104 protein-coding genes and 1 other RNA gene are annotated in these 109,239 nt (G+C 53.9%); 43 read left to right on the top strand and 62 right to left on the bottom strand.

From position 1 onward, the window contains the following. The coding region (locus QVF11_RS02545) for a nickel/cobalt efflux transporter (protein WP_287855151.1) at positions 1-499 on the top strand (499 nt) is incomplete at its 5' end. Between the two features lie 46 nt (positions 500-545). On the opposite strand, the gene QVF11_RS02540 is transcribed toward QVF11_RS02545, so the two are convergent. Then, a complete protein-coding gene (locus tag QVF11_RS02540) occupies positions 546-899 on the bottom strand; it encodes a DUF1428 domain-containing protein (protein ID WP_112214156.1) in 354 nt (117 codons plus the stop codon). A gap of 92 nt (positions 900-991) precedes the next feature. After that, on the bottom strand, positions 992-1,606 hold the full coding sequence (gene yczE / locus QVF11_RS02535) for a membrane protein YczE (RefSeq protein ID WP_112214155.1): 615 nt from the start codon (positions 1,604-1,606) through the stop codon (positions 992-994). Positions 1,607-1,693: 87 nt separating this feature from the next. Here yczE and yczR point away from each other — a divergent pair, with 87 nt between their 5' ends. Next, entirely contained in the window at positions 1,694-3,121 is a 1,428-nt protein-coding gene (gene yczR, locus QVF11_RS02530) for a MocR-like transcription factor YczR (RefSeq protein ID WP_287855150.1), read from the top strand. 133 nt (positions 3,122-3,254) lie between these two features. Here yczR and QVF11_RS02525 read toward each other — a convergent pair whose 3' ends face one another. The 3 genes from QVF11_RS02525 to ffs form a co-directional block, all read right to left on the bottom strand. Beyond that, a complete protein-coding gene (locus tag QVF11_RS02525) occupies positions 3,255-3,470 on the bottom strand; it encodes a hypothetical protein (protein ID WP_110273724.1) in 216 nt (71 codons plus the stop codon). Then, positions 3,467-3,724, bottom strand: coding sequence for a hypothetical protein (locus QVF11_RS02520; RefSeq protein ID WP_112214153.1), 258 nt, complete (start codon positions 3,722-3,724; stop codon positions 3,467-3,469). Before QVF11_RS02520 ends, QVF11_RS02525 begins: the two co-directional genes overlap by 4 nt. Before the next feature lie 318 nt (positions 3,725-4,042). Then, positions 4,043-4,139, bottom strand: an RNA gene (gene ffs, locus QVF11_RS02515) — signal recognition particle sRNA small type. A gap of 264 nt (positions 4,140-4,403) precedes the next feature. On the opposite strand from ffs, the gene QVF11_RS02510 reads away from it, so the two are divergent. Together QVF11_RS02510 and QVF11_RS02505 are read left to right on the top strand one after the other, a co-directional pair. Then, positions 4,404-4,811: a dTDP-glucose pyrophosphorylase gene (locus tag QVF11_RS02510; RefSeq protein ID WP_287855149.1), complete on the top strand. Its 408-nt coding sequence runs from the start codon at positions 4,404-4,406 to the stop codon at positions 4,809-4,811. Between the two features lie 65 nt (positions 4,812-4,876). Then, complete coding sequence (locus QVF11_RS02505) at positions 4,877-5,188, top strand: MGMT family protein (RefSeq protein ID WP_025107157.1); 312 nt, start codon at positions 4,877-4,879, stop codon at positions 5,186-5,188. 36 nt (positions 5,189-5,224) lie between these two features. On the opposite strand, the gene QVF11_RS02500 is transcribed toward QVF11_RS02505, so the two are convergent. After that, positions 5,225-5,734: a YbaY family lipoprotein gene (locus QVF11_RS02500; protein WP_112214152.1), complete on the bottom strand. Its 510-nt coding sequence runs from the start codon at positions 5,732-5,734 to the stop codon at positions 5,225-5,227. Positions 5,735-5,954: 220 nt separating this feature from the next. Between QVF11_RS02500 and tesB the strand changes: the two genes are divergently transcribed. Continuing rightward, on the top strand, positions 5,955-6,818 hold the full coding sequence (gene tesB / locus QVF11_RS02495; RefSeq protein WP_112214151.1) for an acyl-CoA thioesterase II: 864 nt from the start codon (positions 5,955-5,957) through the stop codon (positions 6,816-6,818). 56 nt (positions 6,819-6,874) lie between these two features. On the opposite strand, the gene amtB is transcribed toward tesB, so the two are convergent. The 5 genes from amtB to QVF11_RS02470 form a co-directional block, all read right to left on the bottom strand. Next, complete coding sequence (gene amtB, locus QVF11_RS02490; RefSeq protein WP_167492815.1) at positions 6,875-8,161, bottom strand: ammonium transporter AmtB; 1,287 nt, start codon at positions 8,159-8,161, stop codon at positions 6,875-6,877. Between the two features lie 33 nt (positions 8,162-8,194). After that, positions 8,195-8,533, bottom strand: a complete 339-nt coding sequence (gene glnK / locus QVF11_RS02485) for a P-II family nitrogen regulator (RefSeq protein WP_004099573.1) — start codon at positions 8,531-8,533, stop codon at positions 8,195-8,197. A 243-nt stretch (positions 8,534-8,776) separates the two neighbouring features. Beyond that, positions 8,777-10,555 carry a SmdB family multidrug efflux ABC transporter permease/ATP-binding protein gene (locus QVF11_RS02480; protein ID WP_287855148.1) on the bottom strand — a complete coding sequence of 593 codons (1,779 nt, stop codon included), beginning with the start codon at positions 10,553-10,555 and terminating at the stop codon, positions 8,777-8,779. Next, the gene (locus QVF11_RS02475) at positions 10,548-12,320 is read right to left on the bottom strand and encodes a SmdA family multidrug ABC transporter permease/ATP-binding protein (RefSeq protein ID WP_287855147.1); all 1,773 of its coding nucleotides are present in this window, start codon (positions 12,318-12,320) and stop codon (positions 10,548-10,550) included. Before QVF11_RS02475 ends, QVF11_RS02480 begins: the two co-directional genes overlap by 8 nt. Positions 12,321-12,362: 42 nt before the next feature. Then, complete coding sequence (locus QVF11_RS02470; RefSeq protein WP_110273733.1) at positions 12,363-12,821, bottom strand: Lrp/AsnC family transcriptional regulator; 459 nt, start codon at positions 12,819-12,821, stop codon at positions 12,363-12,365. A gap of 115 nt (positions 12,822-12,936) precedes the next feature. Between QVF11_RS02470 and QVF11_RS02465 the strand changes: the two genes are divergently transcribed. Beyond that, on the top strand, positions 12,937-13,989 hold the full coding sequence (locus tag QVF11_RS02465; RefSeq protein WP_142512186.1) for a PLP-dependent cysteine synthase family protein: 1,053 nt from the start codon (positions 12,937-12,939) through the stop codon (positions 13,987-13,989). A gap of 46 nt (positions 13,990-14,035) precedes the next feature. Here QVF11_RS02465 and cof read toward each other — a convergent pair whose 3' ends face one another. Beyond that, a complete protein-coding gene (cof, locus tag QVF11_RS02460) occupies positions 14,036-14,854 on the bottom strand; it encodes an HMP-PP phosphatase (RefSeq protein ID WP_287855146.1) in 819 nt (272 codons plus the stop codon). 397 nt (positions 14,855-15,251) lie between these two features. On the opposite strand from cof, the gene QVF11_RS02455 reads away from it, so the two are divergent. Next, on the top strand, positions 15,252-16,952 hold the full coding sequence (locus QVF11_RS02455; protein ID WP_287855145.1) for an SgrR family transcriptional regulator: 1,701 nt from the start codon (positions 15,252-15,254) through the stop codon (positions 16,950-16,952). A 66-nt stretch (positions 16,953-17,018) separates the two neighbouring features. Beyond that, positions 17,019-17,714: a 7-cyano-7-deazaguanine synthase QueC gene (gene queC, locus QVF11_RS02450; protein WP_142512189.1), complete on the top strand. Its 696-nt coding sequence runs from the start codon at positions 17,019-17,021 to the stop codon at positions 17,712-17,714. Between the two features lie 109 nt (positions 17,715-17,823). Here the strand turns inward: queC and QVF11_RS02445 are convergent, their stop codons facing one another. From QVF11_RS02445 to bolA, 10 genes are all read right to left on the bottom strand, one after another. Beyond that, the gene (locus tag QVF11_RS02445; protein WP_142512190.1) at positions 17,824-18,225 is read right to left on the bottom strand and encodes a YbgC/FadM family acyl-CoA thioesterase; all 402 of its coding nucleotides are present in this window, start codon (positions 18,223-18,225) and stop codon (positions 17,824-17,826) included. Between the two features lie 109 nt (positions 18,226-18,334). Beyond that, on the bottom strand, positions 18,335-18,706 hold the full coding sequence (locus QVF11_RS02440; RefSeq protein ID WP_287855144.1) for a helix-hairpin-helix domain-containing protein: 372 nt from the start codon (positions 18,704-18,706) through the stop codon (positions 18,335-18,337). Between the two features lie 148 nt (positions 18,707-18,854). Beyond that, on the bottom strand, positions 18,855-20,729 hold the full coding sequence (ppiD, locus tag QVF11_RS02435; RefSeq protein ID WP_287855143.1) for a peptidylprolyl isomerase: 1,875 nt from the start codon (positions 20,727-20,729) through the stop codon (positions 18,855-18,857). 213 nt (positions 20,730-20,942) lie between these two features. After that, positions 20,943-21,215, bottom strand: coding sequence for a nucleoid-associated protein HU-beta (hupB, locus tag QVF11_RS02430; protein ID WP_002444653.1), 273 nt, complete (start codon positions 21,213-21,215; stop codon positions 20,943-20,945). Positions 21,216-21,423: 208 nt separating this feature from the next. Next, positions 21,424-23,778 (bottom strand): endopeptidase La, encoded by a 2,355-nt coding sequence (lon, locus tag QVF11_RS02425; protein ID WP_287855142.1) that lies wholly within the window; start codon positions 23,776-23,778, stop codon positions 21,424-21,426. A 184-nt stretch (positions 23,779-23,962) separates the two neighbouring features. Continuing rightward, a complete protein-coding gene (clpX, locus tag QVF11_RS02420) occupies positions 23,963-25,237 on the bottom strand; it encodes an ATP-dependent protease ATP-binding subunit ClpX (protein WP_110273742.1) in 1,275 nt (424 codons plus the stop codon). A gap of 132 nt (positions 25,238-25,369) precedes the next feature. Continuing rightward, positions 25,370-25,993, bottom strand: coding sequence for an ATP-dependent Clp endopeptidase proteolytic subunit ClpP (clpP, locus tag QVF11_RS02415; RefSeq protein WP_110273743.1), 624 nt, complete (start codon positions 25,991-25,993; stop codon positions 25,370-25,372). Between the two features lie 314 nt (positions 25,994-26,307). Then, a complete protein-coding gene (gene tig, locus QVF11_RS02410) occupies positions 26,308-27,606 on the bottom strand; it encodes a trigger factor (RefSeq protein ID WP_110273744.1) in 1,299 nt (432 codons plus the stop codon). A 148-nt stretch (positions 27,607-27,754) separates the two neighbouring features. Beyond that, positions 27,755-27,919 (bottom strand): hypothetical protein, encoded by a 165-nt coding sequence (locus tag QVF11_RS02405; protein ID WP_167492816.1) that lies wholly within the window; start codon positions 27,917-27,919, stop codon positions 27,755-27,757. Positions 27,920-27,953: 34 nt separating this feature from the next. Further along, complete coding sequence (bolA, locus tag QVF11_RS02400; RefSeq protein WP_110273745.1) at positions 27,954-28,271, bottom strand: transcriptional regulator BolA; 318 nt, start codon at positions 28,269-28,271, stop codon at positions 27,954-27,956. Positions 28,272-28,576: 305 nt separating this feature from the next. Here bolA and QVF11_RS02395 point away from each other — a divergent pair, with 305 nt between their 5' ends. The 8 genes from QVF11_RS02395 to QVF11_RS02360 all read left to right on the top strand — a co-directional run bounded on the left by QVF11_RS02395 (position 28,577) and on the right by QVF11_RS02360 (position 36,569). Next, positions 28,577-29,155, top strand: coding sequence for a lipoprotein (locus QVF11_RS02395; protein ID WP_110273918.1), 579 nt, complete (start codon positions 28,577-28,579; stop codon positions 29,153-29,155). Positions 29,156-29,200: 45 nt separating this feature from the next. Beyond that, positions 29,201-30,676: a muropeptide MFS transporter AmpG gene (ampG, locus tag QVF11_RS02390; RefSeq protein WP_287855141.1), complete on the top strand. Its 1,476-nt coding sequence runs from the start codon at positions 29,201-29,203 to the stop codon at positions 30,674-30,676. A 480-nt stretch (positions 30,677-31,156) separates the two neighbouring features. Further along, positions 31,157-32,104 carry a cytochrome o ubiquinol oxidase subunit II gene (cyoA, locus tag QVF11_RS02385; RefSeq protein ID WP_112214140.1) on the top strand — a complete coding sequence of 316 codons (948 nt, stop codon included), beginning with the start codon at positions 31,157-31,159 and terminating at the stop codon, positions 32,102-32,104. A 19-nt stretch (positions 32,105-32,123) separates the two neighbouring features. Then, positions 32,124-34,115, top strand: a complete 1,992-nt coding sequence (cyoB, locus tag QVF11_RS02380) for a cytochrome o ubiquinol oxidase subunit I (protein ID WP_112214139.1) — start codon at positions 32,124-32,126, stop codon at positions 34,113-34,115. After that, positions 34,105-34,716 (top strand): cytochrome o ubiquinol oxidase subunit III, encoded by a 612-nt coding sequence (locus QVF11_RS02375; protein WP_110273749.1) that lies wholly within the window; start codon positions 34,105-34,107, stop codon positions 34,714-34,716. Before cyoB ends, QVF11_RS02375 begins: the two co-directional genes overlap by 11 nt. Next, entirely contained in the window at positions 34,716-35,045 is a 330-nt protein-coding gene (locus QVF11_RS02370) for a cytochrome o ubiquinol oxidase subunit IV (RefSeq protein WP_110273750.1), read from the top strand. The genes QVF11_RS02375 and QVF11_RS02370 overlap by 1 nt, the downstream gene beginning before the upstream one ends. Before the next feature lie 11 nt (positions 35,046-35,056). Further along, positions 35,057-35,944, top strand: coding sequence for a heme o synthase (cyoE, locus tag QVF11_RS02365; RefSeq protein ID WP_110273751.1), 888 nt, complete (start codon positions 35,057-35,059; stop codon positions 35,942-35,944). A 292-nt stretch (positions 35,945-36,236) separates the two neighbouring features. After that, positions 36,237-36,569, top strand: coding sequence for a hypothetical protein (locus QVF11_RS02360; protein WP_112214138.1), 333 nt, complete (start codon positions 36,237-36,239; stop codon positions 36,567-36,569). A 43-nt stretch (positions 36,570-36,612) separates the two neighbouring features. Here QVF11_RS02360 and QVF11_RS02355 read toward each other — a convergent pair whose 3' ends face one another. Further along, on the bottom strand, positions 36,613-37,371 hold the full coding sequence (locus tag QVF11_RS02355; protein WP_287855140.1) for an IclR family transcriptional regulator domain-containing protein: 759 nt from the start codon (positions 37,369-37,371) through the stop codon (positions 36,613-36,615). A 152-nt stretch (positions 37,372-37,523) separates the two neighbouring features. Here QVF11_RS02355 and QVF11_RS02350 point away from each other — a divergent pair, with 152 nt between their 5' ends. The 9 genes from QVF11_RS02350 to QVF11_RS02310 all read left to right on the top strand — a co-directional run bounded on the left by QVF11_RS02350 (position 37,524) and on the right by QVF11_RS02310 (position 48,927). Further along, a complete protein-coding gene (locus QVF11_RS02350; protein ID WP_142512194.1) occupies positions 37,524-38,345 on the top strand; it encodes a shikimate dehydrogenase family protein in 822 nt (273 codons plus the stop codon). Then, positions 38,342-40,042 carry an FAD-dependent oxidoreductase gene (locus QVF11_RS02345; protein WP_142512195.1) on the top strand — a complete coding sequence of 567 codons (1,701 nt, stop codon included), beginning with the start codon at positions 38,342-38,344 and terminating at the stop codon, positions 40,040-40,042. Before QVF11_RS02350 ends, QVF11_RS02345 begins: the two co-directional genes overlap by 4 nt. Then, positions 40,032-40,352 (top strand): NIPSNAP family protein, encoded by a 321-nt coding sequence (locus QVF11_RS02340; RefSeq protein ID WP_023329373.1) that lies wholly within the window; start codon positions 40,032-40,034, stop codon positions 40,350-40,352. Before QVF11_RS02345 ends, QVF11_RS02340 begins: the two co-directional genes overlap by 11 nt. A gap of 10 nt (positions 40,353-40,362) precedes the next feature. Further along, positions 40,363-42,066, top strand: coding sequence for an FAD-dependent oxidoreductase (locus tag QVF11_RS02335; protein WP_112214134.1), 1,704 nt, complete (start codon positions 40,363-40,365; stop codon positions 42,064-42,066). A gap of 66 nt (positions 42,067-42,132) precedes the next feature. After that, complete coding sequence (locus QVF11_RS02330; protein ID WP_142512196.1) at positions 42,133-42,951, top strand: sugar phosphate isomerase/epimerase family protein; 819 nt, start codon at positions 42,133-42,135, stop codon at positions 42,949-42,951. A gap of 10 nt (positions 42,952-42,961) precedes the next feature. After that, positions 42,962-44,326, top strand: a complete 1,365-nt coding sequence (locus tag QVF11_RS02325; protein ID WP_287855139.1) for an MFS transporter — start codon at positions 42,962-42,964, stop codon at positions 44,324-44,326. Positions 44,327-44,735: 409 nt separating this feature from the next. Next, on the top strand, positions 44,736-46,136 hold the full coding sequence (locus QVF11_RS02320; protein WP_287855138.1) for an MFS transporter: 1,401 nt from the start codon (positions 44,736-44,738) through the stop codon (positions 46,134-46,136). A gap of 89 nt (positions 46,137-46,225) precedes the next feature. Next, positions 46,226-47,404, top strand: a complete 1,179-nt coding sequence (locus tag QVF11_RS02315; RefSeq protein ID WP_112214130.1) for a Gfo/Idh/MocA family protein — start codon at positions 46,226-46,228, stop codon at positions 47,402-47,404. Positions 47,405-47,562: 158 nt separating this feature from the next. Further along, positions 47,563-48,927 carry an MFS transporter gene (locus QVF11_RS02310; protein ID WP_287855137.1) on the top strand — a complete coding sequence of 455 codons (1,365 nt, stop codon included), beginning with the start codon at positions 47,563-47,565 and terminating at the stop codon, positions 48,925-48,927. 95 nt (positions 48,928-49,022) lie between these two features. Here QVF11_RS02310 and QVF11_RS02305 read toward each other — a convergent pair whose 3' ends face one another. Next, a complete protein-coding gene (locus tag QVF11_RS02305; RefSeq protein WP_110273763.1) occupies positions 49,023-49,514 on the bottom strand; it encodes a YajQ family cyclic di-GMP-binding protein in 492 nt (163 codons plus the stop codon). Between the two features lie 142 nt (positions 49,515-49,656). Between QVF11_RS02305 and panE the strand changes: the two genes are divergently transcribed. Both panE and yajL read left to right on the top strand, forming a co-directional pair. Further along, a complete protein-coding gene (gene panE / locus QVF11_RS02300) occupies positions 49,657-50,568 on the top strand; it encodes a 2-dehydropantoate 2-reductase (RefSeq protein WP_287855136.1) in 912 nt (303 codons plus the stop codon). Then, entirely contained in the window at positions 50,531-51,121 is a 591-nt protein-coding gene (gene yajL / locus QVF11_RS02295) for a protein deglycase YajL (RefSeq protein ID WP_110273765.1), read from the top strand. The genes panE and yajL overlap by 38 nt, the downstream gene beginning before the upstream one ends. 63 nt (positions 51,122-51,184) lie before the next feature. On the opposite strand, the gene thiI is transcribed toward yajL, so the two are convergent. Further along, positions 51,185-52,633, bottom strand: coding sequence for a tRNA uracil 4-sulfurtransferase ThiI (gene thiI / locus QVF11_RS02290; RefSeq protein WP_287855135.1), 1,449 nt, complete (start codon positions 52,631-52,633; stop codon positions 51,185-51,187). 199 nt (positions 52,634-52,832) lie between these two features. Here thiI and xseB point away from each other — a divergent pair, with 199 nt between their 5' ends. The 4 genes from xseB to QVF11_RS02270 are packed head-to-tail and all read left to right on the top strand — an operon-like array spanning position 52,833 to position 56,890. Then, positions 52,833-53,075, top strand: coding sequence for an exodeoxyribonuclease VII small subunit (gene xseB / locus QVF11_RS02285; RefSeq protein ID WP_287855134.1), 243 nt, complete (start codon positions 52,833-52,835; stop codon positions 53,073-53,075). After that, the gene (ispA, locus tag QVF11_RS02280) at positions 53,076-53,975 is read left to right on the top strand and encodes a (2E,6E)-farnesyl diphosphate synthase (RefSeq protein WP_142512200.1); all 900 of its coding nucleotides are present in this window, start codon (positions 53,076-53,078) and stop codon (positions 53,973-53,975) included. An 18-nt stretch (positions 53,976-53,993) separates the two neighbouring features. Continuing rightward, positions 53,994-55,856 (top strand): 1-deoxy-D-xylulose-5-phosphate synthase, encoded by a 1,863-nt coding sequence (gene dxs, locus QVF11_RS02275; RefSeq protein ID WP_287855133.1) that lies wholly within the window; start codon positions 53,994-53,996, stop codon positions 55,854-55,856. 59 nt (positions 55,857-55,915) lie between these two features. Beyond that, entirely contained in the window at positions 55,916-56,890 is a 975-nt protein-coding gene (locus QVF11_RS02270) for an aldo/keto reductase (RefSeq protein ID WP_287855132.1), read from the top strand. 140 nt (positions 56,891-57,030) lie between these two features. Here QVF11_RS02270 and pgpA read toward each other — a convergent pair whose 3' ends face one another. The 6 genes from pgpA to nrdR form a co-directional block, all read right to left on the bottom strand. Next, positions 57,031-57,537 (bottom strand): phosphatidylglycerophosphatase A, encoded by a 507-nt coding sequence (gene pgpA, locus QVF11_RS02265; protein WP_287855131.1) that lies wholly within the window; start codon positions 57,535-57,537, stop codon positions 57,031-57,033. Further along, positions 57,527-58,501 carry a thiamine-phosphate kinase gene (gene thiL, locus QVF11_RS02260; RefSeq protein ID WP_287855130.1) on the bottom strand — a complete coding sequence of 325 codons (975 nt, stop codon included), beginning with the start codon at positions 58,499-58,501 and terminating at the stop codon, positions 57,527-57,529. Before thiL ends, pgpA begins: the two co-directional genes overlap by 11 nt. Before the next feature lie 75 nt (positions 58,502-58,576). Continuing rightward, entirely contained in the window at positions 58,577-58,996 is a 420-nt protein-coding gene (gene nusB, locus QVF11_RS02255) for a transcription antitermination factor NusB (RefSeq protein ID WP_110273773.1), read from the bottom strand. A gap of 19 nt (positions 58,997-59,015) precedes the next feature. Next, positions 59,016-59,486, bottom strand: coding sequence for a 6,7-dimethyl-8-ribityllumazine synthase (ribH, locus tag QVF11_RS02250; protein ID WP_110273774.1), 471 nt, complete (start codon positions 59,484-59,486; stop codon positions 59,016-59,018). An 88-nt stretch (positions 59,487-59,574) separates the two neighbouring features. Further along, positions 59,575-60,678, bottom strand: coding sequence for a bifunctional diaminohydroxyphosphoribosylaminopyrimidine deaminase/5-amino-6-(5-phosphoribosylamino)uracil reductase RibD (gene ribD, locus QVF11_RS02245; protein ID WP_287855129.1), 1,104 nt, complete (start codon positions 60,676-60,678; stop codon positions 59,575-59,577). Positions 60,679-60,681: 3 nt separating this feature from the next. Next, positions 60,682-61,131: a transcriptional regulator NrdR gene (gene nrdR / locus QVF11_RS02240; protein WP_110273776.1), complete on the bottom strand. Its 450-nt coding sequence runs from the start codon at positions 61,129-61,131 to the stop codon at positions 60,682-60,684. Positions 61,132-61,278: 147 nt separating this feature from the next. Between nrdR and QVF11_RS02235 the strand changes: the two genes are divergently transcribed. Together QVF11_RS02235 and QVF11_RS02230 are read left to right on the top strand one after the other, a co-directional pair. Beyond that, complete coding sequence (locus tag QVF11_RS02235; RefSeq protein WP_287855128.1) at positions 61,279-61,821, top strand: SadB/YajI family lipoprotein; 543 nt, start codon at positions 61,279-61,281, stop codon at positions 61,819-61,821. A 295-nt stretch (positions 61,822-62,116) separates the two neighbouring features. After that, positions 62,117-63,001, top strand: a complete 885-nt coding sequence (locus QVF11_RS02230) for a nucleoside-specific channel-forming protein Tsx (RefSeq protein ID WP_112214120.1) — start codon at positions 62,117-62,119, stop codon at positions 62,999-63,001. A gap of 44 nt (positions 63,002-63,045) precedes the next feature. On the opposite strand, the gene QVF11_RS02225 is transcribed toward QVF11_RS02230, so the two are convergent. The 8 genes from QVF11_RS02225 to queA form a co-directional block, all read right to left on the bottom strand. Beyond that, the gene (locus QVF11_RS02225) at positions 63,046-63,735 is read right to left on the bottom strand and encodes a helix-turn-helix transcriptional regulator (RefSeq protein WP_287855127.1); all 690 of its coding nucleotides are present in this window, start codon (positions 63,733-63,735) and stop codon (positions 63,046-63,048) included. Positions 63,736-63,749: 14 nt separating this feature from the next. After that, positions 63,750-64,115, bottom strand: coding sequence for a VOC family protein (locus tag QVF11_RS02220; protein WP_112214118.1), 366 nt, complete (start codon positions 64,113-64,115; stop codon positions 63,750-63,752). Between the two features lie 64 nt (positions 64,116-64,179). After that, the gene (locus tag QVF11_RS02215; protein WP_287855126.1) at positions 64,180-65,571 is read right to left on the bottom strand and encodes a M24 family metallopeptidase; all 1,392 of its coding nucleotides are present in this window, start codon (positions 65,569-65,571) and stop codon (positions 64,180-64,182) included. A 115-nt stretch (positions 65,572-65,686) separates the two neighbouring features. After that, a complete protein-coding gene (gene secF / locus QVF11_RS02210; RefSeq protein WP_287855125.1) occupies positions 65,687-66,658 on the bottom strand; it encodes a protein translocase subunit SecF in 972 nt (323 codons plus the stop codon). Positions 66,659-66,668: 10 nt separating this feature from the next. Beyond that, positions 66,669-68,516 carry a protein translocase subunit SecD gene (gene secD / locus QVF11_RS02205; protein WP_287855124.1) on the bottom strand — a complete coding sequence of 616 codons (1,848 nt, stop codon included), beginning with the start codon at positions 68,514-68,516 and terminating at the stop codon, positions 66,669-66,671. 27 nt (positions 68,517-68,543) lie between these two features. Next, on the bottom strand, positions 68,544-68,876 hold the full coding sequence (gene yajC / locus QVF11_RS02200) for a preprotein translocase subunit YajC (protein ID WP_004099423.1): 333 nt from the start codon (positions 68,874-68,876) through the stop codon (positions 68,544-68,546). 22 nt (positions 68,877-68,898) lie between these two features. Further along, positions 68,899-70,026, bottom strand: a complete 1,128-nt coding sequence (gene tgt, locus QVF11_RS02195) for a tRNA guanosine(34) transglycosylase Tgt (protein ID WP_287855123.1) — start codon at positions 70,024-70,026, stop codon at positions 68,899-68,901. A 53-nt stretch (positions 70,027-70,079) separates the two neighbouring features. Further along, entirely contained in the window at positions 70,080-71,150 is a 1,071-nt protein-coding gene (gene queA / locus QVF11_RS02190; protein WP_287855122.1) for a tRNA preQ1(34) S-adenosylmethionine ribosyltransferase-isomerase QueA, read from the bottom strand. A 160-nt stretch (positions 71,151-71,310) separates the two neighbouring features. On the opposite strand from queA, the gene acpH reads away from it, so the two are divergent. Next, on the top strand, positions 71,311-71,892 hold the full coding sequence (gene acpH, locus QVF11_RS02185) for an ACP phosphodiesterase (protein WP_287855121.1): 582 nt from the start codon (positions 71,311-71,313) through the stop codon (positions 71,890-71,892). A gap of 170 nt (positions 71,893-72,062) precedes the next feature. Further along, the gene (locus tag QVF11_RS02180; protein WP_004099418.1) at positions 72,063-72,665 is read left to right on the top strand and encodes a peroxiredoxin; all 603 of its coding nucleotides are present in this window, start codon (positions 72,063-72,065) and stop codon (positions 72,663-72,665) included. 48 nt (positions 72,666-72,713) lie between these two features. Here the strand turns inward: QVF11_RS02180 and QVF11_RS02175 are convergent, their stop codons facing one another. From QVF11_RS02175 to QVF11_RS02155, 5 genes are all read right to left on the bottom strand, one after another. Beyond that, a complete protein-coding gene (locus QVF11_RS02175) occupies positions 72,714-74,108 on the bottom strand; it encodes a DUF3999 domain-containing protein (RefSeq protein ID WP_287855120.1) in 1,395 nt (464 codons plus the stop codon). Further along, positions 74,105-76,753, bottom strand: coding sequence for a DUF2339 domain-containing protein (locus QVF11_RS02170; protein WP_287855119.1), 2,649 nt, complete (start codon positions 76,751-76,753; stop codon positions 74,105-74,107). The genes QVF11_RS02175 and QVF11_RS02170 overlap by 4 nt, the downstream gene beginning before the upstream one ends. A gap of 124 nt (positions 76,754-76,877) precedes the next feature. Then, positions 76,878-78,746, bottom strand: coding sequence for an amidohydrolase (locus tag QVF11_RS02165; RefSeq protein WP_287855118.1), 1,869 nt, complete (start codon positions 78,744-78,746; stop codon positions 76,878-76,880). A 24-nt stretch (positions 78,747-78,770) separates the two neighbouring features. Next, entirely contained in the window at positions 78,771-79,316 is a 546-nt protein-coding gene (locus QVF11_RS02160; protein WP_287855117.1) for an antibiotic biosynthesis monooxygenase, read from the bottom strand. A 185-nt stretch (positions 79,317-79,501) separates the two neighbouring features. Then, a complete protein-coding gene (locus tag QVF11_RS02155; RefSeq protein ID WP_112214107.1) occupies positions 79,502-80,143 on the bottom strand; it encodes a hydrolase in 642 nt (213 codons plus the stop codon). Positions 80,144-80,434: 291 nt separating this feature from the next. On the opposite strand from QVF11_RS02155, the gene QVF11_RS02150 reads away from it, so the two are divergent. Then, positions 80,435-81,337: a LysR family transcriptional regulator gene (locus QVF11_RS02150; protein WP_287855116.1), complete on the top strand. Its 903-nt coding sequence runs from the start codon at positions 80,435-80,437 to the stop codon at positions 81,335-81,337. On the opposite strand, the gene malZ is transcribed toward QVF11_RS02150, so the two are convergent. The 5 genes from malZ to phoB all read right to left on the bottom strand — a co-directional run bounded on the left by malZ (position 81,334) and on the right by phoB (position 88,536). Next, positions 81,334-83,151, bottom strand: coding sequence for a maltodextrin glucosidase (gene malZ, locus QVF11_RS02145; RefSeq protein ID WP_287855115.1), 1,818 nt, complete (start codon positions 83,149-83,151; stop codon positions 81,334-81,336). The genes QVF11_RS02150 and malZ overlap by 4 nt on opposite strands. 152 nt (positions 83,152-83,303) lie before the next feature. Continuing rightward, on the bottom strand, positions 83,304-84,674 hold the full coding sequence (proY, locus tag QVF11_RS02140; RefSeq protein WP_142512213.1) for a proline-specific permease ProY: 1,371 nt from the start codon (positions 84,672-84,674) through the stop codon (positions 83,304-83,306). Positions 84,675-84,797: 123 nt separating this feature from the next. Further along, positions 84,798-86,117, bottom strand: coding sequence for a branched-chain amino acid transporter carrier protein BrnQ (brnQ, locus tag QVF11_RS02135; protein WP_287855114.1), 1,320 nt, complete (start codon positions 86,115-86,117; stop codon positions 84,798-84,800). Between the two features lie 418 nt (positions 86,118-86,535). Continuing rightward, complete coding sequence (gene phoR, locus QVF11_RS02130; protein ID WP_142512214.1) at positions 86,536-87,825, bottom strand: phosphate regulon sensor histidine kinase PhoR; 1,290 nt, start codon at positions 87,823-87,825, stop codon at positions 86,536-86,538. A 21-nt stretch (positions 87,826-87,846) separates the two neighbouring features. Continuing rightward, positions 87,847-88,536: a phosphate response regulator transcription factor PhoB gene (phoB, locus tag QVF11_RS02125; RefSeq protein WP_004099401.1), complete on the bottom strand. Its 690-nt coding sequence runs from the start codon at positions 88,534-88,536 to the stop codon at positions 87,847-87,849. Between the two features lie 319 nt (positions 88,537-88,855). Between phoB and sbcD the strand changes: the two genes are divergently transcribed. From sbcD to QVF11_RS02110, 3 genes are all read left to right on the top strand, one after another. Further along, positions 88,856-90,058: an exonuclease subunit SbcD gene (gene sbcD, locus QVF11_RS02120; RefSeq protein ID WP_287855113.1), complete on the top strand. Its 1,203-nt coding sequence runs from the start codon at positions 88,856-88,858 to the stop codon at positions 90,056-90,058. Further along, positions 90,055-93,189: an exonuclease subunit SbcC gene (sbcC, locus tag QVF11_RS02115; RefSeq protein ID WP_287855112.1), complete on the top strand. Its 3,135-nt coding sequence runs from the start codon at positions 90,055-90,057 to the stop codon at positions 93,187-93,189. Before sbcD ends, sbcC begins: the two co-directional genes overlap by 4 nt. A 269-nt stretch (positions 93,190-93,458) precedes the next feature. Next, complete coding sequence (locus QVF11_RS02110; RefSeq protein ID WP_112214099.1) at positions 93,459-93,821, top strand: NUDIX hydrolase; 363 nt, start codon at positions 93,459-93,461, stop codon at positions 93,819-93,821. A gap of 48 nt (positions 93,822-93,869) precedes the next feature. Here the strand turns inward: QVF11_RS02110 and mak are convergent, their stop codons facing one another. Then, on the bottom strand, positions 93,870-94,775 hold the full coding sequence (mak, locus tag QVF11_RS02105; RefSeq protein WP_185930763.1) for a fructokinase: 906 nt from the start codon (positions 94,773-94,775) through the stop codon (positions 93,870-93,872). 91 nt (positions 94,776-94,866) lie between these two features. On the opposite strand from mak, the gene rdgC reads away from it, so the two are divergent. Continuing rightward, complete coding sequence (rdgC, locus tag QVF11_RS02100) at positions 94,867-95,778, top strand: recombination-associated protein RdgC (protein ID WP_287855111.1); 912 nt, start codon at positions 94,867-94,869, stop codon at positions 95,776-95,778. A 42-nt stretch (positions 95,779-95,820) separates the two neighbouring features. On the opposite strand, the gene ppnP is transcribed toward rdgC, so the two are convergent. The 4 genes from ppnP to aroL all read right to left on the bottom strand — a co-directional run bounded on the left by ppnP (position 95,821) and on the right by aroL (position 97,919). Next, the gene (gene ppnP / locus QVF11_RS02095; protein WP_112214097.1) at positions 95,821-96,105 is read right to left on the bottom strand and encodes a pyrimidine/purine nucleoside phosphorylase; all 285 of its coding nucleotides are present in this window, start codon (positions 96,103-96,105) and stop codon (positions 95,821-95,823) included. 87 nt (positions 96,106-96,192) lie between these two features. Then, the gene (locus tag QVF11_RS02090) at positions 96,193-96,873 is read right to left on the bottom strand and encodes an AroM family protein (protein WP_287855110.1); all 681 of its coding nucleotides are present in this window, start codon (positions 96,871-96,873) and stop codon (positions 96,193-96,195) included. Between the two features lie 255 nt (positions 96,874-97,128). Next, a complete protein-coding gene (locus QVF11_RS02085; RefSeq protein ID WP_112214096.1) occupies positions 97,129-97,320 on the bottom strand; it encodes a YaiA family protein in 192 nt (63 codons plus the stop codon). Positions 97,321-97,391: 71 nt separating this feature from the next. Next, the gene (aroL, locus tag QVF11_RS02080; protein WP_112214095.1) at positions 97,392-97,919 is read right to left on the bottom strand and encodes a shikimate kinase AroL; all 528 of its coding nucleotides are present in this window, start codon (positions 97,917-97,919) and stop codon (positions 97,392-97,394) included. A gap of 335 nt (positions 97,920-98,254) precedes the next feature. On the opposite strand from aroL, the gene QVF11_RS02075 reads away from it, so the two are divergent. Further along, complete coding sequence (locus QVF11_RS02075) at positions 98,255-98,953, top strand: DUF2076 domain-containing protein (RefSeq protein ID WP_142512219.1); 699 nt, start codon at positions 98,255-98,257, stop codon at positions 98,951-98,953. On the opposite strand, the gene QVF11_RS02070 is transcribed toward QVF11_RS02075, so the two are convergent. After that, complete coding sequence (locus tag QVF11_RS02070) at positions 98,950-99,408, bottom strand: YaiI/YqxD family protein (protein ID WP_287855109.1); 459 nt, start codon at positions 99,406-99,408, stop codon at positions 98,950-98,952. The genes QVF11_RS02075 and QVF11_RS02070 overlap by 4 nt on opposite strands. 159 nt (positions 99,409-99,567) lie before the next feature. On the opposite strand from QVF11_RS02070, the gene proC reads away from it, so the two are divergent. Beyond that, positions 99,568-100,377 (top strand): pyrroline-5-carboxylate reductase, encoded by an 810-nt coding sequence (gene proC / locus QVF11_RS02065; RefSeq protein WP_112214092.1) that lies wholly within the window; start codon positions 99,568-99,570, stop codon positions 100,375-100,377. A gap of 47 nt (positions 100,378-100,424) precedes the next feature. On the opposite strand, the gene psiF is transcribed toward proC, so the two are convergent. The 7 genes from psiF to QVF11_RS02030 all read right to left on the bottom strand — a co-directional run bounded on the left by psiF (position 100,425) and on the right by QVF11_RS02030 (position 107,555). Next, positions 100,425-100,745, bottom strand: a complete 321-nt coding sequence (psiF, locus tag QVF11_RS02060; protein WP_110273810.1) for a phosphate starvation-inducible protein PsiF — start codon at positions 100,743-100,745, stop codon at positions 100,425-100,427. Positions 100,746-100,836: 91 nt separating this feature from the next. Next, complete coding sequence (gene phoA, locus QVF11_RS02055) at positions 100,837-102,267, bottom strand: alkaline phosphatase (protein ID WP_167492819.1); 1,431 nt, start codon at positions 102,265-102,267, stop codon at positions 100,837-100,839. Positions 102,268-102,356: 89 nt separating this feature from the next. Beyond that, positions 102,357-102,617: an anti-adapter protein IraP gene (gene iraP / locus QVF11_RS02050; RefSeq protein ID WP_110273811.1), complete on the bottom strand. Its 261-nt coding sequence runs from the start codon at positions 102,615-102,617 to the stop codon at positions 102,357-102,359. Positions 102,618-102,846: 229 nt separating this feature from the next. After that, positions 102,847-103,839, bottom strand: a complete 993-nt coding sequence (idnR, locus tag QVF11_RS02045) for a DNA-binding transcriptional regulator IdnR (protein WP_142512222.1) — start codon at positions 103,837-103,839, stop codon at positions 102,847-102,849. A 66-nt stretch (positions 103,840-103,905) separates the two neighbouring features. Beyond that, positions 103,906-105,195, bottom strand: coding sequence for an MFS transporter (locus tag QVF11_RS02040; RefSeq protein WP_112214089.1), 1,290 nt, complete (start codon positions 105,193-105,195; stop codon positions 103,906-103,908). Between the two features lie 218 nt (positions 105,196-105,413). Next, positions 105,414-106,178: a gluconate 5-dehydrogenase gene (gene idnO, locus QVF11_RS02035; RefSeq protein WP_061155606.1), complete on the bottom strand. Its 765-nt coding sequence runs from the start codon at positions 106,176-106,178 to the stop codon at positions 105,414-105,416. Positions 106,179-106,355: 177 nt separating this feature from the next. Continuing rightward, positions 106,356-107,555: a multidrug efflux MFS transporter gene (locus QVF11_RS02030; RefSeq protein ID WP_112214086.1), complete on the bottom strand. Its 1,200-nt coding sequence runs from the start codon at positions 107,553-107,555 to the stop codon at positions 106,356-106,358. Between the two features lie 335 nt (positions 107,556-107,890). Here QVF11_RS02030 and ddlA point away from each other — a divergent pair, with 335 nt between their 5' ends. Continuing rightward, positions 107,891-108,988, top strand: a complete 1,098-nt coding sequence (ddlA, locus tag QVF11_RS02025) for a D-alanine--D-alanine ligase (protein ID WP_287855105.1) — start codon at positions 107,891-107,893, stop codon at positions 108,986-108,988. Positions 108,989-109,239 lie beyond the last annotated feature (251 nt).

Here is a 109,239-nt window from a genome sequence, read left to right as displayed (position 1 = left end):
ACATGAACATGAACATGAACATGAACATGAACATGAACATGAACATGAACATGAACATGATCACCCCCACCCGCACGAACACAAGACTCATATTCATCAACATCCGCTGGTCGCCGCCGATAACTGGCAGGACGCCCACCAGCGAGCGCACGCGGAAGAGATCAATCGTCGCTTTAACGGGCAACAGGTCACCACCGGACAGATCGTATTGTTTGGGCTAACGGGCGGATTAATCCCCTGTCCGGCATCAATTACCGTATTGCTCATTTGCCTGCAGTTGAAAAAATTCTCGCTGGGGGCGACGCTGGTATTGGGGTTTAGCGTGGGGCTGGCACTTACCTTAGTCGCCTCTGGCGCGATTGCGGCTTTAAGCGTGAAACACGTCGCCAACCGCTGGCCGGGGCTGAACAATCTGTCGCGAAAAGCACCGTGGATTTCCGGCACGCTGATTATCGTGGTGGGTTTCTATATGATGGTGCATGGCTGGAGTAGCTTGTAACGAAGCTATTGCCATCCCCACTGACTGCGGGGATGGCAGAGATGAATTACTCATCCAGTAGCGGTACGAAACCGCCGAAAATCATTCGGTTACCGTCAAATGGCATATTATCGCCGAACTCTTTCATCCGCGGATCGGCCATCATTTTGGCGTTGGCGGCATCCCTGGCTTCTTTCGAAGCATATTCAATCCAGCTGAACACCACCTCTTCATCATTTTCAGCTTTCACTGCCATACGGAAGTCAGTCAACTTTCCATCGGGGACATCGTCGGCCCAACACTCCACTACGCGCAGCGCGCCAAACTCTTTAAAGAGTGGCGCGGCCTTTGCTGCCATTTCGCGGTATGCCTCCTTATTTTCCGCCGGTACGGCAACAACAAAACCATCAACGTACTTCATGAGTTAATTCTCCGAAGTGAACAGCACAACCGGAGAACCCGGCTGTATCTGAATTGATAAGTTTAGTCTCTGCACTTGATGACGGCTTAAAATCAGGAAATAACCTCACTGCGTTTTGCCGATCCTTTGCGCGCAATTGGCTGGCGAAACCACGGCAAGCACAGCTGAATCAGTGGCCCGATCGTTAATGCATAAAGTACGGTACCCACGCCAAATTTACCGCCTAACAGCCAGCCAATCAGCAGAACAGAAACTTCAATCGCCGTACGAATGCCGCGCAACGACCACCCCGTACGTGCATGTAGACCAGTCATCAGACCATCGCGAGGACCCGGGCCGAAACCGGCACCAATATACATACCAGTTGCCAGTGCATTCAGCACGATAGCTCCCACCAGCAGGAGACTGCTCGATACGAGCGATTCTATTGGCGGCAATAACGCCAGAGTGGCATTTGCTGCCAGCCCTAACACAACCACATTACTCACTGTACCCAGACCCGGCATTTGCCGTAGCGGGATCCACAACAGTAGCACCGCCGCACCTGTCAGGATCATCACCGTACCGAAATCCAGACTGAATTGTTTGCCAATCCCCAGATGAAAAACATCCCACGGATCGGCCCCGAGATTGGCATGAACAAATAGCGCGGTCGATACTCCGTACAGGACCAGACCGATGTAAAGTTGCAGTAAGCGACGTACCATTTTTCACCTCAGAGTCATTGCGATTTCCGCAATCATCAGTAAAAATGGATTGATAATTAATGGCCAGTTTTTAAAAAGTGGATTGCTATGTCATCTCGTCGCTTTGGTTCACAATCGCTGGTCCGATTGCTCGGTAACTGGCAAGAATCCGCCTCCCGCACGCCGCTCTGGCGTCAGTTAGCTGAAGCGCTACGCCTGCTAATCCTTGATGGTCGCCTGGCATTGGAAACCAGGCTACCCGGCGAACGTGAACTGGCGGCCGCTCTGAATATCAGCCGCACTACGGTTGCCAGCGCGCTCGGGCAACTGCGAGAGGAGGGCTATCTCTACAGTCGCCAGGGCAGCGGATCGCGGATCGCTCTGCCGGAACGCCCCGTAAATATGACAGCCAAAACGCCGGACCCATTATCAGTCAATCTGGCCGTTGCTGCGCTCAGCGCTGGACCTGAGATCCACCAAGCCTACAGTCAGGCTCTCAAGATCATGCCTCAGCATTTATCCAATACCGGTTACGATCAGCAAGGCCTACCGCTTCTTCGCGAAGCGATCGCCCACCGCTATAGCGAGCGCGGCTTGCCGACGCGCAGTGATGAAGTGATGATCGTCAATGGAGCGCTAAGCGGATTTGCCCTGGTGCTGCGTTTATTAACCGGGCCAGGCGATCGCGTGGTGGTAGATGCGCCGACCTACCCCATGGCGATCAGCGCAATTCAGGGAGCATCGTGCCGCCCGGTTGGCGTCGCGTTACCAGCGCAGGGATGGGATTGCGACGGTCTGGCAGCGACGATCGCGCAAACGGCCCCACGACTGGCCTGGCTGATGCCCGACTTTCATAACCCCACTGGTCGTTGTATGGATAGCGCCACGCGTCAGCGGATTGCCGATATCGCAGCGCAAACCCGCACCACTCTGGTGGTCGATGAGACGATGGTCGATTTATGGTACGACGCCCCGCCACCGCCTCCACTAGCGACGTTTAATCCAGACGCGCCGGTAATCACTATCGGCTCGGCGGGAAAAAGTTTTTGGGGAGGATTGCGCATAGGCTGGATCCGTTCGTCTTCGCGAACCATTGCATCACTGGTCCAGGCACGCGACTCCCTCGATCTGGGTTCTCCGCTGGTGGAACAATTGGCCTGCTGCTGGTTACTGGAAAATGAAAAAACGCTGTTACCATCACGCCGGACGATGCTGGCCGCCCGCAGGGACATGTGCGGCGAACTGATGGCTGAGTTTTTCCCGCATTGGCGTTTTACGTTACCCGAGGGGGGGCTCTCTTTTTGGGTGGAATTACCAGGAATGCTGGCGACACTGTTTTCGGTACGGGCAGAAAGTCGCGGGATTCATATCGGAACAGGAACGCGTTTCGGTCTGGCAGGCGCATTTGACCGTTATTTACGTTTGCCCTTCACGCTGTCTGATGAGGAACTACGCAACGCTTTCAATACGCTACAGCCGCTATGGCATAGCCTTACGGAACAGAAAGATAATTTTCGTCTGCGGAAAATCATATAATAAAATATCGACGGGCTGGAGCCAGCCCGTCAAAAACCATCGTCCATGATGCATATGAGATGTTTTTATAAAATTGCCATTCAATCTTGTCATTACGACATGTCAGTCCGATGACAAAAATGAAATAATTTCATTAATGCTGGCGCGGAATCGCAAAACCTTTTAGCGATATAATAAAACCATCTTCATCTTTTTTAATTTTTGCACCGGTATCACACCAATCGGATGCAATGCGAAAAAACTCATCGCTACCAATATTCCAGTTCAGACGTACATGCTTAACGTAGCCGGATCGTAGCATGTCGCACGCTTCACTATAGTTGCTGGCTGTAGAGAGTTGTTGTTTCATTTTCTCTTCTTCAGAATTTTACGTAATGCTTTGATTTCTTTAGGGGTTAATGGAGACGTTTCCTCTTCGGTATGCTGGCTGTCGATATCTTCTTCCGAAACCCCCGCCTCGTCTGCTGAATCCACTACCTGAAAAGCTAGCAACAGCAGTTTCTCTGTTGCTGTCCCTAAATTCTCGTTATTTTCTTCCGCATACTGACGCAGTTTTTCTTTTAACTCGCCATCAATTTTTACGTTCAGAACCACTGTGGTCATAATCACGCTTCCCGTGAAATAAAATTATCATATAATTAATACACGAAGTTAACATGCTGATCCAGAGATATATTTCCAGCTTATATCTAACAACATTTTCCCATAACTAATTTGCACGCTATATATGACATAAAAATGACAGTAATGTTTCAATTAAATTTCAACTTTATGACAAAATGTTTTTTTGGCATAAGAACCAGGCATTTTAGGAACAAAATAAAATACACAAAATAAATGTGGATATTAAATATTGAGAGAGAAGAAAGTCACAATTTTATTGTGGGATAGAAAATTTTGAGACCCAGAAATGGGTGGGGGCCCTGCCAGCTACATCCCGGCACACACGTCGTCTGCTCTGGCTGCTTCCTTCCGGATCTGACCTGGTAAACAGAGTAGCGTTGCGGGAGAACCAACAGAGCCCCCATTGAGAGCGCTAGTTACCTAACGCGCTGGCGCATTATCCCTGCTGAGCCAGTGAATTGCAAGCTACCGCCGATCGGCTGCTGATTTATTGCGCAAAGCCAGCAAATGAGTATCACAGGATACTTATCGATACATTTCAGCGGGGTGAAATCAAGAGATTGCGAGCGTACTCTCAGCACCATTTGCCATCATCATCCATAATGGTAAAGATATTATGTATCCTTTTTAATCAATATGTTATCTCAATGGTACCTGAATGAGTGAATTACCGCGTTTAATCACCACCCTGGCGATGCCCCCTATCGACGAAGTCACCGTTCCTTTCCACGGTTTAAACTTCCTGCGCCCGGAACTGATGCTGGATTTCATCACGATTAGCGATGCCCAACTGCTGGCGGTGACGCCGGTTGCGCTGCTTTACTCCAGCGTCGGCGTGCTCCAGCACGTTGAACTGCGCAAGTTGCCCATCGAAGTTAGCGGCCGCGTGGTGTACCCGATATCAACGCTTAAGCTCCCGGCGATGCGGGCTAAACTTATCATTAACGTTCAGTCCAAACGCCTGAAGTTTCTTGAAAGCCTGCTGAGCAATACCCCGGACGAAAATATCCATGGTATGCAGATCCTTGGCCTGGCACTGGAATTTACCGTTGCAAAATCGGCTTGAGTCGTCATCTGTACAGTCTGTCGTCCAACGCTTATCCTGAACGTTTTCCGGCAACAGGACGTACCATGGATTCTCACGATACCTTTCCACAACGGGTCTGGCAGATTGTCGCCTCTATACCGGAAGGTTACGTTGCCACCTATGGCGACATTGCCCATCTGGCAGGCTCGCCACGCGCTGCACGCCAGGTCGGGGGAGTGTTAAAGCGTCTACCGGAAGGCTCTACTCTCCCGTGGCATCGGGTGGTCAACCGCCACGGTGACATCTCTTTAACCGGTCCCGATCTGCAACGTCAACGACAGGCGCTATTGGCGGAAGGCGTGCAGGTTTCCGGTAGCGGTCATATTGACCTGCAGCACTACCGTTGGATTTATTAGAGGCAAAAAAGGCCCCTGAACAGGGGCGCTGATGATTTATTGTGCGGCTGGCGCAGCGTTGGCTACCGGAACAGCCGTTTGCTGGACCGGCACCAGTAACAGATCGGCGCGATTGCCGCCCTGGTTAATCACCGTTTGCACGGTATCAGTGATAAACATCAACTGGCCATTCACGGTAATTGCTGAACTTAACAAAATGCGTGCATTAGGCTTAATGTCCGCCTGATTGTAAGGCAGCACAAAGTTAAACGGCGCCTGCTTCCCTTCCGTTCTTACCGCTTTTTGCGATAACACGTGCGCCGGCGCATCGGCCAGAGACGCATCTGACAAAGTGACGGTCAATATTGCGTCCGGTGGTAATGCCACACGCTGTCGAATGTTAATGGTCCCGGAAACGTTAGGCTGCTGCTGCGAGGAGCTCAGTGAGGCAATGCCATAAGGATCGGGCGCTGCCGTTTGATTTGCTGCATTGCCGTTGTGATTATTCGCACAGGCGGTCAACGTAGCCGCTACGGCTAAGGCACTTAACATATAGGCAAATTTCATTATGTTCTCCTTTTCATCCCTACTGTAACAGGAGTACATCCTGCCAGAATCAGGGACAGGACATTAGTATCGTGAATAAGTGTGGCACAGATCTCAGATCTCTTCCTGGAAAGGAGCCCATATTCAGATTATTGCACCCATCGGACCACTTGCGATTCCAGGTTATACTTTGCCTCAATTACGCGCTGCACAAGGCAGTTATCATCGATTGAGGGTCACTATGAGTCAGGCACTATCCAATCTGCTGGCATTGTTAAATCTGGAAAAAATTGAAGAAGGGCTATTCCGTGGGCAGAGCGAAGATCTGGGATTACGCCAGGTTTTTGGTGGCCAGGTGGTTGGCCAGGCATTGTATGCGGCAAAAGAGACGGTCCCCACTGAACGCCTGATTCACTCATTTCATAGCTATTTTCTGCGGCCCGGCGATAGCCAGAAACCGATAATCTATGACGTGGAGGTCCTGCGTGATGGCAATAGCTTCAGCGCCCGGCGAGTCGCGGCCATTCAGAATGGTAAGCCGATTTTCTACATGACGGCTTCTTTCCAGGCCCCGGAATCCGGCTACGAACATCAGAAACCGATGCCGTCAGCTCCTGCGCCGGACGAACTCCCTTCTGAAACAGATATTGCCCGCAAGCTGGCCCATTTACTGCCGCCGCAGGTTAAAGATAAGTTTCTCTGTGATAAACCGCTGGAGATTCGTCCGGTTGAATTCCATAACCCGCTGAAAGGCCACGTTGCACAACCAACGCGTCAGGTGTGGATCCGCGCTAACGGCGCAGTACCGGAGGATCTCCGTATTCATCAGTATTTACTGGGCTATGCTTCAGACTTCAACTTCCTGCCAGTAGCACTGCAGCCGCACGGCGTGGGATTTCTTGAGCCGGGAATGCAGGTTGCTACTATCGATCATTCAATGTGGTTCCATCGTCCGTTCAATATTAACGAATGGTTGCTTTATAGCGTTGAAAGCACATCGGCCTCCAGCGCTCGCGGTTTTGTACGCGGAGAGTTCTATACCCAGGACGGCACTCTGGTGGCTTCGACGGTACAGGAAGGAGTCATGCGCAACCGCAACGCGTAAAAAAACAGAGCCTCCGCTAAGGGAGGCTCTGTTGCTTCAGGAGATAACGCAATTTATCAGGCGTTGTAGGCGTTCTCGCCGTGGCTGTTCACATCCAGACCTTCGCGTTCCTGATCTTCCGGTACGCGCAGGCCAACGGTCATATCAGCAACTTTGTAGCCAATGAACGCGACGATGCCGGACCAGACGATGGTGATGGCGATACTTTCCAGCTGTACCAGAACCTGATGGCCCATGGTAACTCCTTCTGCGTAACCGACGCCGCCCAGAGAGGTTGCAGCAAAGATGCCAGTCAGGATACAGCCGACGATACCGCAGACACCGTGCACGCCGAACACATCGCACGGGTCATCAACACGCAACCAGCGTTTCAGTACGGTGACGCCCCACAGGCCCGCCAGGCCCGCCGCGATACCGACAATCAGAGAACCACCGACACCGATATAGCCACATGCTGGTGTAACCCCGACCAGACCCGCAATCGCCCCGGAACATGCGCCCAGCAGAGATGGTTTACCGCGGGTAACCCATTCACCGAAGGTCCACGCCAGGATAGCCGCCGCAGTCGCAACCACGGTGTTGACGAAAGCCAGGCCCGCAATTTCGTTCGCCGCGCCAGCAGAACCGGCGTTGAAGCCAAACCAACCAACGTAGAGGATCGCGGTACCGGTGAAGACCATCGGCAGGTTATGCGGCTTGAACGCTTCTTTGCCGAAGCCAACACGTTTGCCCATCATGTAAGCACCCACCAACCCGGCGACGGCGGCGTTGATATGTACAACGGTACCACCCGCGAAGTCCAGCGCACCGTGCGTTGCCAGCAGACCACCGCCCCAGACCATATGCGCAATCGGCACATAGGAGAGCGTCATCCACACCACTACGAAAATCAATACCGCAGAGAAACGGATCCGTTCCGCCAGCGCGCCAACAATCAGGCCGACGGTGATACAGGCAAAAGAGCCCTGGAAAGCAACGTGAATATATTGATAGAAGCTGCCCATCAGCGCTTTGAGTTCAATATTCTTCAGCATGACCCAGTCAAAGCTGCCGAAGAAGCTGCCGCCAGTGCCGAAAGCTAATGTATATCCGTAAACCACCCACAGCACACAGACCAGCGCAAAAGTCACAATAACCTGAGTCAGCATGGAGAGAACGTTTTTACCGCGGATCAGGCCGCCGTAGAACAGCGCGATGCCCGGAATGGTCATAAACAGCACCAGTGCGGTGCAAATCATCATAAAGGCGTTGTCGGCTTTATCTGCCACTGCCGGAGCGGCCATTGCCAACCCCGGAAGAAGCGCCAGCGCTCCCAGACCTGTTTTCATTGTTGCTATCTTCATTGTTTCGTTCCCCATCACTGTGTGGTCTGAAAGTTACAGTGCCGCTTCGTCAGATTCGCCGGTACGGATGCGAATGACGCGCTGCAACTCGGCGACAAAGATTTTGCCGTCGCCAATTTTTCCGGTATAAGCCGCTTTACTAATGACATCGACGACTTCATCGAGCTGATCGTCGGCAATGGCCACGTCAATCTTCACCTTCGGTAAAAAATTGACGCTGTATTCAGCGCCGCGATAAAGTTCCGCATGGCCTTTCTGACGGCCGAACCCTTTTACTTCAGTGACCGTCAGGCCCTGAATTCCCATCGAAGATAATGCTTCACGCACATCTTCCAGTTTGAATGGTTTGATTACCACGGTAACCAGCTTCATAAGTCCCCTCCAGTCAGAATTCGGTAATGGCCACAGCTAACACATAGGGAATAAAGCAAGGGCTATGCCAGAAATGAAAAAGGGCCGCAAAGCGGCCCCTCTGGAGGGAGAAAGAAAAGAAATCGCTTGAAACGAAGCGGAAAAACGCTATGACCGCCTAAAAATGCACCATTTCAGTGCGTGATATGTGACGTTTTTGCACCACCGCAAACCGCCAAACCCGCGCTGCCTGTTCATGGTGCATCAGGCAATAAGCGACTCTTCCTGCACGCTGGCCGCCAGCTCTTCGCCAGCCAGCTGCAGCTGGTACATCTGCCAGTAACGACCTTTTGCCGTCAGCAGCTGTTGATGATTCCCGCGCTCTACGGCCTGGCCGCGATGCAGCACCAGGATAGTATCGGCCTCAACAATGGTCGATAAACGGTGGGCGATAACGACAAGCGTAGTGTGCTCGCGAACCCGCGCCAGGGCCTGCTGGATCGCCTGCTCAGTACCTGAGTCGATATTGGCCGTTGCTTCATCAAGGATCAGCACCTGCGGGGTATCAACCAGCACCCGCGCCAGCGCCAGCAGCTGCTTCTGACCAACGGAGAGATTGTTCCCCTGCTCGCCCAGTTGCGTATAAATCCCGTCTTCCATTTCGCGGGCAAGCTCTGCCAACTGCACCGCTTCCAGCGCCTCCCAAACCTGCTCTTCGCTGATGTCACGACCGAGAGTAACGTTGGCATAGAAGGTATCGGCCAGCACCACAGGGTCCTGCTGCACCATCGCAATCCCCTGACGCAACGCGCTGTGGCTTAATGAAGAGAGCGGACGGCCATCGATACGAATTTCACCTTTGGTCAACGGGTAGTAGCCCATCATCAGGCTAGCCAGAGTACTTTTGCCGCTGCCAGTATGACCGACCAGCGCCACAAAGCTGCGGGACGGGATATCGAGATTGATATCCTGCAACACCAGGCTATCGTCGCGGTAGGCAAAAGAGAGATTTTCAATACTAATCGCACCGCTGCGCAGCGGCTCGCTATCCTCTCCCCACGTCTGACGCGGTTTATCCATCAGTTCGAAGACGCGCTCGCCCGCAACGACCGCCTGCTGCAGCATTGACTGCTGGGTCGTCAGCTCAATGAGCGGCTCGTTCAGTCGGCCAAGATAGCTAATAAAAGCGTACAAAACCCCAACCTCAATCGTTCCGCTACTGCTAAAGCCAAATAGCATCAGCAGGCCGCAGAGAATTAACGAAGAGAACAGGCTCAGCAGCGGGCGTAACAGGAAACCGTCAAGGCGCAAAGTTTGCATTCGCGCCAGGTAGTGCGCATAGCTGGCTTCGCGCATCCGCTCGCCGAACCGCGCCTGCTGGCGGAACTGCTGGATAACGCCCATGCCGTTAATTACTTCGTTGAAGCCATCGTTGATATCCGCCAGCCAGGCGCGGACGCGTCTGACGATCGGCGTACTGTAGCGTTGATAAATCATCATCACGATCAGCACTGCCGGGAAGATAGCGATCGCCACCAGCGCCATCCGCCAGTCAAGGCTGAACATCGCCACCAGCATCGCGCCAATCAGCGCGGCGCTGCGCAACACCGTTGCCACCACGGTCACGTACAGATCGCGGATCACCTCGGTATCGTTGGTGACTCGCGAAATAAGCTGCCCCACCGGTTGAGTATCAAACTCGCTGAGCGGCTGGCGCAGTGCGGCATCCATCACGTCACTACGCAGTTGCTGCACGACGCCAACCGCTGCGCGGTTAAACAACAGAGACTGGCAGTAATGCAGGCCCGCAGCCAGAAGTTGCAAGCCAAGATAGGCCACCGCAAGACCGCTAACCAGCTTCAGCGGCAGAGAATTCTTTGCCACCATATTATCGATGAAGTAGCTGATCAGCAGCGGGCCGCTGACCTCCGCCACCGCCGCTACCCACATGACGGCAACGGCAATCATCAGCTGTTTCCGCCACGGGGAACCGTAGGCCAGCAGGCGTTTTAACGTCGGCCAGAGTTGAGTGAAACTACGCACCGGTGACCTCCTCGTGCTCCTGCACAACATCATCCAGCGCCGCTTCGAGCTGCTGATAGCGATACATATCGCGATACCAGCCCGGCTGTGCTGCAAGGGCTTCGTGGCGACCACGTTGGGCCACGTGCCCATGTTGCATCACCAGAATCTCGCTGGCCTCAGTCAACGCCGATAAGCGATGGGCGCTGATGATCACCGTTCTCCCCTCACCCCACTGTCGCAGGTTATGCAAAATTTGATGCTCCGTACGGCCATCCACTGCCGAGAGCGCATCATCAAGAATCAGGATCTCGGCCTCCAGCAGCAGCGCGCGGGCTATGGAAATGCGCTGCTTCTGCCCACCAGAAAGCATCACGCCGCGCTCACCAACCTCGGTGTTATATCCCTGTGGCAGGCGCAGAATATCCTCATGTACGCTGGCGAGACGCGCAACGTGTTCGATTTGCTCCTGCGTAGCGTCCGGTCTACCCAGCGCGATATTGCTGGCGACGGTATCGGAAAATAAAAACGGGGTCTGATTCACTACCGCCAGCCGGGCGCGCCAGCTATCCAACTGGAGTCGGGTCAGAGGAACGCCGTGGAAACAGATATCCCCATCGGTTATATCGAAATGACGCTGAATCAACGCCAGAATGGTACTTTTACCGGCACCCGTCGGCCCACATATTCCCAGCATTTGACCAGGCTGTAGCGTAAAGTTGACCTTTTCCAGTGAGGATTTATGCGCCTGCGGATAGATAAATTCGCGAACGGCTACGTTGAGCGTACCTCGTCCTTCAGGTGCAGGTTCGCTTCCGTCTTTAACTACCGGAGCCTCTTCCAGCATGGTACGAATGCGCGAATAGGCAGCACTCCCGCGCTCGACGATATTAAACATCCACGCCAGCGCCAGCATCGGCCAAATCATCAGTCCAAGGTACATAATAAAGCTGGTAAGCTGACCCAGGGTCATGTTGCCTTGCAGCACCATCCAGCTACCGCCACCGATCGCCAGCAGGTTGGCGGTGCCAATCGCAATATAGATCGTCGGGTCAAAGCGAGCATCAATGCGCGCCACGCGCATATTTTTCGTCCCGGTATCCGCGGCATCGGCAGCGAACTGCGCCGATTGCCGTTCTTCAAGGCCAAAGGCTTTGATCATACGGATGCTGGTGAGACTCTCCTGAGTACGGTCGTTCAGGCTGGAGAATGCCGCCTGCGCTACGCGAAAGCGCTCATGTAGCGCATCACCGTTACGCTTAATTGCCAGCGCCATAATCGGCATCGGCAGCAGCGCCAGCAGGGTTAACTGCCAGCTGATTTGCGTGGACATCACAATCAGCACCGCGCAGCCCATCACCATGGAGTCAACTAACGTCAACACGCCTTCCCCCGCGGCGAAAACTACCCGGTCAACGTCGTTAGTCGCCCGGGCAATCAGGTCCCCGGTGCGATGACGCAGGTAAAAAGCCGGATGCTGACGACTGAGCTGGCGATAGAAATCTTCACGCAGTTCGACAGCCAGCTGATAGGAAGCACCGAACAGCAGCACGCGCCAGACGTAGCGCAGCAGGTAAACCATCACCGCAATAACCACCAGCAGGCCGATCCACATCCACACCTTTTCCGCGGTGTAATGTTGTTTCGTGACGCCATCAACCACGATGCCGACCACTTTCGGCGGCACCAGTTGCAGGATGGCTATGATGATCAGCAGAGCAATAGCGCCGAGGTAACGACGCCACTCCCGGCGGAAATACCAGCTAAGTTGAGCAAATAATCGCAAGCGGTTAAATCCTGAGTATGTAATTCGTAGCGGCAGATGCCGTTAATCAATAGGCAAGGCTGTGGTGTATTTTATCTGTTCCATGGCGAAACTCGAAGTGACATCCGACAGGCCCGGCACGCTGTTAACCAGACGTTTATAAAAATTGTCATAGTTTTTCATGTCAGCGACCTGAACCCGCAGCAGGTAGTCATATTCCCCCGCCATACGCCAGAAGCCGAGGACCTCCGCCATTTGCGTGACCTCGCTGACAAAACGGCAGTACCAGTCGCTACTGTGGTGCTGAGTCTTAATCAGCACAAACGCCGTCAGGCCAAGTCCAACCTTTTCAGCATCCAGCAGAGCGACTCGCCCGCGGAGAATACCTTCGTCTTCCAGACGTTTCAGGCGTTTCCAGCAGGGCGTGGTGGTCAGATTAACGGCATCAGCCAGCGCCTGCAAAGAGAGGGTGCAGTCGGTTTGTAGTAGAGAAAGCAGCTTTCGGTCAATTTTATCTAACATTACGCACCTCGGGAGAAAATTTTACTCCTTTTATTGTAATTGAAAGGCTAAATGGCAACAATTTTTCCTTCGATTTCCGTTAAGCTGGGCACAAAATGACAAACAGGAAATCAAGATGAACAGCGCCTGGGTAAAACACGCGATTAGTGAAATTAATGCCGATTATCAGCGTTCCGCCGACACGCACCTTATTCGTCTGGCGCTGCCGGGATTCACCGGGATTCAAATCTACCTTAAAGATGAGAGTACTCACCCAACCGGTAGCCTGAAGCATCGTCTGGCGCGTTCGCTGTTTCTCTATGGCCTGTGCAATGGCTGGATTAAAGAAGGGACGACGATTATTGAGTCCTCTTCGGGTTCGACTGCCGTTTCGGAAGCCTACTTCGCTCGACTGTTGGGCCTGCCGTTTATTGCCGTTATGCCCTCATGCACCGCAAAGCGCAAAATTGAACAAATTGAGTTCTACGGCGGCCGCTGCCACTTTGTCGATAGCGCCTGCGAAATCTATGCCGCGTCCGAAACGCTGGCTCGCGAGCTGAACGGTCATTATATGGATCAGTTTACCTTTGCCGAGCGCGCCACCGACTGGCGGGGCAACAATAATATCGCCGACAGTATCTTCCGTCAGATGACCCATGAACCGCACCCGCAGCCGTCATATATCGTGATGAGCGCGGGCACCGGCGGCACCTCGGCCACCATTGGCCGCTACATTCGCAGCCAGGGTTACGATACCAGGCTGATGGTGGTTGACCCGCAAAACTCCGTATTCATAGATTACTGGCAAAGCCGCGATGCCAGCCTGCGCAGCCCGGTCGGTAGCAAAATTGAAGGTATTGGTCGTCCGCGCGTCGAACCTTCATTTATTCCCGATGTGGTCGACGAGATGCTGCGCGTGCCGGATGCCGCCAGCGTCGCCACCGCGCTGTGGTTGGAAACGCTGCTCGGGCGTAAGGTAGGGGCATCAACCGGCACCAATATGTGGGGCGTACTGCAACTGGCCGTACGTATGCGAGAAGAAGGCCGCACTGGCTCCATCGTCACGTTACTGTGCGACAGCGGCGAACGCTACCTGGAGAGCTATTACAACCCGCAGTGGGTAGCAGCCAATATCGGCGATATCGCCCCATGGCAGGCAAAAATCGCCGAAATGCTCCACGTAAAATAAAAAAAGCCAGATATCACAAGATATCTGGCTCGCTGGTAGGGTCTCTCTATTCGGGGGAATAAGGAAGATCAGGATTATCCAGCCAATGCGTCAAAAAGTGGGAGACCGCCTGATGGCGGCAGTCGCCAATGATCGGTAGATGAGGTAACTGTGCTTTGAGTTGAGCCATGGCATTGCCCATAATCACACCGCGCCCGACGCTGCCAAGCATTTCCCGGTCGTTCATAGCGTCACCAAACGCCATGCAGTCCTGCAACGTCAGGCCGAGATGCTGGCTCAGCACCGCCAGCGCAGAACCTTTGTTACACCCTGTCGGCAGCACTTCCAGGCAATCCATTGCCGAAAAACACAAATGCGCGCTAGCCCCCAGCGCTTCATTCAGTTGGATCCGCAACCGGCGCAGATCGTCATGATCGCCACAGAAGCAGATCTTGGTTACCTGATGCGCTGGCATGCGTTTCGGATCGCGAAGCTGATAATGGAAGCCGCTATAGACATGCGCCTTCAGCATTTCAGGGATTTCGCGCCCGGTAAACCAGCCATTGTCATTAAAGATATGCATGCTGGCTGTCGTTTCCCAGGCACTATGCAATACTTCTTCCGCCACTTGCGGGGCGAGATCGCGACGATGCAGCTCTTCTCCCTCCAGAGAGTGAATGCGCGTTCCGTTACCAGTAATGAGAAACGCATCAAGCGAGAACTCACCAATAACATGGCGCATTTCCAGCGCATGGCGACCGGTAGCAAACGTCAGGGTGATATCACGATCGCGCAGGCGTTTGAGCGTCGAAAGCGTTTTTTCTCCCAGACGATGGTCCGGCATCAGTAACGTACCGTCCATATCAAATGCAGCCAGTCTTGCCATATTCTCTTCCCCGAAGCGTGATGGATTTTGCTTGTGTTGCAGTATTGCCTGAGATATACGGAAGTAATAGTGAATAGATGAATTTTATTGTTCCGGTTTTATATCCGTCATACTTCAAGTTGCTTATGTGTTGGCTACGGATTACTCGGCCCATCCGTGGGCCTCGCCCTTACGGGCCGTCGCAAGCGACGTTCAAATCTGCTCCCGGCAGATTTGTCGCTCACCCCAGTCACATAGTTATCTATGCTCCTGGGGATTAATGAGAGGCTCCTGCCTCTCACCGGAGGCCAGCCTTCGGCTGGTCAAATTCGTTCCCGACGAATTTGTCACTCCCTTGCCGTCTTTAAGCAACTCGAATTATTTAGGGTATATAGACAAACATCAGGATAAAGCGAAGATGAGGCTATTAAACCGTCTAAATCAGTACCAGCGCCTCTGGCAACCCTCTCAAGGCGAGCCGCAGCAGGTCACCGTTGGCGAACTGGCGGAACGCTGTTTTTGCAGCGAGCGCCATATTCGTACGCTGTTGCGCCAGGCACAGGAGGCAGGCTGGTTAAGCTGGCAGGCCAGCTCCGGGCGCGGAAAACGCGGGCGACTCCTGTTTTATAAAGCACCGGAGACGCTGCGCAATGAAATGATGGAGCAGGCGTTAAATAAAGGGCAGCAGCAGAATGCACTTGAACTTGCCCAGCTTGCACCGGTGGAACTCAAAGCGCTGCTCTATCCTTTTCTCGGGGGGCAATGGCAAAACAATACGCCCACGCTACGTATTCCTTACTATCGCCCGCTGGAACCTCTGCGCCCTGGTTTTTTACCCGGACGGGCTGAACAACATCTGGCCGGACAGATTTTTTCTGGCCTGACCCGATTTGATGCACTAAGTATCGGTCCAATGGGAGATTTAGCGCACCATTGGGAAGTCTCGCCTGATGGCCTACGCTGGAATTTTTATATCCGCTCCACGCTATTCTGGCATAACGGCGATCCTGTTGAGACATCACAACTACGCCAGCAGCTACTCATGCTATTGGAACTCCCCGCGCTGCGAACGCTATTCGCCAGTATCAGCGAGATTAGCGTCCCCCACGCCCAATGCCTGACAATCACCCTGCTCCGGGCAGATTTTTGGCTGCCGTTTCGCCTGGCGAGTTACTGTAGCGTACTGGCACATCCGGACGATCCGGCCATTGGTAGCGGGCCCTTCCGCCTAAAACTATTTAGCCCGGACCTGGTGAGACTAGAAAACCATCCGCGTTATCACCTCAGCCATCCTTTGATTCAGGCCGTTGAATTCTGGATCACACCGCAGTTATTTGAGCAGGATCTGGGCACCAGCTGCCGCCATCCAGTACAGATAACGATTGGCGACCCCGACGAGTTAACCAATTTACGACAAGTCAGCAATAGTATTAGCCTTGGTTTTTGCTATCTGACTCTGCGCCAGAGTCACCGCTTAAGCAAAGCGCAAGCTCAGCGGCTGGTGTCGTTAATTCATCATTCATCGCTACTGGAAACCCTCCCCCTGGACGAAGACCTGATCGCTCCCAGCAATGAGTTACTGCCCGGCTGGTCTATTCCACAAGGGCCGGAAAATCTTGATATATCGCTGCCAGAAAAACTCACCCTGCTCTATCATCTTCCCGTAGAGCTTCATGCCATGGCAGAGCAGCTCAGGCAACGACTGGCGACATTAGGCTGCGAGTTAACAATTATTTTTCACGATGCTAAAAACTGGGATGGCTGCCAGCAGCTTGCGAAAGCGGATCTGATGATGGGCGATCGTCTGATAGGCGAAGCGCCTGAGTACACGCTGGAACAGTGGTTACGCTGCGACGCACTGTGGCCTAATTTGTTGACCGGGGCACAATATGCCCACTTACAGGCCACGCTCGATGCCGTGCAGGCGCTACCAGACGAACACAGCCGCAACGAAGCGTTGCGCAATGTGTTTAACAACCTGATGGATGACGCCATCATGACGCCGCTATTTAATTATAATTATCGTATTAGCGCTCCGCCGGGTGTCAACGGCCTGCGTCTGAACGCTCGCGGCTGGTTTGATTTTGCCAGCGCCTGGCTCCCGGCATCAACGCCGTGACAGAGCTGGTCGCCACGCTCATCAGGCGCTACCATATCCTCTTTACATTGATAGTCAGGAATTACCATGAAACGCGCCGTAGTTGTCTTCAGTGGAGGACAGGATTCGACGACCTGCCTGGTGCAGGCTCTACAACAGTATGATGAAGTGCATTGCGTCACGTTTGATTATGGCCAACGCCATCGCGCCGAGATTGATGTCGCTCGTGAGCTGGCGATGAAACTGGGGGCGGTCGCCCACAAAGTGCTGGATGTCACCCTGCTTAACGAACTGGCGATCAGTAGTTTAACTCGCGATAGCATCCCGGTACCGGATTATGAACCGGATGCCAACGGCATCCCCAACACCTTCGTTCCCGGACGCAACATTCTATTTTTAACTCTGACAGCGATTTACGCCTATCAGGTTAAGGCCGAAGCGATTATTACCGGCGTTTGCGAGACCGACTTTTCTGGCTACCCGGACTGTCGAGATGAGTTCGTAAAAGCGCTGCACCACGCGGTCAGCCTGGGAATGGCAAAGGATATCCGTTTTGAGACGCCGCTGATGTGGCTGAATAAAGCCGAGACCTGGGCCCTGGCCGATTATTGGGGTCAGTTAGATCTGGTGCGCCAGGAAACCCTGACCTGCTATAACGGCATTAAAGGCGACGGCTGCGGACAATGCGCCGCCTGTCATCTTCGCGCTAACGGGTTGAATCAATATCAGGCTGATAAGCCGGGTATTATGGCGGTGATGAAGCGCAAAACAGGGCTGGAGTAATCAGCTATTTCCCCGGAGGCGGCGCTCGACGCGCCTTGTCCGGGCTACCGGACTGTTCGCGACTGTGAACCCGTAGCCCGGCGCCACCGGGAAGAAAGCGGAAGCTACATTAGCGTAAATTCATCTGATCAAGCTTCTCACGTAGTTCACCTTCAAGCGGCAGCGCTTTCTGCGTTTTTAAATCAATGCAGACAAAGGTGATGAGCGCATCAGCGACCACTTCTCCGTTAGGGTTCAGGGTCACGACCTGGCTTAACGTCCCGCTTTTCCCATTCAACTGCTCCAGCTTGCTGGTGACGGTAAGAACATCACCCAATACCGCCGGTCGGCGATAGTTGATATTGATGTTCACCACCACGAAGGCGATGTTGTGCGCAGTCATCCAGTGAAAGGCAGCGCTATTTTCCAGCCCATCCCAGCGCGCCTCTTCGAGAAACTCCAGATAACGCGCATTATTCACATGCTGGTAAACATCCAGATGATAGCCACGAACTTTGATTTGTGTCTGCATAGCGCAAATGCCTTACTTGAATTGTTATTTTGAGGTCAGAGGTCACACCACTTGTGTAACCTCTTCAGTCTGGCAAATATTTACGACTGTGCAAACTTCAACTGAAAATTTATAGCTTCAAATGAGACAGATTTCTCTCCACCAGCGAGTTGCCCATCCCCGGAACCTGTTTAAGATCGTCAACGGTTTTAAACGGTCCGTATTCCTCGCGATAGCTCACGATAGCCTGCGCTTTTTTTATGCCAACGCCATTCAAAGCCTGGGCGAGTTCTTCTGCACTGGCGTTATTAATACTAACCCTGGTTCCTTCACTATCAGCCGCGTTTATCGCATCAGGGGCTTTCACCTGCGGCGCTTGCACACTCTCCTTACTCGTCGTCGCCGACGCTTTACCACTCGAAGGCGCGGCTAAAACCACCTGACTCCCCGTCGCGCAAACCAGTACGGCGGCGGCAATAAGCGTTCTCATTCCTCGTTTCATGCTGTTATCTCCTTGTTTGTTGACAGCAAGGGCACGATAGCGAGTAGAGAAAAAGAGTACAAAAGGCAAAATGCAGAAATGGAAAAGGCCGCGAAAGCGGCCTTTGAGCATTACATCACGTTACTTGCTTTTGCGAAGCTACGCGAAATTATTGCTGCTGATCGATGATGTCACCGAGCTTAATTTTTGCTGCTTTACGCAGGTTACTCATCAGCGCTTCAAAAGCGATTTGAGCGTTATTCTGGGTGATCCCCTGAACCATCGCTTTTTTCTGCTCTTCCGGCATCGTGCCTGCTTTCACTTCGTCCAGCGCCAGCAGTACGACGTTGCCTTGCATATCAGAACTCACACCGTAGCTCGGTTTGCCCGACTGCGGCAACGGCAGTGCAAATACTGCCTGGCTCAGTGCTTCCTGACCGGTGCGGGACAGCGTCTGCGGAGCGCCGAAACTCAGGCCAGCGGCTTTCATCGCCTCATCGCCTTTGCCCTCTTTAAGCGCCACCAGAAGCTTGTCGGCGTCCAGTTTAGCCTGCTGCTCCGCCTTGCTGTGCTTGACGATATCGCTGACCTGCGTTTTCACATCCGCCAGCGGTTTCACCGCTTCTGGTTTATGCTCGCTAATGCGCAGAACAAATGCACGATCGCCATCAACGGTGATGATGTCGGAGTTACTGCCAGGAGTACCGCTTTCACCAACCAAACCACCGTTGAAGATAGCATCAGAAACCGGTTTGAAGTTCAGCTCTTGCGGAATGTTGTCACGACCAAACCAGCCGGTTTCAACGACTTTCAGCCCGGCAACCTGTGCGGCACCTGCCAAAGACTCGTTATCGTTGCTCGCCGCATCGCTCACTTTCTGCTGTAGCGCGTAGTAAGCGTCCAGTGCTTTATCCTGTTTCACCTTCGCCGCGATATCAGCGCGCACGTCAGCCAGCGGTTTAACCTGTGCTGCCTGAACGTCATCAAGGCGCGCCACCAGGAAACCTACGGAAGATTTAATTACGCCAGACAGCTGACCTTTGTCTTTCAGGCCCGCATCTTTCAGCTCAGGCACGGTCGCTGCATCTTCCAGCCATCCCATATCGCCGCCGTTACGAGCAGAGATGATATCGGTGGACTTTTCTTTCGCCAGGGTGGCGAAATCAACCCCCTTCTTCAGCTCATCAAGCACCGCCTGAGCATCCGCTTCAGTCTTGGTCTGAATGATGCTGTAGCGGTTACGCTGCGGCTGAGTGAACTGATCCTGATGCTGGTCGTACCATGACTGAATTTCTTCGTCAGAGACGTTTTCCTGCATGCTCGCGGCATCCATCTGGATGTAGCTTACGCGGAACTGTTCCGGCGACATAAAACGCGCCTGATTCTGCTGATAGTAAGCGTTGATTTCGTCGTCGGTTACGGACTGCTTCGCCGCCAGCGCGTTCACGTCGATAGTTGCTTCACGCACCACACGCTGTTGGGAAACCAGTGCCGCCAGCTGATCGGACTCGCCCGGCAGCATAAAGTCGGTACCCGCTACAGCGGTAATCAGCTGCTGCGTGGTCAACTGGTTACGCAGCGCTTGCGCATACTGGTCCGTCGTCATACCCATCTGATTAACGATACGGCTGAAGCGCTCGTTATCAAATTTGCCATCAGCCTGGAAAGCCTGGGTCTGAAAGATAGCCTGCTTAACCTGGTCGTCACTAATGTTAAGACCGAGTTCACGGGCATACTGATCGAGCAGCGCCTCGTCAATCAGACGGTTCAGCACCTGCTGACGCATGGTTTTCATGTAATTTTCATTGGCCGCCAGTTCAGAGAACTGATCGCCAAGCTGTTGCTGCATGCGATTACGTTCGCTGGCAACGGCATTTTCAAATTGGGCGCGACCAATCTCCTGGTCATTAATTTTCGCGGCATAGTTGTTACCACCGCCAATCAGGTAACCACTCACCCCGGTCAAAATGAACGAGACAATAATGATACCGAAAATAATCTTGAGCACGACGCTATTGGCAGCCGTGCGTAGGTTGTCCATCATGGTGTAACAACGCTCCGCTGTAGATGACTTTTGCTCGCGCAGCATAGCATGTGATGGCTGCTGCGCGTGAGGACGTATTTTGACAAGAAAACTGGGTGATTGTCAGCCCACAAGTGCGTATAAACTCACATTAAGTCGCATTCTGGCAAATAAAAAAGGCACATCTCACGATGCGCCCTTGTACTTCGTCACAGACCCCAGTGGGGAAGTCGATCAGTTTACCGCGTCTTTCAGCGCTTTACCTGCACGGAAACCCGGTACTTTAGCAGCGGCGATGGTGATTTCTTTACCTGTTTGCGGATTGCGGCCAGTACGGGCAGCGCGCTCTTTAACAGCAAAAGTACCAAACCCTACCAGCGCAACGTCATCCCCAGCCTGCAGAGATTCAGTAACAGAAGCGATTAAAGCATCTAACGCACGTCCAGCTGCGGCTTTAGAAATGTCCGCACCGGCAGCAATTTTGTCAATCAGTTGAGATTTATTCACTGTTCTCTTCCTCTCTTTATAATTTATATCGCACCAGAATCCTTCGTGGTGCGACCGCGCAGCAGTTATATCAGGACTGTCATGCCCTTACAACAGCGTTGTAAATGACCCCCCTGCCAGCGATCTAAGTTAGCGATACAAAAAAAGGCTGGCAAGTGCGAATTTACTTACCAGCCCTATTTTTCTTAGCGCTATTTGCGCAAAGTCACTATTTTGCCGTGACGACTTCCATGCCGAACGGTTCGTTCTGCAGCGCAAGTGCCAGAACTTCCTCGATTCGTTTCACCGGATGGATATCTAAATCGGCAATAACGTTATCTGGAATTTCTTCAAGGTCACGTTTATTTTCATCAGGAATCAGAACTGTCTTAATGCCGCCACGATGTGCAGCCAGCAGTTTTTCCTTCAGACCACCGATTGGCAACACCAGTCCGCGCAGGGTAATTTCCCCGGTCATTGCCACATCGGCACGCACCGGATTCCCCGTCAGACAGGAAACCAGAGCGGTACACATCGCGATACCAGCGCTTGGACCATCTTTCGGCGTTGCCCCTTCCGGTACGTGAACATGGATATCGCGTTTTTCGTAAAAGTCTGAGTTAATTCCCAGCTTATCCGCACGCGAACGCACCACGGTCAACGCTGCCTGGATGGATTCCTGCATGACTTCACCAAGCGATCCGGTATAGGTCAATTTGCCTTTACCTGGGACGCAGGCGGTTTCAATAGTCAGCAGATCGCCACCCACTTCCGTCCACGCCAGGCCGGTCACCTGACCGACACGGTTTTCGTTATCGGCACGGCCATAGTCATAGCGCTGCACGCCAAGGAAATCATGCAGGTTGTCGCCGTTAATCTCGATGTGTTTCAGCGTCTTATCCAGCAACAGCTGTTTAACCGCCTTACGGCACAGTTTAGAGATTTCACGTTCCAGACCGCGCACGCCCGCTTCACGGGTGTAATAACGAATGATGCCAACAATAGCGCTATCATCAACCGTCAGTTCGCCTTTCTTCAGCGCGTTACGCTCAATCTGTTTCGACAACAGGTGACGTTTAGCGATGTTCAGCTTTTCATCTTCGGTATAGCCGGAGAGACGAATCACTTCCATACGGTCCAGCAGCGGTGCCGGAATGTTCATGGAGTTAGAGGTCGCCACAAACATCACGTCGCTGAGATCGTAATCCACTTCCAGATAGTGGTCGTTAAAGGCCACGTTCTGTTCCGGATCCAATACTTCCAACAGCGCCGATGCCGGATCGCCACGCATGTCGGAGGACATTTTGTCGATCTCATCAAGCAGGAATAGCGGGTTTTTAACGCCCACTTTCGCCATCTTCTGGATAAGCTTGCCCGGCATAGAGCCAATGTAGGTACGACGGTGACCGCGGATTTCCGCTTCATCACGCACGCCGCCCAGCGCCATACGCACGTATTTACGTCCGGTTGCTTTGGCAATGGACTGGCCCAGCGAGGTTTTACCCACTCCCGGCGGTCCAACCAGGCACAGGATCGGCCCTTTGAGCTTGTGAACACGGCTCTGCACCGCGAGGTACTCAAGAATACGATCCTTCACGCGCTCCAGACCGTAGTGATCGGTGTCGAGGATCTCCTGAGCCTGACGCAGATCTTTTTTGACCTTGCTGCGGGCGTTCCACGGTACCTGCACCATCCAGTCGATGTAGCCACGAACGACGGTCGCTTCCGCCGACATAGGGGACATCATCTTCAGTTTTTGCAGTTCCGCTTCGGTTTTTTCTTTTGCCTCTTTCGGCATTTTCGCCGCGTCGATCTTGCGCTTCAGCGCTTCGTTTTCGTCCGGGGCGTCATCCATCTCGCCGAGCTCTTTTTGAATGGCTTTCATTTGCTCATTCAGGTAGTACTCGCGTTGAGATTTTTCCATCTGCTTTTTCACGCGGTTGCGAATACGCTTCTCAACCTGCAGCAGATCGATTTCCGATTCCATCATCGCCATCAGATATTCCAGACGTTCGTTAACGTCGGACATCTCCAGCACGGACTGTTTGTCCGCCAGCTTCAGCGGCATATGCGCAGCGATGGTATCCGCCAGACGCGCAGGATCGTCGATGCTATTGAGCGACGTCAGCACTTCTGGTGGGATTTTTTTGTTCAGCTTGATGTAGCCTTCAAACTGGCTGATAGCGGTGCGAACCAGTACTTCCTGCTCGCGCTCGTCAATCGCCGGCGATTCAAGATATTCCGCTTTCGCCGAAAAATGCTCGCCGTTATCAGACAGTGCAAAAATACGCGCGCGCTGCAAACCTTCGACCAGTACTTTTACCGTACCGTCCGGAAGCTTCAGCATTTGCAAAATAGACGCCACGGTCCCGACGGTGAAAAGATCGTTTACACCCGGCTCATCCGTCGACGCTTCTTTCTGCGCAACCAACATGATTTTTTTATCATGGTCCATGGCCGCTTCGAGACAACGGATAGATTTTTCCCGCCCTACAAACAGGGGTATGACCATGTGCGGATAAACCACCACATCGCGCAACGGCAATACGGGGATTTCAATGCGTTCAGAACGCTCAGGATTCATAGAGCTCTCTCTTAGTTTAAAGTCCGCCAGGTAGCCGGCGACGCAATTCAACGACGCGTCGCCGTTAATATGTTAAGCAGTATATGGGGATGTATTCCACACATTCAACGGCGGGAATGCAGGAAAAATAAAAGGGGAGATAAAATCCCCCCTTTTTGGTTAACTGCTTGAGCAAGTTGGCTAATTATTCACCAGATGCTTGTTGCGCTTCCGGTTTACCGTAAATCAGCAGCGGCTTGCTTTGCCCTTCGATGACTGATGCATCGATAACCACTTTTTCGACATCTTCCATTGATGGAAGATCGTACATGGTATCAAGCAACGCAGCTTCGACGATGGAACGCAGGCCACGAGCACCGGTTTTGCGCGCCATTGCTTTCTTAGCGATTGCGTCCAGCGCTTCTTCGCGGAACTCCAGTTCAGCCCCTTCCAGGTTGAACAACGCCTGATACTGCTTGGTCAGGGCGTTTTTCGGCTCTTTCAGGATCTGAATCAGCGCTTCTTCGCTCAGCTCTGTCAGCGTTGCCACCACCGGCAAACGACCGATGAATTCCGGAATCAGACCAAATTTGATCAGATCTTCCGGCTCAACCTGAGACAGCAGCTCGCCTTCGCTGGCTTTGTCGGATTTCGCCTTAACCGTCGCGCCGAAACCAATACCTGAACCGGTTTCTACACGGTGGGAAATGACTTTATCCAGCCCGGCAAATGCGCCACCGCAGATAAACAGAATCTTGGAGGTATCAACCTGCAAAAATTCCTGCTGTGGATGCTTACGCCCGCCCTGCGGCGGTACAGCAGCAACGGTGCCTTCGATAAGCTTCAGCAGCGCCTGCTGCACACCTTCGCCAGAAACATCGCGGGTAATCGACGGGTTATCCGATTTACGGGAAATCTTGTCGATTTCATCGATATAGACAATGCCGCGCTGCGCTTTCTGCACGTCGTAATCGCACTTCTGCAACAGCTTCTGGATAATGTTCTCAACATCTTCCCCCACATAACCGGCTTCGGTCAGGGTTGTCGCATCAGCCATGGTGAACGGAACATCCAACAGGCGCGCCAGAGTTTCCGCCAGTAGCGTTTTACCGGAACCCGTCGGCCCGATCAGCAGAATGTTACTTTTACCCAATTCAACGCCGTTGCTGGTGTCGCCATTACGCAGACGTTTGTAGTGGTTGTATACCGCCACCGCCAGCACTTTTTTCGCCGGTTCCTGGCCGATAACGTAGTCGTCAAGATGGTGGCGAATTTCGTGCGGAGTCGGCAGTGCACTGCGCTCGCGATGCGGTGCGACTTCTTTGATTTCTTCGCGAATGATGTCGTTACATAAATCAACGCATTCGTCGCAGATATACACGGATGGCCCGGCGATTAGCTTACGCACTTCATGCTGGCTTTTGCCGCAAAAAGAGCAGTACAACAGTTTGCCCGAACCATCTTTGCGTTTATCTGTCATGAGTCCAAACCTCTTATTAAGTTCTTTGTGCCGCACACGACGACGCAAATGCCATTCTCAGGCGCAAGCCGCTCGCAAGCATTGTGCCGCCCTCTTTCAAACAAGTATAGCGGCACCCTTGCGCCAGGGGCATCAATTACGATGAGTCAAAATGGAGTCGACGAGGCCGTATTCCACTGCTTCCGAGGCAGAAAGGAAGCGGTCACGCTCGGTGTCGCGCTCGATCTGCTCAAGGGATTGACCCGTATGGTGCGCCATCAGTTCATTCATGCGCCCTTTCACTTTCAGGATTTCACGGGCGTGGATTTCAATATCCGTCGCCTGGCCCTGGTAGCCGCCCAGCGGCTGGTGAATCATCACACGGGAGTTTGGCAGACAGAAACGTTTATCTTTCGCCCCGGCAGTCAGCAGGAACGCGCCCATTGAACAAGCCTGCCCCATACAGATGGTGCTGACGTCAGGCTTAATAAACTGCATGGTGTCGTAGATAGACATTCCGGCGGTGATCACCCCACCCGGCGAGTTAATGTACAGGTAGATATCTTTTTCCGGGTTTTCCGCTTCCAGAAACAGCATCTGCGCCACGATCAAGTTAGCCATGTGGTCTTCTACCTGGCCGGTCATAAAAATGACTCGCTCCTTGAGCAGACGGGAGTAAATATCAAATGAACGTTCGCCGCGTGAGGTCTGTTCAATGACCATCGGCACCAGGGCCATATGGGGTGCAAAGTTATCTCGTTCGCCACTGTATGACATTTCCGTCTCCTGGATTAATTTGAAAAAAACCGCTGCACTGATTGTAACCTTATGGACGGATTATCAGCCAGAATTTCTGCCTCAGGCAGAAGTGCATATATGCATACTTTATGACAAAGCATGATCATGCCGGTGCAGTTACGTCTCTCGGTTATGGGGATGGCGTCGCCATAATTCAAGCATAACAACCTTTTGGCGTAACGCTATCACTGAAATCGGCTTTTCGCACTCTTCCTAAGGCTATCATTGCAATAAAAAAACCCGCCGCCTTTCGGCAACGGGTTTTTGCTCAAACCTTAAACCTTGGGGCGAAATTACGCCTGCTGGTTCATCAGTTCGCTGAAGGAAGTGGCCGTTTCAGACACTTTAGCTTTCGCCAGCACGGCTTCAACTGCCTGCTCTTCCAGCGCGACGTTGCGCATGTTGTCCATCAGCTCTTTGTTTTTGCTGTAGAACTCAACAACTTCTTTCGGATCTTCGTAAGCAGAAGCCATCTCTTCAATCAGGCCTTTTACGCGATCTTCGTCAGCTTTCAGCTCGTGGGTACGAATCACTTCGCCCAGCAGCAGACCAACAACAACGCGGCGTTTAGCCTGTTCTTCGAACAGTTCACGCGGCAGTTCCAGAGCCTGTTGCTCGTTACCACCAAAGCGCTGAGCAGCCTGGCGACGCAGAACGTCGATTTCGCTGTCGATCAGTGCAGACGGTACATCGATATCGTTAGCTTTTACCAGACCTTCGATAGCCTGAGACTTAACGCGGTTACGTACTGCGCCTTTCAGCTCGCGCTCCATGTTTTTACGCACTTCAGCGCGCAGACCGGCTACAGAACCATCTTCAACGCCGAAACGCTTGATGAATTCTTCAGTCAGTTCCGGCAGTTCACGTTCTTCAACTTTCTTCAGGTTGATAACGAATTTAGCCGCTTTACCTTTCAGGTTTTCTGCGTGGTACTCTTCCGGGAAGGTCACGTCGATAGTGAACTCTTCGCCCGCTTTGTGACCTTTGATACCGTCTTCAAAGCCTGGGATCATACGACCCTGGCCCATCGCCAGTACGAAGTCAGACGCTTTACCGCCTTCAAACTCTTCGCCGTCAACGGAACCGGTGAAGTCAACGGTGACGCGATCTTCTGCATCAACAGCGCCGTCTTTATCTTTCCAGTTAGCCTGCTGTTTACGCAGGGTATCCAGCATGGTATCAACGTCAGCGTCAGTGACTTCAACAACCGGTTTTTCAACTTCGATTGCTTCCAGACCCTGCAGTTCAACTTCCGGATAGACTTCGAACTCTACTGCGTAGGTGAAATCTTCACCCAGCTTGTATTCGCCCGGAACGTAGTTCGGTGCGCCAGCCGGATTAATCTTCTCTTTGATGATCGCGTCAACGAAGTTGCGGCTCATCAGGTCACCCAGCACGTCCTGGCGAACAGAAGCGCCATAACGCTGAGCAACAACATTCATCGGCACTTTGCCTTTACGGAAGCCGTCAATGCGAACTTTTTTCGCTACGTTGACCAGCTCACTTTTGACAGCATTCTCGATGCTGTCAGCGGCGATAGTAATCGTTACACGGCGCCCAAGGCCCTGAGTGGTTTCAACTGAAACTTGCATCTTGTTACCTCAAAAAAATCACAGTGCTCGGTCAACTCTGGAAGCGCGTGTAGGTTGCTTCGCAGAACCGGGATGCCCTCTTCAAATCAGAAACACATTCCCTGTCGTCAGAATCATCCCGAAGACATTCATAATAAAAGACGCGGCATTATAGCGGCATCACTTTTGTGAGTCGAGAACGGTTGTCGCCCACTGTTGCGGCATTTTTCACATTTCCCGAGCAAATCTGCCTGTAAAAACGCTCAAGCTGAATGTTTTCCAGGCAAAACAAAACGGCCCGTAGGCCGTTTTCTGATAAATCTTCACGCAACATACTGGAAAAGCTCCAGCGGTTGCAAATGCGATTTCTACGCGATACTTCCAGCTCCGCGACAAGGAGGAGAAGCGAAGATGGTATCCTGCAGTCCTTCCCACTCTTTAATCGTATAGGTATGCAGCGCCAGAGCATGCACGGTGCTTGAGAGTTCCTCTGTCAACGTCCCATAAATCATGCGATGACGATTGAGAAAACGCTCGCCAAGGAAGCGATCGCTCACCAACACCACTTTAAAATGACTTTCAGAGCCCGCAGGAACGTTGTGGCGATAACTTTCATCCACGACTTCAAGATACACCGGGTCGAACGCTGCTCTAAGTTTTGCTTCGATCTGTTCACGTATCATCATGAATTTTCTCCTCCGACAACGCTGTATTGCCGCCATTCCCTTTAAATGTTAGCCGCTTTTACCGCTTCCATTAGGGGAAAACAACAAAAAATTAGCATTCCTCCGATATTTTCATTCAAAAGTATCGGGTTTACTCACTCAGTCCGTCAGAACTACCGCCAAAATCATGATAATAAATGAGGCAAGAACAGAAAACGCACAAGACGATGAATTTACATGCGTTGCTACTTCCCCTTGCCGTTGGCGATGTTATGATGACGGGAATTTCCTCAATTACCACTCCACCACGCGTTGAGACCCTGAACATGTTTAAGAAAATTCTTTTTCCTTTGGTCGCGCTGTTTATGCTGGCCGGATGCGCCACTCCGCCGACCACCATTGATGTTTCACCAAAAATCACCCTGCCGCAGCAGGATCCAAGTCTGATGGGCGTGACCGTCAGTATCAACGGCGCCGATCAGCGTCCGGACCAGGCGCTGGCAAAAGTCACTCGCGACAACCAGCAGGTCACGCTGACGGCCTCCCGCGACCTGCGTTTCTTACTGCAGGAAGTGCTGGAAAAACAGATGACCTCTCGCGGCTATATGATTGGTCCGAACGGCGCTGTTGACCTGCAAATTATCGTTAACAAATTGTACGCTGACGTCTCCCAGGGCAATGTGCGTTACAACATCGCAACTAAAGCTGATATTGCGATCATCGCGACCGCTGCAAACGGCAATAAAATGAACAAAAACTATCGCGCCAGCTACACCGTTGAAGGCGCATTCCAGGCTTCCAACCAGAATATCGCCAACGCGGTCAATAGCGTCCTGACCGATACCATTGCCGATATGGCGCAGGACACCAGCATTCACGATTTCATCAAACAAAACGCTCGTTAATTAATCGCAGACCCGGCCTCGCGCCGGGTCTGCGCTATATATCTTATGTCCAATCATTACTTACGCATTTTCACGCAGCCTAAATCGGCCATTTTGCTGATCCTTGGCTTTGCTTCTGGGTTACCCCTCGCCCTCACATCCGGTACGCTGCAAGCTTGGATGACCGTTGAGAATATCGATCTAAAAACGATTGGTTTTTTCTCCCTCGTCGGTCAGGCCTACGTCTTTAAGTTTCTTTGGTCGCCTTTGATGGACCGCTACACGCCGCCTTTTCTTGGTCGTCGTCGCGGCTGGCTGTTAGCGACCCAGTTCCTGTTACTTATCGCTATTGCGGCAATGGGATTCCTTGAGCCTTCTACGCAATTACGCTGGATGGCGGCGCTGGCGGTGGTTATCGCCTTTTGTTCCGCGTCTCAGGATATCGTCTTCGATGCGTGGAAAACGGATGTTCTTGCAGCAGAAGAGCGCGGTACCGGCGCGGCAATCAGCGTGCTGGGCTATCGTTTAGGTATGCTGGTTTCCGGCGGATTAGCACTCTGGCTAGCCGACCGCTGGCTAGGATGGCAGGGAATGTACTGGCTGATGGCCGCGCTGCTGATCCCCTGCATCATCGCCACCCTGTTAGCCCCGGAACCCAGCGACGTTATCCCGGTACCGAAAACGCTGGAACAGGCCGTTGCCGCACCATTACGCGATTTCTTCGGTCGCAACAACGCCTGGCTAATCCTGCTGCTGATCGTCCTTTATAAGCTTGGCGACGCTTTTGCCATGAGCCTGACTACCACATTTCTGATTCGCGGTGTCGGTTTTGATGCAGGCGAAGTGGGTATGGTCAATAAAACGCTGGGCCTGTTCGCCACCATTGTTGGCGCACTATATGGTGGAGTATTAATGCAGCGCCTGACGCTGTTCCGCGCGCTGTTCATTTTTGGTCTCTTGCAGGGAGTGTCCAACGCTGGTTACTGGCTGCTGTCGATTACCGATAAACACCTTTTCTCGATGGCGACGGCGGTGTTTTTCGAAAACCTGTGCGGTGGGATGGGTACGGCGGCATTCGTCGCGCTGCTGATGACGCTCTGCAATAAATCCTTCTCAGCCACGCAATTTGCGCTGCTCTCCGCACTTTCCGCCGTCGGGCGCGTGTACGTTGGCCCTATTGCGGGTTGGTTTGTTGAAGCGCACGGCTGGCCTACGTTCTATCTCTTCTCTGTGGTTGCCGCTGTGCCGGGGATTTTGCTGCTGCTGGTCTGCCGACGGACGCTGGAACATACCCAGCGATCGGAGAGCTTTATGCCACGCACGCACTTTCCGCAGACTTATTCGCTGGCATTAATGATTCTGGCGGTAGGGTGTTTGATGCTGTCGATATGGCTGCTTTTACTGGTGCTAAATGCGCTGGATTACACCAACTTTTCCTTCCTTGCTGGCCTGCTGGAGATCGCCGTGCTGACAGCCATTGGCGGTATTTTGCTCGGTGCTTTTCTTGATTATCTGGCGTTACGCAAAACTGAGCTGATTTAAATCATCCTGGAAGCGTTAGGGGACGTTGTAATTACGAAACGTAATTATAACGTCTTATTAACGATTTTATATTCATCATACTTCATTTGTTGTTTTGTGCGTTTTAGATTTCTGGAAATTATTGACAACTTTCATTCTATTTTATAAAAAATTTAACCGATTCAGCTCGAGTGATTTATTTTCCCGCTTTTATCACGTCTTTTATTTGATGCGTAATTGTTAATTATTTGTTTTATTTTACGCATGGTTATACTCATTACCTTATAAGTCACTCCATTCTTATCTCTTTCGCTATCAATCCCGCATAAATCAAGCTTTGCAAGCTATTACGTCACACTTCGTAACATATGTGACAAACCAAGCAGAAGCCGCTAACACGGAGCAGACACAGATCCAATGATGTTTACAGTAATGCAACCTTCCCGTAAAATGCCCGTACACTTTAAGCGCCACCAGATTCCGTGGAATTGAGGTCGTTCAATGAGACTTAGGAAATACAATAAAAGTTTGGGATGGATGTCATTAATCGCAGGTACTGTATTACTCAGTGGTTGTGATTCTGCGCTCCTCGACCCAAAAGGACAGATTGGACTGGAGCAACGCTCTCTGATTCTGACGGCCTTTGGCCTGATGATGATTGTCGTTATTCCAGCCGTCTTGATGGCAGTAGGATTTGCCTGGAAGTATCGTGCGAGCAATAAAGATGCGAAGTATAGCCCGAACTGGTCACACTCCAACAAAGTTGAAGCTGTGGTCTGGACGGTTCCTATTCTGATCATCCTGTTCCTGGCCGTTCTGACCTGGAAAACAACTCACGCATTAGAGCCAAGCAAACCGCTTGCTCACGATGAAAAACCAATCGTTATCGAAGTCGTTTCGATGGACTGGAAATGGTTCTTCATCTATCCGGAACAAGGTATTGCTACCGTCAACGAAATCGCCTTCCCGGCGAACGTACCGGTACACTTCAAAGTGACCTCCAATTCCGTGATGAACTCGTTCTTTATCCCACGTTTAGGTAGCCAGATTTACGCCATGGCCGGGATGCAGACTCAGCTGCACCTCATCGCGAATGAACCTGGTACTTACGACGGTATCTCCGCCAGCTATAGCGGCCCGGGCTTCTCAGGAATGAAGTTCAAAGCTATCGCCACGCCGGATCGCGCAACCTTCGATCAGTGGGTAGCGAAAGCCAAACAGTCTGCGAATGCCATGGATTCTATGGATACATTCGACAAACTGGCTGCGCCTAGCGAATACAACAAAGTGGAATACTTCTCTGACGTGAAACCTGATTTGTTTAAAGATGTTGTTAACAAATTTATGTCTCACGGTAAGAGCATGGATATGTCCCAACCAGAAGGCGAGCACGCAGCGCATGAAGGAATGGAAGGCATGGACATGAGCCACGCGGAAACCGCTCACTAAGGGGCCGAGGAAGAAAACGATGTTCGGAAAACTTACACTGGATGCAGTGCCCTACCATGAACCCATTATTGTGGTTACGGTGGCTGCAATTATCATTGGGGGACTGGCGCTTCTGGCTGCCATCACTTACTTCGGTAAGTGGTCCTACCTTTGGAACGAGTGGCTGACTTCGGTTGACCACAAACGTCTCGGTATCATGTACGTTATCGTAGCAATCGTCATGTTGCTGCGTGGCTTTGCTGACGCCGTTATGATGCGTAGCCAGCAGGTGCTGGCCTCGGCCGGGGAAGCAGGCTTCCTGCCGCCTCACCACTACGATCAGATCTTTACCGCCCACGGCGTTATCATGATCTTCTTCGTAGCGATGCCGTTTGTTATCGGTCTGATGAACCTGGTGGTTCCGCTGCAGCTCGGCGCGCGTGACGTTGCCTTCCCATTCCTTAATAACCTGAGCTTCTGGTTCACCGTTGTGGGCGTGATTCTGGTTAACCTCTCTCTGGGCGTCGGTGAATTCGCGCAGACTGGTTGGCTGGCCTATCCGCCGCTATCGGGAATCGAGTACAGTCCGGGAGTCGGGGTCGATTACTGGATCTGGGCGCTTCAGCTCTCCGGTATTGGTACAACGTTAACCGGTATTAACTTCTTCGTGACGATTATCAAGATGCGTGCCCCTGGCATGACGATGTTCAAGATGCCGGTATTTAGCTGGGCATCTCTGTGCGCCAACATCCTGATTATCGCCTCCTTCCCAATTCTGACCGTCACCGTCGCGCTGCTGACCCTGGACCGCTACCTGGGCACCCATTTCTTTACCAACGATATGGGTGGCAACATGATGATGTACATCAACCTGATTTGGGCCTGGGGCCACCCGGAAGTGTATATCCTGGTTCTGCCGGTATTCGGCGTCTTCTCCGAAATCGCTGCAACCTTCTCGCGTAAGCGTCTGTTTGGCTACACCTCACTGGTATGGGCAACAGTGTGTATTACCGTTCTGTCGTTCATCGTTTGGCTGCACCACTTCTTTACTATGGGTGCGGGCGCGAACGTAAACGCCTTCTTCGGTATTACCACCATGATTATCGCCATCCCGACCGGGGTTAAGATCTTCAACTGGCTGTTTACCATGTACCAGGGCCGTATCGTCTTCAACTCTGCAATGCTGTGGACGATTGGCTTTATCGTGACCTTCTCTGTAGGTGGTATGACCGGCGTTCTGCTGGCGGTACCGGGCGCAGACTTCGTACTGCACAACAGCCTGTTCCTGATCGCGCACTTCCATAACGTCATCATCGGCGGCGTAGTGTTCGGTTGCTTCGCAGGTCTGACCTACTGGTGGCCGAAAGCCTTTGGCTTCACCCTGAACGAAACCTGGGGCAAACGCGCTTTCTGGTTCTGGATCATCGGCTTCTTCGTTGCATTTATGCCGCTGTACGTGCTGGGCTTTATGGGTATGACCCGTCGCCTGAGCCAGCAGATTGACCCGCAGTTCCACCCGATGCTGGTTGTTGCAGCCTGTGGTGCGGCGCTGATTGCCTGCGGTATTCTTTGCCAGCTGATTCAGTTCTATGTGTCCATCCGCGATCGCGAACAGAACCGCGACCTGACTGGTGACCCATGGGGTGGCCGTACTCTGGAGTGGGCAACCTCTTCTCCACCTCCGTTCTACAACTTCGCTATCGTCCCGAACGTTCACGAGCGTGACGCGTTCTGGGAAATGAAAGAAAAAGGCGAAGCGTATAAGAAACCGGCTGGCTATGAAGAGATTCATATGCCGAAAAACAGCGGCGCGGGCATCGTTATTGCTGCTTTCGCAACGGTGTTTGGTTTCGCAATGATCTGGCATATCTGGTGGATGGCGATCGCAAGCTTCGTCGGTATCCTGGTGACCTGGATTATTAAGAGCTTTGACGAGGACGTGGATTACTACGTGCCGGTTGCAGTAGTCGAAAAACTGGAAAATCAGCATTTCGATGAGATTAACAAAGCAGGGCTGAAAAATGGCAACTGATACTCTTGCGCATAACGCCCACGCGCACGAACACGGGCACCATGATACAGGACCGATGAAGGTATTCGGTTTCTGGATCTACCTGATGAGCGACTGCATTATCTTCGCCACTCTGTTCGCAACCTATGCCGTTCTGGTGAACGGCACGGCAGGCGGTCCGACAGGTAAAGATATTTTCGAACTGCCGTTCGTTCTGGTTGAAACCGCTCTGCTTCTGTTCAGCTCCATCACCTACGGCATGGCGGCTATCGCCATGTACAAAAACAACAAGAGCCAGGTGGTTTCCTGGCTGGCGCTGACCTTCCTCTTCGGGGCAGGGTTCATCGCGATGGAAATCTATGAATTCCATCACCTGATTGTTGAAGGTATGGGCCCGGATCGCAGCGGATTCCTGTCAGCATTCTTCGCGCTGGTCGGCACCCACGGTCTGCACGTGACCTCCGGTCTGATCTGGATGGCGGTGCTGATGGTACAGGTTTCACGTCGCGGCCTGACCAGCACTAACCGTACCCGTATCATGTGCCTGAGCCTGTTCTGGCACTTCCTGGACGTAGTGTGGATCTGCGTGTTCTCTGTAGTCTATCTGATGGGGGCAATGTAATGAGTCATTCTAGCGATCATAACGGCGCTTCTCACGGCAGCGTAAAGAGCTACATGACAGGTTTTATCCTGTCGATCATTCTGACGGTTATTCCGTTTGCAATGGTGATGAGTGGCTCCGCATCGCATGCGGTTATTCTGGGAACCATCCTGATTACTGCAGTTGTGCAGATTGTGGTACATCTCGTGTACTTCCTGCACATGAACAGTAAGTCGGACGAAGGTTGGAACCTGACCGCATTTATCTTCACCGTAATCATCATTGCTATCGTAGTTGTCGGCTCCATCTGGATTATGTGGAACCTGAACTACAACATGATGATGCACTAAGAGCGGCGAGTATGTTTAAGCAATACCTGCAAGTAACGAAACCAGGCATCATTTTTGGCAACCTGATCTCCGTGATCGGCGGTTTCCTGCTGGCCTCCAAAGGCCACATCGACTATCCGCTGTTCATCTGGACGCTCCTTGGCGTCTCCCTGGTGGTCGCCTCGGGTTGTGTTTTCAACAACTATATCGATCGTGACATCGACAGAAAGATGGAACGGACGAAAAACCGGGTGCTGGTCAAAGGGCTGATCTCGCCAAAAACGTCGCTGGTATACGCCACCCTGCTGGGTATTGCTGGCTTCATGCTCCTGTGGTTTGGCGCTAACCCACTGGCCTGCTGGCTGGGAGTGATGGGGTTTGTCGTTTATGTCGGCGTTTACAGCCTGTACATGAAGCGCCACTCCGTCTACGGTACGCTGATTGGCTCTCTCTCCGGCGCTGCGCCGCCGGTGATTGGCTACTGCGCGGTAACCGGTGACTTTGACAGCGGTGCCGCCATTCTGCTGGCAATTTTCAGCCTGTGGCAGATGCCTCACTCTTACGCCATCGCGATTTTCCGCTTCAAGGATTATCAGGCAGCGAATATTCCGGTTCTGCCGGTAGTGAAAGGCATTTCAGTGGCTAAAAACCATATCACCGTTTATATCATCGCCTTCGCCGTCGCGACGTTGATGCTCTCGCTGGGCGGCTACGCTGGATATAAATATCTGGTTGTCGCTGCGGCAGTGAGCGTCTGGTGGCTTGGGATGGCGCTGCGCGGTTATAAAGTGGTGGATGATAAAGTCTGGGCGCGCAAGCTGTTCGTCTTTTCCATCGTTGCCATTACCGCGCTGTCGGTGATGATGTCCGTTGACTTCATGGTGCCAGATTCACATAACCTGCTGACGATGGTCAGATAAGACCACATTCAGTAACCGCTCAACAGCCTCCGCTCGCAAGACCGGGGGCTGTTTTTTTATCAGCCAATGCCCCCTCCCCCACTCGAATTCACTTCAGGTAAAAAATCATCGCCATCATTTCATATTCAGTAAAGCCGCCATTATCCTTTCGATGATCATGTTCATTTAAAAATGATAAAGAAATCAGCATTCACGCTGGGACACTATCTGGTTTGCCTTTATTTAACGGTGTTAGCCTCTTTCTCTGAGCAAACCGCTCATCTCTAACAATCCGTTTAGTAAGGGAATAAAAATGAAAGAGTTAACATTCAATGAAATGGAATACGTTTCAGGTGGTTTTAATCTGCTGAACGCTGCTACTGGCTTTACAAATTTTGTCGTCAATTCCGGGCTTGGCTTCGGATCTTTTGTCGCCACCTCAGGAGTCGCCTTTGCCAGCTTCGTGATTGACAGCGCACTGGAGTTTGGCAAATTCGTTATAGGTCAGGCAAACTGGAATAGCGTTGTCACCACCGGCCAGGCGAACTGGAATGGTTTTGTTAACACTGCGGCCAGCGGCTGGTCAACCTTCGTCAACAACGCGGGAGCGGACTGGAACGGCTTTATCAACGGCGCTAAAGCCTAATCATCGGGCAGGTGCTGAACCTGCCCAACTCTCCTCGCTGAAATTACCCCACCAGCATCGCCTGCGCGCTATAGAGCAAATCGAGATGGTCACGGCACAGCGCCTCAAGGGAAGTACGCGACAGATGGCTGGTTAAGCTCAGTGCTCCCCAGTAAGTCCCCTCCCTGTCAGACAACGGTACCGCCAGCACCAGCATGCCTATTTCAAACTCCTGCTCAATAGAGGCATATCCCTGGTGACGAACCAGGGCGATTCTCTCCATCAGCGCCGTTACGTCCGTCACCGTATACGGCGTTCGCTGCTCGCGCCTAATCCGCTGCAATACGGCTTCGCATTCGGCTTCCGGCAACGAAGCCAGCCACAGCCGCCCTCCGGCAGTACAGTAAATCGGCACCCTTTCCCCCAACCGCACGGAGGTCGAATTAAACGGCGTATGCTTGCTGCGCGCGATATACACCAGTTCATCATCATCAATCACGCCGACCGAGGCATGTTCTTCGGTTCGACTGGCAATGTACTCAACAATTGGCCGCACCATGCGCGGGAACTGGGCGGAATCAACATACGCCTGCCCCAGACGTAACGCTTTGGGCGTCAGCCAGTAATAGCGTCCGTCAGTCTGCAAATAGCGATCGTGCAGCAGCGTGAGGAAAAAGCGTCGCGTAGCGCTTTGCGTCAGTCCGCTCATTTTCGCCGCCTGCGGTACCGTAAGTCGCGGAAACTCTTTTGAGAATAGCTGGATCAGCGCCAACCCTTTTTGCAGGCCGACGATCAGATCGCGGGAATGTATTTCGTTTTGCATAGTTGTTCACACTTTCGCAACAATACAATCAGTTTAGCGCGATTATCGCAGTGATGGTGCGATTAACAACCAATATGGCCGAATTCTGCGTTGCCGCTCTCAGCTTCCACTGAAATACTTTCACAACATTCATTTAACAAATGAGGTTTGAAATGGTCAGTGGATTCACGCAGGTTGTCGCCGTTATCGGCCATCCGATTACCCAGGTTAAATCGCCGGAGAACTTTAACCGCTACTTCGCTGACCAGCAGATGGACAGCGTCATGATCCCGGTCGATATCGCCCCCGAAGCCGTAGCCGATTACCTGAAAACGCTGCGCGGATGGCACAACATGAGCGGCGTGCTGGTCACCGTCCCGCATAAACAGCGTGCCGCCACGCTGGTGGATGAGCTAACGCCGCGTGCACGTCACCTCAATGCCGTGAATGTGATCCGTAAGCTGGCGGATGGCCGCTTGCAGGGTGATATGCTCGATGGCGTCGGCTTTCAACTCGCCGCTCAGGCACATGGATTCAATGCCGCGGGTAAAAGCGCGCTTCTCTCCGGCTGCGGGGGCGTCGGCAGCGCAATTGCGTGGGGACTCTGCGAAGCAGGCATCAGCCAGCTGGCGCTTTATGACCAGAATCCGGCAACCCTTCAGTTATTACACAATCGTTTGGCAACCCATTTTCCACAGGTTCATCTCACCGAGCTGCCCGCAACGCTCGCGGACCTTGATTTAGTGGTCAACGGCTCCCCGGCGGGAATGGCCGGTTTTGATCGCTTACCGCTACCGCAGGCGCTATTGGAAACGCTCCTGTCATCTACTCACGTCGCGGACGTAGTAACCGCACCAGTTATCACTCCACTCCTTGCTTTCGCCCAGGATCGCGGCTGCACGATCCAGACCGGGCCAGAAATGGCGCTGGCACAGATGAAGCTGATGGGAGAGTTCATTGGCGCTATTCCGCAGGAACAAGGAGCTGCGGCATGAAAAGCTGGGATGTCATTGTCATCGGCAGCGGTGCCGCTGGCTTTGCCGCCGCGGTAACTGCCTGCTGTAAGGGGCTGTCAGTATTGATGCTGGAAAAAGCCCCACAGTTTGGCGGCACCTCGGCGATTTCCGGCGGTGCTGTATGGATCCACGATAGCGATCAGGCACGGGAACCGGCAAAAAACGGCCCTTCACAGGAGATTAAAACCTACCTGCACACCATTATCGGTGAACAAAACTATCGCCAGGATCTGGTCGACGCCTTTGTCACTTCCGGTCGCGAGGCGCTGGCGTTTCTGGAAAAAGAGGGAGCAGTGAAATATAGCCTGCGCCCGCTCTCGCCGGATTACTACCCGGATGAGCCCGGAGCCGTTGATGTAGGCCGCGCGCTGGAAGTGGTGGAGTATGACGGGCGGGAGCTAGGAGAGCATTTTCGCGACCTACGCGCGCCGCCGCCGGGTATGTTGCTGTTTGGCGGGATGATGGTTAACCGCGTCGATATCCAGCACTTTCTTGATATGCGTCGTTCCCTGCGTTCACTGTCGCATTGTAGCAAGCTGCTGCTGCGCTACGGTCGCGACCGCCTGAAGCATCATCGCGGTACCCGACTGGCAATGGGCAATGCACTGATCGCCCGCATGGCGACGCTCGCCTTTCGCAAAGGCATGGCCCTCAAGCTCAACGCCAACGTGCTTTCGCTCACCGAACACAGCGGTAAAGTGACCGGCGTCGAGATTGAGCATGATGGTCAGAAGCAAACTCTGGAAGCCCGCTGCGGCGTAGTGCTGGCTGCCGGAGGGTTTGCCGCAGGTGAGCTGGCCGAGCAATATCGTCCCAAAACCCGCGAGCACTACACCATGTCGCCCGCCGCCAACGACGGTGCCGCGTTTCGCCTGGCGGCAACAGTCCTCGCCCGCGAAGGCGCGGACTTATCCTCCAACTTTTTCTGGGCCCCGGTATCGGTTTTACGTCGTCCTGATGGTACTGAAGAGCGCTTTCCCCATCTCGTAACCGACCGGGCTAAGCCCGGCGTTATCGCCGTCAACCAACATGCGGTGCGCTTCGTCAATGAATCAAACTCCTATCACCACTTTGCCAGCGCCATGCAAAGCCGGGCAGAAAATGCCCCCTGCTTTCTGATTTGCGATGCCCAGGCCATGAAGCGTTACGGCCTCGGCCTGGCGCGACCGGCCCCGGTCAATAACGACGCGCTGGTCAAAACCGGCTATCTCCACAAGGCCAATACTCTGGCAGAACTGGCGCATGAACTCGGGCTGGACCCGCAAACGCTCGATGAAACGGTAGCCCGCTATAACCATGATGCCACCTCAGGACTTGACCCGGAGTTTGCCAAAGGCGGTAACAGCTATAACCGCGCGATGGGCGATCCGGGCCACCAGCCAAACGCCTGTAACGCCCCGCTGACTAACGCACCGTTTTATGCCGTCACCCTCTATACCGGTGACCTCGGTACTTCACGCGGGCTGGTCACCACCGCCGATGCCCAGGTCATTAATCAACAGGGGCAACCCATTAAAGGACTCTACGCCGTGGGTAACGATATGGATTCGATGATGGCCGGAACCTACCCCGGCCCCGGAATTACCCTCGGCCCGGCGCTGACCTTCGGCTATCTCTCAGCCAGCCATATGGCGCAACAACACGCACTGTCAACAGGAGAAAACCATGATCTATGAAAAACGTACCTACACCATCAATCCGCTGAAAATGGCTGACTGGCTGGCGTTGTATAAAAGCGATGCTTACGCCGTTCAGACCGAACATCTCGGCAAACTTATCGGCTTCTTCTTTACCGAAATTGGCGTGGTCAATCAGGTGGTACATATCTGGGCCTACGAGAGCCTCGACGATCGTCTGGTGCGCCGGACGCGGATGGCACAAGACGAACGCTGGCTCACTTTCTCGCGCAAGAACCGCGAGCTTGCTGCCGTCGAACGCCTGGAGTCGGTTCTCTTGCGCCCTACTGATTTTTCACCACTGCAATAAGGAGATATTCATGAGCGGGCAGATGAACGTAGATGTTCTGGTGGTCGGCTCCGGCGCGGCGGGGCTGTCTGCCGCCGTCACCGCCGCGCTCGGCGGTGCCAGCGTGTTAGTTGCGGAAAAAGAGTCGGTGATTGGCGGCACCAGCGCGTGGTCCGGCGGATGGCTGTGGATCCCGCACAATCCGCTGGCGCGCGAGGAAGGCATTGAGGAAGATCCCGATGAGCCGCTCACCTATCTCCGGCATGAGATGGATGGGCAACCTGCCGACGCTCGCCTGCTCACTTTCTTAAAGTACGGCCCGGAGATGATTGACTTCTTCCGACGTCACACGGTGGTGCAGTTTCTATCCGGCAGCAAAATGCCCGACTTTCATAACTCGCCGGGCTATGCACACGGCGGCCGATCGGTTACCGCGCAGCCTTTTGACGGGCGCTTACTCGGTGACTGGCTGCACCGCCTGCGTCCGCCGTTGGAAACCATTAGCCTCGCGGGCATGGGCATCGCTGGCGGCACGGACATGGCGCATTTTTTTAACGCCACCCGCTCGCCGCGCTCGGCGATATACGCAACCCGCCGCCTGTTACGCCACGGCTGGCAGCGGCTGCGCGCCGGACGCGGGCAACATCTGGTTAACGGCAATGCGCTGGTTGCTCGCCTGCTGCGTTCTGCGTTGGATACCGGGGTTAATTTTCAGCTTAACGCGCCGGTAGAACGACTGCTCACTTCTGACAAAGGCATAGAGGGTGCGGTATTGCGCAGCGACAGCGGTGAGATAGAGGTTCGCGCCGGGGCGGTGATCCTCGCATGCGGCGGTTTTCCTCACGACAGGCAGCGTCTGGCGCAAAATGTGCCCCACGCCGCCAGCGGCTACGGTCATTTCTCCGCTGCACCGCCAGGTAATCAGGGTGATGGCATTCGACTCGGCGAATCAGCTGGAGGCCAGTTTGATGGCTCACTCAGGCACGCCATGGCCTGGGCACCGGTTTCGCGTGTCACACTCGCCAGCGGTCTGCAACTGGTATTCCCGCATCTGGTTGAACGAGCCAAGCCAGGCTTTATCGCCGTTCTGCCCAACGGCAAACGCTTCGCCAACGAGGCTAACTCCTATCACGATTTTATTGCCGCTCTGCTGGATGCGACTCCACCGGGCGAAGCGCCGCAGGCATGGCTGATAGCAGACAGTCGTGCGCTGCACCGCTATGGGTTAGGCCACGCGCGCCCCTTCCCCTTTTCACCGACAGCCTGGTTACGAACCGGTTACCTGCAATGCGGCAAAACGCTGGGGGCACTGGCACAACAGTGTGCAATCGATTCTCGGCAATTAACGGAAACAGTAGCCCGCTTTAACGGCTTTACCAGCAAAGGAGAAGACGAGGATTTTCAGCGCGGCGCGTCGGCATACAACCGCGCGCAGGGTGATGCCAGCCATTCCGGCCATCCGACCCTCGGCGAACTGCGCCATGCGCCTTTTTATGCCGTACGTATTCTTCCCGGTTCTCTGGGCTCCTTCAGCGGACTGCAAACTGATGAAAACGCACAGGTACTGAATGCTCAACAGCAGCCGATTCCTGGCCTTTACGCCATCGGCAACGATATGTCGAGCGTGATGCAGGGATTCTATCCCAGCGGTGGTATCACGCTCGGACCGGCCATGACCTTTGGCTATCTGGTCGGTAAAAAACTGGCAGTAAACATAACAAAAACAATGCAATAAAAGACATCTTACCAGGGACGGCAATACAAATAACAACAACCACCTGCAACTGTACTGGAGTCCTTTATGAACATGCGAACCCTGTCACTCGCCGCGCTTACCCTACTCGACGTCCCGCCACCGGAACAGGTGCGAATCGCGGCACAAACCGGATTCACCCACGTCGGCCTGCGCCTGCTTCCCGCTACGCCCTCCGACCCGGATTACGACATGCTCGGTAATACCCCTGCCGTGCGCGACACTCTGTCGGCGCTGATGGAAACCGGCATTCGCGTCTCGGACGTCGAAATTGTTCGCCTGACGCCAGATTTTTCACTCAATGCCCGTCTGCAATTATTCCTCGATACCGCCGCACGCCTGGGTGCCAGGCAGGTACTGGTTGCCGGAAATGATGAAAATCAGGCGCGCAGCGCAGACAACCTGGCCAGACTCGCCGAAGCTGGCCAGGAGTATGGTTTAACCATGAATCTGGAGCCTATGCCCTGGACCCATTTGCGCACCATCGCCCAGGCCCAGTCATTGATCAACGCCAGCGGTCGCTCGAATATCGGCATTCTGATCGATGCTATCCACTTCTGGCGAGCGGGCGAGTCGCTCTCCACGCTCGCCACGCTACCGCAAAATTGCCTCAACTATATGCAGCTTTGCGATGCCTCGCCGCAGGTGCCCGTTGATGAACAAGAGCTGATTTACCAGGCCCGTGCAGCACGTAAAGTTCCCGGCGAAGGCGGGCTCGACCTGCGAGGTCTGATGGCGGCGCTTCCAGACACGCTGCCGGTCTCCCTGGAGGTTCCCTTAAGCGGTGACCAGGGTGCGCTACCTGCGATCACTCGTGCCCAACTGCTGTTCAATGCCGCGCAGTCTTATCTGCGCCCTTGCGCATAAGGAGAATTCCATGACACAGACTCAACGCCTGGACGTCAGGGAGTTAATTAACACCAATCCGCTCAGCCGCTTCCAAAAGCTGGTGGTGTTTTTAGGCTTCTGCGTGATTGCTCTGGACGGTTTTGATATTGCCATTATGGGCTTTATCGCCCCGACGCTAAAACAGGAGTGGGGAGTGAGCAATCACGAACTCGGCTTTGTGATTAGCGCCGCGCTGATCGGCCTGGCGCTGGGCGCCATCTTCTCCGGCCCACTTGCCGACTGGCTGGGGCGGAAAAAAATCATCATCAATAGCGTCTTTTTCTTCGGTTTCTGGACCATTGCCACCGCCTTTTCACAAAACATTGAGCAGATGATGTTCTTTCGTTTTATGACCGGACTGGGATTAGGTGCCGCAATGCCGAATATCGGCACCCTGGTGTCGGAATACGCACCAGAGCGCCAGCGTTCATTTCTTATCACCGTGATTTTTTGTGGCTTCACTTTCGGCGCGGCGGCAGGCGGTTTCTCCGCATCATGGCTGATCCCACAGTTTGGCTGGCACTCGCTGATGATGCTCGGCGGCATTCTGCCGGTGCTATTCGCTCCGGTACTTATTTGGCTGTTACCTGAATCAGTGCGCTTTCTGGTGGTTAAGCGCGCTCCGGCCGAACGTATTCGGACTGTTTTGCAGCGCCTCTACCCCGGGCAAATCGCCGATGATGCCCAGTTTACCTTCCCGACACAGCCCGTGGATGGTAACGCGATGCGTATCGTGCTCTCCCGCCAGTACCGATTCGGATCGCTGATGCTGTGGCTGGTCTACTTTATGGGGCTGTTTCTGGTCTATCTCCTCGGTAGCTGGTTGCCGACGCTGGTCAAAGAGGTCGGTCTGACGGTCAGCCAGGCGGCAGTGATGACGGCGATGTATCAGGCGGGCGGAACCATTGGTTCGCTGTTTGCAGGCTGGCTGATGGACCGGATCAACCCGCATCGGGCGCTCGGGCTGATTTACGCGGTCGGCGGACTGTTCACAATGGCAATGGGCTATGCGGCGGCAAGCTTTGCGCTCATCTGCCTGCTGGCGTTTATCAGCGGAGCCTGCCTGAACGGCGCGAATACCGGTATGAACGCGCTCTCCGCCCGCTATTATCCGACTGAAGCACGAGCCACCGGCTCCAGTTGGATGCACGGCGTTGGCCGTATGGGCGCGATCCTTAGCGCCTTTGCCGGGGCTGAAATGCTGGCGCTGGATCTCAGTTTCGAGAGCGTATTTTTAATTCTGGGGATCCCCGCCGCGATTACTGTGGTCGGACTCACTGCCAAAGGCATTTTTGCCGCCGACTCGGCGACAAAATCCACCACATCCGCAACGGCTATCAGGAGCACGCAATAAAACGTTAAGTTCAGGCAGGCACGGCCTGGCATCGTGCTTGCCTTATCAATTAAAGAAAAATAAATTTCATTTATTTATTAAATGAAAAAATAATCCCACTAGAATTATCGATTCACCTCTCAATTTTCCGCTTAAAAAGCACCAAATCAATACAATCAACAAATAAATAACTCATCAAAAACCTGATTAATAACCATATCAATCAACCTAGTTTAATGATTGCGAATGTAAAATCACTGACGCAATATTTTCATTTTTCGATCCCCCTCGCATATACAGAAATTAAATTTCAAATAATCATTGAAATGAAATAAATATTTCCATATGTTCTGGCTGACATTCAGGATAAGGTTGTGCCGGCGGAACTGGCACTGAGGTACTTACTTGCCCCCCGACAAAGGAATAGACCATGAGTGAACAGCAGATCCTTCTCTCCCCCGCAGCGGCGCGCGGCGATAAGCTAACCTGGACCACCCGCATTGCTTACGGCGGCGGCGATACCGCCTGCAATGTCGTTTTCGGCATGATTGGCACTGTATTAACCCTGTTCTATACCGACTATGTAGGAATCAGCATCGCCACCGTTGGCCTGGTGATGCTGATCTCCCGTCTGTTTGACGGCGTGTCCGACGTGATAATGGGACTGATGGTTGAACGCACAAGCTCCCGCTGGGGTAAATCGCGTCCCTGGCTGCTCTGGATGAGCGTTCCCTATGCCGTTTCTGCGATCCTGTTATTTACCGTTCCGCAAACCACTAGCACGCTACAGTTTCTTTATTTGCTAGTGGCTTATAACTTCTGTACCACCGTGTGCTACACCGCTATCAACCTTCCCTACGGCAGCCTTTCCGCCATGATGACTCGCGACTCATGGGAAAGGGATATGCTCAGCATCACCAGAATGTCGATGTCGCCGTTCGGTCGTATTCTCGCTGTAGCTTGTACATTGCCACTGGTGAAATACTTCGGCGACGATCAGGCTGCATGGATCAAAACCATGGCCATTTGGGCTTTTCTGGCCCTGCTGCTGTTGCTGTTTTGCTTCTACAAATGCGAAGAGAAAGTGGTTATCAAAGCGCGCGAAAAGCAAGGTAACGTGCCGGTAAAAACCCAGCTTTCCGCACTTTTCAGGAACCAGTACTTCTGGGCCAGCGCAATTCTGTGGACCGCCCAGAGCGTTTATTACACCGTGGTTGGTATCGCTCTGCCTTACTACTGCCGCTACGTGCTTGGCGACGACACTTTCTACAGCTCTATTTTCGTTGCCGAAACCGCCTGTATCATCATTTTCACCTTCCTCAGCTCCGTTCCCATCCGCAAATACGGTAAGCGCAACGTTGCATTGTGCGGCATTGTGCTGGCGACCATTGGTCAGGTGCTGTTCATGTTCAATTCCAACGACTACCACTGGGCGCTGGCAAACGCGATTATTCGCGGAATCGGCTTCGCCCCGCTGAATGCCGTGCTGTTCGGCTTCTGCGGCGATGCCGTCGAATTCGGTCAATGGAAAACCCGCGTCAGACAGGAAGGGATGATCTTTTCCGCGGGTTCCGTCGGGACGAAACTCGGCGCGGGTGTTGCCGCTGCGGTTATCTCCGGTCTGTTGAGTATGGCGGGCTACGTCAGCTCAAGTAGCGGTTCCGGCGTTCAGCCGCAAAGCGCTATCGACATGATTAACAACGTTTACCTCTACGGCTCTTTCTTCCTGTGGATCCTGGTCATTATTACGCTGCTTTTTTACCGGCTGGATAAGCAGTACCCGCAGATTATGCAGGAGCTGAAAGAACGCGAAGCCCGTGGAGAAATGTAAAACCGCAAAACCACACCCGCGCTCGTCGAGCGTGGGTATACAGAAGAACATCTGAAATCCGTAGTATCTATATAAAGGAGAGCACTATCATGTTAAACGGCATGAAACCCTTATCTCGCTCCCTGCGCTGGGGAATGGTCGGCGGTGGCGGTACCAGCCAGATTGGCTATAGCCACCGCTGCGCGGCGCTACGCGACAATGTCTTTACCCTGCTGGCCGGTGCGCTTGATATAGATGCCGAACGCGGGCGTCAATTTGGTGAGCAGCTCGGAATCGCTCCTGAGCGTTGCTACGCCGATTATCAAACATTGTTTGCAGAAGAGGCTAAACGCCCTGACGGTATTGAGGCCGTTTCGGTGACCACGCCGAATAATACCCACTTCGCCATCACCAAAGCGGCGCTGGAAGCCGGGCTGCACGTTGTCTGTGAAAAACCTCTGTGCTTTACCGCCGATGAAGCCCGCGAACTGCTGGCGCTGAGTAAAAAGCAGAATAAAATCATCGGCGTGACTTACGGCTATGCCGGGCACCAGATGATCCAGCAGGCTCGTCAGATGATCGCCGAGGGGATGCTCGGCGAGATCCGCATTATTAATATGCAGTTTGCCCACGGTTTTCATAATGAAGCCGTCGAACTGCAGGCTGAATCTACCCGCTGGCGCGTGACGCCAAAATATGCGGGGCCAAGCTATGTGTTGGGGGATTTGGCAACCCACCCGCTGTTTATTGCGGAAACAATGGTACCAAATCTCAACATCACCCGGCTGATGTGCTCCCGCCAGAGCTTTGTCAAATCCCGCGCCCCGCTGGAAGATAACGCCTTTGTACTGATGGAATATAACAATGGTGCAGTCGGTTCTCTGTGGACCAGCGCAGTCAACAGCGGCGCAATGCACTCACAGAAAGTGCGCGTTATCGGGGAAAAAGCCAGTATCGAATGGTGGGATGAGCGCCCGAATCAGCTCAGCTATGAGGTACAGGGCGAACCGGCACGCGTTCTTGAGCGCGGGATGCCCTATCTGAGTCAGCAAGCGCTGGCGGACGATCGTATCGGCGGAGGCCATCCGGAAGGATTGTTCGAGGCCTGGGCTAACCTCTACCGCCGCTACGCTATCGCCATGGACGCAATGGATCGCGGCGATCGTGAGTTCCTGGAGACCTTCTGGTATCCGAACGTTGAAGCCGGACTCCACGGCGTCTACTGGGTTGAACAGTGCGTTAAATCCGCCGATGCAGGCGGCCAGTGGGTTGACTTCAACTGCCAATAATCTCTGAGCGCCAGTGGAGGCTCCTCCACTGGTTTCTTTCTCTCTCTACCCTACCCACCTCATCATGCAACACTGCCGTAATATCTGTTAAACAAACATTTATTTACGCTTTAGGTTCCCCCCACTACACTAGTCGCAGTTTTTATATTGAGGTGGTAATGAACGATAACAAAATGACGCCAGGCGAGCTGCGCGCGACCTGGGGTTTGGGGACCGTATTCTCTCTGCGCATGCTTGGCATGTTTATGGTCCTCCCGGTTCTGACCACCTATGGCATGGCGTTACAGGGCGCAAGTGAAGCACTCATCGGTCTGGCTATTGGTATCTATGGGCTGGCTCAAGCGATATTTCAGGTGCCTTTCGGCCTGCTTTCAGACCGAATTGGTCGTAAACCGCTGATCGTCGGCGGCCTGTTAATCTTCGTTATCGGCAGTATTATCGCCGCCCTCTCTGACTCTATCTGGGGCATTATTCTTGGTCGCGCGCTCCAGGGCTCCGGAGCGATTGCCGCCGCGGTAATGGCCTTACTTTCCGATTTAACCCGCGAACAGAACCGCACCAAAGCCATGGCCTTTATCGGCGTCAGCTTCGGCATCACCTTTGCTATAGCTATGGTGCTCGGGCCCATTGTTACTCATCAGCTTGGCCTGCACGCTCTGTTCTGGATGATTGCCGTCCTGGCGACACTCGGTATTTTGCTCACGCTGTGGGTAGTGCCAAATAGCCAGAATCACGTGCTGAATCGTGAGTCCGGGATGGTAAAAGGCTGCTTTAGTAAAGTGCTTGCTGAGCCAAAACTGCTGAAGCTTAATTTCGGCATTATGTGCCTGCACATCATGCTGATGTCCACCTTCGTCGCCCTCCCAGGCCAGCTGGAGGCCGCCGGTTTCCCTGCCGCTGAGCACTGGAAAATCTATCTGGTCACCATGCTGGTCTCATTTGTCGCCGTGGTACCGTTTATTATCTACGCCGAAGTGAAGCGCAAAATGAAGCGCGTATTCATGCTGTGCGTGGCTATTCTGCTGATAGCTGAAATTGTCCTTTGGGGTGCCGGGGGATACTTCTGGGAGTTGGTGGCCGGCGTTCAACTGTTCTTCCTTGCGTTCAACTTGCTGGAAGCGCTACTGCCCTCGTTAATCAGTAAAGAATCTCCTGCCGGATATAAAGGCACCGCAATGGGAATCTACTCTACTAGCCAATTCCTCGGCGTGGCAATTGGCGGGGCGCTCGGCGGTTGGGTGGATGGCTTCTTTGACTCGCAAACTGTATTCCTGCTCGGAGCATTGCTGTCTATGCTGTGGTTATTGGTAGCCAGTACAATGAGTGAACCGCCATATGTCAGCAGTCTACGGGTAGAAATTCCAGACGATGTTGTGGCTGATGCAATGTTGCAAGCGCGCTTGCAAGCTAAAGAAGGTGTAAAAGAGGCTCTGGTGGTCGCAGAAGAGCGTTCGGTGTACATCAAAATCGACAGTAAATTGACTAACCGCTTTGAGGTTGAGCAGGTTATCAAAGGGGCGTAAAAAAGCGGGGTAACCCGCTTCTGGCTGATACTCGTGTTTAGCCGGGCAGCGATTAACGCTTTGCCCGGTCTACAAAACACAGCAATATCAATACATTAATCGCGGAAATTTTTGAACTGGAACGGCTGGCCTAAATCACCGCCGCGTACCAGCGCCATAACCGCCTGCAGATCGTCACGCGCTTTACCAGTAACGCGAATTTCTTCGCCCTGGATCTGCGCCTGCACCTTCAGCTTGCTGTCTTTGATCAGTTTGACGATTTTCTTCTGCATCGAGCTCTCAATGCCCTGCTTCAGCTTCGCATCAACAAACCAGGTTTTACCGCTGTGCACGAACTCATCCGGCACCTCGATAGAACTGCCTTCAATTCCGCGTTTTAGCAGCTTGGCGCGCAGAATATCCAGCAGCTGATTAATCTGGAAATCAGATTCGCTGAGGACCTTGATGGTCTCGTTTTTTTCGTTCAGCTCAAAGCTCGCTTCAACGTTACGAAAATCAAAACGCGACTCAACTTCACGGGTTGCGTTCTCTACGGCGTTTCGAACTTCCTGAAGATCGACTTCAGAGACAATATCGAAAGATGGCATCTTTTCCTCTCCTTCCGTTTCTTTTGCGTTGCATAATACCCACAACGCGACATAACTCAACTTGTTATCCCGAAAGGATAACTGATAACGCTATACTTTAGCCATGAGCACCTGATGCAGCTCGAACAGGTGAGGAGGAATAATGAAAGTAACCGTACTCGGATGCGGTGCACTGGGACAATTATGGCTAACTGCGCTGTACAAACACGGACATGAAGTCCAGGGCTGGTTACGCGTCCCACAGCCATTCTGTAGTGTTAATGTCATTGAAACCGACGGTAGCGTGTTTAATGAATCATTCACCGCTAACGATCCCGATTTTCTCGCCAGCAGCGATCTGCTGCTGGTGACGCTCAAGGCCTGGCAGGTCTCCAATGCGGTGAAAAATCTCAGCGAGATCCTACCCGTATCAGCACCAATTTTATTAATGCATAACGGTATGGGTACCGTTGATGAGCTTAAGAGCGTCAAACAGCCGCTGCTGATGGCCTCGACCACCCAGGCAGCCCGACGCGATGGCAACGTTATCGTCCACGTTGCCAACGGTACCAGCCATATTGGCCCGGCAAAAGTTTATCCGCAGGACTACAGTCACCTTGCCGATGTCTTACAGGGCGTGCTGCCCGACGTCGCCTGGCATAACAATATTTATCCCGCAACCTGGAGTAAGCTGGCGGTAAATTGCGTCATTAACCCGCTCACAGCGTTAAAAAATTGTCGGAACGGTGAATTACGTAAATATCCGCAAGAGGTCGCAGCTATCTGTTATGAAGTCGCCGCGGTCATGGAACGTGAAGGGATGCATACCTCGCCGGAAAACCTGTTATTCTATATTCATCAGGTCATTGAAAGTACGGCAGAAAATACATCCTCAATGCTGCAGGATATTCTCGCCCAGCGCCATACGGAAATCGATTATATCACCGGTTTTTTACTCAAACGCGCCCGTGCCCACGGCATAGCCGTACCGGAAAATGCCCGCCTATTTGAACAGGTTAAGCGTAAGGAGAATGAATATGAGCGCGTCGGCACTGATTTGCCTCGCCCCTGGTAGCGAAGAGACCGAAGCGGTCACCACCATCGATTTACTCGTTCGCGGCGGCGTAAAAGTCACCACAGCAAGCGTCGCCAGCGATGGTAGCCTGACGATCGTTTGTTCGCGCGGCGTCAAACTGCTGGCAGATGCGCCGCTGGTCGAAGTTGCCGACGGTGATTTTGACATCATTGTTCTGCCTGGCGGGATTAAAGGTGCAGAGTGCTTCCGCGATAGCCCGCTGCTGGTAGAAACGGTACGCCAGTTTCATCTCTCCGGGCGTATTGTCGCGGCGATCTGCGCCGCGGCGGCCACCGTGCTGGTACCGCATAACCTCTTCCCAATCGGTAATATGACCGGTTTTCCTACACTGAAAGAGCAAATCCCCACCGAACAATGGCAAGACAAACGCGTCGTCTGGGATCCGCGAGTTAACCTGCTCACCAGTCAGGGGCCGGGAACATCGATTGATTTCGCACTGAAGATCATTGATTTGCTGGTTGGACGTGAAAAAGCCCATGAAGTCGCATCACAGCTGGTGATGGCGGCGGGCATTTATAACTATTACGAGTAAATGCAAAACGGCAACCCAATCCAGGGTTGCCGTTTTCAATGCTTACGCCTTAGTCAGGAAAATCTACGGGCGATACACTTTAACATTCTCAAAGCCCTGCTCACGCAAATACAGCGCCTGCAGGCGGCTCATGACGCCACGTTCGCACCACAGCAACCAGGTTTTACTCTGGTCGAGATCGCCGAATTTAGTGCTCAACTTGTAGAACGGCAGGGAAACCACATCGATACCCTCTACCTTCAACGGCCTTTCATCCTGCTCATCAACAGAACGAATATCGAGGATAACGTCGTTAGAGCCAAAACCGCTGACGGTTTCCACTTCCACCACGTCCTGCTCGGTCTGCTGGGCAATATCGCGAATATCAATGTTATTCGCTTCCGCCACCACTTTTTCAAGGATGCTGAAATCGAAGTTTTCTTCTTCCGCTTCGATCTTCGCCTTCACCGCTTTCACGGTCGGGCTTTTCGAGATAACGCCGCAGTATTCCGGCATGGTGCGGGCAAAATCTTCGGTACCGATTTCACGCGCCAGGTTAATAATGTGCTCTTTATCGTGCGAAATCAGCGGACGCAGAATCAGCGTATCCGAGACGTTGTCGATTAAACGCAGGTTGGTCAGCGTCTGGCTGGAAACCTGGCCCAATGCTTCGCCGGTGACCAGCGCCTGTACGCCATAGCGCTCAGCAACTTTCGACGCCGCGCGGACCATCATACGTTTGAGCACCACCCCCATCTGGCCGTCGTCAACTTTCTCAAGAATTTCGCCCACCACCGGCTCGAAATTAATCGCCACAAAACGCACACGGTGGGAGCTGCCGAAGCGGTTCCACAGATAATGCGCCACCTGACGTACGCCGATTTCATGCGCAGCGCCGCCGAGATTAAAGAAGCAGTAGTGCACACGGCAGCCACGGCGCATCAGCATATAGCTGGATACGCCGGAGTCAAAACCGCCGGAAATCAGCGACAGCACGTCTTCCTGGGTACCGATGGGATAACCACCGATACCTTCATAACGCCCTTTTACCAGCAGCAGACGATCGTTTTCGATCCCCAGGTTCACCGTGACATCGGGGTCAGTCAGCTTTACGCGCGCCGTTTCAATGTGCTGGTTAAGACCACCGCCGACGTAGCGTTCCACTTCGATAGAGGTAAACTCATGCTTACCACGACGTTTGACGCGCACACAGAAGGTTTTACCTTCCAGCGTTTCACGCCACAGCGGCAGCGTCTGCTCGAAAATATCGTGCAGCGAAGTGAAAGGAACGTCTTCGACTTCCAGAATATGGTGAATACCCGGAATACGCGTCAGCGCATCGCGAATAGCCAGACGCTGATTTTCATCTTTTGCCCGGACTTCGATATGATCCCAATGACGAACGACGGCAAGCGTCTCATCATAGTTTTTGAGAACGTTACGAATGTTCCCGGTTAAGATTTTAATGAAGCGCAATCGCACAGATTGGCTTTTGATGGTGATTTCCGGGAACAATTTAATGATAAACTTCATGGCGACAATAGTTCGTTGGCAAGCCCGACTGGGCTTTGAGCATAAAAAGTTGTACAGGCGCAACCCGCGTCTGCATCCAGGGCGCGGAGTATACCACTATTGGACGCTTTTCACCTGGCATTGCGCGTTATTTGATTAACCGCTCGACTTCGTTACCATATTGATAGCCATCGAGACATAACAAGAGTCTATATTCACTATGCCAAAGAAAAATGAAGCCCCGGCCAGCTTTGAAACCGCCCTGGGCGAGCTGGAGCAAATAGTCACTCGTCTGGAAAGCGGCTCACTACCGTTAGAAGAAGCACTCGGCGAATTTGAGCGCGGAATACAGCTGGCCCGCCAGGGGCAGGCAAAACTGCAGCAGGCCGAACAGCGCGTACAAATTTTGCTGGCAGATAGCGAAGACGCGCCGCTTACGCCTTTTACGCCGGACGCTGAATAAATGAACTTTCCGCAACAGCTACAGGCGTGCGTTGAGCAGGCCAATGAAGCGCTGCGCCGCTTTATCACCCCGCAGCCCTTTCAGAACACTCCGCTGGTCGAAGCGATGCAGTACGGTGCATTATTAGGCGGCAAACGCCTGCGTCCATTTCTGGTTTACGCCACTGGCGACATGTTTAGCGTTAGCCGTACCACGCTGGATGCCCCTGCTGCTGCCGTCGAATGTATTCATGCTTACTCACTGATACACGACGACCTGCCGGCCATGGATGATGACGATTTACGCCGCGGCCAGCCGACCTGCCATATTAAATTCGGTGAAGCAAATGCAATTCTTGCCGGGGACGCGCTACAAACGCTGGCGTTTTCTATACTGAGTGATGCGCCTATGCCAGAAGTCGCGGACCGCAATCGCCTGGCGATGATTTCTGAACTGGCGCAGGCCAGCGGCATCGCCGGAATGTGCGGCGGCCAGGCGCTGGATCTGGAAGCGGAAGGGCATCAGGTTGACCTGCAGGCTCTGGAACGCATCCATCGCCACAAAACCGGAGCACTCATTCGCGCAGCCGTACGTATGGGCGCGCTGAGTGCAGGTGAAGCGGGACGTAAAGCGCTACCCGCACTCGATCGATACGCAGAAAATATCGGTCTCGCCTTCCAGGTCCAGGATGACATTCTCGACGTGGTAGGGGATACTGCGACCCTTGGCAAACGTCAGGGAGCCGACCAGCAGTTGGGCAAAAGTACCTACCCCGCTCTCCTGGGACTTGAGCAGGCCCGGAAAAAGGCCCATGACCTGATTACCGACGCCCGCCAATCGCTAAATGAGCTGGCCGCGCAATCTCTGGATACTACGGCACTGGAAGCGCTCGCGAATTACATAATTCAGCGTGATAAATAAACAATAAATGAGTCTCTGATGAGTTTTGATATTGCCAAATACCCGACCCTGGCGCTGGTGGATTCCACCCAGGAGTTGCGTTTGTTGCCGAAAGATAGCCTACCGAAACTGTGCGATGAACTGCGCCGTTATCTGCTGGACAGCGTCAGCCGTTCCAGTGGGCATTTTGCTTCTGGTCTCGGCACGGTAGAGTTAACCGTGGCGCTGCACTACGTCTATAACACGCCGTTCGACCGTCTTATCTGGGACGTTGGCCACCAGGCCTACCCGCATAAAATTCTGACCGGTCGCCGTGACAAAATCGGCACTATTCGCCAGAAAGGCGGCCTGCATCCCTTCCCGTGGCGCGGAGAAAGTGAGTATGACGTCCTGAGCGTCGGCCACTCTTCTACCTCTATCTCTGCCGGGATCGGCATCGCTATCGCCGCCGCGAAAGAAGATAAGCAGCGCCGTGCGGTCTGCGTGATCGGCGACGGGGCAATTACCGCCGGGATGGCGTTTGAAGCAATGAACCACGCGGGCGATATCAAACCCGATCTGCTAGTGGTGCTCAACGACAATGAAATGTCGATTTCCGAAAACGTGGGCGCGCTAAACAACCATCTGGCGCAACTGCTTTCTGGAAAGCTCTATTCCACGCTGCGCGAAGGCGGCAAAAAGGTTTTCTCTGGCGTACCGCCGATTAAAGAGCTGCTCAAACGCACCGAGGAACACATCAAAGGGATGGTGGTTCCGGGGACGCTGTTTGAAGAGCTGGGCTTTAACTACATTGGACCGGTGGACGGTCATGATGTTATCGGTCTGGTCAATACGCTGAAGAACATGCGCGACCTTAAGGGGCCGCAGTTCCTGCATATTATGACCAAAAAAGGTCGCGGCTATGAGCCAGCCGAAAAAGACCCGATTACCTTCCATGCGGTGCCTAAATTCGACCACACCAGCGGCGTGCTGCCAAAAAGCAGCGGCGGCCTGCCCTCTTACTCGAAAATCTTTGGCGACTGGCTGTGCGAAACTGCCGCAAAAGATGACAAGCTGATGGCCGTCACGCCAGCAATGCGCGAAGGTTCCGGGATGGTCGAGTTCTCGAAAAAATACCCTGACCAGTATTTCGATGTCGCTATTGCCGAGCAGCACGCGGTGACCTTTGCTGCCGGGCTGGCGATTGGCGGGTATAAACCGGTGGTGGCGATTTACTCTACCTTCCTGCAACGCGCCTATGATCAGGTGATTCACGATGTCGCCATCCAGAAGCTGCCGGTGCTGTTCGCTATCGATCGTGCGGGTATCGTTGGCGCTGACGGTCAGACCCATCAGGGTGCATTCGATATTTCCTTCCTGCGCTGCATTCCGGATATGGTCATTATGACCCCGAGCGATGAGAACGAATGCCGCCAGATGCTGCATACCGGTTATCACTACAACGACGGACCAAGCGCGGTGCGCTATCCGCGCGGCGCTGGTACCGGCGCGGCGTTTGAGCCGCTGACCTTACTGCCTATCGGTAAAGGCGTGGTGAAACGCAAAGGCGAGAAAATCGCGATTCTGAACTTCGGCACGTTGCTACCGCAAGCGGCCAAAGCGGCGGAAAATCTTAACGCCACGCTGGTGGACATGCGCTTTGCTAAGCCGTTGGACGAATCGCTTGTCCTACAGCTTGCCGCAGAACATGACGTGCTGGTGACTCTGGAAGAGAACGCCATTATGGGTGGCGCGGGTAGCGGCGTGAACGAGGTGCTGATGGCCCGCCGCCGTGTGGTGCCGGTGCTGAATCTGGGCCTACCTGATTTCTTTATCCCGCAAGGGACTCAGGAAGAAGTTCACGCCGACCTCGGCCTGGATGCCGCTGGTATAGAAGCCAAAATCAATACCTGGCTAGCATAATCCCCCCTGGTGCTCCTGCTATGCTTAAAGGATACCCTTTAAAGTAGCAGGAGCGCATTATGCATTACATTCCCCTTGGCGATACCGATCTGCGCGTTTCCCGGCTCTGCCTCGGCTGCATGACCTTTGGCGAACCGGATCGCGGCAACCATGCCTGGACCTTACCGGAAGAGAGCAGCCGCCCGCTGATAAAGCACGCTCAGGAAGGCGGTATTAATTTTTTCGACACCTCAAACAACTATTCTGACGGCAGCAGTGAGGAGATCCTCGGCCGCGCGCTGCGTGAGTATGCCCGCCGCGACTCGGTTATCGTTGCTACCAAGGTTTATCATCAGGTGGGCGATCTACCGCAGGGCCTGTCGCGTGCGCAGATTCTGCGTTCCATTGACGATAGCCTGCGCCGCCTCGGCATGGAGTATGTCGATCTGCTGCAAATCCATCGCTGGGATTACAGCACGCCCATTGAAGAGACCCTGGAGGCGCTAAACGATGTGGTTAAAGCGGGTAAGGCTCGCTATATCGGCGCGTCGTCGATGCATGCCCGGCAGTTCGCTCAGGCCTTGATGTTGCAGGAGAAAAACAACTGGGCGCGCTTCGTGACCATGCAGGATCACTACAACCTGATTTACCGCGAAGAAGAAAATGAGATGTTGCCGCTGTGCAGCCGCGAAGGCGTCGCGGTGATGCCATGGAGCCCACTGGCGCGCGGTCGCCTGACTCGCCCTTGGGGAGAAACTACCGCCCGACTGGTATCGGATGAAGTCGGCAAGGCGCTCTACAACGCAACGGATGAAAATGATGAATTGATTGCCAACAACCTGGCCGAGGTAGCAGAGGAGCTTGACGCCAATCGCGCTCAGGTAGCGCTGGCCTGGCTATTGAGCAAACCTGGCGTGGCTGCGCCAATTATTGGCGCATCAAGGCAGGAGCAAATGGACGAGCTGCTACATGCAGTCGATTTAACGCTCACACCGGAGCAGATTGAAAAGTTAGAGACGCCGTATAAACCGCACCCGATTGTCGGGTTCAAGTAAAGCTCAACGCCCGGCTCTTTCTTCTCCCCGGGGGCGGCGCGTTGCCCGGGCTACGGGTCCTGCGCGATCTGCGGATTCGGTAGCCCGGACAGGTGCGCAGCACCGCCTCCGGGAAGCTGCTGACCTGGAGTTTACTGTGCTTAGAAAAGACCAATCGGCCAGTGGTGACCAATCACGTACAGCACCCCGGCGGAAATCACTCCGGCGACGATATCGTCTACCATGATCCCCATCCCGCCATGAATGTTGCGGTCGAACCAACGGATCGGCCAGGGTTTCCACATATCAAAAATACGGAAAATCACAAACCCGCCGGCAACCCACTGCCAGTCCAACGTCGGTATAGCCATCAGGGTTATCCACATCCCGACAAACTCATCCCAGACGATACTGCCATGATCGTGGGTACCCATATCTTTCGCCGTACGATGGCAGATATAGACGCCGATGCAAATGCCCATCATCACCACCAGCGAGTACAGCTGCCAGGGAAGAAAGGTCATCAGATACCAGAACGGAATCGACGCCAGCGACCCCATTGTTCCCGGCACCACGGGGCTTAGCCCGCTACCGAAGCCGGTAGCCAGAAGATGCCAGGGGTTGCTCATCTTCAGGCGGCTTTTCGCCACATCTCTACTACGCGCCAAAATGATCGTATCCCTTAAAATCGAGCGTGACAGGCTTGCCTTCGCGGATGAATTGCAGGCCTTCCGATTCCGGGAGAATCTGGCCAATACAGGTGAAACGTGCGCCGAGATTGGCGAGGGCGACGTCAAGCGCCCCGCGATTGAGTTCCGGCACGGTAAAGCACAGTTCATAATCTTCGCCGCCGGAGAGAGCCCAACGCAACGCCTGTTCCGTTTCAACCTGACGCAGCATTGCCTCCGAGAACGGCATCGCGTCGAGATCGACGCGCGCACCGCAGCCGCTGGCGTTAAGAATATGACCCAGATCGGAAATCAAGCCATCGGAGAGATCGATAGCCGAGGTTGCCAGATCGCGCAGCGCCTGCCCCTGCAGAACGCGCGGCAGCGGACGCAGGTGGCGTGCCAGCAGGTAATCAGCATCGGGCGCATCTTCAACCTGAAGCCGGTCCTGCAAGATCGCCAGTCCCGCAGCGCTGTCACCCGGTGTTCCGGTGACGTAAATCCAGTCGCCAGGCTTCGCTCCAGAGCGCTTCAGCCCGCGCCCTGTCGGCACAAAGCCGTGGATACCCAGCGTCATCGACAACGGCCCGCGGGTGGTATCGCCGCCAATCAACTGCATATCGTAATAGTTGAGCTGGACAAACAGGCTATCGCTAAAGGCTTCAAGCCACGCTTCGTCTGCTTCCGGCAGGGTCAGGGCCAGCGTTAACCACGCCGGTTCAGCGCCCATTGCCGCAAGGTCGCTCAGATTCACCGCCAGTGCTTTATAAGCGAGGTCAGCAGGGTCGATGTCAGGTAAAAAATGGTTTCCCGCCACCAGGGTGTCGGTGCTGATTGCCAGCGTTTTTTTCTCGGGGATATTCAGGAGCGCGCAGTCGTCGCCAATGCCGGTTTCAACATCGAGACGAGCGCTTTTAACACGATCAAAATAACGGGCAATCAGGGAAAACTCGCCGCATGCCATACGTTATGCCTCAGCAAAAGAAAAGAATAAGGCCGGATTTGCAGGAAAGATAATCTGCGAATCCGGCCCTGGAGTTTACTTTTTGTTGGGACGAATTACCGGGGCTGCTTTGTCCAGCACGCCGTTGACAAACTTGTGGCTATCTTCAGCGCCAAAGGTTTTCGCCAGTTCAATGGCTTCGTTAATCGCAACTTTGTACGGGACATCGCTACGCTTTGACAGCTCAAACAGCGCAATTCGCAGTACCGCTTTTTCCACCTGACCCAGCTCTTCCAGCAGGCGGGACAGGTACGGCTTCATCAAGCCGTCGAGGTACGCGCTGTTAGTCGCCACTCCGGTCAGCAGTTCACGGAAATACAGAACGTCAACATCTTTCACATCCTGTTCCGCCAGGAACTGGTATTCGACATCAGCGATGTCGTTTTTGGACAACTGCCAGGAGTAAAGCGCCTGGACAGCACACTCACGGGCGCGGCGACGAGCAGCAGGTTTCACGGAATTCCCCTTACAAAAATCAGGCCTTGATGGCTTTCAATACGTTAATCATTTCCAGCGCAGTCAGCGCTGCTTCAGCGCCTTTGTTACCGGCTTTGGTACCAGCACGCTCGATGGCTTGTTCAATACTTTCAGTGGTCAGAACACCGAAGGCTACCGGGATCCCGCTGTCCTGAGCGACATGCGCCAGGCCATTGCTTGCTCCGCCAGCCACATATTCAAAGTGCGCAGTGCCGCCACGGATAACGGTACCCAGCGCGATCACCGCGTCATATTTACCGGTTTTCGCCAGTGCGTCAGTCGCAAGCGGCAGCTCATACGCACCAGGAACCCAAACAACGGTAATGTTTTCATCTTTGACCTGGCCAATGCGTTTCAGGGCGTCAATCGCACCTTCCAGCAGGCTGTCATTGATAAAGTTGTTGAAACGCGCAATGGTGATGGCGACGCGGGCGTCCGGGGTAGCAACGTTAGCTTCAATAATGTTCATACTCTTCCTTCGGGTTCATTTGGCCCCGCAAGGGGGGCGGATTCTATCATATTAATCGGCGCACTGCTTTCCCTTTTGACCGGGGAAATCAAGCGTTCATTAAATGCAGGCAAATATCCGGGCCTACATGACGTATCTCGTTGAATTTAAAATGGGGGGCTTGCTCGAGTTTCTCAAGCCCCGGCAGCGCACATAATCCGCGTGCATCGGTGCCTAACAGTTTAGGCGCAATGTAGACGATAAGCTCGTCCACCAACCCGGCCTGCAACAGCGCACCAGCAAGCGTTGGCCCCGCTTCGACCCAAATACTATTAATTTGCTGTTTACCCAGTTGCATCATCAGCACCACCAGATCAAGATGGCCGTTATGCTCGGGAACCAGCAGGCTGCGCACGTTTTCCGGCCACTGACGAACATCTTCGTGAGTGCGGGCAAACAGCATCTCACCCGCCTGCTGCACGATACGATGCTGCGGGGTCACGCGGTTCTGACTATCGATAACGATCCGTAAAGGCTGGTGTAGGTTTTCTCGCGGATACAATGCCTGGGTGTCGGCATTGAGCTCGTCCCAGCGCACGGTTAGCGCCGGATCGTCAGTCAGTACCGTCGCGCTGCTGGTAAGGATAGCGTGGCTCTGCGCACGTAGACGCTGAACATCGCGTCGCGCCTGTGGAGAGGTTATCCACTGGCTCTCTCCGCTGGCCATCGCCGTGCGGCCATCCAGCGACGCACCCATTTTAAGCTGGATATAAGGAAATCCGGTACGCATCCGTTTGAGAAAACCTTTATTCAGCGCTTCGGCCTCGTTCATCATCAGCCCGTGGCTGACGTCAATGCCTTCCTGCTGCAGGCGGTACAGACCGCGCCCCGCCACCTGCGGATTCGGGTCCTGCATCGCGGCAACCACACGAGAAACGCCCGCGGCAATCAGCGCTTCGCAGCACGGCGGCGTACGCCCATGATGGCTGCAGGGCTCCAGCGTGACGTAAGCCGTCGCGCCTTTAGCTTTTTCACCAGCCATACGCAGCGCGTGGACTTCAGCGTGAGGTTCGCCAGCACGGTAGTGAAAACCTTCACCGACGATCTCGCCATCTTTGACGATAACGCAGCCGACATTCGGGTTGGGGTGAGTGGTGAAGCGTCCGCGCGCGGCCAGCTTGAGCGCTCGCGCCATGTACATTTCGTCCAGCATAGTTTAATCCTGTAGGCGGGCGATCTCTTCGCCGAACTCTTTGATATCTTCAAAGCTGCGATAGACGGAAGCAAAGCGGATATAGGCCACTTTATCGAGCTTTTTCAGCTGCTCCATCACCAGGTTGCCGATCATTTTGCTCGGTACTTCACGCTCGCCGGTCCCGCGCAGATGCGTTTTAATGTGGTTAACAGCCATTTCCACGTCGTCAGAGCTGACTGGACGTTTCTCCAGGGCTTTCAACATTCCGCTCCGCAGTTTTTCTTCATTGAAGGGTTCACGCACATCATTGCTTTTTACGACCCGCGGCATCACCAGCTCCGCCACTTCAAACGTCGTAAAACGCTCATTACAGACCAGACACTGGCGACGGCGGCGCACGGAAGAGCCCTCGCCCACCAGACGAGAGTCGATAACTTTGGTATCTACGGCGAAACAGAAAGGGCAATGCATAGCGCGTCCTGACATGTAATTAAACTAACAGGTAGTTTACCGCGAAGTGACGAGACAACAAAGGAAGAGCTTTTGAGATAAAGGATCTATAGTGCGCTTACCCGAACAGTCTACCATTAAGCATCCTCTGTTAACGGAATCCCAACCATGACAAGACGTTATTTAAAACTGGCCATTATGGGTAGCCTTTTCACCCTCAGCGCCTGTGCACAGCAAAGCGAAGTCCGCCAGATGAACCAGAGCGTGAGTACGTTGAGCAAAGAAATGACTCAGCTCAATCAGCAAACGGTAAAAATTACTCAGCAAAACGTCCTGAATGCAAAATCGACCCGCGGCGTTTATCTGCTGCCGGACGCAAAAACGCCAGCGCGATTGAACAGCCAGATCGGTACTCTGCGCATGTCGCTGCTCAATATCACGCCAGATGGTGACGGTACCAGGCTGATGCTGCGCGTTCAGGGCGAATCTAACGATCCGCTGCCGGCATTTAGCGCAACCGTAGCTTCAGGACAAATCAGCGGTACGACTGAGAATTATCAGGAAGTGAACGTGCAGGATCAGCTGATTAGCGCCCCGGCAAGCACGCTGGCACCGAGCGATGTCGATATTCCACTGCGCCTCAATGGCGTCACGCCGAAACAAGTCGGTTTTGTCCGTATCCACGATATTCAGCCTGCCAACATGCAGTAACACCTTCCGCCGGATGCCATAAACATCCGGCATTTCCCCGCATTGAAAATCCATTTACAGATTTCCCGATCGGTTCACTAAAAATTGACAGCATTTATGAATTTCAGTGGCATTTTGTCAAGAAATGCATAAAATCGTGAACGCAATCGATTACGTGTATGTTCGTTATGTGAAACAACACATATTTTTGTGAGCAATGATTCCTATAATAGACGCCACAGAAATACGAAATATTTAGAAACGCTTCGGCGATTCTTTTAACGCCTTCAGGCTTAATTTAAACAGTGGCATCATTATGAAAAAAACATTACTGGCAGCGGGCGCCGCTTTTGCGCTCTCCGCATCTTTCTCTGTCAGCGCGGCAGAAAACGACAAACCGCAGTATCTGTCTGATTGGTGGCACCAGAGTGTAAACGTGGTGGGTAGCTATCACACCCGTTTTGGGCCGCAGATCCGTAACGATACCTATCTGGAATATGAAGCGTTCGCCAAGAAAGACTGGTTTGATTTCTATGGCTATATGGATGCGCCGGTCTTCTTCGGTGGTAACACCGACGCAAAAGGTATCTGGAACCACGGTTCGCCGCTGTTTATGGAAATTGAACCACGCTTCTCTATCGACAAACTGACCGGTACCGACCTCAGCTTCGGTCCGTTCAAAGAGTGGTATTTCGCTAACAACTACATCTACGATATGGGCCGTAATAAGTCTGGTCGTCAGAGCACCTGGTATATGGGTCTGGGTACCGATATCGACACCGGTCTGCCGATGAGTCTCTCCCTGAACGTGTACGCTAAATACCAGTGGCAAAACTACGAAGCATCGAACGAAAACGAATGGGACGGTTACCGTTTCAAAGTGAAATACTTTGTACCGCTGACCGATCTGTGGGGCGGTTCACTGAGCTATATCGGCTTCACCAACTTTGACTGGGGTTCCGATCTGGGCGATGACAACTTCTATGATATGAACGGCAAGCATGCGCGCACCAGCAACTCCATCGCTTCCAGCCATATCCTGGCCCTGAACTACGATCACTGGCACTACTCTGTCGTGGCGCGTTACTGGCACAATGGCGGCCAGTGGGCGGACGACGCTAAGCTGAACTTCGGCAACGGCGACTTTAACGTCCGTTCTACCGGCTGGGGTGGTTACCTCGTAGTCGGTTACAACTTCTAATCTGCTCTGTTTTCCCCGGCGTCCGCGCCGGGGATACCTCATATTTAACGATCTTCGCATCTCACCTTGCGCATAAAATCACTCAATGAACGATCGGCTCTTTCGCTGAAATGACGCCCGGTCACAACAATATCCAGGCAACGATCAAGGCGAAAGCAGCGATAATCTTCACGCAGCTCGCACCAGGTTACCAGCAGCCAGCGCTCGCCCCAGAAAAAAAGCCCCAGCGGCAACACTTCACGCTGCGACACGTTTCCAGCTTCATCCCGATAGTTTAGCGCCAGCGCCTGCTGTCCAGAGACCGCCCGATGAACTAAATCAAACTGGTCTTTAGTGTAGCCCTGAGCGCCAAAATCCGGAGCAAACAAGCGCGACTGTTCCGCCTTGCGCCGACTCTCCGCGGGCAAAATCGCCAGCACTTTTTCCTGCGCCGACTCCAGCGCTTGAGACAACGACGCGCCGCCCCAGGTCTGCAGCATCCGAATCGCCGCCACCAGCGCTTCGGACTCCTGGGTCGTCAGCATCAGCGGCGGTAAATCGTAGCCCGCCAGTAGTCGGTAGCCGCTTCCTGCCTCCCCCTCCACCGGCACGCCAGAGAGCGACAGATCGCGAATATCACGGTAAATCGTGCGCTCCGACACACCAAGCCGCTCGGCCAGCAGTCCGGCAGTAGTTAACCTTCTCCCCCGCAGGATCTGGACGATTTGAAAAAGGCGGTCGGCGCGTCGGCTCATTTTTGTTATCTCATTTACGCTGGTTGGTGAAGACCTATCCGATTACCCTCGCTATCGATAAACAGGGCAATAGTGCCGATATCATCCGCCAGCTCAAGCGGGCCAAAAACGCAGCTTCCGCCCGCCGAATTTACACGATCGAGCGTAGCCGCCAGATTGTCAGTATGTAGATAGATAATGCATCCCTGATCGGAAGGCTTAACGCCGTCGAACTTTGCCAGCGCACCGCCAGGAGCAGGATCCTGATAAGGAAATACCGCCATTTCAGCACAGTCCATATTCTCCCGCTTCAGCGTTACCTGCATCACTGGCTCGTAAAACGCCACGGCACGATCCATATCCGCGACCGGAATTTCAAACCAGTTAATCACGTTGTTCATACATCCTCCTGTCCATTGTTTGGGTTCAGGAGGAGTGTATGACAGGGCTACTGACAGCATTATGTCAGTATGGTGTGCAAACCAGCGCACAATCGGGGTTTAACAGCCACGGACGCAGGTATCCCACGGTGTTGGAAAATGGCAGCACTTCTTCAGGAAGCGAGATGCCCAAATGCTTGCGAATATACGTCCGGCGGGCGACCACTCGTTGCCAAAGCTCGGGGTAGTTCTGCGCCAGCACCTGACGCAGTGCGCTATCTGCAAGCGCCACGGTATCTTCAATGCTTGCGCCACCATAGCCCGCCCGGGAAGGAATGATGTCAATTTGCAGTATCATTCCACTCTGTAAGCATGCCGTTGAATTGGGTCCAATAGGCGAGCACAGCCACTCTTCATCAGCGACCAGGTGTCCTGGGTTCAAATGCCAGTGATACTCCGCCTTCGGCAACACTTGCTCGATTAGCGCATACATATCGCCACCACGCATGCCGATACGCAGATTTTCCAGCCAGGTAACCACCGCATTAAAATAGGGCTTCGCCACCACCTCGAGATAATCCGCTACTTCGGGCGCAAGTTCGCTCTCATCCGCCACCACATAGGCAGCACGGCTGCTTAGCCCGCCTTTGAAGCTGGTGGTCAGCGAGAACTTATCCCCATGCTGAATAACCTTGTCACCGGGATAAAGATTCGCGTGAGCAAAGCGATCGCCGGTAGCAGCAATCATCACCACGCTATTAGGCTGGCCTTCCGCCGCCAGCAGCGCGCCAATTTGCTTTTCCTTTTTTCCTGGTGCAATAGCGTTAAGGGCGGTCAGAACAGCAGTTGAGGCCAGGTTGGCACCATACTCATAGTGCGCCAGCTCATTGGCATTATTGGTGATTCTCGCCCCGCTTGCCGGGTTGATAAAAATGCCGGTGGCATTGGTTAATCTCGCCTGCGGCCCGGCAGCCTGGCGAATGGCATCAACGATAAAAGCGGGTAGATCAAACATCTGCGAACGGTCGTCAGCTACACCCGTGAATAATTTCCAACCGGCCAGCCCGATCCTCTTTTCCGCTATTACTCCCGCATCCTGCAGCAACTGCGTCAGCGTTTTGCTAGTTTCCATCGGCTGGTTCGGCAACGAAAACCACGGCGCGTGGATGACCCGGTTATCCAGCCGGGCATAGCCTGCAAGCTTAAGATTTTCGTTACCCAACACCAGTACCGCCTCTCCGTCCTGATGCAGTACCAGCAGCGCCTCTTCAAAACGGGGAATAAAGCCCGTGAGATACTCGAAATTGCCGCCATGCTCTTTATCGGCATACACAATAAGCGTGTCTAACGCTTGCTGACGCATATTCGCCAGCACCTTAGCCCTGCGTTGACGCAAAGTCTCATCGTTGAGAGTAACGCAAGGCACATCGTGCCAGAGGGTAGGTTGAGCAACGGGGGAAAGAGTTACGACAGCCATTGGCAATTCTCCATGTCATTTCACGCTGATACTGGAGAGTAACCAAAATCCGGCCAACTGTAATAAAAAAATCCCGGCCTTGCGACCGGGATTCGTTTATCAACGTACAATTGCCTTACGGCAGAATTGACGGCTGATCTGCCCCTTCTTTCTCGACTTTCTGCTGCAGCATGTGCTCGCGCTTCATGCCCAGCTTCAGCGCCAGTGCGGACGCCACGTAGATAGAAGAAGCCGTACCAATAGAGACACCAATCAACATGGTCAGCGAGAAGCCTTCCAGAATCGGGCCACCAAAGAGATACAGCATCAGGATAACCATTAAGGTGGTCCCGGATGTGATCAAGGTACGGTGCAACGTCTGCGTCAACGACACGTTAAAGATTTCGTACGGCGTACCGCGGCGAATCTTGCGGAAGTTTTCACGAATACGGTCAGATACCACGATACTGTCGTTCAACGAGTAACCGATAACCGACATCAACGATGCCACGATAGTCAGGTCAATCTCGATGTGCAGCAGCGACAGCACGCCCATGGTAATCACCACGTCGTGCGCCAGCGCGATAACGACCCCCGCAGCCAGACGCCATTCAAAGCGAATACCGACGTAGATCAGGATACACACCAGCGCAGCAATAAGCGCCAGCGCACCGGTCTGCGCAAGATCTGCCCCGACGCTCGGTCCGACAAACTCAATACGCTTAACCGCTGCGTTCTGGCTGGTCGACTCGTTAATCACGGTAACGACCTTACTGCCCAGCTCCTGACTACCGTTGGCGTCATGCACCGGCGGCATACGGACCATGATGTCGCGGCTGCTGCCAAAGTTCTGCAGCTGCGGCTCTTCAAAGCCCGCCTTCTGCAGCGACACACGCACCTGGTCCATATCAACAGGTTTTTCGAGGGTAATTTCAATCACCGTACCGCCGGTGAAATCCAGACCCCAGTTAAACCCGCGCACGCCAATAATAATAATGGACAGAATCAGCAAAAAACCTGAAATGCCGAAGGCCCAGTAGTCCCAGCGCATAAAGTCCCAGACTTTACGGCCGTGGTTCAATTGTTCAACAGTATATTCCTGTGCCACAACGCACTCCTCAGATAGACAGCTTTTTAACGCGCTTGCCGCCGTACAGCAGGTTCACGATGGCACGGGTGCCGACGATAGCGGTAAACATTGAGGTCGCAACACCGATACCGGTGGTGATTGCAAACCCTTTAATGGCACCGGTACCGACCGCGTACAGGATAATGACCTTGATAAGCGTCGTAATGTTGGCATCAAAGATGGAACTGAACGCACCAGCATAGCCTTCATGAATCGCCTGCTGCACGGAACGCCCGTTGCTCAGCTCTTCTTTAATACGTTCGTTAATCAGAACGTTCGCATCGACCGCTACCGCAAGGGTTAACACGATACCCGCAATCCCCGGCATGGTCAGCGTCGCCCCCGGAATCAGGGACATAATGCCGACAATCAGCACCAGGTTGGCAATCAGCGCTGAGGTCGCAATCAGGCCGAACTTCTTGTAGAAGAAGATCATGAACAGGATAGAGACCACCAGACCGGCCAGACACGCTTCCAGACCCTGCTGAATATTCTGCATACCCAGAGTTGGACCAATGGTACGTTCTTCAACAATCTGAATCGGCGCAATCAACGCACCGGCACGCAGCAGCAGAGAGAGCTGACGCGCTTCAGTAGGGTTGCTGATACCGGTAATACGGAAGCTGTTACCCAGACGAGACTGGATGTTGGCGATGTTAATCACCTCTTCCTCTTTCGCCAGAATCGCACGGCCGTTGGCATCTTTCTTACCGCTGTCTTTGTACTCCACAAACAGGGTCGCCATCGGTTTACCGATATTGTCCTTGGTGAAGTTAGACATGATGTTGCCACCAGCGCTATCCAGAGAGATGTTAACCTGCGCCTGGTTGTACTCATCCATGCTCGACGTTGAGTCGGTGATATGGTCACCGGTGAGGATCACACGCTTGTACAGCACAACCGGCTGTCCTTCACGGGTAAACTTCACTTCAGAGTCGCCCGGTACACGGCCGGAAGCCGCTGCAGAGCTGTCAACGTTGGTATTAACCAGACGGAATTCCAGCGTCGCGGTCGCGCCCAGAATCTCTTTCGCGCGCGCGGTGTCCTGGATACCTGGCAGCTCAACCACAATACGATCGGAACCCTGACGCTGAACCAGAGGTTCGGCAACGCCCAGCTGGTTTACACGGTTACGCAGGATATTGATGTTCTGCTGAACGGCATATTCGCGGGCTTCTTTCAGACGGTCGTCAGTCATCACCGCTTTCAGGCCAGTGCTGCCCTGAGTAGAGATAACCAGATCGCGATGGCGAGGGCTTAGATATGAGATAGCCTGGTCGCGGGCCGCGCTATCGCGGAAAGCGATGCTCAGACCATAGTTGTCTTCCTTGCGCACGGTCGCGTAAGGAATGCTTTTATCACGCAGCTCGCCGCGCAGGCTGTCGATGTTTTGTTCCTGCAGTTTGCCCAAGGCGGTGTCCATGTCAACTTCCATCAGGAAGTGCACGCCGCCGCGCAGGTCAAGACCCAGCTTCATCGGTTCGGCATACATGGCCGCCAGCCAGCGCGGGGTTGCCGGAGCAAGGTTAAGCGCCACGACGTATTTGTCACCCAGCACGCCCATCAGCGCTTCGCGCGCGCGCAGCTGGATATCGGTGGAGTCGAAGCGCGCAAGAATTGCGCCCTCTTCCAGTGCCACAGACTTCGCGGTAATTTTTTCTTCTTGTAGTGTTTTCTGGACCTGGATCAGCGTTTGCTCACTGGCGGCGACGCCGCGCGCACCAGTGATTTGAACAGCCGGATCCTCACCATACAGGTTGGGAAGCGCATACACTAAGCCGACGACAAGAACGACGACCAGCATGACGTACTTCCACAAAGGATAACGGTTTAACACGGCAGTTCCCTTAGGGAAAATGGGTAATTACAGCGCTTTCATAGTGCCTTTCGGCAGAACGGCAGCTACGAAGTCACGTTTGATAACCACTTCGGTGGTATCGTTCAGCGCAATAGCGATGTATCCGCTTTCCGCAACTTTAGTCACACGCCCAACCAGGCCACCGTTGGTCAGCACTTCATCGCCTTTGGCAATGGAGTTCATCAGGTTTTTATGTTCCTTGGTGCGTTTCTGCTGTGGGCGCAGGATCATGAAGTAAAAAATCAGACCAAACACCACCAGCATCAGAATCAGAGACATCGGGCTGCCCTGCGCTGCGCCACCGGTTGCTGCTACCGCATCAGAAATAAAAAAGCTCATTGAAATTCCCTCATTATTAAAATTAGTCAACGTTCAAAGGTGGAACAGTTCGACCTTGACGTTGGTAAAAATCGGTCACGAAGCTCTCTAATTTACCCTCTTCGATAGCCTTGCGTAAACCAGCCATTAAGCGCTGATAATAACGCAGGTTATGAATGGTATTGAGGCGCGCGCCCAATATTTCGTTGCAACGGTCGAGATGATGCAAGTAAGCGCGTGAATAATTGCGACAAGTGTAGCAATCACATTCCGCATCCAACGTCGCAGTATCGCTCTTGTGCTTCGCGTTGCGGATTTTCACCACGCCATCGGTGACGAACAGGTGGCCGTTGCGCGCGTTGCGCGTCGGCATGACGCAGTCGAACATATCGATCCCGCGACGCACCCCTTCAACCAGATCTTCCGGCTTACCGACGCCCATCAGGTATCGCGGTTTGTCGGCTGGGATCTGCGGACAGACGTGCTCCAGAATACGATGCATATCTTCCTTCGGCTCGCCAACAGCCAAACCGCCGACAGCGTAGCCATCAAAGCCAATCTCTACCAGACCTTTAACAGAGATATCACGTAAATCTTCGTAAACGCTGCCTTGAATAATGCCAAACAGCGCATTTTTGTTGCCCAGACCATCAAAACGGTCGCGGCTACGTTTGGCCCAGCGCAGAGACATTTCCATCGAGCGCTTAGCGTAATCCCAGTCCGCTGGATAAGGCGTACACTCGTCGAAGATCATCACAATGTCGGAACCGAGATCGTACTGAATCTCCATCGATTTTTCAGGATCGAGGAAAATCGGATCGCCGTTGATCGGGTTACGGAAGTGCACGCCCTGCTCGGTGATCTTACGAATATCGCCGAGGCTGAAGACCTGGAAACCGCCGGAGTCAGTGAGGATCGGCCCTTTCCACTGCATAAAGTCGTGCAGGTCGCCGTGCAGCTTCATGATCTCCTGGCCCGGACGCAGCCACAGGTGGAAGGTATTACCGAGGATGATTTGCGCGCCGGTCGCCTCCACTTCCTCCGGCGTCATCCCTTTTACGGTGCCGTAAGTGCCGACGGGCATAAATGCTGGCGTTTCAACAACGCCGCGCTCAAACACAAGACGGCCGCGACGCGCGCGACCATCGGTGGTATCTAACTCAAATTTCATTATTACTCCTGCGTCAGAAAAACAGTCTGACGTTAAACACTCGTGTCGCGGACTTATTCCCCAACACGCTCAAAAATAGCCTGCGGATTGTACGTGATAAACATCGCGTCCCCGTAGCTAAAAAAGCGATAATTTTGTTCTACCGCAGCCTTATAGGCATTCATGGTGTGCTGATAACCAGCAAACGCAGAAACCAGCATAATCAGTGTCGATTCAGGCAGATGGAAGTTGGTCACTAACGCATCTATCACTTTGTACTGATAGCCAGGATAGATAAAAATCTGCGTATCGTCGAAAAAAGGCTCAATCAGGTCGTTTTTTGCCGCCTGGGCCGCACTTTCCAGCGAGCGCACCGACGTTGTTCCAACGGCAATCACCCGGTTGCCGCGCGCTTTTGCCGCCAGAACCGCGTCGACCACATCCTGCGGCACTTCCGCATATTCGGAATGCATAATGTGGTCTTCGATTGAATCTACGCGCACCGGCTGGAACGTCCCGGCTCCCACGTGTAGCGTAACGAACGCCGTTTCGATACCTTTTTCGCGCAGTGCCGCCAGCAGTGGGTCGTCAAAGTGCAGACCAGCGGTCGGCGCGGCAACAGCGCCAGGCTTAGTGCTATAGACCGTTTGATACAGCTCGCGGTCTGCTTCTTCATCCCGGCGGTCAATATATGGCGGCAGCGGCATATGGCCGATGGCGTTAAGGATATCCAGTACCGGGCGCGAGTCGTTGAATTCGACTTCAAATAGCGCACCGTGACGCGCCAGCATGGTGGCGTTAATGCTTTCATCATCACCGAGCAGCAGCTCGGCACCGGGTTTCGGCGCTTTAGAAGCGCGAATATGTGCCAGAATACGTTTATCATCGAGCATACGCTCGACCAGCACTTCAATCTTGCCACCGCTGGCTTTGCGGCCAAACAGACGGGCCGGGATCACGCGGGTATTGTTAAAGACCAGCAGATCTCCAGGGTTGAGCTTATCGAGTAAATCGGTGAAAGTACCGTGCGTCAGCGCGCCCGTCGGCCCATCTAGTGACAGCAAGCGGCAGCTGCTGCGCTCAGGCATGGGATAGTGGGCAATCAGGGATTCGGGTAATTCAAAGGAAAAATCGGCAACGCGCATGACGGTAACTCAGACTTAATAAAGAGGCGGGTAGTCTAGTGCCGGGAGGTTCTCCCTGCAACCGTTACCCTACTCAACGCCGGATATAATAGCTGAACACAATAATTAACCTGCAAGAACGGCAAAACGGTCAGTGACCATGTGAAGGATTGAAGTCGATATGAATTTTCTCGCGCATTTACACCTCGCCCACCTTGCGGATAGCTCGCTGCCAGGCAACCTGCTTGCCGACTTTGTTCGCGGCAATCCGCAACATGATTACCCCGCCGATATCGTTGACGGCATTTTTATGCACCGGCGTATCGATGTGATGACCGACAACCTGGCAGAAGTGAAAGAAGCCCGCGAGTGGTTCCGCCCGCAGACCCGCCGCGTCGCGCCGATTACTCTCGACGTAATGTGGGATCACTTTCTGTCGCACCACTGGGAACGCATTTCTCCTGAGATGCCGCTGACCGAGTTCGTTCGCTATGCGCATACTCAGGTAGCGCAGATCCTGCCCGATTCTCCGCCGCGCTTTGTGAATCTCAACGAATACCTCTGGTCAGAGCGCTGGCTTGAACGCTACCAGGACATGGATTTTATTCAGCGCGTGCTCAACGGTATGGCCAGCCGCCGCCCGCGCCTTGATGCCCTGCGCGACTCCTGGCAGGATCTGGATACGCACTACGATCGACTTGAGCAGCAGTTCTGGCGCTTCTATCCGCAGATGATGGCGCAGGCAAAAAAACGTGAGCTATAAATGATTGCTCTTTTCCCGCAAAAGACTATTCTGAAAAGCGCTTTTAAATAACGATTGATAGACAAAACCTATCTCATCGATTGTCAGCGTCACGTTGAGTTCCCCCGCCCCTCTCCCTATACTTGCCCGCGTTGCGTTCCAATTAACCTTAGTATTAACAGGAGAATCATATGGTTCTGGTTACTCGTCAGGCTCCGGATTTTACCGCGGCAGCAGTATTAGGTAACGGCGAAATCGTTGAGAAATTCAATTTCAAACAGCACACCAGCGGTAAAGCTACCGTCCTGTTCTTCTGGCCGATGGACTTCACCTTCGTTTGCCCGTCTGAACTGATCGCTTTTGATAAGCGTTATGAAGAATTCCAGAAACGCGGCGTAGAAGTGGTTGGCGTTTCTTTCGACTCCGAGTTCGTGCACAACGCATGGCGTAACACTCCGGTCGACCAGGGTGGTATCGGTCCGGTTAAATACGCAATGGTTGCTGACATCAAACGCGAAATCCAGAAAGCGTACGGTATCGAGCATCCGGACGAAGGCGTTGCCCTGCGTGGCTCTTTCCTGATCGACGCTAACGGCGTTGTTCGTCACCAGGTGGTTAACGACCTGCCGCTGGGCCGTAACATCGATGAAATGCTGCGTATGGTTGACGCGCTGCAGTTCCACGAAGAGCACGGCGAAGTTTGCCCGGCACAGTGGGAAAAAGGAAAAGAAGGTATGGCCGCTTCTCCGGAAGGCGTTGCTAAATACCTGACCGAGAACGTTTCCAGCCTGTAATCGGCAGACGTTTCAAAAAAAGGCTCGCAGATGCGGGCCTTTTTTGTTTTATGCCGTACCGTCTTTTTTCACTTCACGCCAGATTCGCCACGCCATCAGCGCCAGAACCGCAACACCCAATATCAGCGCTCCCCATACCAGCAGCGTTTTCCACTTGCTTTGCTGTTCTGCAGCCGACGTCGCCGTCAATCGCGCTTCGCCGCCCAGCATCACGCTTTCTTGCGCGACCGCCAGAGGTAGCTCATTCACAGCCTGCTTTTTATGCAGCGACGCAGGGATCAGCATGTCGATCCCGACATCTGCCTTTTGCGCCGCCCGGTTACCCCAGGCCAGCATATAGGGCACTTTCCCCTGGGTATTAAAGACCACCTGGTATTGATCGCGCGCACCGCTTACCGCTGGCAGTTGTTCCGGTAATCTGGCGTTAATCGCCTTCATCCGCACCGCTTCCACCAGTTGGCCTGAAAGCTGAATATCCTCCGAACGCTTGCCTTCCAGCTGATATAGCACAGTTTTCGTCAGCGGCTGCCAGGCATCTTTTTCGCCGCTGCGCCAGCTCAGTTCGGCGGGTAATACCCCATCGTTGTCCAGAATCACCCTGAGCGAAGTCAGCGGCTGAGGCCGGCTCCAGCGCCAGACAGCTTCCTCGTCTGAAATCTTGCTCGCCTGAGCATTTATCTCAATGCGCGTAGACTCAGGCTCTCTACGTTCAGCCAGTGCTTTTACGTCTTTTAATACTATCGCCTTGCTTTGCGCATCAAAGATCACCAGCAGATAACGATTCCCCTCCGCAGAGAGCGTGAGGTTGGCGCTAATCGTGTCCATTTTCAAACGATCGTTTTCACGTGCCAGATCCATAAGCGGAGCATCCTCCTGGAGAGGACGCCAATACTTCAAGTCACGACTGGTGTATAGCGACGCTTTCCCCTGCCAGTTTTCCGCTGGCGAGTCCCAGTTCAGATGCAGCTGAGCCAGCGCAAAAGCGTCCGTTTTATCCTCCGGCAGAGTCAATAAATAGCTCTGCCCAAGCGCCCTGACATCATCACTTTCCAGACGAATTTCAATCCCCGTTGTGGAGCGCAGGACTAAAGATTCCCCACTACGGTGCCCCTCTTCACGCGGTGGAACCAGCGACATTTGTAGAGGAAAGAGTCTTAGCGTCATCGCTTCGGGCGTAGCGGGCTGCGCCTTCTGTGCTTGCAGAGCAAACGGCACGGTATCTCCCTGATGATTAAATACCCGTACATCGCGCAAATCAGGCCATGCCGTTCCCTGATATATTGGCTGAGGAAGCTCAACGCGATACCATGGCGACGCGCTAGTGGTTTTCAGCATCACTCCCTGTGCGTAGTCCTGAGGCGTTTCTCGTACCTCATCGCCACCTATCGCCGCCCCTGTTACGCCCAGCAACAAACCGCATAGTACCGTTTTCATCCATTTCATTTTTCTTCTCCTGCTTTGGGCGGTAACGGGGAAAAATACCCGACAATCAACACCAAAATAGCCACGCCGATAAACGCAACAGCCCGCGCCAGACCGCCACCACGTGCGCTATCCACCAGCATCAGTTTCACAATAACAACGCCTAACAACGCCGCGCCGCATAACCATTCGCGGCGTGAAAACCGCCGCGTCGCACGCAACATTACCGCCAGCGCCGCCAGCGTCCAGACCAGCGCAAAAGTGGTCTGAACCAAGCGTGAATGCCACAACGCCTCTACATTCCAGGCTACCTCGCCGTACCAGGCCAGGGCGCGTAGCAGCAGGCCATTCAGCCACCAGAAACCAAGCGCTAGCAGAGCAATAACAGGCCAGGGGCGGCATACCGATAACTGCACCGGAAAATAACGCAGCGAAACGCGATAAAAAACCGTCAGCCCAAGCAGCGCGAAAACCGCGCCCTCTTCAAGTGGGTTAATAAACGGTAAATAAGTCTGGCCATAGACTGCACCATCCTGCAAATTCGTCAGCGTTAACAAGCACCCCAGCACAATCGCCACCGGTATCATCGCCTGAGAAGTATACAGCGCCGGCCATTCCCGGAATGGCCAGATTTGCCGACGGACCGCTTCATAAATCAGGAAGATCAACACCCCGCCTGCCGCCATCATTAATCCGCTCGCCCAGGCCGACATCCCCCACGGCAAATCCTGCGTAAACCAAAACAGTTCCATTGCCAGCGCCAGCAAAATCATCCAGAACAATGACAGGTGAGTAAGCTGACTTATGCGCGGCGGTAATGAATGCCCATCACACCAGAGCAGGGCTACCGCCGCGGGTAGCGCCACACACCAGGCCAGATTTTGCCAACCAGCAGAGAAAATCTGCTGTTGGGATAGCTGATACAACAGTACCATCAGCATCATTGGCCATAGCAACCATTTGCTCAAATCCAGCTCTCGCCAGACCAAACGAGCGGCGACCGCGCGCCAGCACCACGCCGACCCGGCCAACGTCGCCAGCAGGCCAAATAAAATCTGCGAACCTTGACTCAACGCCAACTGCGATACGCCGATAAGCGCTACCATCCAGAACAGTAGCCCGCCCGTAAGCAACACCCAGCTACCCTGTATTTGAAGGCTTCGCCACAGCCATGCGGCAACTAGCCAGCTAAGACTGAGTACGGCAAAAATCAGCATCAATGAAAGCGGCGTGGCATCATTCACCTGCGCCCAGAGCGCGCTGCAAACCGCCAAAATGAGTAGTGCGGTACCGCTGTAGCTCATACGTCGCTGCTGCTGTTGCACACCCAGCCAGAGGATGCCAAGCCCTTCCAGCGACCAGGCCATCGCGGTCCAGCGGGCCGAAAGCGCAAGGGGAATAGCAAGGGTGGTAAATGCGCCGCCGAGCGCCAGCGCAGCCAGTACCAACGGCTTCCCTAAAGAGGGGTAACGACGCAGCGCCAGCCAGGCTAAAGTCAGATAGAAACCACCATAGCCCAACGCGCTGAGCGCCGGGCCGTATTCCATATGTCGAGTGATGGCGTACTGCATACCAAAGCCGACCAGCGGCGGCGCAAACAGCAGAACGCCGTCAATCACCTGCTTGCCTTTTTCCTGTGCCCGCAGCGACAACACCACGCTCAACACACCAAAAATAATCATATTGGCGATTAAGAACAGCTGGCAGCTCAGGTAAAACTCTGGCCGATAACCTTTCAATCCCCACAGGCCACCGACGCCAAAGGTAAACAGCAGGCCAAGCAGATTAAGCTCTCGCCAGTGCTGGCGAATGCTGATGGCTAGAATGCCGACCGACAGCAGAAGATAGAATGAGAACAATGCGACATGACTGCCGCCGCCGGTAGAGAGCAGCAGTGGCGCAAGATAACCGCCAAGGCTCGCCAGCATGGCCAGGCTGAGCGCTTTTTGCAAAATCGCCAGTCCCACGCTCGCCGCACAAATTACCACCAGTAGCGCAAACGCCAGGGGCATCGGCAACATCTGCCATAAGCGAAACGCGCCAAAAACGGTGAGATAAAGCGCCCCTGTCGCGCCCCCTTGTAAGATCAGCGCATACATCGGTTGCTTATGCCGCAATCGCCATCCAGCAGCCAACAGGACAATCGCGAACAGCGCCGCAGCCGCAAGGCGTAGCTCAAGCGGGAACAGAGCGTGTTCAACGGTATAGCGCAGCAGAAATGAGAGGCCAAGAAATAACAGCAGAATACCAAGCTTCGCCAGCGGATTGCCCTGCATAAACCAACCTACCAACGAGGATATCATTCCACCAAATGCGGAAGGCTGCTCGGTTTCGGGAGCAGATTTTGCCGCTTGCTCTGGCTTCGTCATTGGCATCGGCATTGGCGTTGGTTTAGGCTGCGAAAGCCACAGATCGATGGCTTCAGCCACTGGCTCCGGTCGAGGCTCACTGGACTCCGCCGCTGGCATTGTCGGTGCGACGGCGGTGGCCTCTGCCGCAGGCGCCTGTGCGACACCGCGTCGCTCAAGCTCCTCTAGCCGACGTCGCAAAGCCGCCAGCTCAAAACGGACCGCCGCGCTGCGCCTGAGCGCGGCAATCGCCACGAGCGGCCCAATCACCAGCCCGCAGAATAAAATAATACAACCAAAGATCAGTAGATCATCCATGTTCTTACCTTCATTCGTTGAAGAGGGAGCAGAATGACACAAGTGGCCTTATCAGCGCTATCCGAGTTAGATGAAAAACGCAAATGAGAGCGTCCATGCCCCCACAAGGTAAACGTTTTATGCTTTAAAACGCAAAGCAGGAGCAGCCCAGCACGCCCCAGAAGGCCTGCTCATCGGCCACCGGAATCGATGATTTGCGCGCTATATCATGCTGATGTCCGTGGACCCCACAGCTACCGCAGCACTGGTGCATCTGGACTATCGCGCCAATTTTCGCCGCCGTCGGCGGCGCTGAACGGTAATGTCCCGGCACCTTCACTACCGGCGACCACTCGGGCAGCACGGGGATTGACGGTGGAGCCAGCGGCGAGAAGTGCCCGGCGGCGTAAACGACTTTGCCGTCAACGACCGTCAACACCGACTCGATCCCCTTAATTTCCTCTTCCGCCACGCTAAAGTAGTCTTTGGACAGCACCACCAGGTCAGCAAGCTGGCCCTGTTCAATTCGCCCTTTCTTACCCTGTTCGCTGGAGAACCACGCGCTGCCCGCGGTCCACAATTCCAGCGCCACGTCGCGCGGCAGGCGGTTGCTTTCGTCGTACATCGCCATCCCGCCAACCGTACGCCCGGAAACCAGCCAGTAAAGCGCGGTCCACGGGTTGTAGCTCGCCACGCGGGTAGCATCGGTGCCCAGCCCTACCGGAACGTCTAGTTCGAGCATTTTCGCCACCGGCGGCGTATGTTTGACCGCATCTTTGCCGTAGCGGTCGACAAAATATTCGCCCTGGAAAGCCATCCGGTGCTGCACCGCAATACCGCCCCCCAGCGCTTTCACGCGTTCGATATTGCGCTCGGTAATGGTTTCCGCGTGATCAAAGAACCAGTGCAGGCCGTTGAACGGAATATCGCGGTTGACCTTCTCGAAGACGTCGAGCATCCGGCTGATAGATTCATCATAGGTCGCGTGCAGGCGGAACGGCCAGCGGTGTTCGACAAGATGGCGCACCACCCGCTCCAGCTCATCTTCCATTCCTTGCGGCAGATCCGGGCGCGGCTGGAGGAAGTCTTCAAAATCCGCCGCCGAAAAGACCAGCATCTCCCCAGCACCGTTAGCGCGGTAAAAATCAGTCCCCTGCCCCGGTTTGAGCATATCGGTCCAGCGCTCAAAGTCTTCCAGCTCCTGCTTTGGCCGCTGGGTAAACAGGTTATAGGCGATACGCACGGTCATCTGCTCTTTGGCGTGTAACTGCTCAATAATTTCATAATCTTCCGGGTAGTTCTGAAAACCGCCTCCGGCATCGATAGCGCTGGTCAGCCCCAGGCGATTCAGTTCACGCATAAACTGACGCGTTGAGTTGATCTGCAGCTCCAGCGGCAGCTTCGGCCCTTTCGCCAGCGTCGAATAGAGGATCATCGCATTGGGTTTGGCGATCAGCATCCCGGTCGGATTACCGTTGCCATCGCGAACAATCTCACCGCCCGCCGGATCCGCAGTCTCTTTGGTGTAGCCCACCGCCTTTAATGCTGCGCGATTAAGCAGCGCGCGATCGTAGAGATGCAGAACGAATACCGGGGTATCCGGCGCCGCGTCGTTCAGCTCTTCGAGGGTTGGCATCCGCCGTTCGGCAAACTGGAATTCGCTCCAGCCCCCCACCACCCGTACCCACTGCGGAGACGGCGTACGGTCGGCCTGATCTTTAAGCATCCGCAGCGCGTCCGCCAGCGAAGGCACGCCTTCCCAGCGCAGTTCAAGATTGTAGTTCAGACCGCCGCGGATCAAGTGCAGGTGAGAATCGTTGAGACCGGGGATCACCGTATGGCCTTTGAGATCGATAATTTGCGTCCCTTCGGCAGCAAAGCTCATGATCCGATCGTGACTACCGGCGGCGAGAATTTTACCATTGGCGATCGCCAGTGCATCAGCGAGCGGATTTTGACGATCGAGAGTATGAACCCGACCATGGGTCAGGATCAGTGTGGCAGTTTGCGACATAACGCTCTCCTTCAGGAGGCTGGCTCAGCTTTTCTTTAACCAGCCAGCAAACAGACGGGTCACGATGGGCATCCAGAACCAGACCACCAGCGCGACCACACAGGCATCATTGATCAGATGCAGCAACAGACTTCCCTTCAGCGAGGGCAATAGCATCCCGGTCACCCAGGGGACCAGGTTCGTGCTGGGGAAAATCACCAGCAGGGTGATTAAAAATTGCTTCCAGCGCAGCGGCTGGCGGACGTTCGCCGCAGGCGGAGTAAACCAGAAAGCCGCTTCGGTACGTACTTCGGTCCGGTCGCCTTCACTCAGCAGCGGTGCGATTTCCGCCACCAGCTCGCGACGCGTTTCTGACTGCGTCCACGCGTAAAGATGCTCAATGGTGTCAAAGCGAATGATAACGCTCCATAAATTCTGCCCGGCGGCCGGGCGAATCACGTTGGCGCCAAGATGTCCGGGAAACTCCGCCGCAATCGGCATAATTTTACCCAGCCACTCTTCATAACGTTGGCCATGTTCGGGGTCGAGTACATGACTGATAACCAGGGTCACCGATTTCTGCTGCGCCATTAAGAGTTCCTTGCTTCAGGGTAATGACGGGATTTACCCCGCCATCAGCCATAAATGACAATACACAAAATCATTCATGCTGCATCGAGGCGGCAAGGTTGTACGTCCCCGGGAGCTGACATAAGCCAGTGACCGGGGCGGGCAAACGAAGCCAACAAAGAGGCAGCTTGAAGGATGAAGTGTATTTAGGCTTGACGCTCCGGCGCGCCATGCACCATGGTATACGCGTAATCCACGCCCATTCCGTAAGCGCCGCTGTGCTCGCGCACCAGGTCCATCACCGCGTCATAAGTCTCTTTACGTGACCAGTCGCGCTGATACTCCAGCAGCACCTGTTGCCAGGTCACCGGTACCGCACCGGCCTGTACCATACGGTCAATGGAACGCTCGTGAGCATCAACCGAAGTACCGCCGGAGGTATCGGTCACCACATAAACTTCATACCCTTCATCCAGCGCCATCAGGGCCGGGAAGGTCAGGCACACTTCGGTCCACAAAGCAGAGATAATCAATTTTTTACGCCCGGTCGCTTTTACCGCCGCCACAAAAGCCGCATCTTCCCAGGAGTTCATCGACGTGCGTTCAATGGGCTTCACATCTGGATGCACAGCCAGCAATTCCGGCCAGATATAGCCGCTGAAGCTTTTAGTTTCTACTGAAGTATAAATCACCGGAACATTAAAAATTTTCCCAGCCTTGGCTAAAGCCACCGTATTATTTTTCAGGGTCTGGCGATCAATATTAGCCACGCCAAAAGACATTTGCGGCTGGTGATCAATAAAAATAAGAGCAGAGTTAGAGGGATCGATCAGTTCACGAATAGACATAATATATCCTGTTAATCAATGAGTTAAAAAGATACTACCGTTACCGCTGTGCTGTCTGGATCCTGACTGATAAAGCATGGTGAGTATAGTCAGTAATTTCTAACGAGTTATTAAAGATTTTTTTCTAATTTATTTCCAAAGCAAAAATTTATGACCAATCAATTAACTATCACAATATTAATGAAATTATGTTTATCAAAATTTTACGGTTAACTGTTCTAAATTATTCACTGGTATTGAACATCGCTCTTCGGTAAAAAATAGGCACGATTTTTTACCGGAAGTTAACTCATGCGCTTAAACCTTGATGTCCTGTTGATTCTCGACGCGCTGGACAAGCATGGCTCTTTTGCCACCGCCGCCGAATCGTTATTTAAAACACCCGCCGCGCTGAGCTATATGATTCAAAAACTGGAAAACGATCTGAACATCACCTTGCTGGATCGCTCCGGACACCGGGCTAAATTTACCGATACCGGCAGAATGATGCTGGAAAAGGGGCGATTGTTGCTTAATGCTGCCAAAGATCTGGAAAAGCAGGCGGTTCAGCTCAGCGCCGGCTGGGAGCGGGATCTGGCTATCGCGCTGGATGACTCCTTCCCGTTTAGCACACTGTTGCCGCTGATCAGCGCGTTCTACGCCCAGCACCCGCAAACACGGCTTAATTTTACCCACCATACCCTCGCGGGCTCATGGGAGGAACTCACCCATAACGGCGCGGATATTATTCTCGGAGCGATTAATGAACCGCCAACGTCTGCCGAATGGTCGTGGAAAATGCTCGGCACAATGGACAATATTTTCGTCGTTGCGCCGGGGCATCCCCTGGCGGAAACCACCCAACCGCTCACCAACAAGCAGCTAAGCCTGCATCGCGCGGTGGTCATCAGCGATAGCGCTCGCTACTGTCACCCACTCAACAGCAACCTGCTCGACGAGCAGCCGCAAATTCGCGTTGATGATTTCGCCAGTAAAGTTGAACTGTTGCGCGCCGGGCTGGGCTGCGGCTTTTTACCGCGCCATATTGCCCGCCCGTGGCTGGAACGCGGCGAGCTGGTAGAAAAGGCCGTTATCTCTTGCCGCGAGAAAGATATCACCTATATAGCCTGGCGTAGCGGTAATGATGGGCTGGCTCAGCGCTGGTGGCGCGAGGCCATTCTCCAGAGTGAGCATCTGAACCAGCTCTATGACTAACGGCTAAACCACACGTTGGCGGAGATAGCGGGTAGCGTCAGCACACCGTCGTGCAGCGCACCTGCTCCTTCTTTCAACTGCCAGTCGTTAACGTCAAGCAGCGGTGAATCCTCAACCACGACCTCGCAGGCTTCGCCGCGGTTAATCGCCACCAGCACACGCTGTTGCTTATAGACGCGCACAAACACCACCACGTTGTCTTCGGCATAGATCACCTGGCAGCCGCCGTAGCGCAGCGCCTGATTAGCCTTACGCAACTTGCTCATACGCTTGTACAAACCGAGCAGATCGCCATCCTGCAATGCCGGATCCCACGGGAAAGGCTTACGGCAGAACGGATCGTTATTACCATCCACGCCCACTTCATCCCCATAGTAAATGCAGGGGACGCCCGGCCAGCTAAACAGCCATACCACCGCCAGCGGCAAACGTGCTACATCCTTACCCAGTAGAGACTTAAAGCGGGCGGTATCGTGACTATCGAGCTGATTGAACATCCGCAACTGCTGCTGATGCGATAGCCCGGCGCGATAGTTATCCATCCACGCCATGCAGGTCTGAGCATCGATTTTCTGTGGATCGTAGGAAATATCGGTATTGGCAAGGAAACCCCACAACGGGAAGGTAAAACCTCTGTAGTTCATCGCCGAATCTTCAACGTCGGCCTGTAGCCACTGGCGCGCATCGCCGAAATGCTCACCAAACACAAAGGCTTCCGGCTGCTCTTGCTTCGCCGCATGGGTGATGCCGGCAATATGGCGCAGGTTATTACGCGCCCCGCCGCCTTCGCCCAGCATATGCACTACGTCGAGCCGCCAGCCGTCCATACTCCACGGCGCTTTCAGCCAATGGCGCACCACACTATCTTCCCCGCCGTAGATTTCATTGACCAGGGTCTCTGACCGATAATCCAGCTTCGGCAAGCTGGCGTATCCCAACCAATCGTGGGCAACGCCCTCCGGGGAGAAGTTATACCAGTCGCGCCACGGCGAATCGGCATTATGGCAGGCACCACCGCTGCCGCGCTGATGGCGATCGAACCAGGCGTGCGAGTCACCGCTGTGGTTGAACACGCCATCAAGGATCAGACGCATCCCCTCTTTTTGCGTGTTGTGGCGCAAGCGCAGCAGCGCCGCATCACCGCCAAACTGCGGGTCAACGCGCCGGTAATCTTCGGTATCATATTTATGTACGCTGGGGGCGACAAAGACCGGGTTCAAATACAGCGCCGTTACGCCAAGCTGCTTCAGGTACGGTAGCTTTTCGCTAATACCATCAAGATCGCCACCGTAAAAGGTGGAGCCACCCGCCTCGCCGGTGAGCGGTTCATCCCACTCTTTACGCACGATGTCGTGACCGGCGGCATGATGATAGTAAACCTTGTCCTGTTCAGTCTGGCGTGACTGGCTGCGGGCAAAACGGTCAGGGAAAATTTGGTAAAACACCTGATCGGCTACCCACTGCGGTCCGCTATCCGGAACATCGACGGCAAACTGCTCCAGCCTCGCCGGTGGGAATCGGTTAAAACCCTGTGGCGTGAACCACCGCTGACGGTCGGCCCACAGTAGCTTGAAGCTGTAGCGGCGACGCGGCTGTCCGTTGGCCAGGTTGATTTCCCCGCGCCACGCCACCACGCCCGAATGCGGCTCCTGCCGCAGACGGTGCATCGGCAGCGACAGTTCTTCATTATCTTCTTCTGCCCGCAGCGTCACCCGCTGCGGCAGATCGTCGCCGCTTAGCCATAACGTAATAAACAGTCGTTCCTGCTGTTCCTTAATAAACGGAGCAACCGGGAGGTGCCATGCCTTCAACATCGTTATTCCTCTCTTTGCAGAATGGGCACACCTTGCCACAGCGTACAGACGTATGACTCATCATCGGCAGAATTATTGGGGGAGGATAGCGGGGGTGGAGGGATCGCTTGCCGGATAGCCTGAGCATATCCGGCAATAAGAGAACAAAATAGCTACGCTTTAGCCAATTTACGCTCGCGACGGGTTTTAAACTGCCAGCCCACCAGCAGCAGAATAATCCACGCAAAGCCGACGTACAGCGAGATGCGGGTATCCGGATGGTAGCCAATCAGACCAATAATAAAGACCAGGAATATCAGCCCAATAACCGTCGTCGTTACCCCGCCAGGCACCTTAAACTTCAGCGCTTTCGCCTCTTCTGGCGGCAGACGGCGGCGGAAGGCAATCTGCGACAGCAGGATCATAATCCACACCCACACCGTGGCGAAGGTGGCCAGCGAGGCGATCACCAGGAAGACGTTCTCCGGCATGATGTAGTTAAGATAGACCGCAAACAGCAGCGCAATGGTCATCACCATTACCGTCACCCACGGCACCCCACGGCGCGACGTTTTGGCGAACATTTTCGGCGCGCTGCCCTGCTCAGCCATACCGTGCAACATGCGCCCCACGCCAAAGACGTCAGAGTTAATCGCCGACAGCGAGGCAGTCAGCACCACAAAGTTGAGGATGCTGGCGGCAAAGGTAATGCCGAGATGCTGGAAGGTTAAAACAAATGGGCTACCGTTGGTCCCGACCTGGTTCCACGGATAGATAGACATAATCACAAACAGCGTACCCACGTAAAACACCAGAATACGCATCGGTACTGAGTTAATGGCGCGCGGAATGGATTTCTCCGGGTCTTTCGCTTCACCGGCGGTAATACCGATGATTTCAATCCCGCCGTAGGCGAACATCACCATCTGCAACGACATCACCATCCCCAGCCAGCCATTGCTGAAGAAGCCGCCGTGGCTCCACAGGTTGTGGATGCCAGTTGGCTGACCACCGTTGCCGATGCCCCAGATAATGATACCGAAACCAGCCAGAATCATGATGATAATGGTGGCGACTTTGAAGAAGGAGAACCAAAACTCCAACTCGCCGAAAACCTTCACGCTCATCAGATTAACGGCACAGATAATCAACACCACGCTGAGTACCCAAATCCAGTGCGGCACCGCCGGGAACCAGACGCCCATATAGATACCGAAGGCCGTCACGTCGGCGATAGCGACAATCAGGATTTCAAAACAGTAGGTCCAGCCGGTGATATAGCCTGCCAGCGGGCCAAGGTAATCTTGCGCATAGCGTGAAAACGAGCTGGCGGCCGGGTTATGCACCGACATCTCGCCCAGCGCGCGCATAATAATATATGCCGCAACGCCGCCGATAATATAAGCCAGCAGAACGCTCGGGCCCGCCATTTTAATCGCGTCAGCCGAACCATAGAAAAGACCGGTACCAATTGCCGACCCCAGCGCCATAAAGCGAATATGCCGGGTACTTAGCCCGCGCTTAAGCTTGTTACTACTTTCCATCGTGTTCCATGCCGTTTTTCTCCTCTGGCCTTCGCGGGGGCAAAATTCAAAGGAGCATGACCAAAAAAACAAAAAACCACGGGACCTAAAGTCCCGTGGTTAAACGCCTGCGTAAAGCGTCGGTTAATGTGCGCTGGATGTCACCTGACGTCCTGCTGCACGATCCCAGATAACAGCAAGAATCACCATCACGGCGGTTGGCATCAGCCAGGCCAGACCCTGCTCTGCCAGTGGCAGACGCGCGGTCCAGGACGGCATAATCTCTGCAAACGCCGACGCTTTAATGCCATCAATGATACCAAACATCAGGCTGATAAACATTGCCGGGGCAATAACGCGGGACGAATTATGCCACCAACCGCGGGTAAAGCTTAATACAACCAGTGCGATACACGGCGGATAGATAGCCGTCAGCACCGGAATCGAGATCTGAATCAGGTGGCTCAAACCGAGGTTAGAGACCGCCATTGAGAACAGGCCGAGGATAAACACCAGCGTGCGATAAGAGAACGGCAGGTACTGAGCAAAGAACTCCGCACAGGCGCAGGTCAGGCCCACCGCCGTAACCAGACAGGCGATAAAGATCAGCGCCGCCAGCAGGAAGCTCCCCGCGCCGCCGAAGGTGTGCTGTACGTAAGCATGCAGAATCGCCGCGCCGTTAGCGGATTGTTCAACCAGCGTACCGCTGTCTGAGCCTAAGCGGAACAGCGCCAGATACAGCAGGGTCAGGCCAACGCCAGCCATCAGGCCAGCCCAGACGGTGTAGCGGGTCAGCAGACGGGCTTCTGTCACGCCACGGGAACGCGCGGCGTTAACAATCACGATACCAAAGACCATCGCCCCGAGGGTATCCATGGTCAGGTAACCGTTAACGAAGCCGTTAGAAAATGGTGCAGTGCTATAGGCTTCCATCGCGTGACTCAGCGGGCCGGCAGGCCAGACGATTGCCGCAACGGAAAGAATAATCAGCGCAATGATTTTCAGCGGTGCAAGGAAATTCCCCACGGTGTCCAGCAGCTTGCCCGGATAGAGCGAAACGAGGATCACCAGCGCAAAATAGATAACGCTGTAAATCAGCAACGGCAGCGGACCATCGCCGGTCAGCGGAGCAATCCCCACTTCAAAGGAGACGGTGGCGGTACGCGGAGTAGCGAACAGCGGCCCAACGGCCAGATAGCAGACCACGGCCAGCAGAATACCGGCGACTTTACCAATCGGTGTGCTCAGGCTCTCGACGCCGCCGCCGACTTTCGCCAGCGCCACGACCGTTAGCACCGGCAAACCCACTGCGGTAATCAGAAAGCCAATGGCAGCGGTCCAGACGTGTTCGCCAGCCTGTAAACCAACCATCGGAGGAAAGATAATATTGCCTGCGCCGACGAACAGCGCGAAGGTCATAAAGCCCAACGCAATGATGTCGCGAGATTTTAACTGATGGGTCATAAATTCATTACTGCCTGTGGATGTGGTGTTGTACAAACGGTTAAATACCGCGCCTTCCCTTAGGGGATGATACAGCGGCCATTGTCAGTAAACTCAGCGGGATATGCTCCCAAAGCGGCGTGGAAAAGAATTGTTTTTTGAATTACCACGCAAAAACAGTCTGTCTGCGACCGTAGGGGGGCAATTTAAACGCTTATAACGTTTTAAAGCAAGGAGGGATCGTAAAAGCAGATGATTATGCTAACTCTATTTTCATAGCCAGAATGATTGACCTGACTGATGGAAAACATGTGGCTTATCATGCGAACAAAAAAGCAGCGAACGTTCGTTAATTACGCAGCTTCGATTTCGCTGCAAACGAAAATGACCAGCCGAAGCTGGTCATTGGCAAGTAATGCTGACACCCTGGCCATCGGGTTCAATTTTTGGCAATCAAACGTTCCGGTAACAGGAAGCTAAAACGCGTCCCTTTGCCCAGCGTGCTTTCAATTTCAAGACGGCTGTCGTGATGGCTCACGGCGTGTTTAACAATCGCCAGCCCCAAACCGCTGCCACCGGTTTGCCGAGATCGTGCCTTATCAACGCGGTAGAAACGTTCGGTCAGACGCGGAATATGCTCCGGAGAAATTCCCGGCCCGTTATCCTCGACGCTAAACAGCGCGCCGTGCGGCGCACGCTGCCAGATCACGGTAATTTCCGTTCCCGCCGGGGTATGATTGACCGCGTTATACACCAGGTTGGAAATCGCGCTACGCAGTTGTTCTTCATTCCCCAACACTTTCAGCGACTCATCAACCGAAAAATGCAGAACATGCTTCTGCTGACTCAGCGTTTGCGCTTCGCGCTCGACGACCCGTAGCATCATCGGAACATCAATTTTATCGTTCATCACCAGTACCGGCGCGGCTTCAATTCGTGAAAGCGTCAGCAACTGCTTAACGAGACCTTCCATACGCTGAGTTTGTTCGCGCATGGTGTGCAACGCTTTTTCGCGCGTCGCGCCTTCCAGCACTGCCTCCTGCATCATCTCCAGGTAACCCTGCAGCACCGTCAGTGGAGTTCGCAGTTCATGACTGACGTTGGCAAAGAAGTTACGCCGCGCCCCTTCAAGCTGGTGCATCTGCGTGACATCGCGCGCCACCATCAGTAGCTGTTTGTCGCTGTAAGGCATCACGCGAATTTCCAGATGCCTGGCGTTATTCAACACCAGATTCAACGGCTTCGAGAAATCACGATATTTCAGGTAGTTGGCAAATTCCGGGTAGCGCAGCAGGTTAAGGATATTCTGACCGTTATCGTCCGGCCAGCGCAGATTAAGCGTCTGCTGGGCCAGGCCGTTACACCAGAACATGACGCCTTCTTCGGTCGTCAACACCACCGCATCGGGCAATGATTCTGCACCGCTGCGAAAACGCTTTATAAGACTACCCAGCTCGCGGCGGCGCTTTTTATTACGCATCTGCATCTGATGCAAGCCGTACAGAAGCGGTTCCCAACTGCCGCTGCCCGGCGGTGGTGTCATGCTGCGGTCAACCCACAGCCACCACGACAGACGCATAAGATTCCAGAAATGCCAGATAAGCAAACCCGTCACCGCCGCCAGCAAAAACCACGGCAGGTGACCAAAAATCACCCCAAGGATCAGGGCCGGGATACAACATAAGAAAAGCTCAAGCGCCAGCCTTTTCCATGACAGCCGTTCCAGCACGGTTCACACTCCTGTCAACATTCAGAATCGGGCGGAGAAACGATATCCCGTACCGCGAACCGTTTGTACCATCCGGTCATGGCCGCTATGTTCCAGCGCTTTACGCAGGCGGCGAATATGCACGTCTACCGTTCTGTCTTCGACATAAACGTTAGTTCCCCAGACATGATTGAGCAGCTGTTCGCGACTATAGACACGCTCCGGGTGCGTCATGAAGAAGTGTAATAATTTAAACTCCGTCGGCCCCATATCCAGCGGGTTTTCACCGGTCATGACGCGGTGAGAGGATGGATCGAGACTCAACCCCTGCATTTCAATCACCTCTTCCACTGCCATCGGCGAAATGCGCCGCATCACGGCTTTAATTCGCGCCACCAACTCTTTCGGAGAGAATGGCTTGGTGATGTAGTCATCCGCGCCGGTTTCCAGGCCGCGGACGCGATCTTCCTCTTCGCCGCGCGCGGTCAGCATCACCACAGGGATATCGCGGGTCATCGCTTCACGCTTGAGCTGTTTAATAAACTGCAGACCCGACCCACCCGGCAGCATCCAGTCAAGGAGAATCAAATCAGGCCAGGGTTCATTGAGTTGATTAACCGCGCTGTCAAAATCTTCCGCCTCGACGGGCTGAAAGCCGTTTTGCTCCAGAACAAAGCAGACCATTTCGCGGATTGGAGCTTCATCTTCAACGACCAGAATTCTTCTCGCCATTATTTACCCTGTATTTTTTAGCCATCAGTATAGAAGTGCGCGGCCATTATGCGTCAGATTTATGACAGATTTATGAAAAAAATGACGGGCAGATGAACAAGGGATTTTGAATTGTGACACGGACTTAACTCACCGGAGTGCAGTGTTATATCCGTCATACTTCAAGTTGCTTGTGCGTTGGCTACGGATTACTCGGCCCATCCATGGGCCTCGCCCCTACGGGGCCAGCGCAAGCGCTATTCAAGGCGTGCCTTGTCCTGCAACTCGAATTATTTAGGGTATATAATGCCGCTTACGCTTTTTTCGCTACGGGACCACTATGCGCATCCTTCACACTTCTGACTGGCACCTTGGGCAAAATTTTTACAGCAAAAGCCGCGCCGCTGAGCATCAGGCGTTTCTCGACTGGCTGCTGACCAGCGCCCAGGAGCATGAGGTTGATGCCATTATTGTCGCGGGCGATATTTTTGATACCGGCTCCCCGCCGAGCTACGCGCGTGAGCTGTATAACCGCTTTGTCGTTCAGCTACAGCAGACCGACTGCCAACTGGTAGTACTGGCGGGAAACCACGATTCGGTGGCGACCCTCAATGAATCGCGGGATATTCTCGCCTTCCTGAAAACCACGGTAGTCGCCAATGCCGGTCACGCCCCTTTTATTCTGCCCTTGCGTGATGGTTCAGCGGGGGCGATTTTTTGCCCTGTGCCGTTCCTGCGCCCGCGCGAGCTGGTCACCAGCCAGGCCGGTCACTCCAGCGGCGAAAAGCAACAGCAGCTTCTCAGCGCCATCAGCGACTACTATCAGCAGCAGTACCAGCAGGCCTGCGAACTGCGTGGCGACCAGCCGCTGCCGATTATCGCCAGCGGTCATTTGACCACCGTCGGCGCCAGCAAAAGCGACGCGGTTCGCGAAATCTATATCGGCACCCTCGATGCCTTTCCGGCAAGCCACTTTCCCCCTGCCGATTACATCGCGCTTGGCCATATTCACCGGGCGCAAGTGGTGGGTGGCTGCGAGCATATTCGCTACAGCGGATCGCCCATCCCGCTGAGCTTTGACGAAACCGGGAAAAACAAAAGCGTCAACCTGGTGACCTTTAGCAATGGTCGTCTGACGGACGTCACGCCGCTCATCGTCCCCATTACCCAGCCGCTGGCAGTATTAAAGGGCGATTTCGCCAGCATCAGCGAGCAGTTGAATCAGTGGCAAGATAATAGCCAGCAACCCGCCGTCTGGCTGGATATTGAAATCACCAGCGACGAGTATTTACATGATATTCAACGCAAAATCCAGGCACAGACCGAAACTCTACCGGTAGAAGTGCTGCTGGTACGCCGCAGCCGTGCCCAGCGCGAGCGCATACTGGCGGGAGAACGGCGGGAAACGCTCAGCGAACTGCAGGTCGAGGACGTATTCGCCCGTCGTCTGGCGCTGGAAACCCTGGAAGAGGCGCAGCAGCAGCGTCTGGAACAACTGTTTAATGAAACGCTGCACAGTCTGAACGGTGAGGATCGCCTGTGAAAATCCTGAGCTTACGTCTGAAAAACCTCAACTCGCTCAAAGGCGAGTGGAAAATCGATTTCACCGCCGAGCCGTTCGCCAGCAACGGGCTGTTCGCCATTACCGGGCCGACCGGTGCCGGAAAAACCACCCTGCTCGACGCCATCTGTCTCGCGCTGTATCACGAAACCCCGCGTCTGAGCAGCGTATCGCAGTCGCAGAACGATCTGATGACCCGCGACACCGCCGAATGTCTGGCAGAAGTGGAGTTCGAGGTCAAAGACATCGCCTACCGCGCCTTCTGGAGCCAGAACCGGGCAAGAAACCAGCCGGATGGTAATCTACAGGCCCCGCGCGTCGAGCTGGCGCGCTGCGACGACGGCAAAATCCTCGCCGATAAGGTCAAAGATAAGCTGGAAATGACCGCCACCCTCACCGGGCTGGATTATGGTCGCTTCACCCGCTCAATGCTGCTGTCGCAGGGGCAGTTCGCCGCCTTCCTCAACGCCAAACCCAAAGAGCGCGCCGAGCTGCTGGAAGAGCTAACCGGTACCGAAATTTACGGTCAGATTTCAGCCCAGGTCTTTGAAAAGCATAAGCTTGCCCGCATCGAGCTGGAAAAACTTCAGGCCCAGGCTTCCGGCGTCCTGCTGCTGAGTGACGAGCAGCAGCAGGCGCTCCAGCAAAGTTTGCAAGTACTTACTGATGAAGAAAAACAGCAGGTTAGCGAGCAAACCAGTCTGCAAAACGCCCGTCAATGGCTGATGCGTCGTGAAGAGCTGACGACAGAAAATCTGAAGGCCCAGGCCACGCTGCGCGAGGCGCAGTCTGCGCTCGAACAGGCGCAGCCGCAGCTGACCGCACTGCTCAATGCGCAGCCCGCCGAACACTTGCGCCCGCATTGGACGCGCCAGCAGGAACAAGCCACCGCGCTGGCGCAAACCCGCCACCAGAGAGAAGAAGTAAATACTCGCTTACATGAACGGCTACGGCTGCGGGCAGGCATTCGTCTCGCCGCCCAGCAGCAGTCAGAGCGCCTGCGCGGCCAACAGCACACGCTATCCGCATGGCTAAAAGAGCACGACCGCTATCAGCAGTGGGGAAATGCGCTGGCGGGCTGGCGGGCAGCGTTTCAACAGCAGGCCCGCGATGCGCAGCAGCAATCCACCCTGCAACAGCGCCTGACGGAAACGACCCGCAGGCTGGCTGAACTCCCCTCAGCCATGCTAACGCTGGATGCCGAACAAGTGGCCCTCGAGTTGACGCAGCACACAAAGGCCCGGCCTCTGCGTCAGCAGCTTTCTTCTCTCTATAGCCAGCTACAACCGCTCAGCCAACGATTATTACAGCTAAATGCCGCCGAACAGGCCAGCAAACAGGAACAGGAAAAGCTGGAAGCGACTCTGGCTCAGCGCCGACAGGCCTATAAAGAGAAGAATCAGCAGTTCAGCGATGTGAAAGCCCTGTGTGAAATGGAGGCGCGGATTGCCGGACTTGAGGCCGATCGCGCCCGTCTCCAGCCCGGCTCACCGTGCCCGCTCTGCGGTTCCGAACAGCATCCGGCTATCGCCGAGTATCAGGCGCTGGTTCCCGGCGTTAACCAGGCGCGTCGTGATGCGCTAGAGCGCGAAGTTAAACAACTAGCAGAGGCCGGGGCACAGGTTCGCGGCGAGCTGGATGCACTGCTTAAACAGCAGCAAAAAGAGACCGCCGAGAAAACATCCCTTCTCCAACAGGAGCAAGCGCTCACATCACAATGGCAGGCGACGATCGCCGGATTAAATATCGACCTGAAGCCGAAGGATGATATTCCCGGCTGGCTGGATGCGCAGCAAGAGCATGAACAGCGGCTATATCAGCACCAACAACGCTTGAACTGGCAGGCCCAGCAGCAGGAGTGCCAGCAGCAGCTGCAACAGCTTCAGCAAGAACAAGAGCAGCGCAGCGTCGCACTGGCGGCTGAGCTGAGCGCGTTTGCTCTGAGCTTACCCGCCCCGGACCAGGCCACGAACTGGTTAGCGCTGCGGGAAGAAGAGACCCGCAGCTGGCAAAACAAACAGAACGAAGCCACGGCTATTCAGGAGCAGCTCCAGCAGTTGACGCCGCTACTGGAAGCACTACCGGAAACCGAGCAACAAGCCGAGCCCGCGCCGCTGGAAGGCTGGCGTCAGGTGCATGACGACTGCCTGGCGCTTCAGAGCCAGTGGCAAACGCTGGGGCAGCAGGAAAATCAGCAACAAACTCAGCTAACGGAGACCGAAAAACAGTTCAGCGCCGCGCTGGCCGCCAGCCCGTTCGCCGACCAGCAGGCATTCCTTGCCGCACTGCTGGATGAAGAGACGCGCCTGCGCCTCGAACGGCTGAAGCAGACGCTGGAGAGCACGCTACAGCAGAATCAGGCGCTGGCGCTGCGTGCCCGCGAAACGCTGGATAGCCACAGTCAGCAACCGCCAGCAGAAACGGACATCAGCCAGCCGCTTGAGCAAGTACAGGAAAAACTCCAGCAACTGGCGTCGCGACTGCGCGAGAACAGTGCCCGTCAGGGCGAAATTCGCCAGCAACTGAAGCAGAATAGCGAAAACCAGCAGCGTCAGCAGTCGTTACACCAGCAGATGGAACGCGCGGCTCAGGAAGTGGAGGACTGGGCGTGGCTGAACTCGCTTATCGGCTCCAAAGAGGGCGATAAATTCCGTAAATTCGCCCAGGGGCTGACGCTGGATAATCTGGTATGGCTGGCCAACCATCAACTCAACCGCCTGCATGGTCGCTATCTGTTGCAACGTAAAGCCAGTGAGGCGCTGGAGCTGGAAGTGGTCGATACCTGGCAGGCGGATGCGGTGCGCGACACACGGACCCTTTCCGGCGGCGAGAGCTTCCTCGTCAGCCTCGCTCTGGCGCTGGCGCTGTCCGACCTGGTGAGCCATAAAACGCGAATCGACTCGCTGTTTCTTGATGAGGGTTTCGGTACGCTGGATAGCGAAACCCTTGATACCGCGCTGGATGCGCTGGATGCACTTAACGCCAGCGGCAAGATTATTGGCGTGATAAGCCACGTCGAGGCAATGAAAGAGCGTATCCCCGTACAAATTAAAGTGAAAAAAATCAACGGGCTGGGTTATAGCCGCCTGGATAAAACCTTCGCCGTCGAGTAGTTCTCCCCCATCAATATCCTCACAAAAGGCCCCTCCCTTCGGGGAGAGGCCGCATTTTGCCGTTCGGCGCATTACATGCAAACATTTCATTCACGATTAATCTTGATGTTACACGAAACTGCATGATAAGTTACCTAAAATCTCAACCATGACTGTTAATCATGCATTTCGTGCAAATTCGTGCATTAACAGTTTTGACTGACGGAAAGTGCCACAGGAAATGAAACCTTCAATAGCACTCCCTTTCACGCATCAATAAGGTCTTAAACATGAAAAGCTCTCTTATTTTGATCGCCGGCCCGGTACGCAGCGGCACCAATAATCGCCCGGAATTAATCGACGCTAACCTGAACAACATGGCGCAGGTTGCGCTAAGCGTTTACCAAAAAGGTCATATCCCCGTGGTTGGCGAATGGTTGGCTTTACCTGTTGCCAAAGCGGCAGGTTCAAAGGAAATTGGCGATCCGATTAGCGAGGAGTATCTCTATCCCGTCGCGCACCGTTTGATTAGCCGTTGTAACGCTATTTTGCGAATGCCGGGCCAATCCCGGGGGGCAGACCTGGATATTCAGGAAGGGAAAAAACTGGGGCTTACGATTTACTATGCTCTGGAAGAGATCCCGGATCTGTAAGCAACCAACATCCGTTGCGCAGCACCAACCGCGCAACGGGCTCATTATTTACAGCGGCCACAGCCAGGCCGCGCCTCGCACGCCGCTGGAATCACCATGCATCGCCTGGCGAATCGGCGTCTCACACTCGCCGCCGAAGACCCAGAGTTTCAGCAGATTCGGCAGCGTTTGATACAATCGCTCGATATTGCTCATCCCCCCGCCCAGCACAATGACATCCGGGTCGAGAATATTCACTACGTGAGCCAGCGACTTCGCCAGCCGCATTTCATAACGGCTCAGCGCCAGTTCAGCCAGCGGATCCTGCTCATCGACGCGCAGCATAATCTCGCGGCCTTTCAGCGGATTACCGCTCAATCGTTGATAATCGGTCGCAAAGCCGGTGCCGGAAATAAAGGTTTCGATACAGCCCTGCTTGCCGCAGTAGCACGGCACTTGCGCGCGATAGCGCAGTTCGTCTTCATCCATCCACGGCAGCGGATTGTGTCCCCACTCGCCCGCAGTACCGTTACCACCAATATGGGCACGCCCATTTAGCGCCACGCCGGAACCGCAACCGGTACCGATAATCACCGCAAATACCGTTTGCGCCCCGGCCGCCGCGCCGTCTACTGCTTCCGATACCGCCAGACAGTTGGCATCATTTGCCAGACGCACTTCGCGATTCAGGCGCTGACTGAGATCTTTATCAAACGGCTGGCCGTTGAGCCAGGTCGAGTTGGCATTTTTGACCACGCCGGTATAGGGTGAAATCGAGCCGGGGATCCCCATACCGACCGTGCCGCGCTGCCCCGTAGCCTGTTCAGCCATCTCCACCAACAAGGCAATCGTCTCTATAGTCTGCCGATAGTCGTCCCTCGGCGTGGGCAAACGGTGGCGAAATAGTTGCTCTCCCTGGTCACTCAGCGCGATGACTTCCGTTTTTGTTCCACCTAAATCAATCCCAATGCGCACTGTAAATTCCTCTCCCCGATTAACAATGCAAGCATAGCGACAATTCGCTATCATGCCCGCTGGATTTAACGACAAAGCCGTGGAAATTATCATGCTGTGGTTCAAAAATTTAATGGTTTATCGTCTCAGCCGCGACATTTCCTTGCGTGCCGAGGAGATGGAAAAACAGCTGGCCGAGCTGACATTTACCCCGTGTGGCAGCCAGGATATGGCCAAAACTGGTTGGGTTTCGCCGATGGGATCGCGCAGCGATGCGCTGACGCATACGGCAAATGGCCAGATAGTTATCTGCGCACGTAAAGAAGAAAAGATCCTGCCGTCGCCGGTGATCAAACAGGCGCTGGAAGCGAAGATCTTTAAGCTTGAAGCCGAGCAGGGCCGCAAGCTAAAGAAAACCGAGAAAGACTCGCTGAAAGACGAAGTGCTGCACTCTCTGCTGCCGCGCGCTTTCAGCCGTTTCAGCCAGACCATGATGTGGATCGATACCGTCAACGGGTTGATCATGGTGGACTGCGCCAGCGCCAAAAAAGCGGAAGATACGCTGGCGCTGCTGCGTAAAACCCTCGGCTCGCTGCCGGTCGTCCCGCTGGCGCTGGAAAACCCGATCGAGCTGACGCTCACCGAGTGGGTTCGTTCCGGTACCGTGGCTCAGGGCTTCCAGTTGCTGGATGAAGCCGAGCTGAAAGCAATGCTGGAAGATGGTGGCGTGATCCGCGCGAAGAAACAGGATCTGGTCAGCGACGAAATTGCCGTGCACATTGAAGCCGGTAAAGTGGTTACCAAACTGGCTCTCGACTGGCAGCAGCGTATTCAGTTCCTGATGTGCGATGATGGTTCGATTAAACGCCTGAAGTTCTGTGATGAGTTGCGCGATCAGAATGAAGATATTGACCGGGAAGATTTCGCTCAGCGCTTTGACGCGGACTTTATTCTGATGACCGGCGAACTGGCCGCGCTAATTCAGAATCTGGTGGAAGGATTAGGCGGCGAAGCGCAGCGTTAACCTCACTCATTCCTTCCTGCCTGAGCAGGAAGGATATTTGTCTTACAGATAGCGGCACAGATAGGAAGTTGGTTCAGCCACCTGCAAATTAAACTCGCTATTCCCCGGAACGTTGAATACTTCACCGGCAGCATACACTTTCCACTCGGTTTCACCCGGCAGAAGCACGTTCAGCGCGCCGCTAACCACGGTCATCTCTTCGGGCTGCCCGGTGCCAAAGGTATATTCCCCTTCCGCCATCACGCCCACGCTTGCACGACCAGTGCTGCTGCTGGTGAAGCCAATAGATTTTACTTTTCCGTCAAAGTATTCATTGCTTTGAAGCATAAACTCGCCCTTATGATCTTGTGTTGAAGGCACAATATAGGGGGCGCTCCTTGCCCCTGTCACGCAAAATTAACGCGTTGCATCAGGTTAGACTAATAGTTCTGCCGCCAGCCTTGATACCAGCACATTTGACAATAGAACCGGAATATCCAGCGCTTTTTGTAACACGTCACGATGCTGCTGGTGGTAGCACAGACAATCCAGCATCAGTACATCAGCCCCTTGCGCTATCAACTCCCTGGCCGCGGCCAGTAAATCATCTTTGCTACCGCTAACCGGATTGGAGATGGCATACAGTGGTGTATTTTCTAACACCCGCCATTTCTCCTGCTGTAGCGGCAAAATCTCTTCAACCGGAACAATCACCCCAACCTGGTGACCGTCAACAATGGATGCCACCAGCGGCGGGATGATCCTTTGCGGTTCGAGCAGGATCGCATTATTCGCCGCAAAGCCGCGAAAAGGATGGGTACTCATCAGTAAAATAAGATCGTAATGTTGTTTGTCGAGCATCGCGATAGCACTACGCAAATCCCGCTCTACCTTTTGCCGAGAGACCTGCGCAATTTGATTATCGCTCAGCAAGGTCAGTAACGTCTCTTCGCCGGATTCCACGGCATACTCCTGCATAACCTTTTCACGCGCCATTTTGCCAAGCAGGCTAATGTGGGTGATTTGATCTTCCCTGATATGCTCGGTTAAAAGCGGCAACATCTCCGCCACCGGTACTACCCCAATGGTCAAAATAGCCATCGATGCACTACTCATATCATGTACCTTTCCAGTACCGCTGTTTAAAAACAGGCTTCTATTAACAACATCTGCCCCATGGTGACTAAAAATCAACCGTCGAGAAGCGTAGCAGGTTAGCGCCGCTATAGAATGTAAAGATTCCAGAAGCGTTAAAAACGCTCCTGAAAATCCATAACTTAGGTAATCATTAGTACTGCTAATAGATTAAAAATGTGATAGATGCCCGGTAACGGGCCTTTTCAGAGCGAGTCCCGGACATTAATAGGGGAATTATGATTTGTCAGGATCTTCGTAGCGCTGTTTTGCATCTCGCGCTTCTTGTTCTGAGGGATGCTCGCTGATAAGCGAGTTGGGCGTGGGATGATCAGCGCGTAGTTCATACCATGTCACCGATTGACCTTCCGGCCCTTTTTCAACAGCAACGATACGCGCTTCTCTTGGATATGGAGGTTTGGTCGGCATAACGCTTCCTTTTTCTACTTTAAGAATTTTAAAGTATAGGCGCAGCCGATCCGTTTACCGTAAGCAAAATCTTAACTGCTGTAGGTCGCCCCGCAAACCGTCGCCATAATCTGCTCAACCACTTCATCCGGCGATACGGTCGCATCAATAATATGATGCGCGGCAGCACGATACAGCGCTTCTCTCTGCGCCAACACCTCACCCACTTCATCGCGGATGGGTTTCCCGGTCAGCGTCGGACGCTGCTCAGCTTTCGGATAGGCCTCCAGGCGGTCAATCAGTGCAGAAACCGAGGCTTCCAGATAAATCACGACGCCGTTCTCACGCATAAACTGACGGTTGTATTCACTAAGAATAATGCCGCCACCGGTGGCGATAATCGTCGCCGGCTTCGCGACTCTTTCCAGAGCCTGAGTTTCCAGCGCGCGAAAACGCTCCCAGCCTTCCTGCTGGACGATAGCCGCGACCGTGCGCTGCTCATGTTCCTGCAGCTCATGGTCCGTGTCAGCAAACTGGAAACTGCGAACTTGCGCCAGCGCGTGACCGATGGTTGTTTTACCGCAGCCGCGAGGCCCGACAAGAAAAATTAGCTGTGCCATTACCGAAGACCCCTTGGTTCCGCGTTTTGCGGATATAAAGAAAGCGAAAAGAGAAACAATGGTACCGCAAACTTACTCAATGACATCCGTAAAATAAACGTTACACACCATCTACAAACCCTTTCACCTTAGTATTTGAAAGGACTTTACATGTAAACTTATCATTGCATTTGGTGTTATGCCAGCTTTACTTTCCCGCAAAAGTTATTTTTTGTTCGCAGTCTGGCGTAAACAGTAACACATTTCTGCATAGCTTTACGCGGCAACATATTTACAACATGGTTCGTTCAGAGAGACTCTGACGCTCATTAATTAGTATGACTGAGGAATGTATTATGCAATCTGAAGAGCAACGCCTTATTGATGGACTGTTTTCCCGGCTGAAAGAGGCCGAGACCCGCAGCGCATCCCGCGATGCCAGCGCTGAAGAGCGGATTGCCCAGCACGTCAGCGAGCAGCCTTCCGCCCCCTACTATATGGCGCAAACTATCCTGATTCAGGAAGCGGCGATCAAACAGCTCAATGACCGCATTCAGGCGCTGGAAAGTCAGGTGACGCAGCTTCAGGCGGCGAAACCAAGCAGCGGCGGATTTCTCTCTGGACTGTTTGGTGGCGGCCAGTCTCGCGGCTCTGACCCGATTCCTGGCTCAGAGCAATACGGCCGACCGCAGGCTAACGCGCAGCCGCAGTACGCCCAGCAGGCGCAAAACTATGTTCCACAGGCGACGGCACGCAGCGGCGGGGGATTTATGGCAGGCGCGCTGCAAACGGCGGCAGGCGTTGCTGGCGGTGTGGTGCTCGGGAATATGCTGACGAATATGTTCAGCGGTTCGCACCCACAGGAGATCGTCAATATTATTGAAGACAAACCGCAGCCGGACCTTAGCCAGGCACAGGACACCAGCACGGCAGACGATACCTTCCGCCAGGATGATGGACAGTTCCTTGCCGATAACAGTGCTTATAATTCCGATTTCGACGCCGGTTTTGGCGACGATAGCGATTTCGGCAGCGACGACGATAGCTGGGTTTAATTCTGCTGTCGTTTGATCTCTAACAGCCATTTTTCCAGCGCGGCGGCAAACTGTTGTCGGTCGCGCTGGGATAAACTATCCGGGCCGCCGGTCTGTACGCCGCTGGCCCGCATCGTTTCCATAAAATCACGCATCGTCAGACGCTCGCGAATAGTTGCCTCGCTGTAACGCTCACCGCGCGGATTCAGCGCCGCGCCGCCCTTTTCCAGAACTTCAGCTGCCAGCGGGATATCCGCCGTAATAACCAGATCTCCCGGCTCGCATAAGCGCACTATTTCGTTATCCGCTACGTCAAAACCCTGGGCCACGCGCAGGGTGCGGATGAAACGCGACGGTGGAACGCGCAGCGGCTGATTAGCTACCAGCGTCGTTGAGATTTGCGCGCGCTCGGCGGCACGGAACAAAATATCTTTAATCACATTCGGACACGCGTCCGCATCAACCCAAATAGCCATTGCGGCTCCTGTCGACGAAAAAGAGAAACCGTATTGTTACCTGCTTTTGCCTTTCGTGAAAGCGACAAGTTGACTGCTCTCCGCCGTAAACGGCGAAGTCCCCGGAGGGCTATTTGATGATAAGCTAGAGAACTAACGACAAAACAAAGGGGATTGGTGATGGAGAAGAAAATCGGCTTTATCGGTTGCGGCAATATGGGCAAGGCCATCCTGGGCGGCCTGATCGCCAGCGGACAGGTTCAGCCGGGGCAAATCTGGGTCTACACCCCGTCGCCGGACAAAGTCGCGGCCCTGCACGACCAGTACGGCATTAATGCAGCACAAAGCGCGCAGGAAGTCGCCCAGGTGGCGGATATCGTTTTCGGCGCCGTAAAACCGGGAGTGATGGTCAAAGTGCTCAGCGACGTGGCCTCCAGCCTGAATAAAGACTCGCTGGTCGTTTCCATTGCCGCAGGCGTAACGCTCGACCAGCTGGCACGCGCGCTGGGCCATGACCGCAAAATAGTTCGCGCCATGCCCAATACGCCGTCTCTGGTCAATGCAGGCATGACCTCGGTCACTCCAAACGCGCTGGTCAGCCCCGAAGAAACAGCCGAAATCCTGACTATCTTCCGCTGTTTTGGCCAGGCAGAGCTGATCGCCGAGCAGATGATTCACCCGGTAGTTGGCGTCAGCGGCTCCGCTCCGGCCTACGTCTTTATGTTTATCGAAGCGATGGCCGATGCCGCGGTGCTCGGTGGAATGCCGCGTGCTCAGGCTTACAAATTTGCGGCACAGGCAGTGATGGGCTCCGCAAAAATGGTGCTCGAAAGCGGGGAGCATCCAGGTACGCTGAAGGATATGGTTTGCTCGCCTGGCGGCACCACAATTGAAGCCGTGCGCGTGCTGGAAGAGAAAGGTTTTCGCTCCGCCGTTATCGAAGCGATGGTCAAATGCATGGAAAAATCAGAGAAGCTGAGCCGCTCCTGATTTAAATGCCGAATAGCGGGTGAGGTTACCCCTCACCCGTTTGTTTCTTACACCTGTTTTTTCAGGCAGGCGCTCATAAATTTGCTGCGATCGTCCCCTTTCAGAGACTGCTGGGTCGCCTGAGCGTTGCACTCACGCATTTTTTGCTGCTGAGGCGTTAGCCCCTTGCCGTCTTGCGTGGTGGCATCTTTCTTCAGGCAGTTACTCATAAACGTCTTACGCTCATCCCCTTTCAACGACTTCGATGACGCCTCTTTATTACAGACGCTCATCTTCTGCTGCTGTGGGGTCAACTCTTTTTCCGCGGCACTCACCGCCGTCATAAATACCAGGCCAAAAAGTAGGGTCACAAGTAATGTTATTTTCATCGCACCATCCTTCTATGAGTGGATCTCTGTAAGTCTGGTCGCTGATGGAGAAAAAACCAGCCGGTAACGAAAATTCGCTACCGGCTGCGGGCTATTTCAGATTTAGTGCGGCTTTCATGGTGTAGAACAGATCAGTCTGATCGGTTAAACCGACCACGTTAGCGGCGTGCGGGCCATAGGCGGCGATACGCAGCTGGGTGCCAGTATGCTCCATCGATTCTTCTTCAGAGTTGCCATAGCTCATCACCATCACCGCACCATCTTTGGTGTTCAGCGCCTGCGTCAGGCCCGGAGCTTTGGTGTCTGCCGGAATAATCTGGCTGGAGTGTGCATGGTCGGCGGTAACGATGACCAGGGTATTGCCATCTTTTTTGGCGAATTCCAGCGCCTTCTGCACCGCTTCGTCCAGATCGACGGTTTCACCAATCTGACCGCACGGATTCGCCGCGTGGTCCTGTTTATCGATAGATGCGCCTTCCACCTGCAGGAAAAAGCCTTTTTCATTGCTGCTCAGCAGATCGATAGCTTTTTCCGTCATCTGCGCCAGCGTCGGTACCGAGGCATCACGTTTCGGGTTCGGGGTACAGGTCACCGCGGCTTTGTCGATATTGCCATGATAAGAGGCTTTCGGCCCCTCCCAGCGTACCGGCATATTGCCCTGAGAGAAGAGCCCCAACAGCGGCTTGTCCTGGTTCGCCTGGTTGATGGCGTTCAAAGAGCTGGCATCGGTGACAATCTGGTAGCCACGAGCGATTGCCTGATCGTGCAGCGTTTTACCCTGCCACTCGCCTGCCGTGGCGCTCTCAGCGAAGGTTTTCGCCCCGCCGCCCAGCGTCACGTCGGCGCGGGCATTCAGCAGTTGTTCGGTAATGGAACCTTTACCGCCCTTTTCCAGCGCGTTGCTGGCGCATTTTTCGCTGGTCACGCTTGGGCCATAGCATTTACGCGAAGTGACGTGCGCCACCAGCGCAGCCGGGGTCGCATCCTGTAGCTCCGCCGTTGAGACGTTACCGGTCGCTAAACCTGCTACTTTTGCCAACTCAAGGATGGTCTGATGATCTTTTTCATGGATATCGACGCCCAGCGCACCGTTGTAACTTTTCACACCCGTGGTCCAGGCCGTCGCGGAAGCGGCGGAGTCGGTAACATAATCCGGCTTGCCGGTTTTCTTATCCAGAGAATAATGGGTGTACTGGCCGGTCAGCGGCAGCGCGTCAATACCTTTAAAGAAACCGCCCGCCCCTTCAGCATAATTTCGCGCGGCGGTAATTTCAGAATCACCCATCCCGTCGCCAATCAGCAAAATAATATTTTTAGCCGGCTTGTTGATTAACGAAGCACGCAGCGCTTCGGTCTGATCACCGCTTAAACGACGCGCTCCGCCCGGCGTCGTGATATCGCCCTGAGCGGCACGATTTTCCAGAACCGGTGCGGGTATCGTTTCAGCATGAATAATCGGGGAGCCCAGCAGAGGTATCAGGGCAATAAACAGGGCGCTTAATTTCACTTTTATCGTCTCCATGTAAAAAATACTTTAAAAAACAAAACGAGGGAGACTTTATAAAAGCGATGTGACAGTAAAATGACAGCATCCATATCTTGTCACAGAGGCTAACTACGAGGATGCCGTAACAGCTTCTTTATATATTGCTGTAATAGCTGGGTGTCACGGTCATCGACCAGCGGACCAGGGCTTGCCTGCTCGATGGCCTGCTCAATATCGTTGATTAATGCCTGCTGGGCATCCTGCGCCATATGGCGCAACAGCGCGGTGACGACCACTTCCAGCGCCTCAACCTGGGCCGTTAACTCCTTTGCTTCCTCTTCCTTCTGCGCCAGTTTCACCAGTAGCTCAGCAATGAGATTCTTCACAATGCGTTATCCTTAATGTGAGGTCCGTAGGCTGCTATTTATGTCACACATCAGCCATCGGACACCAGTATTATTTTTAAAAATAACACCTCTTTCCATCTCATATTAAGCGAAACGTTTTGCTCATTACTTATTCAGACCATGGAATATACTCAGCAGCAATTAATAAGCCTCATAACCAAATTCATCAACGTAAGAATAAAATGGAATATTACTATTCCATCGATAACTATAACGTATCACCATAATATATCTGGTAGGCCAGATTAACGCTGTCCGGCGCGTCTTTACCTGCCAATCGGGCGATCAGTATTTCGCTTGCTGTTTTACCGATGTCATAACGTGGGGTAATGACGCTGGCTATTTTCTGTAAACGTGCGCGACCAATTTCTAGCCCATGAAAACCGGCTATGGCTATCTCTTTTGGTACCGCTTTGCCCTGTGACTGACATTCCAGTAATACCCCCACCGCCAGATCGTCATTGGTACAAAAAATGGCGTCGATATCCGGGCGCGACTGCTGCGTTTGCAGGAACATCTGCCGGCCAAGGGCGACCGAGGAGATGGTGCGCGGAGCCATGTGATACGCCTTCAGGCCATGAACCTCCAGCGCCAGCTCGGTGCCGCGAAAACGACTGAGGTCGCGAGGGTCGTCCATTGAACCAAAAAAGGCAATTGACCGTTTGCCGCTTTCGAGAAAGGCGTTAGTCATATCCCACGCCGCCTTTTCGTTATCGAACCCCACCTGAATATCAAGCTGCTGGCCGCCGAAGTCCATCAGTTCCGCAACTGGAATACCGCTGGCGCGTACATACTGAATCATGCGATCGCTATGCTGCTTGCCGGTCAGGATCAGGCCATCAATATTATAGGAGAGCAAATTGAGCACTTCGCGCTCTTCGCGCTGCGGGTCATATTCGTAGTTGGCGATCAGGGTCTGGTACTGGTGCGCGGAGGTTACCGATTCAATACCGGCCAACACATCGGCGAAAATCTGATTGCGAAAAGAGGGGATCAGCACGCCTATCGTTTTGCTGCGCGCATTGAGCAGAATTTCCGGTGCCCGATTAGGGATATAGTTGTTCTCTTCCATGACCTTTGAAATCAGCTCACGGCTGCGCTGGGAAACCTGGCTGGGGTCGCGTAAATAACGGCTCACCGTCATCTTATTCAGCCCTGCCAGGTTGGCGATATCCTGTAATGTCATCCGGTTGTTTTTCATCGGGTTCTCTGCAACAAACGACTTATGTACTCGCAGAGAACCTTACCACAGCAGCTACGGTTTATGTTAACCCGCGACCTTTTTTGCCGTGACCGATGACGAGGAAGGTTCGTTATTGGCACGCACGTTGTACATCAGCACCACCGAAGCCAACAGCGCGATCGCCATAAAGGTGTAAGAAACACCTGGCCCGCCCGTAATCCCATTCAAATAACCGACCAGCCACGCGCCGAGGAAAGCACCGAGCGCGCCGAAGCTGTTAATCAAGCCCATCGACACGCCGGAGACGTTACGCGGCAGCAGTTCCGGGATCAGCGCGAAGAAAGGACCGTAAGGCGCATACATACAGGCAGCAGCGATCACCAGCAGCGCATAGGAGAACCAGAACGCCTGGTCACCCACCATCCAGGAACCAAAGAAGGCGATAGCGGCAATCAGCAACAACGGCCAAATAAACAGCTTACGATTCTGGAACTTATCTGACAACCAGGAGACCGTCAGCATCAGACAGATCGCCGCCAGATACGGCACCGCCGCCAGCCAACCTACCGCTACAATATCCATCTGCGCGGCGTTTTTCAGAATCGACGGCATCCACATCATGAAACCGTATACGCCAATGCTCCACAACGCATGCACGGCGCACAGCATAATCACATTGCGCGAACGCAGCGCTTCACCATAGTTACGTACCGGCTTGATATTGCTCTGTTCGCTATCCATCGCCTTCTGCAGGGTCTCTTTTTCCTGCTCATTCAGCCAGGAGACCTCAGAGGGTTTATCGCGGACCAGGATCCACCAGCATATTGCCCACAACACCGCAGGAATACCTTCGATGATGAACATTTCACGCCAGCCCCAGGACTGAATCAGGTAGCCGGATACGATAGACATCCACAGCACGGTCACCGGGTTTCCGAGGATCAAGAAGGTATTGGCGCGCGAACGCTCGGTTTTGGTAAACCAGTTGCTGATGTAAATCAGCATCGCGGGCATCACCGCCGCCTCGACCACGCCAAGAGTAAAGCGAATCGCCATCAGCATCGGAATATTACTGACAAACCCGGTCGCAGCCGCGCAGAAGCCCCATAAAATAAGGCTAAAGAAAATCATTTTGCGCACGCTGCGTTTTACCGCATATATCGCACCGGGTACCTGGAAAAAGAAATAGCCGAGAAAAAAGAGTGCGCCAATCAGCGACGCGGTGCCTTTAGTAATGCCTAAATCACTTTCAATTCCCGCCGCAGCGGCAAAGCCATAATTCGCGCGGTCAAGGTACGCCAGACTATAGGTAATAAAAATAATCGGCATTAAATACCACCAGCGACGCGCTGGTAATTTCGCGAGCATTTGCATAAGCAATCCTCAGATAATGAATATCATCCACGAGTTTAATTATCTTTTCAGGCTCATGCTGTAAGTCTGCGCCTGAAAGTGACAAAACCTTATATACCCTAAATAATTCGAGTTGCAGGAAGGCGGCGACGCAGGGAGTCCCCAGGAGCTTACTCCAGTAAGTGACTGGGGTGAGCGAGGAAAGCCAACGCACTTGCAACTTGAAGTATGACGGGTATTTAAACGGCAGCAAGCATCCCGCCATCCACAAACAACAAATGGCCGTTAACGAAGTTTGCTGCTGGCGAAGCCAGATACACCGCCGCGCCAATCAACTCTTCCGGTTTTCCCCAGCGCGCTGCCGGGGTCCGCTGATATAGCCAGGCGGAAAACGCCTCGTCGTTCACCAGCGCGGTCGTCATTTCGGTAGCAAAATAGCCCGGCGCAATTCCGTTGACCTGAATATTATATTCTGCCAGCTCCACGCACATTCCTCGGGTCAGCATTTTAACTGCTCCTTTCGATGCGGCGTACGGAGTAATGGTTTTGCGACCTAATTCACTTTGCATTGAACAAATATTAATTATTTTTCCCGCACGGCGCGTCATCATATATTTCGCCACCTGCTGCGAGACAAGGAAAACGCCTTTCTGGTTAACTTCAATAACCCGATCCCATTCCTCTTCAGGGAATTCAGTGAAAGGGTAGCGGCGCTGGATCCCGGCGTTATTAATTAAAATATCAATTGCACCGAATTCCTCTTCGATACGGGCAATTGCCTGCTCAACCTCCGCCGCCTGAGTCACGTCAAACGCATAACCTACTGCGCGGTGGCCCTGAGCCACCAACGCCTGCGCCGCCTGGTCTGCCCGTTCCTGGGTACGGTCGTTAATGATTATCTCTGCGCCATACTCTGCAAGGCCACCGGCCAGTAGATTGCCAATCCCCTGAGCAGAACCGGTAATGAGCGCACGTTTCCCTGATAAATCGAATAAATTTCTCATAAAACCTCTTTTTCCATAACTGTTACGCGTAACTGTATACGCGTAACAGTTACAAATAGAAGGGGGTAAGAGGTGAAAATGATCGTTTTGTGATCGGTGATGCATTTATAGATGAGGAAGATCAAAAACCGGCATTGATGGAGTGACGTCAATACCGGTCGAAGAGAAAGAAAGGGCTCAGGCGGCGGTACGGCGACTACGACGCAGCATGATAGCCAGCTGCCAGATATTGATCAGCACAATAATCGCCGTAGCGATAAATACCCAACGGAAACCCGCCATCGCCGATACCGATGCGCCAATCAGCGGGCCGACAACGTTACCAAGATACATAAACGACTGGTTATAACCAAAAATACGCCCAGTGACGCTATCGCTACAGTACTTCAGCAACAGAGTTTGTACCGCAGGCAACATCGCCCCATCGGCAAAACCGAGCAGAAAGCGCAGCACGCCAAGCTGGAATGGGGTCGTGACGAATGACATGGCAAAGAACATGACGACTGCGCAGCACAGCGTTGCCAGCAGGATCCGCGAGGTGCCAATCCGGTCGCCAAGTTTGCCCAACTTCGGGGCGGAAATAAGCGCGGAGACGCCCGGTACGGCGGCGATCATCCCGGCAAGGAAGGCGATGTTATTGCTGTCCGGTGCCATCGACTTGATAAACAGGGCAAGAATCGGGCCGATTGATCCATTGCACAGCTGAATCACCAGGGTAGTGAAGAACAAGCTAATCACCAGCCCCGGATAGGGCAGCGAGGCAAACACCGCTTTACCGCTGAGCCTCTGTGCTTTGCTCACCGGCGGACGAGCGCCCTCTTTAATCAGGAACAACGTGACCAGGAAGCTCACCGTCAGCAGCGCGGCGGTGATGATAAATACCGCCCGCAGGCCTACATGGTCAGCAAGAAACCCACCGAGCAGCGGCCCGCCGATAACCCCGCTGATTTGCGCCGTCGAAAGCGTACTCAGCGCCCAACCGCTGCGCTCGCGCGGGACCTGAGAAGCGACCAACGCCATGGCGTTGGGAATATAGCCAGAAGTCAGCCCCATCACCGCGCGCAGGATAAACAGCTGCCAGACGTTAGTGGCAAACGCCTGTAATAAAATAGCGATAGCCATACCGAGCGAGGCGCGCAACAGCATCAGCTTGCGCCCTTTGCGGTCAGCAAGGCTCCCCCACATTGGCGAAACAATCGCCGACACCAGGAAAGTGACGCTGAAGGTCAAACCAGACCACATGGATAAGGCTTCGTGCGAGGTGACGCCAAGCTGGGACACGTACAGCGGTAAAAAGGGGAGAATTTGGCTGATAGCCAGTCCGGTAAAAAAACAGCCAAACCAGACGGAGATGAGATTAACCTTCCAGGATTCCATAACTACGCGTATTCATTAATTTTTTGGAAATTATTAACTAGCTTAGCAATTTCCCTCCTGCGAGGTAGTACCAGAGGTGCGCTGGCGCTGAGTTTGGTGTTTTATCTCACGTGAAAATGCTATAGCAAACAATAAAACAGTGAACCGCCTGACCGTCAGCAAGTTATTCTGGTAACCGGTTCTGAACACAACGACGGCATTTTCTGTTCAACCCGTAAACGCAGCCATTCGAACAGCTTTTAACCCCCAACTTTGCGGGTGAAAGATTCTGGCAGCCACACTGTCATTTCACATGCTATGTTATGCGCTTTGATGTAATCAGGATGGAAGTTGAAATGGCTAAGATGAGGGTTGGGATCGTTTTTGGCGGTAAATCGGCAGAGCATGAAGTGTCGTTACAGTCAGCGAAAAATATCGTGGAAGCGATTGATAAAACGCGCTTCGACGTGGTTCTGTTAGGGATTGATAAGCAGGGAATTTGGCATATCAACGATGCCAGCAACTATCTGCTCAATCCGCAGGACCCTGCCCACATTGCCCTGCGTCCATCCGATATTACGCTGGCGCAAATCCCGGGCCGTGATGCCCAGCAGCTGATTAACGCCGATAGCGGTCAGCCGCTGGCGGCCATCGATGTGATCTTCCCGATTGTCCACGGTACCCTCGGGGAAGATGGCTCCCTGCAAGGCATGCTGCGGATGGCGAATTTGCCTTTCGTCGGCTCCGACGTCCTCGGCTCCGCTGCCTGCATGGATAAAGACGTCACCAAACGCTTGTTGCGCGATGCCGGGCTGTCGATTGCGCCTTTTGTCACGCTGACTCGCGCCAACCGCAATCAGGTGAGCTTTGCCGATATACAGGCGAAACTGGGCCTGCCGCTGTTCGTCAAACCGGCGAACCAGGGCTCCTCAGTAGGCGTCAGCAAGGTGAACAGCGAAGAGCAGTATCAGCAGGCTGTCGCGCTGGCCTTTGAATTTGACCATAAAGTCGTGGTTGAGCAAGGGATTAAAGGGCGGGAGATCGAGTGCGCGGTGCTGGGTAACGATAGCCCACAAGCCAGCACCTGCGGCGAAATCGTCCTCAATAGCGAATTCTACGCCTATGACACCAAGTACATTGACGATCAGGGTGCGAAGGTGGTGGTTCCGGCGGCTATCGACAGCGACGTGAACGATAAAATTCGCGAGATCGCGGTTCGTGCTTACCAGACGCTGGGATGTAGCGGCATGGCGCGTGTTGATGTTTTCCTGACCGCCGATAACGACGTGGTGATTAACGAAATCAACACTCTGCCGGGCTTCACCAATATCAGTATGTATCCGAAACTGTGGCAGGCCAGCGGTCTGGACTACACCAGCCTGATTAGCCGCTTGATTGAGCTGGCGCTGGAACGTCATGCCGCCGATCGCGCGCTGAAAACATCAATGAATTAATCCGGGATAGCGGTTAACTTTGCCGGGCGGCGGCTAGCGCCTTGCCCGGCCTACGGGTTCACCATCGACTGCGGGCCGGTAGCCCGGATAAGGCGTTTACGCCGCAATCCGGGAAACAACTCGCAATGCACTTCTGATTATCTCCCCGGTCGCGACTAGCGCCTGCCCGGGCTACAGATTCACCGCCATCTACGGGCGGTAGCCCGGACAGATGCGCAGCATCGCCTCCGGGAAATCACATCCAACGCTGC

It is taken from the genome of Klebsiella sp. (assembly GCF_027492335.1).
GTDB classification, from domain to species: Bacteria; Pseudomonadota; Gammaproteobacteria; order Enterobacterales; family Enterobacteriaceae; genus Klebsiella; species Klebsiella huaxiensis.
The sequence above is the reverse complement of the archived record's forward strand: the minus strand, read 5'-3'. Positions and strand labels throughout refer to the sequence as shown.

Excerpts from the sequence above, each read along its gene's own strand:
- QVF11_RS02540 (WP_112214156.1), bottom strand. The coding sequence starts at position 899 with ATGAAGTACGTTGATGGTTTTGTTGTTGCCGTACCGGCGGAAAATAAG.
- yczE (WP_112214155.1), bottom strand. The coding sequence starts at position 1,606 with ATGGTACGTCGCTTACTGCAACTTTACATCGGTCTGGTCCTGTACGGA.
- yczR (WP_287855150.1), top strand. The coding sequence starts at position 1,694 with ATGTCATCTCGTCGCTTTGGTTCACAATCGCTGGTCCGATTGCTCGGT.
- QVF11_RS02525 (WP_110273724.1), bottom strand. The coding sequence starts at position 3,470 with ATGAAACAACAACTCTCTACAGCCAGCAACTATAGTGAAGCGTGCGAC.
- QVF11_RS02520 (WP_112214153.1), bottom strand. The coding sequence starts at position 3,724 with ATGACCACAGTGGTTCTGAACGTAAAAATTGATGGCGAGTTAAAAGAA.
- QVF11_RS02510 (WP_287855149.1), top strand. The coding sequence starts at position 4,404 with ATGAGTGAATTACCGCGTTTAATCACCACCCTGGCGATGCCCCCTATC.
- QVF11_RS02505 (WP_025107157.1), top strand. The coding sequence starts at position 4,877 with ATGGATTCTCACGATACCTTTCCACAACGGGTCTGGCAGATTGTCGCC.
- QVF11_RS02500 (WP_112214152.1), bottom strand. The coding sequence starts at position 5,734 with ATGAAATTTGCCTATATGTTAAGTGCCTTAGCCGTAGCGGCTACGTTG.
- tesB (WP_112214151.1), top strand. The coding sequence starts at position 5,955 with ATGAGTCAGGCACTATCCAATCTGCTGGCATTGTTAAATCTGGAAAAA.
- amtB (WP_167492815.1), bottom strand. The coding sequence starts at position 8,161 with ATGAAGATAGCAACAATGAAAACAGGTCTGGGAGCGCTGGCGCTTCTT.
- glnK (WP_004099573.1), bottom strand. The coding sequence starts at position 8,533 with ATGAAGCTGGTTACCGTGGTAATCAAACCATTCAAACTGGAAGATGTG.
- QVF11_RS02470 (WP_110273733.1), bottom strand. The coding sequence starts at position 12,821 with ATGTTAGATAAAATTGACCGAAAGCTGCTTTCTCTACTACAAACCGAC.
- QVF11_RS02465 (WP_142512186.1), top strand. The coding sequence starts at position 12,937 with ATGAACAGCGCCTGGGTAAAACACGCGATTAGTGAAATTAATGCCGAT.
- cof (WP_287855146.1), bottom strand. The coding sequence starts at position 14,854 with ATGGCAAGACTGGCTGCATTTGATATGGACGGTACGTTACTGATGCCG.
- QVF11_RS02455 (WP_287855145.1), top strand. The coding sequence starts at position 15,252 with ATGAGGCTATTAAACCGTCTAAATCAGTACCAGCGCCTCTGGCAACCC.
- queC (WP_142512189.1), top strand. The coding sequence starts at position 17,019 with ATGAAACGCGCCGTAGTTGTCTTCAGTGGAGGACAGGATTCGACGACC.
- QVF11_RS02445 (WP_142512190.1), bottom strand. The coding sequence starts at position 18,225 with ATGCAGACACAAATCAAAGTTCGTGGCTATCATCTGGATGTTTACCAG.
- QVF11_RS02440 (WP_287855144.1), bottom strand. The coding sequence starts at position 18,706 with ATGAAACGAGGAATGAGAACGCTTATTGCCGCCGCCGTACTGGTTTGC.
- ppiD (WP_287855143.1), bottom strand. The coding sequence starts at position 20,729 with ATGATGGACAACCTACGCACGGCTGCCAATAGCGTCGTGCTCAAGATT.
- lon (WP_287855142.1), bottom strand. The coding sequence starts at position 23,778 with ATGAATCCTGAGCGTTCTGAACGCATTGAAATCCCCGTATTGCCGTTG.
- clpX (WP_110273742.1), bottom strand. The coding sequence starts at position 25,237 with ATGACAGATAAACGCAAAGATGGTTCGGGCAAACTGTTGTACTGCTCT.
- clpP (WP_110273743.1), bottom strand. The coding sequence starts at position 25,993 with ATGTCATACAGTGGCGAACGAGATAACTTTGCACCCCATATGGCCCTG.
- tig (WP_110273744.1), bottom strand. The coding sequence starts at position 27,606 with ATGCAAGTTTCAGTTGAAACCACTCAGGGCCTTGGGCGCCGTGTAACG.
- QVF11_RS02405 (WP_167492816.1), bottom strand. The coding sequence starts at position 27,919 with ATGTTGCGTGAAGATTTATCAGAAAACGGCCTACGGGCCGTTTTGTTT.
- bolA (WP_110273745.1), bottom strand. The coding sequence starts at position 28,271 with ATGATGATACGTGAACAGATCGAAGCAAAACTTAGAGCAGCGTTCGAC.
- QVF11_RS02395 (WP_110273918.1), top strand. The coding sequence starts at position 28,577 with ATGTTTAAGAAAATTCTTTTTCCTTTGGTCGCGCTGTTTATGCTGGCC.
- ampG (WP_287855141.1), top strand. The coding sequence starts at position 29,201 with ATGTCCAATCATTACTTACGCATTTTCACGCAGCCTAAATCGGCCATT.
- cyoA (WP_112214140.1), top strand. The coding sequence starts at position 31,157 with ATGAGACTTAGGAAATACAATAAAAGTTTGGGATGGATGTCATTAATC.
- cyoB (WP_112214139.1), top strand. The coding sequence starts at position 32,124 with ATGTTCGGAAAACTTACACTGGATGCAGTGCCCTACCATGAACCCATT.
- QVF11_RS02375 (WP_110273749.1), top strand. The coding sequence starts at position 34,105 with ATGGCAACTGATACTCTTGCGCATAACGCCCACGCGCACGAACACGGG.
- QVF11_RS02370 (WP_110273750.1), top strand. The coding sequence starts at position 34,716 with ATGAGTCATTCTAGCGATCATAACGGCGCTTCTCACGGCAGCGTAAAG.
- cyoE (WP_110273751.1), top strand. The coding sequence starts at position 35,057 with ATGTTTAAGCAATACCTGCAAGTAACGAAACCAGGCATCATTTTTGGC.
- QVF11_RS02360 (WP_112214138.1), top strand. The coding sequence starts at position 36,237 with ATGAAAGAGTTAACATTCAATGAAATGGAATACGTTTCAGGTGGTTTT.
- QVF11_RS02355 (WP_287855140.1), bottom strand. The coding sequence starts at position 37,371 with ATGCAAAACGAAATACATTCCCGCGATCTGATCGTCGGCCTGCAAAAA.
- QVF11_RS02350 (WP_142512194.1), top strand. The coding sequence starts at position 37,524 with ATGGTCAGTGGATTCACGCAGGTTGTCGCCGTTATCGGCCATCCGATT.
- QVF11_RS02345 (WP_142512195.1), top strand. The coding sequence starts at position 38,342 with ATGAAAAGCTGGGATGTCATTGTCATCGGCAGCGGTGCCGCTGGCTTT.
- QVF11_RS02340 (WP_023329373.1), top strand. The coding sequence starts at position 40,032 with ATGATCTATGAAAAACGTACCTACACCATCAATCCGCTGAAAATGGCT.
- QVF11_RS02335 (WP_112214134.1), top strand. The coding sequence starts at position 40,363 with ATGAGCGGGCAGATGAACGTAGATGTTCTGGTGGTCGGCTCCGGCGCG.
- QVF11_RS02330 (WP_142512196.1), top strand. The coding sequence starts at position 42,133 with ATGAACATGCGAACCCTGTCACTCGCCGCGCTTACCCTACTCGACGTC.
- QVF11_RS02325 (WP_287855139.1), top strand. The coding sequence starts at position 42,962 with ATGACACAGACTCAACGCCTGGACGTCAGGGAGTTAATTAACACCAAT.
- QVF11_RS02320 (WP_287855138.1), top strand. The coding sequence starts at position 44,736 with ATGAGTGAACAGCAGATCCTTCTCTCCCCCGCAGCGGCGCGCGGCGAT.
- QVF11_RS02315 (WP_112214130.1), top strand. The coding sequence starts at position 46,226 with ATGTTAAACGGCATGAAACCCTTATCTCGCTCCCTGCGCTGGGGAATG.
- QVF11_RS02310 (WP_287855137.1), top strand. The coding sequence starts at position 47,563 with ATGAACGATAACAAAATGACGCCAGGCGAGCTGCGCGCGACCTGGGGT.
- QVF11_RS02305 (WP_110273763.1), bottom strand. The coding sequence starts at position 49,514 with ATGCCATCTTTCGATATTGTCTCTGAAGTCGATCTTCAGGAAGTTCGA.
- panE (WP_287855136.1), top strand. The coding sequence starts at position 49,657 with ATGAAAGTAACCGTACTCGGATGCGGTGCACTGGGACAATTATGGCTA.
- yajL (WP_110273765.1), top strand. The coding sequence starts at position 50,531 with ATGAGCGCGTCGGCACTGATTTGCCTCGCCCCTGGTAGCGAAGAGACC.
- thiI (WP_287855135.1), bottom strand. The coding sequence starts at position 52,633 with ATGAAGTTTATCATTAAATTGTTCCCGGAAATCACCATCAAAAGCCAA.
- xseB (WP_287855134.1), top strand. The coding sequence starts at position 52,833 with ATGCCAAAGAAAAATGAAGCCCCGGCCAGCTTTGAAACCGCCCTGGGC.
- ispA (WP_142512200.1), top strand. The coding sequence starts at position 53,076 with ATGAACTTTCCGCAACAGCTACAGGCGTGCGTTGAGCAGGCCAATGAA.
- dxs (WP_287855133.1), top strand. The coding sequence starts at position 53,994 with ATGAGTTTTGATATTGCCAAATACCCGACCCTGGCGCTGGTGGATTCC.
- QVF11_RS02270 (WP_287855132.1), top strand. The coding sequence starts at position 55,916 with ATGCATTACATTCCCCTTGGCGATACCGATCTGCGCGTTTCCCGGCTC.
- thiL (WP_287855130.1), bottom strand. The coding sequence starts at position 58,501 with ATGGCATGCGGCGAGTTTTCCCTGATTGCCCGTTATTTTGATCGTGTT.
- ribH (WP_110273774.1), bottom strand. The coding sequence starts at position 59,486 with ATGAACATTATTGAAGCTAACGTTGCTACCCCGGACGCCCGCGTCGCC.
- ribD (WP_287855129.1), bottom strand. The coding sequence starts at position 60,678 with ATGCTGGACGAAATGTACATGGCGCGAGCGCTCAAGCTGGCCGCGCGC.
- nrdR (WP_110273776.1), bottom strand. The coding sequence starts at position 61,131 with ATGCATTGCCCTTTCTGTTTCGCCGTAGATACCAAAGTTATCGACTCT.
- QVF11_RS02235 (WP_287855128.1), top strand. The coding sequence starts at position 61,279 with ATGACAAGACGTTATTTAAAACTGGCCATTATGGGTAGCCTTTTCACC.
- QVF11_RS02230 (WP_112214120.1), top strand. The coding sequence starts at position 62,117 with ATGAAAAAAACATTACTGGCAGCGGGCGCCGCTTTTGCGCTCTCCGCA.
- QVF11_RS02225 (WP_287855127.1), bottom strand. The coding sequence starts at position 63,735 with ATGAGCCGACGCGCCGACCGCCTTTTTCAAATCGTCCAGATCCTGCGG.
- QVF11_RS02220 (WP_112214118.1), bottom strand. The coding sequence starts at position 64,115 with ATGAACAACGTGATTAACTGGTTTGAAATTCCGGTCGCGGATATGGAT.
- QVF11_RS02215 (WP_287855126.1), bottom strand. The coding sequence starts at position 65,571 with ATGGCTGTCGTAACTCTTTCCCCCGTTGCTCAACCTACCCTCTGGCAC.
- yajC (WP_004099423.1), bottom strand. The coding sequence starts at position 68,876 with ATGAGCTTTTTTATTTCTGATGCGGTAGCAGCAACCGGTGGCGCAGCG.
- tgt (WP_287855123.1), bottom strand. The coding sequence starts at position 70,026 with ATGAAATTTGAGTTAGATACCACCGATGGTCGCGCGCGTCGCGGCCGT.
- queA (WP_287855122.1), bottom strand. The coding sequence starts at position 71,150 with ATGCGCGTTGCCGATTTTTCCTTTGAATTACCCGAATCCCTGATTGCC.
- acpH (WP_287855121.1), top strand. The coding sequence starts at position 71,311 with ATGAATTTTCTCGCGCATTTACACCTCGCCCACCTTGCGGATAGCTCG.
- QVF11_RS02180 (WP_004099418.1), top strand. The coding sequence starts at position 72,063 with ATGGTTCTGGTTACTCGTCAGGCTCCGGATTTTACCGCGGCAGCAGTA.
- QVF11_RS02175 (WP_287855120.1), bottom strand. The coding sequence starts at position 74,108 with ATGAAATGGATGAAAACGGTACTATGCGGTTTGTTGCTGGGCGTAACA.
- QVF11_RS02170 (WP_287855119.1), bottom strand. The coding sequence starts at position 76,753 with ATGGATGATCTACTGATCTTTGGTTGTATTATTTTATTCTGCGGGCTG.
- QVF11_RS02165 (WP_287855118.1), bottom strand. The coding sequence starts at position 78,746 with ATGTCGCAAACTGCCACACTGATCCTGACCCATGGTCGGGTTCATACT.
- QVF11_RS02160 (WP_287855117.1), bottom strand. The coding sequence starts at position 79,316 with ATGGCGCAGCAGAAATCGGTGACCCTGGTTATCAGTCATGTACTCGAC.
- QVF11_RS02155 (WP_112214107.1), bottom strand. The coding sequence starts at position 80,143 with ATGTCTATTCGTGAACTGATCGATCCCTCTAACTCTGCTCTTATTTTT.
- QVF11_RS02150 (WP_287855116.1), top strand. The coding sequence starts at position 80,435 with ATGCGCTTAAACCTTGATGTCCTGTTGATTCTCGACGCGCTGGACAAG.
- malZ (WP_287855115.1), bottom strand. The coding sequence starts at position 83,151 with ATGTTGAAGGCATGGCACCTCCCGGTTGCTCCGTTTATTAAGGAACAG.
- proY (WP_142512213.1), bottom strand. The coding sequence starts at position 84,674 with ATGGAAAGTAGTAACAAGCTTAAGCGCGGGCTAAGTACCCGGCATATT.
- brnQ (WP_287855114.1), bottom strand. The coding sequence starts at position 86,117 with ATGACCCATCAGTTAAAATCTCGCGACATCATTGCGTTGGGCTTTATG.
- phoB (WP_004099401.1), bottom strand. The coding sequence starts at position 88,536 with ATGGCGAGAAGAATTCTGGTCGTTGAAGATGAAGCTCCAATCCGCGAA.
- sbcD (WP_287855113.1), top strand. The coding sequence starts at position 88,856 with ATGCGCATCCTTCACACTTCTGACTGGCACCTTGGGCAAAATTTTTAC.
- QVF11_RS02110 (WP_112214099.1), top strand. The coding sequence starts at position 93,459 with ATGAAAAGCTCTCTTATTTTGATCGCCGGCCCGGTACGCAGCGGCACC.
- rdgC (WP_287855111.1), top strand. The coding sequence starts at position 94,867 with ATGCTGTGGTTCAAAAATTTAATGGTTTATCGTCTCAGCCGCGACATT.
- ppnP (WP_112214097.1), bottom strand. The coding sequence starts at position 96,105 with ATGCTTCAAAGCAATGAATACTTTGACGGAAAAGTAAAATCTATTGGC.
- QVF11_RS02090 (WP_287855110.1), bottom strand. The coding sequence starts at position 96,873 with ATGAGTAGTGCATCGATGGCTATTTTGACCATTGGGGTAGTACCGGTG.
- QVF11_RS02085 (WP_112214096.1), bottom strand. The coding sequence starts at position 97,320 with ATGCCGACCAAACCTCCATATCCAAGAGAAGCGCGTATCGTTGCTGTT.
- aroL (WP_112214095.1), bottom strand. The coding sequence starts at position 97,919 with ATGGCACAGCTAATTTTTCTTGTCGGGCCTCGCGGCTGCGGTAAAACA.
- QVF11_RS02075 (WP_142512219.1), top strand. The coding sequence starts at position 98,255 with ATGCAATCTGAAGAGCAACGCCTTATTGATGGACTGTTTTCCCGGCTG.
- QVF11_RS02070 (WP_287855109.1), bottom strand. The coding sequence starts at position 99,408 with ATGGCTATTTGGGTTGATGCGGACGCGTGTCCGAATGTGATTAAAGAT.
- proC (WP_112214092.1), top strand. The coding sequence starts at position 99,568 with ATGGAGAAGAAAATCGGCTTTATCGGTTGCGGCAATATGGGCAAGGCC.
- psiF (WP_110273810.1), bottom strand. The coding sequence starts at position 100,745 with ATGAAAATAACATTACTTGTGACCCTACTTTTTGGCCTGGTATTTATG.
- phoA (WP_167492819.1), bottom strand. The coding sequence starts at position 102,267 with ATGGAGACGATAAAAGTGAAATTAAGCGCCCTGTTTATTGCCCTGATA.
- idnR (WP_142512222.1), bottom strand. The coding sequence starts at position 103,839 with ATGAAAAACAACCGGATGACATTACAGGATATCGCCAACCTGGCAGGG.
- QVF11_RS02040 (WP_112214089.1), bottom strand. The coding sequence starts at position 105,195 with ATGCAAATGCTCGCGAAATTACCAGCGCGTCGCTGGTGGTATTTAATG.
- idnO (WP_061155606.1), bottom strand. The coding sequence starts at position 106,178 with ATGAGAAATTTATTCGATTTATCAGGGAAACGTGCGCTCATTACCGGT.
- QVF11_RS02030 (WP_112214086.1), bottom strand. The coding sequence starts at position 107,555 with ATGGAATCCTGGAAGGTTAATCTCATCTCCGTCTGGTTTGGCTGTTTT.
- ddlA (WP_287855105.1), top strand. The coding sequence starts at position 107,891 with ATGGCTAAGATGAGGGTTGGGATCGTTTTTGGCGGTAAATCGGCAGAG.